Annotated in this window: 108 protein-coding genes, 10 pseudogenes and 1 riboswitch (1 of these 119 cut by a window edge); of the genes and pseudogenes, 55 read left to right on the forward strand and 63 right to left on the reverse strand. The window is 70.6% G+C overall.

All coding sequences use genetic code 11. The annotated features are described in order from the left end of the window. Positions 1-77: 77 nt before the first annotated feature. The 5 genes and pseudogenes from F3T56_RS47535 to F3T56_RS46060 all read right to left on the reverse strand — a co-directional run bounded on the left by F3T56_RS47535 (position 78) and on the right by F3T56_RS46060 (position 3,962). Positions 78-710 (reverse strand): S26 family signal peptidase, encoded by a 633-nt coding sequence (locus tag F3T56_RS47535; protein WP_246203477.1) that lies wholly within the window; start codon positions 708-710, stop codon positions 78-80. Further along, positions 707-2,602 (reverse strand): ABC transporter ATP-binding protein, encoded by a 1,896-nt coding sequence (locus F3T56_RS07700; RefSeq protein WP_246203478.1) that lies wholly within the window; start codon positions 2,600-2,602, stop codon positions 707-709. Before F3T56_RS07700 ends, F3T56_RS47535 begins: the two co-directional genes overlap by 4 nt. Further along, on the reverse strand, positions 2,599-3,150 hold the full coding sequence (locus tag F3T56_RS46055; RefSeq protein WP_246203479.1) for a thioredoxin domain-containing protein: 552 nt from the start codon (positions 3,148-3,150) through the stop codon (positions 2,599-2,601). The genes F3T56_RS07700 and F3T56_RS46055 overlap by 4 nt, the downstream gene beginning before the upstream one ends. Before the next feature lie 160 nt (positions 3,151-3,310). Next, positions 3,311-3,700: pseudogene (locus tag F3T56_RS50020) on the reverse strand (MauE/DoxX family redox-associated membrane protein); the annotation flags it as partial. Between the two features lie 94 nt (positions 3,701-3,794). Next, a complete protein-coding gene (locus tag F3T56_RS46060; protein WP_172638847.1) occupies positions 3,795-3,962 on the reverse strand; it encodes a hypothetical protein in 168 nt (55 codons plus the stop codon). Positions 3,963-4,417: 455 nt separating this feature from the next. On the opposite strand from F3T56_RS46060, the gene F3T56_RS07710 reads away from it, so the two are divergent. Further along, positions 4,418-5,662: an AraC-like ligand-binding domain-containing protein gene (locus F3T56_RS07710; protein WP_246203480.1), complete on the forward strand. Its 1,245-nt coding sequence runs from the start codon at positions 4,418-4,420 to the stop codon at positions 5,660-5,662. 38 nt (positions 5,663-5,700) lie between these two features. Here F3T56_RS07710 and F3T56_RS07715 read toward each other — a convergent pair. Together F3T56_RS07715 and F3T56_RS07720 are read right to left on the reverse strand one after the other, a co-directional pair. Beyond that, positions 5,701-6,353 (reverse strand): annotated as a pseudogene (locus F3T56_RS07715) (IS6 family transposase). A 47-nt stretch (positions 6,354-6,400) separates the two neighbouring features. After that, positions 6,401-6,643: pseudogene (locus tag F3T56_RS07720) on the reverse strand (CoA-binding protein); the annotation flags it as partial. A 185-nt stretch (positions 6,644-6,828) separates the two neighbouring features. Between F3T56_RS07720 and F3T56_RS07725 the strand changes: the two are divergent. The 3 genes from F3T56_RS07725 to F3T56_RS07735 all read left to right on the forward strand — a co-directional run bounded on the left by F3T56_RS07725 (position 6,829) and on the right by F3T56_RS07735 (position 8,773). Further along, positions 6,829-7,521: a hypothetical protein gene (locus tag F3T56_RS07725; RefSeq protein ID WP_149823952.1), complete on the forward strand. Its 693-nt coding sequence runs from the start codon at positions 6,829-6,831 to the stop codon at positions 7,519-7,521. Beyond that, complete coding sequence (locus F3T56_RS07730; protein ID WP_149823953.1) at positions 7,518-8,078, forward strand: SixA phosphatase family protein; 561 nt, start codon at positions 7,518-7,520, stop codon at positions 8,076-8,078. The genes F3T56_RS07725 and F3T56_RS07730 overlap by 4 nt, the downstream gene beginning before the upstream one ends. A gap of 68 nt (positions 8,079-8,146) precedes the next feature. Beyond that, positions 8,147-8,773 (forward strand): YigZ family protein, encoded by a 627-nt coding sequence (locus F3T56_RS07735; RefSeq protein ID WP_149823954.1) that lies wholly within the window; start codon positions 8,147-8,149, stop codon positions 8,771-8,773. Between the two features lie 43 nt (positions 8,774-8,816). Here F3T56_RS07735 and F3T56_RS07740 read toward each other — a convergent pair. From F3T56_RS07740 to F3T56_RS47540, 4 genes and pseudogenes are all read right to left on the reverse strand, one after another. After that, positions 8,817-9,262, reverse strand: a pseudogene (locus F3T56_RS07740) (PucR family transcriptional regulator); the annotation flags it as partial. Continuing rightward, entirely contained in the window at positions 9,259-13,332 is a 4,074-nt protein-coding gene (locus F3T56_RS07745; protein WP_149823955.1) for a hypothetical protein, read from the reverse strand. The gene F3T56_RS07745 and the pseudogene F3T56_RS07740, both read right to left, overlap by 4 nt. A gap of 52 nt (positions 13,333-13,384) precedes the next feature. Further along, entirely contained in the window at positions 13,385-14,023 is a 639-nt protein-coding gene (locus F3T56_RS07750) for an HAD family hydrolase (RefSeq protein WP_149823956.1), read from the reverse strand. Between the two features lie 31 nt (positions 14,024-14,054). Beyond that, positions 14,055-14,271, reverse strand: a pseudogene (locus F3T56_RS47540) (MFS transporter); the annotation flags it as partial. Positions 14,272-14,443: 172 nt separating this feature from the next. Between F3T56_RS47540 and F3T56_RS46065 the strand changes: the two are divergent. The 7 genes and pseudogenes from F3T56_RS46065 to F3T56_RS07785 form a co-directional block, all read left to right on the forward strand. Then, a complete protein-coding gene (locus F3T56_RS46065; RefSeq protein ID WP_172638848.1) occupies positions 14,444-14,584 on the forward strand; it encodes a hypothetical protein in 141 nt (46 codons plus the stop codon). Continuing rightward, complete coding sequence (gene kdpF, locus F3T56_RS07760) at positions 14,581-14,670, forward strand: K(+)-transporting ATPase subunit F (protein ID WP_149823957.1); 90 nt, start codon at positions 14,581-14,583, stop codon at positions 14,668-14,670. Before F3T56_RS46065 ends, kdpF begins: the two co-directional genes overlap by 4 nt. A 9-nt stretch (positions 14,671-14,679) precedes the next feature. Then, on the forward strand, positions 14,680-16,341 hold the full coding sequence (gene kdpA, locus F3T56_RS07765) for a potassium-transporting ATPase subunit KdpA (RefSeq protein WP_149823958.1): 1,662 nt from the start codon (positions 14,680-14,682) through the stop codon (positions 16,339-16,341). Next, the gene (kdpB, locus tag F3T56_RS07770; RefSeq protein WP_425473549.1) at positions 16,341-18,494 is read left to right on the forward strand and encodes a potassium-transporting ATPase subunit KdpB; all 2,154 of its coding nucleotides are present in this window, start codon (positions 16,341-16,343) and stop codon (positions 18,492-18,494) included. The genes kdpA and kdpB overlap by 1 nt, the downstream gene beginning before the upstream one ends. Positions 18,495-18,499: 5 nt before the next feature. After that, positions 18,500-19,114: a potassium-transporting ATPase subunit KdpC gene (gene kdpC / locus F3T56_RS07775; RefSeq protein ID WP_149823959.1), complete on the forward strand. Its 615-nt coding sequence runs from the start codon at positions 18,500-18,502 to the stop codon at positions 19,112-19,114. 122 nt (positions 19,115-19,236) lie between these two features. After that, the gene (locus tag F3T56_RS07780) at positions 19,237-19,920 is read left to right on the forward strand and encodes a response regulator (protein WP_149823960.1); all 684 of its coding nucleotides are present in this window, start codon (positions 19,237-19,239) and stop codon (positions 19,918-19,920) included. 2 nt (positions 19,921-19,922) lie between these two features. Then, positions 19,923-20,522, forward strand: a pseudogene (locus F3T56_RS07785) (histidine kinase); the annotation flags it as partial. A gap of 60 nt (positions 20,523-20,582) precedes the next feature. Here the strand turns inward: F3T56_RS07785 and F3T56_RS47545 are convergent. After that, positions 20,583-20,690: pseudogene (locus F3T56_RS47545) on the reverse strand (TrkA family potassium uptake protein); the annotation flags it as partial. 124 nt (positions 20,691-20,814) lie between these two features. Beyond that, complete coding sequence (locus F3T56_RS47550) at positions 20,815-21,141, reverse strand: potassium transporter TrkG (RefSeq protein ID WP_246203481.1); 327 nt, start codon at positions 21,139-21,141, stop codon at positions 20,815-20,817. Positions 21,142-21,320: 179 nt separating this feature from the next. Between F3T56_RS47550 and F3T56_RS47555 the strand changes: the two genes are divergently transcribed. From F3T56_RS47555 to F3T56_RS07805, 3 genes are all read left to right on the forward strand, one after another. Next, a complete protein-coding gene (locus F3T56_RS47555; protein WP_246203482.1) occupies positions 21,321-21,557 on the forward strand; it encodes a hypothetical protein in 237 nt (78 codons plus the stop codon). 336 nt (positions 21,558-21,893) lie between these two features. Beyond that, positions 21,894-23,057, forward strand: a complete 1,164-nt coding sequence (locus F3T56_RS07800) for an exonuclease SbcCD subunit D (protein WP_149823961.1) — start codon at positions 21,894-21,896, stop codon at positions 23,055-23,057. 78 nt (positions 23,058-23,135) lie between these two features. Continuing rightward, on the forward strand, positions 23,136-26,126 hold the full coding sequence (locus tag F3T56_RS07805) for an AAA family ATPase (RefSeq protein ID WP_149823962.1): 2,991 nt from the start codon (positions 23,136-23,138) through the stop codon (positions 26,124-26,126). Here F3T56_RS07805 and F3T56_RS07810 read toward each other — a convergent pair. Next, positions 26,120-26,575 carry an Lrp/AsnC family transcriptional regulator gene (locus tag F3T56_RS07810; protein ID WP_149823963.1) on the reverse strand — a complete coding sequence of 152 codons (456 nt, stop codon included), beginning with the start codon at positions 26,573-26,575 and terminating at the stop codon, positions 26,120-26,122. The genes F3T56_RS07805 and F3T56_RS07810 overlap by 7 nt on opposite strands. 131 nt (positions 26,576-26,706) lie before the next feature. Between F3T56_RS07810 and F3T56_RS07815 the strand changes: the two genes are divergently transcribed. Together F3T56_RS07815 and F3T56_RS07820 are read left to right on the forward strand one after the other, a co-directional pair. Then, a complete protein-coding gene (locus tag F3T56_RS07815) occupies positions 26,707-27,192 on the forward strand; it encodes a rhodanese-like domain-containing protein (RefSeq protein ID WP_149823964.1) in 486 nt (161 codons plus the stop codon). A gap of 65 nt (positions 27,193-27,257) precedes the next feature. Continuing rightward, the gene (locus F3T56_RS07820) at positions 27,258-27,782 is read left to right on the forward strand and encodes an immunity 21 family protein (RefSeq protein WP_149823965.1); all 525 of its coding nucleotides are present in this window, start codon (positions 27,258-27,260) and stop codon (positions 27,780-27,782) included. Positions 27,783-27,847: 65 nt separating this feature from the next. Here the strand turns inward: F3T56_RS07820 and F3T56_RS07825 are convergent, their stop codons facing one another. The 6 genes from F3T56_RS07825 to F3T56_RS07845 all read right to left on the reverse strand — a co-directional run bounded on the left by F3T56_RS07825 (position 27,848) and on the right by F3T56_RS07845 (position 34,627). Continuing rightward, positions 27,848-29,539 carry a DUF885 domain-containing protein gene (locus F3T56_RS07825; RefSeq protein WP_149823966.1) on the reverse strand — a complete coding sequence of 564 codons (1,692 nt, stop codon included), beginning with the start codon at positions 29,537-29,539 and terminating at the stop codon, positions 27,848-27,850. 195 nt (positions 29,540-29,734) lie between these two features. Then, on the reverse strand, positions 29,735-31,129 hold the full coding sequence (locus F3T56_RS07830) for a GNAT family N-acetyltransferase (protein WP_149824105.1): 1,395 nt from the start codon (positions 31,127-31,129) through the stop codon (positions 29,735-29,737). Positions 31,130-31,312: 183 nt separating this feature from the next. Further along, positions 31,313-31,591: a hypothetical protein gene (locus F3T56_RS47560; protein WP_246203483.1), complete on the reverse strand. Its 279-nt coding sequence runs from the start codon at positions 31,589-31,591 to the stop codon at positions 31,313-31,315. Between the two features lie 80 nt (positions 31,592-31,671). Next, complete coding sequence (locus tag F3T56_RS47565) at positions 31,672-31,974, reverse strand: hypothetical protein (protein WP_246203484.1); 303 nt, start codon at positions 31,972-31,974, stop codon at positions 31,672-31,674. Between the two features lie 64 nt (positions 31,975-32,038). Continuing rightward, a complete protein-coding gene (locus tag F3T56_RS07840) occupies positions 32,039-33,634 on the reverse strand; it encodes an alkaline phosphatase D family protein (RefSeq protein WP_149823967.1) in 1,596 nt (531 codons plus the stop codon). A gap of 162 nt (positions 33,635-33,796) precedes the next feature. After that, positions 33,797-34,627 carry an alpha/beta fold hydrolase gene (locus F3T56_RS07845; protein ID WP_149823968.1) on the reverse strand — a complete coding sequence of 277 codons (831 nt, stop codon included), beginning with the start codon at positions 34,625-34,627 and terminating at the stop codon, positions 33,797-33,799. 143 nt (positions 34,628-34,770) lie between these two features. Here F3T56_RS07845 and F3T56_RS07850 point away from each other — a divergent pair, with 143 nt between their 5' ends. Together F3T56_RS07850 and F3T56_RS07855 are read left to right on the forward strand one after the other, a co-directional pair. Beyond that, positions 34,771-35,658, forward strand: a complete 888-nt coding sequence (locus tag F3T56_RS07850) for an RNA polymerase sigma-70 factor (RefSeq protein ID WP_149823969.1) — start codon at positions 34,771-34,773, stop codon at positions 35,656-35,658. Positions 35,659-35,801: 143 nt separating this feature from the next. After that, the gene (locus F3T56_RS07855) at positions 35,802-36,563 is read left to right on the forward strand and encodes a GntR family transcriptional regulator (RefSeq protein WP_149823970.1); all 762 of its coding nucleotides are present in this window, start codon (positions 35,802-35,804) and stop codon (positions 36,561-36,563) included. A 101-nt stretch (positions 36,564-36,664) separates the two neighbouring features. Here F3T56_RS07855 and F3T56_RS07860 read toward each other — a convergent pair whose 3' ends face one another. Beyond that, entirely contained in the window at positions 36,665-37,822 is a 1,158-nt protein-coding gene (locus F3T56_RS07860; RefSeq protein WP_149823971.1) for an ROK family transcriptional regulator, read from the reverse strand. 199 nt (positions 37,823-38,021) lie between these two features. On the opposite strand from F3T56_RS07860, the gene F3T56_RS07865 reads away from it, so the two are divergent. Further along, positions 38,022-38,459, forward strand: a complete 438-nt coding sequence (locus tag F3T56_RS07865) for a hypothetical protein (protein WP_149823972.1) — start codon at positions 38,022-38,024, stop codon at positions 38,457-38,459. Positions 38,460-38,490: 31 nt separating this feature from the next. Here the strand turns inward: F3T56_RS07865 and mug are convergent, their stop codons facing one another. The 3 genes from mug to F3T56_RS07880 form a co-directional block, all read right to left on the reverse strand. Beyond that, a complete protein-coding gene (mug, locus tag F3T56_RS07870; RefSeq protein WP_149823973.1) occupies positions 38,491-39,033 on the reverse strand; it encodes a G/U mismatch-specific DNA glycosylase in 543 nt (180 codons plus the stop codon). Further along, positions 39,030-40,472: an adenylosuccinate lyase gene (purB, locus tag F3T56_RS07875; protein WP_149823974.1), complete on the reverse strand. Its 1,443-nt coding sequence runs from the start codon at positions 40,470-40,472 to the stop codon at positions 39,030-39,032. Before purB ends, mug begins: the two co-directional genes overlap by 4 nt. A gap of 80 nt (positions 40,473-40,552) precedes the next feature. After that, entirely contained in the window at positions 40,553-40,903 is a 351-nt protein-coding gene (locus F3T56_RS07880) for a DUF4326 domain-containing protein (RefSeq protein WP_149823975.1), read from the reverse strand. 216 nt (positions 40,904-41,119) lie between these two features. Here F3T56_RS07880 and F3T56_RS07885 point away from each other — a divergent pair, with 216 nt between their 5' ends. After that, on the forward strand, positions 41,120-41,938 hold the full coding sequence (locus F3T56_RS07885; RefSeq protein WP_149823976.1) for a recombinase family protein: 819 nt from the start codon (positions 41,120-41,122) through the stop codon (positions 41,936-41,938). An 890-nt stretch (positions 41,939-42,828) separates the two neighbouring features. On the opposite strand, the gene F3T56_RS07890 is transcribed toward F3T56_RS07885, so the two are convergent. Then, complete coding sequence (locus F3T56_RS07890; RefSeq protein ID WP_246203485.1) at positions 42,829-43,845, reverse strand: aldo/keto reductase; 1,017 nt, start codon at positions 43,843-43,845, stop codon at positions 42,829-42,831. Positions 43,846-43,963: 118 nt separating this feature from the next. Here F3T56_RS07890 and F3T56_RS07895 point away from each other — a divergent pair, with 118 nt between their 5' ends. From F3T56_RS07895 to F3T56_RS07905, 3 genes are all read left to right on the forward strand, one after another. Next, positions 43,964-44,869, forward strand: a complete 906-nt coding sequence (locus F3T56_RS07895) for an AraC family transcriptional regulator (RefSeq protein WP_149823977.1) — start codon at positions 43,964-43,966, stop codon at positions 44,867-44,869. 759 nt (positions 44,870-45,628) lie between these two features. Further along, positions 45,629-46,135 (forward strand): dihydrofolate reductase family protein, encoded by a 507-nt coding sequence (locus F3T56_RS07900; RefSeq protein ID WP_149823978.1) that lies wholly within the window; start codon positions 45,629-45,631, stop codon positions 46,133-46,135. After that, entirely contained in the window at positions 46,132-46,686 is a 555-nt protein-coding gene (locus tag F3T56_RS07905) for a hypothetical protein (RefSeq protein WP_149823979.1), read from the forward strand. The genes F3T56_RS07900 and F3T56_RS07905 overlap by 4 nt, the downstream gene beginning before the upstream one ends. Here the strand turns inward: F3T56_RS07905 and F3T56_RS07910 are convergent. Next, positions 46,623-47,183: an SLC5/6 family protein gene (locus F3T56_RS07910; RefSeq protein ID WP_149823980.1), complete on the reverse strand. Its 561-nt coding sequence runs from the start codon at positions 47,181-47,183 to the stop codon at positions 46,623-46,625. The genes F3T56_RS07905 and F3T56_RS07910 overlap by 64 nt on opposite strands. Positions 47,184-47,276: 93 nt before the next feature. Here F3T56_RS07910 and F3T56_RS46070 point away from each other — a divergent pair, with 93 nt between their 5' ends. Continuing rightward, positions 47,277-47,435: a hypothetical protein gene (locus F3T56_RS46070; protein ID WP_172638849.1), complete on the forward strand. Its 159-nt coding sequence runs from the start codon at positions 47,277-47,279 to the stop codon at positions 47,433-47,435. 312 nt (positions 47,436-47,747) lie between these two features. On the opposite strand, the gene F3T56_RS07920 is transcribed toward F3T56_RS46070, so the two are convergent. Beyond that, positions 47,748-48,701: a VOC family protein gene (locus F3T56_RS07920; RefSeq protein ID WP_149823982.1), complete on the reverse strand. Its 954-nt coding sequence runs from the start codon at positions 48,699-48,701 to the stop codon at positions 47,748-47,750. A 253-nt stretch (positions 48,702-48,954) separates the two neighbouring features. Between F3T56_RS07920 and F3T56_RS07925 the strand changes: the two are divergent. Further along, positions 48,955-50,661: pseudogene (locus F3T56_RS07925) on the forward strand (Tn3 family transposase); the annotation flags it as partial. Between the two features lie 38 nt (positions 50,662-50,699). Here the strand turns inward: F3T56_RS07925 and F3T56_RS07930 are convergent. The 3 genes from F3T56_RS07930 to F3T56_RS07940 all read right to left on the reverse strand — a co-directional run bounded on the left by F3T56_RS07930 (position 50,700) and on the right by F3T56_RS07940 (position 52,771). Then, the gene (locus tag F3T56_RS07930) at positions 50,700-51,860 is read right to left on the reverse strand and encodes a serine hydrolase domain-containing protein (RefSeq protein WP_149823983.1); all 1,161 of its coding nucleotides are present in this window, start codon (positions 51,858-51,860) and stop codon (positions 50,700-50,702) included. 202 nt (positions 51,861-52,062) lie between these two features. Continuing rightward, positions 52,063-52,539 (reverse strand): Clp protease N-terminal domain-containing protein, encoded by a 477-nt coding sequence (locus tag F3T56_RS07935; protein WP_149823984.1) that lies wholly within the window; start codon positions 52,537-52,539, stop codon positions 52,063-52,065. Further along, entirely contained in the window at positions 52,526-52,771 is a 246-nt protein-coding gene (locus F3T56_RS07940; RefSeq protein ID WP_149823985.1) for a hypothetical protein, read from the reverse strand. Before F3T56_RS07940 ends, F3T56_RS07935 begins: the two co-directional genes overlap by 14 nt. 263 nt (positions 52,772-53,034) lie before the next feature. On the opposite strand from F3T56_RS07940, the gene F3T56_RS07945 reads away from it, so the two are divergent. The 5 genes from F3T56_RS07945 to F3T56_RS07960 all read left to right on the forward strand — a co-directional run bounded on the left by F3T56_RS07945 (position 53,035) and on the right by F3T56_RS07960 (position 57,229). Next, the gene (locus F3T56_RS07945) at positions 53,035-53,967 is read left to right on the forward strand and encodes a recombinase family protein (protein ID WP_149823986.1); all 933 of its coding nucleotides are present in this window, start codon (positions 53,035-53,037) and stop codon (positions 53,965-53,967) included. Positions 53,968-54,231: 264 nt separating this feature from the next. Next, on the forward strand, positions 54,232-54,447 hold the full coding sequence (locus tag F3T56_RS47570; RefSeq protein ID WP_246203486.1) for a hypothetical protein: 216 nt from the start codon (positions 54,232-54,234) through the stop codon (positions 54,445-54,447). Between the two features lie 9 nt (positions 54,448-54,456). Beyond that, complete coding sequence (locus F3T56_RS07950) at positions 54,457-55,359, forward strand: tyrosine-type recombinase/integrase (RefSeq protein WP_246203487.1); 903 nt, start codon at positions 54,457-54,459, stop codon at positions 55,357-55,359. Beyond that, complete coding sequence (locus F3T56_RS07955; RefSeq protein ID WP_149823987.1) at positions 55,356-55,691, forward strand: helix-turn-helix domain-containing protein; 336 nt, start codon at positions 55,356-55,358, stop codon at positions 55,689-55,691. The genes F3T56_RS07950 and F3T56_RS07955 overlap by 4 nt, the downstream gene beginning before the upstream one ends. Beyond that, positions 55,688-57,229, forward strand: coding sequence for a site-specific integrase (locus tag F3T56_RS07960; protein WP_149823988.1), 1,542 nt, complete (start codon positions 55,688-55,690; stop codon positions 57,227-57,229). Before F3T56_RS07955 ends, F3T56_RS07960 begins: the two co-directional genes overlap by 4 nt. A 45-nt stretch (positions 57,230-57,274) precedes the next feature. Here F3T56_RS07960 and F3T56_RS07965 read toward each other — a convergent pair whose 3' ends face one another. From F3T56_RS07965 to F3T56_RS08000, 8 genes are all read right to left on the reverse strand, one after another. Next, positions 57,275-57,829 (reverse strand): hypothetical protein, encoded by a 555-nt coding sequence (locus F3T56_RS07965; RefSeq protein ID WP_149823989.1) that lies wholly within the window; start codon positions 57,827-57,829, stop codon positions 57,275-57,277. Positions 57,830-57,841: 12 nt separating this feature from the next. Continuing rightward, the gene (locus tag F3T56_RS07970) at positions 57,842-58,231 is read right to left on the reverse strand and encodes a hypothetical protein (RefSeq protein ID WP_246203488.1); all 390 of its coding nucleotides are present in this window, start codon (positions 58,229-58,231) and stop codon (positions 57,842-57,844) included. Positions 58,232-58,508: 277 nt separating this feature from the next. Further along, positions 58,509-59,546, reverse strand: coding sequence for a LacI family DNA-binding transcriptional regulator (locus F3T56_RS07975; protein WP_425473550.1), 1,038 nt, complete (start codon positions 59,544-59,546; stop codon positions 58,509-58,511). Positions 59,547-60,210: 664 nt separating this feature from the next. Beyond that, positions 60,211-61,074, reverse strand: a complete 864-nt coding sequence (locus F3T56_RS07980) for an SGNH/GDSL hydrolase family protein (protein WP_149823991.1) — start codon at positions 61,072-61,074, stop codon at positions 60,211-60,213. 57 nt (positions 61,075-61,131) lie between these two features. Continuing rightward, positions 61,132-62,148, reverse strand: a complete 1,017-nt coding sequence (locus tag F3T56_RS07985) for a hemolysin family protein (protein ID WP_149823992.1) — start codon at positions 62,146-62,148, stop codon at positions 61,132-61,134. Then, on the reverse strand, positions 62,145-63,476 hold the full coding sequence (locus F3T56_RS07990) for a hemolysin family protein (RefSeq protein ID WP_149823993.1): 1,332 nt from the start codon (positions 63,474-63,476) through the stop codon (positions 62,145-62,147). Before F3T56_RS07990 ends, F3T56_RS07985 begins: the two co-directional genes overlap by 4 nt. 183 nt (positions 63,477-63,659) lie before the next feature. Beyond that, positions 63,660-64,085: a GNAT family N-acetyltransferase gene (locus F3T56_RS07995; RefSeq protein ID WP_149823994.1), complete on the reverse strand. Its 426-nt coding sequence runs from the start codon at positions 64,083-64,085 to the stop codon at positions 63,660-63,662. A 134-nt stretch (positions 64,086-64,219) separates the two neighbouring features. Then, positions 64,220-65,626 carry a hypothetical protein gene (locus F3T56_RS08000; RefSeq protein WP_246203489.1) on the reverse strand — a complete coding sequence of 469 codons (1,407 nt, stop codon included), beginning with the start codon at positions 65,624-65,626 and terminating at the stop codon, positions 64,220-64,222. Between the two features lie 236 nt (positions 65,627-65,862). Here F3T56_RS08000 and F3T56_RS08005 point away from each other — a divergent pair, with 236 nt between their 5' ends. The 3 genes from F3T56_RS08005 (at position 65,863) to F3T56_RS08015 (ending at position 68,595) form a co-directional block, all read left to right on the forward strand. Further along, positions 65,863-66,999, forward strand: a complete 1,137-nt coding sequence (locus F3T56_RS08005; protein ID WP_149823995.1) for a molybdopterin-dependent oxidoreductase — start codon at positions 65,863-65,865, stop codon at positions 66,997-66,999. Then, positions 66,996-67,397 carry a hypothetical protein gene (locus F3T56_RS08010; RefSeq protein WP_149823996.1) on the forward strand — a complete coding sequence of 134 codons (402 nt, stop codon included), beginning with the start codon at positions 66,996-66,998 and terminating at the stop codon, positions 67,395-67,397. Before F3T56_RS08005 ends, F3T56_RS08010 begins: the two co-directional genes overlap by 4 nt. 145 nt (positions 67,398-67,542) lie before the next feature. Beyond that, on the forward strand, positions 67,543-68,595 hold the full coding sequence (locus F3T56_RS08015; protein WP_149823997.1) for an NAD-dependent epimerase/dehydratase family protein: 1,053 nt from the start codon (positions 67,543-67,545) through the stop codon (positions 68,593-68,595). Positions 68,596-68,640: 45 nt separating this feature from the next. Here F3T56_RS08015 and F3T56_RS08020 read toward each other — a convergent pair whose 3' ends face one another. Both F3T56_RS08020 and F3T56_RS08025 read right to left on the reverse strand, forming a co-directional pair. Then, positions 68,641-69,753, reverse strand: a complete 1,113-nt coding sequence (locus tag F3T56_RS08020) for a sensor histidine kinase (protein WP_149823998.1) — start codon at positions 69,751-69,753, stop codon at positions 68,641-68,643. Further along, positions 69,743-70,477, reverse strand: coding sequence for a response regulator transcription factor (locus F3T56_RS08025; protein WP_149823999.1), 735 nt, complete (start codon positions 70,475-70,477; stop codon positions 69,743-69,745). The genes F3T56_RS08020 and F3T56_RS08025 overlap by 11 nt, the downstream gene beginning before the upstream one ends. Positions 70,478-70,715: 238 nt before the next feature. Between F3T56_RS08025 and F3T56_RS08030 the strand changes: the two genes are divergently transcribed. From F3T56_RS08030 to F3T56_RS08040, 3 genes are read left to right on the forward strand one after another with little or no spacing between them, the layout of a single operon-like run. After that, entirely contained in the window at positions 70,716-71,429 is a 714-nt protein-coding gene (locus tag F3T56_RS08030) for a glycosyltransferase family 2 protein (RefSeq protein WP_246203490.1), read from the forward strand. Next, positions 71,426-72,073 carry a TIGR04282 family arsenosugar biosynthesis glycosyltransferase gene (locus tag F3T56_RS08035; protein ID WP_149824000.1) on the forward strand — a complete coding sequence of 216 codons (648 nt, stop codon included), beginning with the start codon at positions 71,426-71,428 and terminating at the stop codon, positions 72,071-72,073. Before F3T56_RS08030 ends, F3T56_RS08035 begins: the two co-directional genes overlap by 4 nt. Then, positions 72,070-72,939 carry a class I SAM-dependent DNA methyltransferase gene (locus F3T56_RS08040; RefSeq protein WP_149824001.1) on the forward strand — a complete coding sequence of 290 codons (870 nt, stop codon included), beginning with the start codon at positions 72,070-72,072 and terminating at the stop codon, positions 72,937-72,939. Before F3T56_RS08035 ends, F3T56_RS08040 begins: the two co-directional genes overlap by 4 nt. Before the next feature lie 30 nt (positions 72,940-72,969). Here the strand turns inward: F3T56_RS08040 and F3T56_RS08045 are convergent, their stop codons facing one another. Further along, entirely contained in the window at positions 72,970-74,187 is a 1,218-nt protein-coding gene (locus F3T56_RS08045; RefSeq protein ID WP_149824002.1) for a lactonase family protein, read from the reverse strand. Positions 74,188-74,411: 224 nt separating this feature from the next. Between F3T56_RS08045 and F3T56_RS47575 the strand changes: the two genes are divergently transcribed. Beyond that, positions 74,412-74,570: a hypothetical protein gene (locus F3T56_RS47575; protein ID WP_246203491.1), complete on the forward strand. Its 159-nt coding sequence runs from the start codon at positions 74,412-74,414 to the stop codon at positions 74,568-74,570. Between the two features lie 99 nt (positions 74,571-74,669). On the opposite strand, the gene F3T56_RS08055 is transcribed toward F3T56_RS47575, so the two are convergent. The 3 genes from F3T56_RS08055 to F3T56_RS08065 all read right to left on the reverse strand — a co-directional run bounded on the left by F3T56_RS08055 (position 74,670) and on the right by F3T56_RS08065 (position 79,048). Further along, positions 74,670-75,545 carry an LLM class F420-dependent oxidoreductase gene (locus F3T56_RS08055; protein ID WP_149824003.1) on the reverse strand — a complete coding sequence of 292 codons (876 nt, stop codon included), beginning with the start codon at positions 75,543-75,545 and terminating at the stop codon, positions 74,670-74,672. Between the two features lie 79 nt (positions 75,546-75,624). Continuing rightward, positions 75,625-78,198 carry an ABC transporter permease gene (locus tag F3T56_RS08060; RefSeq protein WP_149824004.1) on the reverse strand — a complete coding sequence of 858 codons (2,574 nt, stop codon included), beginning with the start codon at positions 78,196-78,198 and terminating at the stop codon, positions 75,625-75,627. 4 nt (positions 78,199-78,202) lie between these two features. Further along, positions 78,203-79,048, reverse strand: a complete 846-nt coding sequence (locus tag F3T56_RS08065) for an ABC transporter ATP-binding protein (protein ID WP_149824005.1) — start codon at positions 79,046-79,048, stop codon at positions 78,203-78,205. A 218-nt stretch (positions 79,049-79,266) separates the two neighbouring features. Between F3T56_RS08065 and F3T56_RS08070 the strand changes: the two genes are divergently transcribed. Beyond that, positions 79,267-79,506 carry a toxin-antitoxin system HicB family antitoxin gene (locus F3T56_RS08070; RefSeq protein WP_149824006.1) on the forward strand — a complete coding sequence of 80 codons (240 nt, stop codon included), beginning with the start codon at positions 79,267-79,269 and terminating at the stop codon, positions 79,504-79,506. 4 nt (positions 79,507-79,510) lie between these two features. Continuing rightward, a complete protein-coding gene (locus tag F3T56_RS08075) occupies positions 79,511-79,885 on the forward strand; it encodes a fic family toxin-antitoxin system, toxin component (protein ID WP_149824007.1) in 375 nt (124 codons plus the stop codon). 23 nt (positions 79,886-79,908) lie between these two features. Here F3T56_RS08075 and F3T56_RS08080 read toward each other — a convergent pair whose 3' ends face one another. Further along, entirely contained in the window at positions 79,909-80,577 is a 669-nt protein-coding gene (locus tag F3T56_RS08080; protein ID WP_149824008.1) for a class I SAM-dependent methyltransferase, read from the reverse strand. Between the two features lie 142 nt (positions 80,578-80,719). Beyond that, the gene (locus tag F3T56_RS08085) at positions 80,720-81,406 is read right to left on the reverse strand and encodes an esterase/lipase family protein (RefSeq protein WP_149824009.1); all 687 of its coding nucleotides are present in this window, start codon (positions 81,404-81,406) and stop codon (positions 80,720-80,722) included. A 169-nt stretch (positions 81,407-81,575) separates the two neighbouring features. Here F3T56_RS08085 and F3T56_RS08090 point away from each other — a divergent pair, with 169 nt between their 5' ends. Next, the gene (locus F3T56_RS08090) at positions 81,576-83,729 is read left to right on the forward strand and encodes a helix-turn-helix transcriptional regulator (protein ID WP_172638850.1); all 2,154 of its coding nucleotides are present in this window, start codon (positions 81,576-81,578) and stop codon (positions 83,727-83,729) included. Between the two features lie 168 nt (positions 83,730-83,897). On the opposite strand, the gene bioD is transcribed toward F3T56_RS08090, so the two are convergent. From bioD to bioB, 3 genes are read right to left on the reverse strand one after another with little or no spacing between them, the layout of a single operon-like run. Then, the gene (gene bioD / locus F3T56_RS08095) at positions 83,898-84,617 is read right to left on the reverse strand and encodes a dethiobiotin synthase (RefSeq protein ID WP_149824010.1); all 720 of its coding nucleotides are present in this window, start codon (positions 84,615-84,617) and stop codon (positions 83,898-83,900) included. Position 84,618: 1 nt separating this feature from the next. Next, positions 84,619-85,899 (reverse strand): adenosylmethionine--8-amino-7-oxononanoate transaminase, encoded by a 1,281-nt coding sequence (locus F3T56_RS08100; RefSeq protein ID WP_149824011.1) that lies wholly within the window; start codon positions 85,897-85,899, stop codon positions 84,619-84,621. Continuing rightward, positions 85,892-87,043, reverse strand: coding sequence for a biotin synthase BioB (gene bioB, locus F3T56_RS08105; protein WP_149824012.1), 1,152 nt, complete (start codon positions 87,041-87,043; stop codon positions 85,892-85,894). The genes F3T56_RS08100 and bioB overlap by 8 nt, the downstream gene beginning before the upstream one ends. 185 nt (positions 87,044-87,228) lie before the next feature. Here bioB and F3T56_RS08110 point away from each other — a divergent pair, with 185 nt between their 5' ends. After that, positions 87,229-88,356 carry an 8-amino-7-oxononanoate synthase gene (locus F3T56_RS08110; protein WP_149824013.1) on the forward strand — a complete coding sequence of 376 codons (1,128 nt, stop codon included), beginning with the start codon at positions 87,229-87,231 and terminating at the stop codon, positions 88,354-88,356. Positions 88,357-88,429: 73 nt separating this feature from the next. Here the strand turns inward: F3T56_RS08110 and F3T56_RS08115 are convergent, their stop codons facing one another. Next, on the reverse strand, positions 88,430-88,654 hold the full coding sequence (locus F3T56_RS08115) for a DUF397 domain-containing protein (protein WP_149824014.1): 225 nt from the start codon (positions 88,652-88,654) through the stop codon (positions 88,430-88,432). Between the two features lie 9 nt (positions 88,655-88,663). Further along, entirely contained in the window at positions 88,664-89,536 is an 873-nt protein-coding gene (locus F3T56_RS08120) for a helix-turn-helix domain-containing protein (RefSeq protein ID WP_149824015.1), read from the reverse strand. Positions 89,537-89,803: 267 nt separating this feature from the next. Between F3T56_RS08120 and F3T56_RS08125 the strand changes: the two genes are divergently transcribed. Continuing rightward, the gene (locus F3T56_RS08125) at positions 89,804-90,262 is read left to right on the forward strand and encodes an ATP-binding protein (RefSeq protein ID WP_149824016.1); all 459 of its coding nucleotides are present in this window, start codon (positions 89,804-89,806) and stop codon (positions 90,260-90,262) included. Here the strand turns inward: F3T56_RS08125 and F3T56_RS08130 are convergent. From F3T56_RS08130 to F3T56_RS08150, 5 genes are all read right to left on the reverse strand, one after another. Next, on the reverse strand, positions 90,234-90,752 hold the full coding sequence (locus tag F3T56_RS08130) for a DUF6328 family protein (protein ID WP_149824017.1): 519 nt from the start codon (positions 90,750-90,752) through the stop codon (positions 90,234-90,236). The genes F3T56_RS08125 and F3T56_RS08130 overlap by 29 nt on opposite strands. Positions 90,753-90,830: 78 nt before the next feature. Then, positions 90,831-91,304 carry a C40 family peptidase gene (locus F3T56_RS08135; RefSeq protein WP_149824018.1) on the reverse strand — a complete coding sequence of 158 codons (474 nt, stop codon included), beginning with the start codon at positions 91,302-91,304 and terminating at the stop codon, positions 90,831-90,833. Positions 91,305-91,307: 3 nt separating this feature from the next. Beyond that, positions 91,308-91,478, reverse strand: a riboswitch (cyclic di-AMP (ydaO/yuaA leader). A 404-nt stretch (positions 91,479-91,882) separates the two neighbouring features. Further along, positions 91,883-92,191: a hypothetical protein gene (locus F3T56_RS08140; RefSeq protein ID WP_149824019.1), complete on the reverse strand. Its 309-nt coding sequence runs from the start codon at positions 92,189-92,191 to the stop codon at positions 91,883-91,885. A 7-nt stretch (positions 92,192-92,198) separates the two neighbouring features. Beyond that, entirely contained in the window at positions 92,199-92,834 is a 636-nt protein-coding gene (locus F3T56_RS08145; protein ID WP_281291815.1) for an ATP-dependent Clp protease proteolytic subunit, read from the reverse strand. A gap of 134 nt (positions 92,835-92,968) precedes the next feature. Further along, positions 92,969-93,289, reverse strand: a complete 321-nt coding sequence (locus F3T56_RS08150; protein ID WP_149824021.1) for a hypothetical protein — start codon at positions 93,287-93,289, stop codon at positions 92,969-92,971. 137 nt (positions 93,290-93,426) lie between these two features. Between F3T56_RS08150 and F3T56_RS08155 the strand changes: the two genes are divergently transcribed. Beyond that, positions 93,427-93,705 (forward strand): type II toxin-antitoxin system Phd/YefM family antitoxin, encoded by a 279-nt coding sequence (locus tag F3T56_RS08155; protein ID WP_149824022.1) that lies wholly within the window; start codon positions 93,427-93,429, stop codon positions 93,703-93,705. 50 nt (positions 93,706-93,755) lie between these two features. On the opposite strand, the pseudogene F3T56_RS08160 reads toward F3T56_RS08155, so the two are convergent. Beyond that, positions 93,756-94,144: pseudogene (locus tag F3T56_RS08160) on the reverse strand (TetR family transcriptional regulator C-terminal domain-containing protein); the annotation flags it as partial. Between F3T56_RS08160 and F3T56_RS08165 the strand changes: the two are divergent. Beyond that, positions 94,144-94,807, forward strand: a pseudogene (locus tag F3T56_RS08165) (alpha/beta fold hydrolase); the annotation flags it as partial. The pseudogenes F3T56_RS08160 and F3T56_RS08165 sit on opposite strands and share 1 nt — an antisense overlap. Before the next feature lie 144 nt (positions 94,808-94,951). Here F3T56_RS08165 and F3T56_RS08170 read toward each other — a convergent pair. Continuing rightward, a complete protein-coding gene (locus tag F3T56_RS08170) occupies positions 94,952-96,028 on the reverse strand; it encodes an ABC transporter permease (RefSeq protein ID WP_149824023.1) in 1,077 nt (358 codons plus the stop codon). A 180-nt stretch (positions 96,029-96,208) separates the two neighbouring features. Between F3T56_RS08170 and F3T56_RS08175 the strand changes: the two genes are divergently transcribed. The 8 genes from F3T56_RS08175 (at position 96,209) to F3T56_RS08210 (ending at position 103,279) form a co-directional block, all read left to right on the forward strand. Continuing rightward, the gene (locus F3T56_RS08175) at positions 96,209-96,838 is read left to right on the forward strand and encodes a TetR/AcrR family transcriptional regulator (RefSeq protein WP_149824024.1); all 630 of its coding nucleotides are present in this window, start codon (positions 96,209-96,211) and stop codon (positions 96,836-96,838) included. 131 nt (positions 96,839-96,969) lie between these two features. Further along, a complete protein-coding gene (locus F3T56_RS08180; protein WP_048819736.1) occupies positions 96,970-97,272 on the forward strand; it encodes an urease subunit gamma in 303 nt (100 codons plus the stop codon). A 9-nt stretch (positions 97,273-97,281) separates the two neighbouring features. Beyond that, a complete protein-coding gene (locus tag F3T56_RS08185; RefSeq protein ID WP_149824025.1) occupies positions 97,282-97,593 on the forward strand; it encodes an urease subunit beta in 312 nt (103 codons plus the stop codon). Continuing rightward, positions 97,586-99,307: an urease subunit alpha gene (locus F3T56_RS08190; protein WP_149824026.1), complete on the forward strand. Its 1,722-nt coding sequence runs from the start codon at positions 97,586-97,588 to the stop codon at positions 99,305-99,307. The genes F3T56_RS08185 and F3T56_RS08190 overlap by 8 nt, the downstream gene beginning before the upstream one ends. Positions 99,308-99,342: 35 nt before the next feature. Further along, entirely contained in the window at positions 99,343-100,017 is a 675-nt protein-coding gene (locus F3T56_RS08195) for an urease accessory protein UreF (protein ID WP_149824027.1), read from the forward strand. 76 nt (positions 100,018-100,093) lie between these two features. Further along, on the forward strand, positions 100,094-100,777 hold the full coding sequence (gene ureG / locus F3T56_RS08200; protein WP_149824028.1) for an urease accessory protein UreG: 684 nt from the start codon (positions 100,094-100,096) through the stop codon (positions 100,775-100,777). Beyond that, positions 100,774-101,535: an urease accessory protein UreD gene (locus F3T56_RS08205; RefSeq protein WP_149824110.1), complete on the forward strand. Its 762-nt coding sequence runs from the start codon at positions 100,774-100,776 to the stop codon at positions 101,533-101,535. Before ureG ends, F3T56_RS08205 begins: the two co-directional genes overlap by 4 nt. 151 nt (positions 101,536-101,686) lie before the next feature. After that, positions 101,687-103,279 (forward strand): alpha/beta hydrolase, encoded by a 1,593-nt coding sequence (locus tag F3T56_RS08210; protein ID WP_149824029.1) that lies wholly within the window; start codon positions 101,687-101,689, stop codon positions 103,277-103,279. Positions 103,280-103,342: 63 nt separating this feature from the next. On the opposite strand, the gene F3T56_RS08215 is transcribed toward F3T56_RS08210, so the two are convergent. The 5 genes from F3T56_RS08215 to F3T56_RS08235 form a co-directional block, all read right to left on the reverse strand. Further along, complete coding sequence (locus F3T56_RS08215; RefSeq protein ID WP_172638857.1) at positions 103,343-104,362, reverse strand: NAD-dependent epimerase/dehydratase family protein; 1,020 nt, start codon at positions 104,360-104,362, stop codon at positions 103,343-103,345. 76 nt (positions 104,363-104,438) lie between these two features. Further along, positions 104,439-105,176, reverse strand: a complete 738-nt coding sequence (locus F3T56_RS08220; RefSeq protein ID WP_149824031.1) for a lysophospholipid acyltransferase family protein — start codon at positions 105,174-105,176, stop codon at positions 104,439-104,441. A 241-nt stretch (positions 105,177-105,417) separates the two neighbouring features. Next, positions 105,418-106,644: an ornithine--oxo-acid transaminase gene (gene rocD / locus F3T56_RS08225; protein WP_149824032.1), complete on the reverse strand. Its 1,227-nt coding sequence runs from the start codon at positions 106,642-106,644 to the stop codon at positions 105,418-105,420. A gap of 22 nt (positions 106,645-106,666) precedes the next feature. After that, positions 106,667-107,488, reverse strand: coding sequence for a dimethylargininase (ddaH, locus tag F3T56_RS08230; RefSeq protein ID WP_149824033.1), 822 nt, complete (start codon positions 107,486-107,488; stop codon positions 106,667-106,669). Positions 107,489-107,609: 121 nt separating this feature from the next. Continuing rightward, a complete protein-coding gene (locus tag F3T56_RS08235) occupies positions 107,610-108,101 on the reverse strand; it encodes an Lrp/AsnC family transcriptional regulator (RefSeq protein WP_149824034.1) in 492 nt (163 codons plus the stop codon). Between the two features lie 91 nt (positions 108,102-108,192). Between F3T56_RS08235 and F3T56_RS08240 the strand changes: the two genes are divergently transcribed. The 3 genes in view from F3T56_RS08240 to F3T56_RS08250 are tightly spaced (at most 34 nt apart) and all read left to right on the forward strand, a layout consistent with a single transcriptional unit that may run on beyond the window. Further along, the gene (locus F3T56_RS08240; protein WP_149824035.1) at positions 108,193-108,948 is read left to right on the forward strand and encodes a LytR/AlgR family response regulator transcription factor; all 756 of its coding nucleotides are present in this window, start codon (positions 108,193-108,195) and stop codon (positions 108,946-108,948) included. Between the two features lie 9 nt (positions 108,949-108,957). Continuing rightward, positions 108,958-109,317, forward strand: a complete 360-nt coding sequence (locus F3T56_RS08245) for a hypothetical protein (protein ID WP_149824036.1) — start codon at positions 108,958-108,960, stop codon at positions 109,315-109,317. Between the two features lie 34 nt (positions 109,318-109,351). Continuing rightward, positions 109,352-110,020 carry the 5' portion of a sodium/solute symporter gene (locus F3T56_RS08250; protein ID WP_149824037.1) on the forward strand. 1,077 nt of this gene lie beyond the right edge of the window, so 669 of the gene's 1,746 nt are visible here — the first part of the coding sequence; it begins with the start codon at positions 109,352-109,354; the stop codon falls past the right edge of the window.

Here is a 110,020-nt window from a genome sequence, read left to right on the forward strand (position 1 = left end):
GGCTTCACAGCGGGCACCGGCCTGACCCTCGACGCCCCAGCCTCACCTTGACGAGCCGAAGTCAGTAAACGTCAAGCTTAGGGACGCCGGGGGGCGGGCAGCGGACGGACGACGACGCCGAGGATCCGGTTGTGGGGGAAGAAACCGAGAGTACGCGAGTCCACGCTGACGGCCGTGTTGTCCCCGAACAGCACCAGTGCACCCTCGGGCACACGACTCCCGGCCAGCTCGGCCAGTGCCGGGCCCGCCTCTGGCGGCACCGGGTCGCCCGGGACGGCGGCGACGCGTTTGATCAGCCAGGCACGGTCCGCAACCGCTACAGCGCCGGCGACCGCGGACAGCGGGCGGCGCTGCCCCGCGTACCGTCCCGCCCCCTGCTCCACGACCACGACCTGGCCCCTGCGGAGCGTGGGGGACCGCCGCACCAGGACTCGGTCCCCGTCGCGGTACGCCGGTTCCATGCTGGGTCCGCACACCGTCACCACCGCCCACGTCCGGGAGAGCCACAGAACGAAGGTCGTTCCCCCGATTCCGGTAAGGGCGGCGCACCCTGCCGCTGTGGCCCAGTCGGCGTGCGCGCGCAGGGAGGTGGTCAGCGACGCCCCGCTCAGGAGGGCCAGGGCAAGCACCTGGGCCCGGCGGGTGCGCCTTGCCCGGCGTATCCGCGCTCGGTGTGCCCGCAGCCACGGGGCAAGGTCGCTCCGGCTCATGGGGTCCCTCCCCGCACCGAGTGGTCGACGGGGAGCCCTTCCTGATAGCCGGCGGCCTGCAGGGAGAACAGGCGCTGGTAGTCGCCACGGGCCGCCAGCAGCGAGTCGTGGGTGCCTTGCTCGGTGACGCGTCCCTCTGACAGCACCACGATGCGATCGGCATCCCGCACCGCGCTGAGGCGGTGGGAGATCAGCAAGCTGGTACGGCCGGTCCGATGCGTCCGGATCGCCGTGTGGATCTCGTGTTCGGCCCGGGCGTCAAGACCGGCGGAGGGCTCGTCCAGGATGAGGAGGTCTCGCCGGTCGCGCAGGAACGCGCGGGCGAGGGCCACCCGTTGGGCCTGCCCGCCCGACAGGACGACGCCCGTGGACGGGTCGTTCTTGTCCGACTCCAGGAAGAACGAGCGGGACAACAGTGTGTCGTAGCCGTGCGGCAGGTTCCGCAGGATGTCGTCCACACCCGCGCGGCCGGCAGCGGTACGAATGCGTTCCCGGTCGCCCAACGCGGACAGGTCGCCCAGGGCGATGCTCTCGGCGGCGGTGAGGTCGTACGACATGAAGTCCTGGAAGACCGCACCGACCCGACAGCGCAGTTCCTCCGGTCGTACCTCCTTGATGTCGACTCCGTCCCACAGGATCACTCCCCGGTGGGGGTCGTAGAACCGGCACAGGAGTTTGACGAGCGTCGACTTGCCCGCACCGTTGAGGCCGACCAGGGCGATGCACGCCCCCTGCGGGATGAACAGGCTGACGCCACGCAGGACCCAGGCGTGCTCAGGCGAGTAGCGGAACCACACGTCGCGGAGTTCGATGCCGCGCCGGAGCCCGGGCAGCCGCTCCGGCGTGGCACTCACCGGCAGTTCGGGTCCCGTAGTGACCACCGCGACGTAGTGGCCCAGGAGCGTCAGTGCGTGATGGGTACGGGCCACGTCGGCAGCGATGGCGGCCAGACAGCCCTGAACACCGGCGGCGGCGGCCGTGAAGACCATGACGTCCCCGACGGAGAGCCGGCCCTCGTGCGCCGCCTGGATCGACCACAGCAACCCGCCGCCCGTCGCCAGCGCCGACAATGTGCCCAGTCCGGTCTGGACCCACAGCCCGCGCTGGTCGACGGCCCGTTTCGCCGCGTCGACGGACCGCCGTTCCGCGATCATGCGGTCGCGCAGGAAGTTGCCGATCCCGAACAGTCGCACCTCTTTGGCCGCCTGGACGCTGGAGAGGAGATTGCCGTAGAAGAACTCACGCCGTTCGGCGGGGCTCATCTGCCGAACCGCCCGGGCGCGCCTGCGCGAGAGACTGATCTCAGCGGCCAGGGCCGGCGCGCTGAACAGCACGATGAACACGCTCATCCAAGGGCTGAGCAGCCACAGCGAGACGAGGAAGCCTGAGATGGTCGTTCCGGAACGCAGGACGCCTAGGATTCCGTCCACAGCCTGTCCTGGGTTACTGCCACCGCCCTGCCGCGCCAGCCTCAGCTCGTCGAGGAACCGAGGGTTCTCGAAGCGGCCCAGCCCGATGAACCCGTTGACGGCGTCGAACAGCCGGCGCTGCGCCAACAGCCCCACGCAGCGGTCCATCTCCGCCTTGCAGAACTGACTCAGCTGCGGGATGAGCCGCCCGAGGACGCCGACGGCGGCGAGCGCCGCGCTCGTCGCGATCAGTTCGCGCCCGGCATGTCCCTCGACCAGCCCGTCCAGAAGGCGCTTGGTCAGCCACGCGGCGGCCACCGGCACCGCCCCCATCACCAGCGCGAGAGCCGCGTGAACGGCCAGCACGAGCGGGCAGGCGCGCCCGGCCAGCGCGCCCGCTGTCGCCAGCCGCCGCAGGATCGAAAGCCTGCCGCCTGCCGTCCGGGCCGTGCACCGGCTCTCCGCCGCGGCGTCCTCCGTCACCGTATCGTCGCCGTGGGCGCCAGTTCGGCGGCCAGCTGGTTCTCCGCGACCACCACCGCCTCGCTCCGTCGCGCCACCCGCAGGATGGTGGGGAATGCCCTGACCTGAAAGGCGTTGCTCAGCGGGCCGTCGGGCGTCTCGACGACGACCTGCGCCACCTCGCCGAGCATGTCCGCGAAGAGGCCCCCGTCCCCGGCCGCGTCGACCACCACGGCGAGCAACTGGTCCGGGCCACCCGGCACGCCACGCGCGAACTCCGCGAAAGCGGGGACCTTTTCCCGGCACGGACGGCAGTCCGGGGCGAAGAACGCCACCACGGCCCCGTCGGGGAGTCGCGCCGTGCTGATCTCGGCACCGCCCTCCGTGACGGCTCTGGCCTCGCCCACGTGCTCGCCCACAGCGATCACGGGCAGCTCACGCTCGCCCATGGCGCCCTGGGCCAGCAGGTCGGTGTGCTCCCGCAGCCTCCTGATGACGCCGAGCAGCAGCACGAGATTCAACGCGCCGAGCGTTCCTGCGAACGCCACGGCCGCGATCAGGTAGGTCATGGTTTCCTTTCCGTGGTTCCTCGAACAGGCTCGTACCGAAGAGGGCCAGCACGTCGTCGAGGGCCGCGACGAGCAGTGCCGCCACGAACCCAGCTGCCACCGCCGTCACCGCTCCCTGGATCTGCGCCCGGCCGGAGGCCGACGTCCCGGCTATTGCGATGAGCGCCACGCAGACCAGCGCCGTGTTCCGCGCCACGTGCCGCCACCCCAACGGAGCCGAGGAGGGGCCGAAACATCGACACGGGACCCTCACCCCCCGGCGCAGGGCCGGCACGATCGCGACGGTGAAGAAGCAGAGGAGGCCTGCCGCCGCGGCCGGGCCCAGAGTGACAGTGCCCGGGACGGGAACCAGCAGCAGTGCGCACACCAGCGCCTCGGCAGCCACGACAGCGGCCGCCACCAAGCGCGCTCGATCCACCCGTGTCGCCGTCATCGACCGTACCGAGGCCACGAACGCCGCGAAGGCGGCCGCTCCCCGCACCTTGCTGACGACCGAGAGCAGGAAGACTCCGCCGAGGAGGCAACGTGCTCCGATCGCGACGTACAGCATGCTCGCCACTCCTTCCACCGCGGGGAACGGTCCTTGGTGCCGACGTACGTCCGGGCGGCGCCCGGGGCGCCGCCCGGCGCGGATCAGGCCGCCGTCAGCCGCACGGGCTCTCCGAACGGTCGCAGCCGTACCCGTCGCAGCACTCGTGCCAGTAGCCCGCTATGCACGCGTACCAGCAGCCCTGCGCCGAGGCCGAAGCCTCGGCCTTGGGGGCCAGCCGCTCCAGCAGGGCGGCGCCCAGGTTTTCGAGCTTCCTGTACATCTACGACTCCTTGTCCATGAGTGGTCAGTACTCCGGCCAACGCCTCGGTTCGCCTGGCGGTTTGCTGCGTCCCAGGCACGAACCAAGTCCCACGCAGGCCGGTTCGTGATGCGCTAACGAGGATGTCGAGACAGGAAGCGAAAGTGATTGACCATCCCTGCAGGGGGGTTGTCGGTTTCCGCACGCGACCGGTGAGCGGGTCGTCGTAGTGCGTGACCGGGCGAGGCGGCGAGGGCCCGGCGGCGGATGAGCCGGCTTCCGGTCGTCCAATCCTGTCCGGCCATCCGCCGGACAGCCTCCTGACCAGCCCGGACAAAACCCAGATGTCCGGGACAGAGACAAACCCTTGCTGCCGGGATCCCGCACCGCAAGCATCCGACGTGAACACCAGCCGGCCGCGGCAACAAGGCGCCCGTCGGCGAAGCACTGACTTCTCGGACCGTATGCCACATGTGATGAGCCGCCCCACCGCGCCCCTTGGGCTGCTCATCGACGGGGCGCGGTCAAACGGAGGCGCGGGGCAGTCCGATGAGCAGCAGGGACAACCGGGAGACATGGGGGCGGACATGCGGGTGACCGAGTTCAGCACGGAGGTCGTTCCGGCGCCGGAGCGGTTCGCGCTGTGGGAGGACACCACAGCGCGGTCGCACATGCGCAACCGACTGCACAGCAAGGAGCAGGACGACTTCCGAGCCAGGATGCGTGTCGTGGACCTGGGGGAGTTACAGGTGTCCGCACTGGCGTACCCGCACCTAGGGGTCGTGCGCACAGCGAAGATGATCCGGCAGTCCGACCCGGAGGTGTACCAGATCAACTACTTCCTCAACGGGGAAGCAACTCTCTCCACGGCCGGGGGTGACACGGCGTTGCAGGGCGGTGACCTGGTGGTGATGGACAGCAGCCGCCCCTACCGCGGCGATGTCCACCGCCATCCGGGCAGTTGGTCGCATGTGACCGTGCAGTGTCCCCGCAGGCTGCTGCCACTGCCGGAGAAGACGGTGCAGAGCCTGCTCGCCGTCCCGATCAGCGGGCGTTACGGCATGGGCCGGGTGCTCGCCCGCTGGCTAACCGACCTCACCGCACACGCCGCCGAGCACACCCCAGCTGACAGTCCAACCCTGGCCTCGGTCACCGTGGACCTCCTCGCTTCCCTCCTTGCCCGCCACCTGGAAGCCGAGGCGGCGATGGACCCCCAGGCCCGTCGGCGAGCCCTGCAGTTACGCATCCGGGACTTCATCCAGCAGCACCTCGCCGACCCGCGCCTCAGTCCTGAGACCGTCGCGGCCGCCCACGGCATCTCGACCCGCCAGCTGTACGCGCTCTTCCGCGACCAGGGCGTCAGCATTGCCGCATGGATCCGTGAGCGCCGCCTGGAGCGCTGCCGCCGTGACCTCACCGACTCCTCCAAGCTCTCCCGCCCCATCCAGGCCATTGCCGCCCGCTGGGGCTTTCCCGACCCGGCCCACTTCAGCCGCACTTTCCGCGCCGCCTATGGCATGTCACCCCGCGACTACCGGCATTCAGTTGTATCGCGGGACCGTGTGCAGCGCTGGTCGACGACTGCACAGGGACAGTCAGGGACAACCACCGCCACTTCCCCCGAGGGGCTTGCCCCGCCGGACATGCGGATCCGGGACCAAGGACCCACTGTGCTGTTCGGGGACGTCGGTGACGGGCGACACTCCGTGCTCTGTCCTTGAACGGGGCGAGGGCCTTCTGGGTCCGGTGTGGATTGCTGTCAGATGGTTGCGGCCAGGAGGGTGGTGCCGGTGATCTGGTGCCAGATGGTGTGGCGGTTGGTCATTTCGGTGCGGTAGGCGGAGGCGGTGAACCGGTGGCGGCGGGGCCGGAAGTGCGGTGAGATCCGGGAGAAGGAGGTGAGTTCTCGGCGCGATTGTTCAAGTACTTCGAGGAGCGGTGCTCGACGGAGGGCATGACCTGGCGGTGGGCGGCCCTGTAACTGCGGAGCTTGTCCGTGACCACCGCCCGCGGCACCGTCTCGGTGCCCTTGAGGAGCTTGCGGAAGAAGCGCTTCGCCGCCTTCGCATCGCGGGTGTTGGTCACGAGGATGTCCAGGACGTTGCCGTCCTGGTCCACCGCGCGCCACAGGTACCGCATCCGCCCGTTGACCTTGAGGAATACCTCGTCCAGGTGCCACCGGTCGCCCGGGCGGGGCTGCCGGCGGCGCAGCCCGGCGGCGTAGACGGGCCCGAACCGCTCGCACCACAGACGGACGGCCTCGTAGGAGACGGTGATCCCGCGCTCGAAGAGGAGCTCCTCCACGTCACGCAAGGAGAGCGGAAACCGGTGGTACAGCCAGACCGCATACGCGATCACCTCCGGCGGGAACCGGAACCCCCAGTACGACGGTGCAGCGGTGTCCACCAGCAGGCCCCTCCCACGACGATCCCACCAAGATCATCACACCTCCCTCCTCAACTTGATAACACCCACGACACTGTTCCCACGGGGAAGGGTATGTCGGAGAGGGAGGCGTAGCCGGGCTCGCCGTGGACGGTTGCCGCCTTGGGGTGGACCGGGACGACGCGCTTGCCGTAGCGCTGGAGGACCTCGGCGACGCCGTACGCCGCGCGGCTCCGGTTGGTGGACAGGCCGACGACGGCCCAGGTGTCGCCGAGTTCCGTCAGGATCTTGCGGATCGTGGCGGGGTCGCCGTACATACCGTCTCCTCTGTCCGTGCTGTCCGTGTGAGCGCCCGTGGTGACGGGCGGTGCCTGCGGCAACAGCGCGGGGTGTCCGGAGATTCCCGGCGTCCGCTCTCCGCTGTGACAGTGGTCAGATGCCGGGATGCCGGGATGCCGTCCTCCGTGCTGCGTTCCGGCGTCCCCGCGCCTACGCTCACCCCGTGCTGCGTATCACCGATGCCCGGACCGGCGAGCCCGTCGAGGTTCGCAGGGTGCTCACCCGCGTTCACGCCCATGTGGAACGGGGGGATACCTCCGCGCTACGGGTACTGCTGGTCGCCGACGTCCTGGCGCGCGCCTTGGAGCTGGACGGCATCCCCGTTCTTCTCGTCGCCGACCCGGGTGCCGAACTGCGGGAGCGCGCCGACCGCCTCGGCATCCGGCCGACCGAGGCGCCCGCGACGGGCGGGGGGCGCCAGGTGCTGCATGTGGGCGCCTTCGGAGAACCCGTGGGCGGCGTCGAGGCCGTGGTCGAGGTCGCGCCGGTGACCGGGGAAGCGGACGAGGGCGATACCTCGGACGGTGCCCTGCGGCTCGCCCTCCTTGCCCATGCCCGCCGGACCCCGGTACATCTTGACGCCACCGCCTTGACCGAGGCGGACGCGCTGCTCGATCAGTGGCGCAAGGCGGTGGCCGACTGGGCTAGACGGCCGTCGAAGCCGGTTCCCGAGCACGTACGACAGGCCCTGCGCGCCGCCTGGGAGGACGACCTCGACGTACCCGGCGTGCTTGACGTCCTGCGGGACGTGGAGGGGGTGGACGGTATGCCGGGCGGCGCACGGTTCGAGTCGTACGCCTACGCGGACCGGCTTCTCGGCCTTGAGCTCACCCGCGAGATCGGAGCATCGGCATGAGCGCGCGATCCGGAGGAGCCGGCCCGCTGCGCAGACTCGTCGTGCTGCGGCACGCCAAGTCCGCCTGGCCGGTGGGCGTGCCCGACCACGAGCGGCCCCTGGCGCCGCGCGGCCGCCGCGACGCCCCCGCCGCCGGCCGGGCACTCGCCGAGGCGGATTGCCTGCCCGACCTCGCCCTGTGCTCCACGGCCGTACGGGCCCGGCAGACCTGGGAGCTGGCCTCCGCGCAGTGGGGCACGCCGCCACCCGCACGGCACGATCCACGGCTGTACGCGGCGGATGTGCCGGAGTTGCTCGACGTGGTGCGCGAGGCGCCCGACCAGGTGCGCACCCTGCTGCTCGTCGGGCACAACCCCGGCCTGGAGGAGCTGGTACTGGACCTCGCCGGGGACGCTCTCGACGACGCGCTGGATGACGTACGGACGAAGTTCCCCACCTCGGCGATCGCGATCCTCGCCTGGCACGGCGACTCGTGGGCCTCGCTCGCCCCGGGCACGGCACTCCTGACGGACATGATCGTGGCCCGGGGGAAAAAGAAGGGGAAGAAGGAGGCCTGACCGGGCACCTGACCGCCCCGGACGAGGCCCGGCGCTCAGGCGTCCCGGACTGCGCATAGGGTGGCCGGATGCAGGACGAGTACCGCACCGTCGCCCGCGCCGGCGTGCACGAGACCGAGGTCAACCGCTCCCGGTTCCTGTGCGCGCTCGCCCCGGCCGCCACCGAGCAGGAGGCCCAGGACTTCGTCGCCGCCGTCCGCAAGGAGCACGCCGACGCCACGCACAACTGCTACGCGTACGTCATCGGCGCCGACGCCGCCGTCCAGAAGGCGAGCGACGACGGCGAGCCCGGCGGCACCGCGGGCGTCCCCATGCTGCAGATGCTGATGCGACGGGACATGCGGTACGTCGCCGCCGTCGTCACCCGCTACTACGGCGGCGTCAAGCTGGGCGCCGGCGGCCTCATCAGGGCGTACGGCGGTGCCGTGGGCGAGGCGCTGGACGCGCTCGGCAGCATCACGCGCCGCCGCTTCCGGCTGGCCACGGTGACCGTCGACCACCAGCGCGCCGGCAAGGTGCAGAACGACCTGCGCGCCACCGGCCGCGAGGTCCGCGACGTCCGCTACGACGAGGCCGTCACCATCGAGATCGGGCTCCCCGACGCCGACGTGGACGCCTTCCGCGCCTGGCTCGCCGACGCCACCGCGGGCACGGCGGGGTTCGAACTCGGGGGAGAGGCGTACGGGGACGCGTGAAAGCGCCCTAGGCCTGACCTAGGGGGTGTGGTGCTCGCACGACGTGCATCGGATCGGCCGGGTTGGCCCGGTCAGTTGGTGGATGCGTTCCAGCCGGTAGGTGAGCGCTCGCACGCTGAGGGCCAGCCGACGCGCCGCCTCGGCCGCCGTGCAGCCCGACTCGAAGTACGCCTCCAGTGTTCGTAGCAGGGGTTCGGCGCCGCCGCGGGCGTCGCGCAGGGGGCTCAGCACGAGGTCGGCCATGGCCTGCCGGTCGCGCGCGAGCACCGGATGGACGAGCAGGTCGGCGGCGTGCGCCACCGGCGCGTCGAGCGCCAGCCGGTCGGCGAGTTCGAGCGTGCTCAGCGCCTCCTCGTAGGAGTGGACCACCCCGCCCGCGCCGGGCTGAGGGCGCCCGATGGCCACGCGGCTGCCGTGCGTCGCCGCGTGCGCCTGCTTGGCGAAGAACGCGAGCACCTCGTCCTGGTCGCCGGGCGCGATGCAGATCAGCTCCGGCGTGCTGCCGGGCCGACTGTTGTGCCTTCCCACACCCGTGTGAACAGCATGGGCAGCGGGGCGGAGGGCACCGCAGCCAGATGTGACGTCGACCGGTGCTCCCTGGCCAGCGGCAGCAGACCGAGCTTCGACGCCTCGATCGGAAGGCGAGGCGGCTTTCGCTCCTGCCATGCCCCCGGCAGGAAGAGGGAGCGGCCCGCTCGCGGCCGGACGGCCCGCAGCACTCGGCCCGACGTGCCCAGCTCGGCCTCCGCTGCTTTGAAGCGACTGGGCTTCCACCCGGTCCACGCCTTGACATTGCGGTCTGACGGGTCCGGCAGTGCCAGCAGCATCAGGTAGAGCGACGCGGCGTCCTCGCCCAGCCCGAAGGCCTTGGCGCACTCGTCGACGAGACGAGGCACGGACCGCGCGGGGTCCTGTTCCCATCCCGGGGGCCGCTCGCCGTCGGTGACCAGGTGCTCTCCGAGCGCGGCGAAGTCGTCGCTCAGGAGCAGCCGCAGGTCCGCGAGGGCGGGCAACCCGGAGGGGCTGGGCAGCCACTGAGAGGGCAGTACGGAGTCGAGGTAGGCGTCCAGGGTGTCCAGCAGAGGATCATCGGGCCCCTTGAGCGCGGCAGGGTCCACACGCAGATGACGCATGTCGTACACCGTGTCGGCCACCTCCGTGATCGCCGGATGAGCGGTGAGTGCCTCGGTGGAAGGGGGCGGCCCCATCAGGTAGTTGCTCTGCAGTGAGAAGAGTGTGAGCGGGCCGGGGGCCGAGGCCCGTTCCTCGCACAGCCGGGATATCGCCGCGCCGACCGCGGGGCGCAGTGGGTCGCCGGCCGGGGTGCGGTAGGCGAGCCAGGCGGCGATCCGCGGCAGGGCCGGCAGCTGCGGTTCGCCCACCAGGCCGGCGCGGTGGGGAGCCAGGCAGTGCGCCCCGGCGGCGAGGCGGCCGAGGAGGGCGGGTAGCCGCAGGTGGGGCCACCAGCCCTGGGCGCCCCGGCGCCGCTGCCGCGCGAAGGCCGCCTCGCCCTGGGGCGGGAGTGTCTCCTTGATGGCGAGCGGCAGGAGCGCGGTGGGTACGGGCAGAGGGCGGCCCAGCTCCTCCAGCCACCACTCGGCGGCCCGGTCCACGTCGGGGCCTTTGGTCCACAGCTGCTCGGGATCGTCGGGAAGGAGTTTGTCGTAGAGAGTGGTGAAGAACGGGGAGCCGAGCGCGGAGGTCAGTGCGGCAACCGCCTGTTCCGCCTCCTTCTGCCGGATCTTCCAGGGCTCCAGGTCGGTGGAGTAGTGGCCGGAGAGGTAGTCGTCCTCCTCGTCCAACTGGTAGGGCGCGCAGGGGACATATGCGGTCAGCAGCACGGCGGCCTCCGCCGGGGAGAGGCCCAGCCGCTCGGCGAAGGCTCCGGCGAGCTCCGGGCGGGCCGGTGCCGGGCCGTGCTCGCGGTACAGCTCGGCGAAGCGCGCGAACCAGCCGCCGGGACGCGCCGGCTTCAGTACATGGGCACGCGTGAGCTTCACACCCGCGGAAGCCAGTGGACCGTCCTCGGGGAAGGCGCCGTCGGGGGAGTACTCCCACAGCGTCCGCCGGGGGTTTCTGCCTCCACCGGTCAGGACGAAGGCGACGGACGTGGCCGTCCGGAAGGCCTTCCCGGGTAGCGGAGCGTTGATGTCGGTACGGTCCTCGGGCACCTCGCAGTGGACGATCCGCCAGCGGCTCGGCTCACCGGTGACGAAGGGGTGCGCGGCGTACATCATCAGCGACCGGGCCGCCGAGCCGTCCGCCCTGGAGGAGACGGCGCACAGGGCGAGTGCCGCGGCGCACGCGTGGGTGCGGCGGAACCGGCCGTCGCGGGGCATGCGGTCGAACGTGGTGGTGGCCTGCGCCAGATCGCCTCCCCAGACGGCGGTTCCGTCCTTCGCGAGCTTCATCATCTGACGGCTCACCTGGTCCTCCGGCTCTTCCGGACGCGCGTCGCCGGTCGGCGCCATATCACCCTCGCCGGGGGTGAGGCGGCGGACCAGCCGCTCCAGTCCCGCACGGCAGTTGACGGCCATGACCAGGGAGCGAGCGGCCTGGCTGTGCATCGGCTCGCCCAGTTGCGGCAGCGCTTCGAGGATCGGCCCGCGATTGGGTCCCCGGACACCCTCACGCTCGACGTAGTAGGGCTGGAGCCTGGTCAGCGACTCCTCCACCTGCGCACGCGAGACGGTGTCGGGCAACTCCTCCATGAGCAGCGGCATGACGTCCACCGCCGCGAACTCCGAAGCCGCGTCCGTGTCCTTCAGCAGTAGGTCCACCGCCACGCCCACGTGTACGAGACGGCCGAGCAGCAGGACCAGCTCCTCGAAGTCGACCCCCGTGCGCAGCTTCGCCCGCTCGCGGCCGAACCAGGCGCGGATCTCCTCGTGCCCGATCGGGTTGTCGAACAGCTGAGGGATCCGCTCCCAGCCCTTGGTGTCGTGCGGCTGGTACCAGGCGTTGGTCGCCAGGTCCTTGGTGGTCATCTCCAGGTCGGCGCGCACCCGTTCCCTCAACTCGCGGGCGAAGCGCTCGTCCGCCTGCAGGTACGCCAGCTCCGGCCGACGGCTGAGCTGGATGTCGTAGAGCTGCGACGGGCCGAGGAGCTCCGGTGGGTCGGCGACCGGCGCTCCGTGCTCCAGCAGCAGGTCGATCAGGTCGAGAGGTGTCTTACCGTAGGTGCGTTGGCCGATTCGCCGATAAGGGAACTCCACGGGCACACCGTCGGCCGCCAGCTTCGGCGCGATCCTCTCGGCGATCTCGTACATGTCGGGCCAGGTGCCTTTCCTGCCGCTGTTCGCCACGACGCACGCGGACAGCCAGGCGGCAGCCTCGCCGACCGGCAGCCCCGGGACCTCGCCGGTGAGCAGCGCCAGCGCACCGGTGCGCTCCAGCAGCTCCCGCCACAGCCTGGAGCCGTCGTCGAACGGGGGAGGACGCAGGCTCAGCACCTGGCGTACGGCCTCGGGGGCGTGTGTGCCCAGCAGGTCCACGGCCGGGCCCTTGAAGCAGTCGGTCCAGAACTTGTCGTCGTACAGCGAGACACCGCCGACCGCGAACATCTCCCCCAGCAGGGTGGCCAGTTCCCCCTCGGGTTCGAGACCGGCGGCCCTGGCGAGCTTGCGCACATCGACGGCCAGCTGTGGGTACACCTCGGACGACGCCTGGAGGCGGCGGATCACCACCCTGCGGAAGCGCGAGAGGTCCGACTCGGTCGCCACTCCCTTGACAGCCAGCTCGCGCGCCCAGGCCCGCAGGGCCGTGGCGGAGAGGGCCTTGCCCTCGGCATACGTGAGGTACCGGCCCAGCAGCCACTCCTTGTCGACCTTGCGCGCCTGTACCCGCTCGGCGGTGCGGGCGCGCCCGAACCAAGCGGCGGCTGCCGGAAGCTCGCCCTGCCGCAGGGCAAGGTCGGCCATCTCGTCGAGGAGCGTGATCAGCAGCGCGGGAGCCGACTCCTCCAGGCCCTGGAGGACACTGTCGATGTCGGTCTTGTAGACGACACTCCACTGGCTCGTGCGTTCTTGCAGGAGCAGGAGCTTCTCGGTCGCCAGCTCCTCAAGGCCGGGGTGGGCGGCGATGAACCGCTCGGGGAAGGGGAGCGCTCCGTCGGAGGGGTCCGGTATGCCGGTGGAGAAGCAGCCGTCCGGCTCCCAGAGCTGCCCGCGCATCAGGTGGTCGCGGTACGGGATGAGCTGTTCGGGAAGCAGCTGGGTCAGCGTGCGGCCGTCGAACCCGGCGTACGTACGGGCCCACAGGCCGCCGTCACCCAGCTCGTCGGTGAGCTCGACGGACTCGGCCTCCAGCGCTTCCCGCCACAGCGGGTCCGCGTCGGCCAGGGCACGCGGCACGCTGACCCCGGCCGGCGCCCACTCACGCGCCTGCAGACGGCACGCCTCACGGTGCTTGCGCAGATGCGTCCGTGCCTTCAACAGGGTGACGAGCCCGGGAGCACCCGCGAGCGCGTCGGGAAACCTCTTGAGCCTGCGCCCCTGAGGATTGCGGTAGACGACCTCCAGATGATCCGTCAGTTCCGCGGTGTACCCGTCCTTTTCCACACGCCTGCCCATACGTCGGCCTTCCCCCGTGGTGCTGGTCGATGATCACACGCTACGCCGTGCCACTGACACTCCCTTCGGGAGGCAACCAGGTGTCGATGACGGCTGTCAGCTCGTCGCGGTCGGTGAAGACGTGTCCGCTCATACCGGTGGCCTGCGCGGCGCGTACGTTCTCCTCACGGTCGTCGACGAAGAGGAAGTCGGCCGGGGCGGCCCGCATGGCGACGACGCAGTGATGGAAGGCCGCTGGGGCCGGCTTCGCCACTTTGATCTTCCCGGAAAGGGCGACGTGATCCAGATTGTGCAGCCAGGGCTGCGCGGCGAGGAAGGCGTCCGCGTGGTCCGAGGGGATGTTGGACAGCAAGGCGACCTCGGCGACGTCGCGGAGGGACTGGACGTAGGCGACCATCCGGTCGTCGACGCGTGACCAACTGTCGATGTCGGTGAGGCGCAGTTCCTCGATCGTGTCGGCGTCGACGGACAGGGACAGCCGTCGCAGTACGGCGGTCCAGTACTCGGGCGCGGACTGCCGGCCCGCGTCGTAGAGCGGGCGGCAGGCCCAGTAGGCCGTGGTGAAGGCGTCGGTGGGTACGTGGCAGCGGGCGGCCATCTTTGCCAGGGCGCCCGGGCGTTGGTGGCGGGCGATGACCCCGAAGAGGTCGAACAGAACGATGTTCCGGTTGGTGGACATGGTGGTGGGCTCCTGCGGATCCGAGGGGCGTTCAGTGGTTGCATGCCGCCATCTCGCGCGTGCGGTCGGATCCCGTGCGCAGGACTCCTGCGGCCACGGCGGTGATCGTACAGAGCAGGGTCAGCAGTAAGAAGGCGTGGTTCAGGGCGACGAGTTGGGCCCGGCCGCGCTGAACAACTGCGGGACACAGCCGGACAGCCCCAGACCGAACAGCGCCAGCCTGTGAACGCGGCCCATGTCCACGGGGCATCGTCGCCGCGAAGGTGCCATACGCGGAGGCGGCTGACGGGTTGCCGACCGATCCCTGACGCTTCGGCGTCCGTGATCACCCGAGCGGTGGGCGCGGCGCGGCGTAAGAGATGCGTCAAGGCCGTCGGAGTCGCCGTAAGAGGGCCGTTAAGGGCGCTTGAATCCGGTCGGATGGCGGGTTCTCTGTACTGGTCCGATCCGTTCTCGAACCTCATCCAGGAGCTTGCGATGGCCGATGTGGCCTTCGTCGTCGTCACGATCGCGGTGTTCGCGCTGGTGGCTCTCGTCGCCAAGGGGGTGGCGAAGCTTTGACTGCCGAGAACACCATCGGTCTCGTCGTGGCCGTCGCCCTGCTGGGCTACCTCGTCCTCGCCCTCGTCTTCCCGGAGAGGTTCTGAGCCGCCGCCATGAGTTCCGTACTTGCTGACGTGCTCGTGGTGACCGCGCTGATCGGCGCGCTCGCTCTCGTGCACCGTCCCCTCGGCGACTACATGGCCGCCGTCTTCCAGTCCGAGAAGCACCTGCGGGCCGAGAAGTGGATCTACCGCTCCGTGGGCGCCAACCCGGACGCGGAGATGCGCTGGCCCGCCTACCTGCGCGGAGTGCTGGTCTTCTCCGCGGTGAGCGTGCTGTTCCTGTACCTGCTGCAGCGGATCCAGGGCAAGTTCCCGCTGTCGCTCGGCTTCAAGCCGATCACCCCGGACCAGGCGTTCAACACGGCCGCCTCCTTCGTGTCCAACACGAACTGGCAGTCGTACTCCGGCGAGGTGGCGATGAGCCACGTCACCCAGACCATGGGCCTGGCCGTGCAGAACTTCGTCTCCGCGGCCGTCGGTATCGCCGTCGCGGTGGCGCTGGTACGCGGATTCGCGCGATCCCGCACCGGTGATCTCGGCAACTTCTGGGCGGACCTGGTGCGCTGCGTCATCCGCATCCTGGTCCCGATCTCGGTGGTCGCCGCCGTGATCCTCATCGCCTGCGGTGCCGTCCAGAACTTCGGCGACATCCACACCATCACCACCCTGACAGGCGACAAGCAGGCCATCAGCCCGGGCGCGGTCGCCTCCCAGGAGGCCATCAAGGACGTGGGCACGAACGGCGGCGGCTTCTTCAACGCCAACAGCGCCCACCCGTTCGAGAACCCCAACGGTTTCACCAACTGGCTGGAGATCTTCCTGCTGCTGGTCATCCCGTTCTCGCTGCCGCGCACCTTCGGCAGGATGGTCGGCAACGTCAAGCAGGGCTACGCGATCGTCGGCGCGATGGCGACCATCTGGTTCCTCGGCGTGATCGCCGTGACCTGGATCGAGTATGCCCACCCGGGCACCGCCTCCCAGCTCGCCGGCGGCGCCATGGAGGGCAAGGAGCAGCGCTTCGGCGAGGGCAACTCCTCGCTGTTCGCGGTCTCCACGACCATGACCTCGACCGGGTCCGTGAACTCCTTCCACGACTCCTTCAGCGGCCTTTCCGGAGGCGTGCTGCTGCTCGGCATGATGCTGGGCGAGATCGCGCCCGGCGGCGTGGGCTCCGGCCTGTACGGCATGTTGATCATGGCGATCATCGCGGTGTTCATCGCGGGGCTCATGGTCGGCCGTACGCCCGAGTACCTGGGCAAGAAGATCGGCACCCGTGAGATCAAGCTGGCCGCCTGCTACATCCTCATCACCCCGACGCTCATGCTGATCGGCACGGCGCTGGCGATGGCGCTGGGCAAGGGCGAGTCGTCGATGACGAACATCGGCGCGCACGGCTTCTCCGAGGTGCTCTACGCCTACACCTCGGCCAGCAACAACAACGGCTCGGCCTTCGCGGGCTTCGCGGCGAACACCGAGTACCACAACACGATGCTGGGCCTGTGCATGGTGCTGGGCCGCTTCCTGCCGATGGTGTTCGTGCTGGCGCTGGCCGGGTCGCTCGCCGAGCAGAAGCCGGTCCCGCCCACGGCAGGAACCCTGCGCACCGAGAAGCCGCTGTTCACCGGCCTGTTGGTGGGCGCGATCCTGATCATCACCGGTCTGACGTTCTTCCCGGCCCTTGCCCTGGGCCCGTTGGCCGAGGGGTTGGCGTGATGACGACCAACACGCAGAAGACCGACGCAAAGAAGACCGATGTAAAGAAGCAGGACTCCATGCCCACTCCCACCCTTGCGCCCCACCAGGACGCGCCCACCGGGCACAAGCCCGACGGGCGGGTCGGCGGAGGGCTGTTCGACCCCAAGCAGCTCGTCAAGTCGCTGCCGGACGCCCTCCGCAAGCTCGACCCGCGGGTGATGATCAAGTCGCCCGTGATGTTCGTGGTCCTCGTCGGCTCAGTCCTGACGACGGTCTTCTCCTTCAAGGACCCGGGCGACTGGTTCGGCTGGACCGTCAGCGCCTGGCTGTGGCTGACCGTGATCTTCGCCAACCTGGCGGAGGCCGTCGCCGAGGGCCGCGGCAAGGCGCAGGCCGACACCCTGCGCAAGGCCAAGACCGACACGGTCGCGCGCCGGCTGCGGGGGGACGGCTCCGAGGAGCAGGTTCCGGGCACCGACCTCAAGATCGGCGACCTGGTCGTCTGCGAGGCCGGCGACATCATCCCGGGGGACGGCGACGTCATCGAGGGCGTGGCCTCCGTCGACGAGTCGGCGATCACGGGTGAGTCGGCTCCGGTCATCCGGGAGTCCGGCGGCGACCGCTCGGCTGTCACCGGCGGTACGAAGGTCCTCTCCGACCGCATCGTCATCAAGATCACGACGAAGCCCGGTGAGACCTTCATCGACCGGATGATCAACCTGGTCGAGGGTGCCGCGCGGCAGAAGACGCCGAACGAGATCGCCCTGAACATCCTGCTGGCGTCGCTGACGATCGTCTTCCTGCTGGCGGTGGCGACGCTGCCGCCGTTCGCGGACTACGCGGGCAGCCACCTGTCGCTGGTCGTGCTGGTGGCCCTGCTGGTCTGCCTCATCCCCACCACGATCGGTGCCCTGCTGTCCGCGATCGGCATCGCCGGTATGGACCGCCTGGTGCAGCGCAACGTACTCGCCATGTCCGGCCGCGCGGTCGAGGCCGCCGGTGACGTCTCCACGCTGCTGCTCGACAAGACCGGCACCATCACGCTCGGCAACCGCCAGGCCGCCGAGTTCGTGCCGGTGAGCGGGACGACGGAGGCCGAGGTGGCCGACACCGCCCAGCTGTCGTCGCTGGCCGACGAGACGCCCGAGGGCCGCTCCATCGTCGTACTCGCGAAGGAGAAGTACGGGCTGCGCGAGCGCCACCAGGGCGAGCTGGCGCACGCGGAGTGGATCGAGTTCACCGCGCAGACCCGTATGTCGGGTGTGGACGTGGACGGCAGGAAGGTCCGCAAGGGTGCCACGGCCTCCGTTCTCGCCTGGGTGCGGGAGGAGGGTGGCACCGTCGCCGACGACGCGGACACGATCGCCGACCGCATCTCCGAGGCGGGCGGCACGCCGCTGCTGGTCGCGGTCAGGGACGACCGGGGCGCCCGCGTCCTGGGTGTCATCCACCTGAAGGACGTCGTCAAGGAGGGCATGCGGGAGAGGTTCGAGGAACTGCGCCGCATGGGCATCAAGACGATCATGATCACGGGTGACAACCCGCTGACCGCGAAGGCGATCGCCGAGGAGGCGGGCGTCGACGACTTCCTCGCGGAGGCCACTCCCGAGGACAAGATGGCCCTCATCAAGCGGGAGCAGGCCGGCGGCAAGCTGGTCGCGATGACCGGTGACGGTACGAACGACGCGCCCGCGCTCGCGCAGGCGGACGTCGGCGTGGCGATGAACACGGGTACGTCGGCCGCCAAGGAGGCCGGCAACATGGTCGACCTCGACTCCAACCCGACCAAGCTCATCGAGATCGTCGAGATCGGCAAGCAACTCCTCATCACCCGGGGCGCGTTGACGACGTTCTCCATCGCCAACGACGTCGCGAAGTACTTCGCGATCATCCCGGCGCTGTTCGCGACCGTGTACCCGGGCCTGGACAAGCTCAACATCATGGGCCTGTCCTCGCCGGACTCCGCGATCCTGTCCGCGGTCATCTTCAACGCGCTGATCATCATCGCGCTCGTACCGCTCTCGCTGAAGGGCGTGCAGTACCGGCCCGTCAGCGCGGACAAGATGCTGCGGCGCAACCTGACGATCTACGGCCTCGGCGGGCTGATCGCGCCCTTCATCGGCATCAAGATCATCGACCTGCTCATCTCGCTCATCCCCGGGATCGGCTGAAGGACATGAACACATCTCTCGCAAGCTCCGCACGCATGGTGTGGGCCTCCCTGCGCATGCTGCTCCTCCTCACCGTCGTGACCGGCATCGCCTACCCGCTGCTCGTCACCGGCATCGGCCAGGCCCTGTTCCACGACAAAGCCAACGGCTCGATGGTCGAGGTCGACGGCAAGGAGGTCGGCTCGAAGCTGATCGGCCAGAGCTGGAACATCAAGGGCACCGACAAGCCGGACCCGAAGTGGTTCCAGGGCCGCCCCTCCCACAGCGGCTACGACCCGCTGGCCACCGGCTCCAGCCAGCTGGGCGCGAGCGACCCGACCCTCGTCGAGAACGTGAGGGCGGCGAAGAAGCAGGTCGCCGAGTTCAACGGCGTACCCGAGTCCGAGGTGCCCAAGGACGCGGTCACCGGCTCGGCCTCCGCCATCGACCCGCACATCTCCCCGGAGTACGCGGACGTCCAGGTCGAGCGGGTGGCCGAGAACAACGGACTGACCGTGGCGCAGGTCCAGAAGCTGGTCGACGAGCACACCGACGGCCGCACGCTCGGCTTCATGGGCGAGCGGCACGTCAACGTCCTGGAGCTCAACATCGCGCTCAAGGAACTCGCGGCGAAGAGCTGACGGGTTGACGCGAACCGTGCGGGAGCCGACGGCCCGGGACACCTCCCGGAGCCGTCGGCTCCCACCGCCAGCCGGCCCTCACGGGCTGTTCCGCCCCCGCGCATGACAGAAGGCGCACACCGATGACCCGGGTGCTGGTCGTGGAGGACGACCCCCAACTCGTACGCGCGCTCGTCATCAACATTCAGGCCCGCCACTACGGCGTCGGCGCGGCCCCGGACGGCGCCACGGCCCTGCGCCTGGCCGCCGCCCGCCAGCCCGACGTGGTCGTCCTCGACCTGGGCCTGCCGGACATGGACGGCGTCGACGTCATCCAGGCCCTGCGCGGCTGGACCAGGGTGCCGATACTCGTGCTGTCCGCCCGGCGGGCGTCCGACGAGAAGGTCGCCGCCCTGGACGCGGGCGCCGACGACTACATCACCAAGCCGTTCAGCATGGACGAGCTGCTGGCCCGGCTGCGCGCCGCCGTCCGCCGTACGGAAGCAGTGCCGATCGAACCCGAGATGACGCTGGTCACGGCGGACGGGTTCACGATCGACCTGGCCGCGAAGAAGGTCCGGCGCGCCGGACGCGACGTCCGCCTCACCCCGACCGAGTGGCACCTGCTGGAGATCCTGGTGACCAACCCCGGTCGGCTCGTCACACAGAAACAGCTGCTCCAGGAGGTGTGGGGCGCGTCCCAGAGCAACAAGACCAACTACCTGCGGGTCTACATGGCCCAGCTGCGCCGCAAACTGGAGGCAGACCCGTCCCACCCCCGCTACCTGATCACCGAGCCCGGAATGGGCTACCGCTTCGAGGGATGAACATGGCACGCGGCAAGCTTCGGATCTATCTCGGTGCGGCACCGGGCGTCGGCAAGACGTACGCGATGCTGTCGGAGGCGCACCGGCGGGTGGAACGCGGCACCGACTGCGTGGTCGCCTTCGTCGAGCACCACAGCCGGCCGCGCACCGAGGTGATGCTGCACGGGCTGGAGGAGATACCCCGCCAGGAGTTGGAGTACCGCGGCAGCGTCTTCACGGAGACGGACGTCGACGCGGTGCTGGCCCGTCGTCCCCAGGTCGCCCTGGTCGACGAACTGGCCCACGCGAACATTCCGGGCTCGCGCAACTCCAAGCGCTGGCAGGATGTCGAGGAGCTGCTCGTGGCCGGCATCGACGTGATATCAACCGTCAACATCCAGCACCTGGAGTCGCTGGGTGACGTGGTGGAGTCGATCACCGGCATCCGCCAGCAGGAGACCGTCCCGGACGAGGTGGTGCGCCGGGCCGACCAGGTCGAGCTGGTCGACATGTCGCCGCAGGCCCTGCGACGCCGTATGGCGCACGGCAACATCTACAAGCCCGACAAGGTGGACGCGGCCCTCTCCAACTACTTCCGCCCCGGCAACCTGACCGCATTCCAGGTCGGTGCCGATGCCGACCACCACACGGGAGAACTCCCCGACGCCGAGCTGCGCCGGCGCGGCGGGGTCGGTGCAGTCCGCGGCGGCGGCGTGGGTCGGCTCGTCGCCGACCTTCTGGACGAGGCCGGCGTCGGCGTCGATGCCGAGCACGTCCCAGCCGCGTCGCATCAGTTCCGCCGCCACGGACTGTCCGAAGCGGCCGAGCCCGATGACGGCGACTCTGGAGTCGTGGGCCGGGCGGCGGTCGGCGGCGGTGCGCCGATGCCGTTGTGTACGCAGGAACTTGAGACGGTCAGCCAATGACGGGTCGCTCCTCGGGCAGGGGGTAACGGCGGTCGCGCTGCCGCAGGACGAGCGCGCTGGCGAGGGTGATGGGGCCGACGCGTCCGATGAACATCAGGACGATGAGCGTGAGTTGGCCCGCCGGAGGAAGGTCCGCGGTGATGCCGGTGGTCAGTCCGACCGTGCCGAAGGCGGAGACGGCCTCGAACAGGACCGCCTCGGCCGACTCCTCGCTGACGGCGAGCAGGACCAGCGTGCCGACCATCACGAAGCCCACGCCCAGCAGCGCCACGGTGAGGGCCTGGCGCAGGGTGGCGCCGGAGATCCGGCGGCCCATGATGTCCGCGTCGGCGCGCCCGCGGATCTCTGGCGAGGGTGGTACCGGCGATTCCCAGCAGCACCCGGCGGATACCCCCGACACCCAGACCGCGGGTTTCCGTCTCCGCCTGCGTGGTGAGCTGGGTCCGCAGTCGCAGCCGACCCGAGACGAGCAGGGCCAGCAGCGACGCGAGCGTCATGATGCCGAAGCCGCCGATCTGGATCAGCGCCAGGACCACGCCCTCGCCGAACGGTGTCCAGTGGCTGCCGGTCCCCACGATGGAAAGGCCACCGCTGAGCGCACCCGCCGAGGTGAACAAGGCGGTCAGCACGCTCGTGCCCCGGCCGGGCGCGGTGGCGGCAGGCAGCGTCAGCAGGGCCGTACCCAGTACGACGACGAAGGCGAAGCCCCACACGACACCGCGGGTGGGATGAACGGCCAGCCGGGACCACCGGGCCCGAGTCGCACCCACGGCCACCAGCCACCTCCGATGTCCCGACGCCACACTTCGGCCGTGGCCTGTCGCCTTGCACGGCCGTGGAAAGCGGCCGCCCTGGCCCCCAGCATCCCCGCCCGAACCGGTGTACGGAACGCGGCACGGCGTCAAGAAGGTGTCGGAATCCGCCGATGGGTGAGCTACCGCCCGGCTTGCGATACCGGGTCAGTGGGCGGCATGCGTTAGCGTGGCGGATGTTGACAGCGAGCCCCGTGCTGGTTCGTGCTGGTCTTGGAGGGGCAGTAGGGGTGAACGTGCGGTTCGGGGCGATTTCATGAAATTGCTGCACACGTCCGACTGGCATCTCGGCCGGGCGTTCCACCGGGTGAACATGCTCGGCGCCCAGGCCGAGTTCATCGGTCACCTCGTCACGACCGTGCGCGAGCGCGAGGTGGACGCGGTGGTCGTGTCGGGGGACGTGTACGACCGCGCGGTGCCCCCGCTGGCGGCGGTCGAGCTCTACGACGACGCCCTGCACCGCCTGGCCGAGCTGGACGTGCCCACGGTGATGATCTCCGGGAACCACGACTCGGCGCGCCGCCTCGGCGTCGGCGCGGGCCTCATCGGACGGGCCGGGATCCATCTGCGGACCGCGCCCTCGGCGGCCGGCACCCCGGTGATGCTCACCGACTCCCACGGCGATGTCGCCTTCTACGGGCTGCCGTACCTCGAACCCGCCCTGGTGAAGGACGAGTTCGGGGTGGAGAAGGCGGGCCACGAGGCGGTGCTCGCCGCCGCGATGGACCGGGTCCGCGCCGACCTCGCCACCCGCGCGGACGGCACCCGTTCCGTCGTCCTGGCCCATGCCTTCGTCACTGGCGGCGCCCCCAGCGACAGCGAGCGGGACATCTCCGCCGGCGGCGTCTCGGCCGTGCCCGCCGGTGTCTTCGACGGCGTCGACTACGTGGCACTGGGCCATCTGCACGGCAGCCAGACCATCACCGAACGCGTGCGCTACTCGGGCTCCCCACTGGCGTACTCCTTCTCGGAGGCCGACCACCGCAAGAGCATGTGGCTGGTCGACCTCGGCGCCGACGGCTCGATCGAGGCCGAGCGCGTCGACTGCCCCGTCCCGCGCCGACTCGCCCGCATCCGGGGGCGGTTGGAGGAGCTGCTCGCCGACCCCGGGCCGGCGCGCCACGAGGACGCCTGGGTCGAGGCGACCCTCACCGACCCGGTACGCCCCGCCGAGCCCATGGCCCGGCTGTGCGAGCGCTTCCCGCACACGCTCAGCCTCGTCTTCGACCCTGAGCGCGCCCCCGGCGACCCGGACGTCTCCTACGCCAGGCGCCTGGCCGGCCGCGACGACCAGCAGATCGCCGAGGACTTCGTGGCCCATGTGCGCGGCACCGGACCCGACGAGCACGAACAGACGGTGCTCCGGGACGCCTTCGACGCCGTACGGGCCGACGAGACCGTCCGGGAGGTCGCCCGATGAACGGCTCGTACTCCCTGCGTCGGTCCGGCACGGAAGAGGCCCGATGAGACTGCACCGGCTTGGCACCGAGGGGCGCCGATGAGACTGCACCGACTCGACATCACCGCGTTCGGGCCCTTCGGCGGTGCCCAGTCCGTCGACTTCGACGACCTCTCGGCCGCCGGCCTCTTCCTGCTGCACGGCCCGACCGGCGCCGGCAAGACCTCGGTCCTGGACGCCGTCTGCTTCGCGCTGTACGGCTCGGTGCCGGGTGCCCGCCAGAGCGGCCAGGGCATGATGCTGCGCAGCGACCACGCGGCGGCCGAGACGCGCACCGAGGTCCGCCTCGAACTCACCATCGCCGGACGTCGGTTGGAGATCACCCGGCAGCCGCCGTGGGAGCGTCCCAAGAAGCGGGGCGCGGGCACCACGGTCGAGAAGGCACAGACCTGGCTGCGCGAGTACGACGCCGCCACGGGAGCGTGGAAGGACCTCAGCCGCTCCCACCAGGAGATCGGCGAGGAGATCACCCAGGTCCTGGGGATGAGCCGGGAGCAGTTCTGCCAGGTGGTGCTGCTGCCGCAGGGCGACTTCGCGCGCTTCCTGCGCGCCGACGCCGAGGCGCGTGGCCGGCTCCTGGGCCGTCTCTTCGACACGCACCGCTTCGCCGCGGTCGAGAAGCGCCTCGTCGAGCGGCGCCGGGAGACCGAGGCGCGGGTGCGGGAGGGCGATACCGAGCTGCTCGCCGACGCCCACCGTATGCAGCAGGCGGCCGGGGACGCCGTGGAGCTGCCCGACCTGGCGCCGGGCGACCCGGGGCTGGCCGAAGCCGTCCTGGGCTGGGCCGCCGTCGCCCGCAGCACCGCCCGCGAGCGGCTGACGATCGCCCACTGTGCTCGCGCCGCCGCCGAGTCGGCGCAGGCCGCCGCCGAGCGCGTACTGGACGACGTACGCGAAGTGGCGCGGCTCCAGCGGCGGTTCGCCGAGGCGCGGAAGCGGGCCGGCGTGCTGGAGGAGGGCGCCGACGCCCACCAGGAGGACCGGGCACGCATGGAGCGCGCCCGCAAGGCGGCGGTCGTGGCTCCGGCGCTGGAGCTGCGGGACGAGGCCGAGACCGAGCACCGGAGTGCGAGCACGGCCGAGGGACAAGCGCGTGCCGAACTGCCGCGGACCCACGCCGACGCCGATGCCGCCGGGCTCGCGACAGCCGCCCGCAGGGCCGCGGAGGAGCTGGGCGGCCTGGACTCGGCCCGGCGTGCGGAGCGGCGGCTCGCCGAACTCGTCGCCGAGCGCGACGAGTTGGCCGACGAGGAGCGGGCCGACGAGGACGTCCTGAGGGACGCCGAGGACTGGCTCGCCGGGTGGGAGGCGACGCGTGCCGCGCTGCAGGTCCGTATCGAGGCGGCCCAGGAGGCCGCCACCCGCGCCGAGCAGCTCGCCGTACAGCGCGAGCCCGCCGAGAAGCGGCTCGGCGCCGCGCGCCAGCGCGACCAGCTCGGCCGCGACACCGACGACGCCCAGGCGCGTGTGCTCCAGCTGACCGAGCGCGCGTTGGCGGCGCGCACCCACTGGCTCGACCTCAAGGAACAGCGCCTGCAGGGCATCGCCGCCGAACTCGCCGCCGAGCTCGTCGCCGGCGAGCCGTGCGCGGTCTGCGGCGGCACGGAACACCCCGAACCGGCCCGGAAGATCGCCGGGCACGTCGACCGCGACACGGAGGAACGGGCGCTCGCCGCGTTCCAGCGGGCCGACGAGGAGCGCGGCGAGGCCGAGCGGCGACTCGGGCTCGTACAGCGGGCGTTGGCGGCCGCGAGCGCCGAGGCCGGGGACACCCCGACCGAGCAACTCGTTCTTATAGCCGAGGAGTTGGAGCAGCAGTACGGGGAGGCGCGGCAGAGTGCCTCCGGACTGCACCGCGCGCAGGAAGCCCTGCTGCACGCCGAGCGGGAGCGTGACCGGCGGACCGCCGCGCGACAGGAGGCGGCGGTCAGGGCGGCGACCCGCGACACCCGGCGGGACGCGCTGGAGCGGGAAAGAGCCACGCTGGAAGGGGAGTTGACGCAGGCGCGCGGCGATGCCGAGAGCGTGGCCGCCCGTGCCGCGCAGCTGGAGCGGCAGGCCGCACTGTTCACCGACGCCGCCGACGCCGTACGTGCCGCCGCCGACACCGCGCAGCGCCTCAAGGACGCCGACGCCCGGCTCGCCGACGCGGCCTTCCGCGCCGGGTTCGACACCCCGCGGGCGGCGGCCGCCGCGCTCCTCGACGACGCCGCCCACCGGGACCTCCAACGGCGGCTCGATGCCCGGCAGTCGGAGGAGGCGGCGGTGCGGGCCGTGCTCGCCGAGGCCGACACGGCGGCCGCCGCCCAGCAGTCGCCCGCCGACCTCGCGACCGCCGAGCGGGACGCCGAGGCCGCCGCCCGGCGGTACCGGCACGCCGTGTCCGCGTGGGACGCGGCCGAGCGGCGCGTAACCGAACTCGACCGGCTGTCCGCGCGGGCGACCGCATCCGTACGACGACTCGCGCCGCTGCGCGAGGAGTACGACCGCGTCGCCCGCATGGCCGGACTCGCGGCCGGCACCTCCGCCGACAACGAGCGCAGGATGCGCCTGGAGGCCTACGTCCTCGCCGCCCGCCTGGAACAGGTCGCCGCCGCCGCGACCGTACGGCTCCAGCGCATGTCCTCCGGCCGCTACACCCTCGTCCACTCCGACGACCGGGCCGGACGCGGCCGCAGCGGGCTCGGGCTGCACGTCGTCGACGCCTGGACCGGCCGGGAGCGGGACACGGCCACGCTCTCCGGCGGCGAGACGTTCTTCGCGTCCCTCGCGCTCGCCCTGGGCCTCGCCGACGTCGTCACCGACGAGGCGGGCGGTGTCCGTCTCGACACCCTCTTCATCGACGAGGGGTTCGGCAGCCTCGACGACCAGACCCTCGACGAGGTCCTCGACGTCCTCGACTCGCTCCGCGAACGCGACCGCAGCGTCGGAATCGTCAGCCATGTCGCTGACCTGCGACGGCGCGTCCACGCGCAGCTGGAGGTCGTGAAGGACAGGACGGGGTCGGTGCTGCGGCAGCGTGGTCAGTGACCCAGGGGCCGCCGGGGGAGCGGTGAGGAGTACACGACGCTGGTGGTGACGGACCCCAGCGCGCCGATCTTGCCCGAGACCTCCTCCAGATGGCGCATCGAACGCGCGGCGACCTTGATCACGAAGCAGTCGTCACCCGTGACATGGTGCGCCTCCAGGATCTCGGGGGTGACGGCGACGAGGTCGTGGAACGGCTTGTAGTTGCCGTTGGGGTAGCGCAGGCGGACGAACGCGAGGATCGACAGGCCGAGGCGCTCGGGGTCGACGACCGCCGTGTACCCCTGGATGACACCCGCCTCCTCCAGCCGTCGCACCCGCTCGGTCACGGCGCTCGCGGACATCGACACGGCACGGGCGAGCTCGGCGAAGCCGGCGCGGCCTTCGCGCTGGAGGACCTCCAGGAGGCGCCAGTCGGTCGCGTCGGGCACGTACGGGGGATTCGCGGTCATGTCCGATGGATAGCAGGGGAATCACCGGCCGATCAAGGTTCAGGCCGGGGAATGCCCCTTCAGGAAGAGGGTTGCCGATCGTAGATTTCTGGTCAGGGAAACAAGGAGTTCCGCGAGGGAGAGGCCAGCTCATGAGCGTCACCACCACGTCCGCAGTCCACCCCGTCCTGGGCGTCGCGCCCGCCGCCCCGGCCGAGGCCGCCGCGTACTTCAGGGCCAGCCTGGTCTTCCACTCCGACGTGGACGACGTGGCCGCCGCCCTCGCCACTGACGGCGACCCCGGTTTCGTCGTCCTCGACTCCCGCTCCACGGAGTCCTGGGAGCAGGGCCACATCCCGGGCGCGATCCACCTGCCCACCGCTCTCATCCCCGAGCAGGCGGAGCAACTCCTCGACAAGTCCGTGCCGGTCGTCACCTACTGCTGGGGCCCCGGTTGCAACGGGGCGACCCGCGCCGCCCTCGCCCTCGCGGAACTCGGCTTCCAGGTCAAGGAGATGCTCGGCGGCTTCGAGTACTGGGCCCGCGAGGGGTATGAGTACGAGACAGGGCAGGGCCGTGAACGGCGCGACGCCGACCCGCTGACCACGCCCTTGGACGCCGAGAACTGCGGCTGCTGACATTCTGTCAAGAATTGAGCGGGGGTGCCGAGTTCGCGCGCAAGGCCGCCGTGTAGCTTCTGGGCATGGCTCGATACGCGGAGACGGCGGTTCCAGGTGCGGTGCGGTGGGTGGAGTCGAGCGGCGGTCCGCTCATAGCGATACCGGAGGCGGTACTGCCGTTCTGGGCGGGCGCCGACGGCGACGAGACGTCGTCCGACCACGACCGCGCCTGTGACGTCGAGGGATACGTCGGGCTCCTGCCGGTCGGGGACACCCGCGCCCTCGTCCTCGGTGACGAACCCGCCGCCACCGCGTACCTGCCGGAGCACGGCACCTTCGTACGCCGGCACGCGGCCGACGCCGATGCCGGAAGCCTTGTTGACGTAGCGGCCGCGCTGGAGGCCGCCGTGTGGGGGCCGGAGATGGAGTGGCGGGTTCCTGGGCCGGTCGTTCTGTTCGACGCCGCCTGGCCCGGCAGCGCCTCCCGGCAGACGGACCACATCCGGGTGGATCTGACCCCCGGCCAGTACGGGGTCCGCGCCGCGTATGTCTCGACGGGACCGGAGACGTGGCTCGGCCTGGTCCGGGTGAGACCACGCACGAGCTGACTGCGCACGAGCTGAGCATGGGCGGCGGCCGGGCCCGGCCGCGGGCGTGGGCCCGGCCGGCGGCGTCACAGCTGCGACAGCTCGTCCACCAGGTCGTCCAGTCCCAGCGAGCCCTGCGACAGGGCCGCCATGTGCCAGGCCTTGGTGTCGAAGGCGTCGCCGCGGCGCTGCCTGGCCTTCTCGCGGCCGAGGAGCCAGGCACGCTCGCCCAGCTTGTAGCCGATGGCCTGCCCGGGGATGGTCAGGTAGCGGGTCAGCTCGCTCGCGACGTAGTCCGAGGGGCGGCTGCTGTGGGCGTCGAAGAACTCCTCGGCCAGCTCCGGCGTCCAGCGCTCGCCCGGGTGGAAGGGGGAGTCCGCCGGGATCTCCAGCTCCAGGTGCATGCCGATGTCCACGATGACGCGGGCCGCGCGCATCATCTGCGCGTCGAGATAGCCGAGCCGCTCCTCCGCGTCCCTGAGGAAGCCCAGTTCGTCCATGAGCCGTTCCGCGTACAGGGCCCAGCCCTCCGCGTTGGCGCTGACGCCACCGATCGTGGCCTGGTAGCGGGACAGGTCGTCCTTGACGTACACCCACTGCGCGAGCTGGAGGTGATGGCCGGGAACGCCCTCGTGGTACCAGGTCGAGACCAGGTCGTACACCGGGAAGCGGGTCTGCCCCATGGTCGGCAGCCAGGTGCGGCCCGGGCGGGAGAAGTCCTCCGTCGGGGCCGAGTAGTAGGGGGCCGCGGCGCTGCCGGGCGGGGCGATGCACGACTCGACCTTCTTCACCGGCTCGGCGAGGTCGAAGTGCGTGCCGTCGAGCGCCTCGATCGCCTCGTCCATCAGGGACTGCAGCCAGACGCGGACCTCGTCGACGCCCTCGATGTGCCGGCCGTGCTCGTCCAGGTGCGCCAGCGCCACCCACGGCGTCTCGGCGCCGGGCAGGACCTTCTCCGCCCCCTGCTTCATCTCGCCGAGCAGCCGATGGAACTCGGCCCAGCCGTACGCGTACGCCTCGTCGAGGTCCAGGTCCGCACCGGTGAAGTAGCGGGCCAGCCGGGCGTAGCGCTCCCGGCCGACCGTGTTCGGCTCGCCCTCGATCGCCGGGGCGTACACCTCACGCATCCAGTCGCGCAGCTCCGCGACAGCCCGCGTCGCGGCCCGGGCCGCCTCGTCGAGCTCGGCGCGCAGGGACTCGGGGCCCGCCGACGCGAAGTCCTCGAACCAGCCGCGCCCCGACCCGTCCGTGTCCGCCCACTCGGTGAGCTGCTCGATGAACGTGGCGGTCGGCCGCGGACCCGCGTAGAGCTTGCGGTCCAGACCGAGCGCGAGCGACTCACGGTAACCGGCGTACGCCGCCGGCACCGCGCGCAGCCGCTCCGCGATCGCCCTCCAGTCATCCTCCGTCTCGGCCGGGGTGATGGTGAAGACCTCACGCACCCCGTGCGGCGGGGTGGCCAAGTTGCCGACCGTGCGCAGGCCCTCGTCGGCCTCGTGAACCGCCAGCTCCGCCGTCAGCCGCTCCCGCAGCAGCCGCGCGCAACGGCGCTCGACGTCACTGTCCGCCCCCGGCCGCCGTTCCGCTTCGTCGAGCCGGGCGAGCGTCGACCGAATCAGCTCCGCGACGGCCTCCAGGCCCGCCGGGGAGAGATCCGGCAACTTGCTCGAACTCTCCTTCACACCGAGATACGTACCGGTCAGCGGGTCGAGGGCGATGAGGTCGTCGACATACGCGTCGGCGACCTGCCGGGGCAGAAGACTCTTGGTGTCAGCCATGCGGACAATCTTGGTACGCCGACACCCCGAACGTCAGCTGCTTAACGGGGTATGAGCCTTACGCCGCCGGGATTCAGCTCAGGGCGTGATGGGAAGGCGCGGCCCCGCGCCCTTGAAGGGCCGGAGGCCCTAAAAGGGCGCGGGGAACTGCGCGAGCAACCCAACACAACCCGCAGTCGTGACTGATCCGCACCCCTACGGCGCTTCGACCCGGCACTCCCCAAGCCGCTTCGCGGACATCGGCTCCAGCCCCGCCGTAATGACCAGCGTCCCCTCCTCGATCTGATAATCAAGCGGCAACCCCAGCCCCCGCATCGCCGCCACCATCCCCGTGTTGGACGACTGCGTCACCGCGTACACGTTCTCGCAGCCCGTCTCGACCGCCATGGCCACCAGCCTGCGCAGCAACTCGCTGCCGATGCCGCGCCGCTGCCAGTCGTCCTCGATGAGCAGGGCGATCTCCGTCTCGTCGCCGTCCCAGAGGAGATGGCCGAGGCCGACGAGGCGCCCGGAGGCCGTCTGCGCGGCGAGGGTCCGGCCGAAGCGGGGGCTGAGCAGGTGCTTGAGATACCGGTCGGCGTCGCCCACGGGACCGTGGTATCGCATGCTCAGCGCGCGCGGCGAGCACCGCTCGTGCATCGCCGTCGCCGCCGAGAGGTCGTCCTCGTCGGCCCGGCGCACCGTGATGTCGTTGCCCTCGGGCAGCGTCAGTACGTCCTGGCTGCGCGGGATACGGGGCCCCAGACGTGCGTCCAACTCCACCAGGGCCCGCGCCCGCGCGAACTCCGTCGGCGTGAACGGCAGATACGGCCGCTCCACCGTGATCACCCCACCCTCCGGCGCCCGCAGCCGCATCAACGTGTCCTCCAGCGCCCCTTCGACCGGGGCGCTCTCCGCGGGGGCGGGCAGCGAACGGATGGTGCAGCGTCCCAGCAACTGCCGTAGCGCCAACGGGAGTTCCGCCGCGTCCAGCGCCGTACGCGTGGCCAGGCCGAGTACCCGGGTCGGCGCGTCCACCAGGTCATGGGCGTCACCGCGCTCGATCCAGGTCCCGGTACCGGCCGCGTGCGCCACCGCCCGGGTGATCTCGGAGGCCGCCAGCGCCTCGGGCGCGCGCAGCAGGAACTCGTCCACCGTGCCCTCGGCCAGCGGATGTGTCTGCAGGCTCAGAATGTCGACCCGGAGACCCGCCAGCGCCGAGCACAGCGCCGCCAGCGAGCCCGGTTCGTCCTTCACCGTCGTCCGCATCCGCCACAGCGCGGTCGCCCCGGCCATCGCCTCGGCGTCCGCCCCGGACGGCCCGGCCTGCTGCACCTCGGGGAGCGGCGGCCGGGCGTCGGTATCGTTCGTCGGCGGCGCGTGACCGTGGCGGCGTGCCCACCAGATGTGGAAGCCGGCGGTCGCCAGCAGCACGGCCGCCGAGATCACCAGCAGTGCCGGACCGTCGGGTCCGTGACCGATCAGGTTCGCCACCGCGTCGGCCACCGCCACCGCCGTGAACAGCGCGGCGAGTTCGACCACGTCCCGCCGCCAGTGGTGTACCGGGCGACCGTTCCTCGCCCGCGTCACATCAGACATGTCTGGAGTCATGTGACCACTGTGAAGGAAGCGTGTTGCGTGATCACGAACGCTCTGTGACTGATCGGTAAAAGCATCGTTCCGCACCTTTTGTTGCGGTTTGTATGACAGGCGGATTTCCTGCCGCGACGTGCCCCTTCGGTCCGCCGCCAGATCGAGGTCGGGCAGCTCCCCGTGTGCCCCGGACCGCTCCACTCACTCGGCGGCGACGGCCAGCAGGTCCCCGAGCCCACGGATCGGCGTCTTCGCCTTCCGCTCGCTGTCGAGTTCGGCGAGCAGCCGCGGCAGCATCGCCCGCAGCACCGACCAGGCCGTGCCGTACGCCACGCAGAGCCGTACGGCCTTATCCGCTTCCCCCTCCTTCTCGGCGAGCGACGGAAGGCGCGAGAACTCCGCCCCGGTGTCCTCGATGACTGGCTGCGACAGGTCGCGCAGGATCCGGCCCGCCACGAGCTCCGGCTGCCCCGGCACCATGGCCAGCCAGTGCCGCCACTCCTCATCGCCCCAGTGGCGGCAAGCGGACGCCCCAGCCGCTGGAACGCCGAAGGGAACAACTAGCTCCGGAACTCCGGCAGTTCACCGAACTCGACCAGAATCCTGGGTTCGTCCGTGCGGGTGCACCGGTGGGGCGGGGACGGTACGTCGGTCATCAGCCGCGCGGCCAGCCGTTCGCCCTCCGTCGTGCCCAGCTCCCGCGCGGCCACCGCGGCGGCCGCGAGCGCGGTCCTGTCGTCACGACGCACCCGCAGCAGCGCCTGCGCGAAGTCCGCCGCACCCGGCCGGACATCCAGCCGCCGGTACTCGTCGAGCCGTGCCACCAGCTCCGCCGCCTCCAGTTGCGCGAGGCCTCCCGGCACGGCCCACGGCCGCTGTGCCGGAGTGCCGACTACGCCACGCCGGAGTGCCGTCTGCGCCCGCCCGTCACTGCCCGACGAGCCCCGGCTGGAGCACCTTCGTGTACAGCACGGTGCCGTCCTGCTCGCGCAGTCGTACCGTCAACTCCCCGCTGTCGCCGTCGATGTCGACCTCGCCGAAGAACTGGTAGCCGCCCGCGGGCGGCACGTTCGCGGTGGTCGGCGCCTTCACGAAGACCCGCTCGGGGCCGAAGGTGTTGTCGAGGGCGTTCGCCGGGAACGCGCCGGCGTTGAGCGGGCCGGAGACGAACTCCCAGAAGGGCTCGAAGTCGGTGAAGGCGGCCCGTGACGGCTGGTAGTGCTGGGCCGAGGTGTAGTGCACGTCGGCCGTCAGCCACACCGTGCCGGTGATCTTCTGGTGCTTGACGAACCGCAGCAGTTCGGCGATCTGGAGCTCCCGTCCGAGCGGCGCGCCCGGGTCGCCCTGCGCCACGGCCTCGATGTTCGGCTTGCCGTCCCCGGTGTCCGGTACGAGCAGACCGAGCGGCATGTCGGCAGCGATGACCTTCCATACCGCCCGCGACCGGGACAGCTCCCGCTTGAGCCACTCCAACTGCTCGGCGCCGAGGATGCCCTGGGGGTCGGTGGTCTGGGTGCCCGGCGAGTTGGCGTTGCGGTAGGTCCGCATGTCCAGCACGAACACGTCGAGCAGCGGGCCGTGGCGCAAGACCCGGTGTACACGGCCTTCCCGGGCGCCCGGCCGCAGCGTGGAGATGGGGAAGTACTCGCCGAACGCCCGCTGTGCCCGCGCCGCCAGTATGTCGACGCTCTTCTCGGTGTACCGGGCGTCGGTGAGGGTCTCACCCGGGTACCAGTTGTTGGTGACCTCGTGGTCGTCCCACTGCACGATCGACGGGACCTGGGCGTTGAACCGTTTGAGGTTCTCGTCCAGCAGGTTGTAGCGGAAGTTGCCCCGGAACTCGGCGAGCGTCTCCGCGACCTTCGCCTTCTCCTCGGTGGTGACGTTTCGCCAGGTGCTGCCGTCGGGGAGCTTCGCGGTCGCCGCGATCGGCCCGTCGGCGTAGATCGTGTCGCCGCTGAACAGGAAGAAGTCCGGGTCCAGCTTGCCCATCGCGTCGAAGATGCGGTAGCCGCCGAAGTCGGGGTTGATGCCCCAGCCCTGTCCGGCCAGATCGCCGGACCACACGAACCGCACCCCGTCGCGCCGCTTCACCGGAGTCGTACGGAACGTGCCGGTGACCGGTTCGCCGGTGCGGCGCGGGTCGTCCGGGTCGGCGAGCAGCACCCGGTAGTGGATCTGCTCGCCCGCCGGCAGGCCCCGCAGCCGCGTCGTACCGGTGAAGTCCGTGTCGGCGCCGAGCAGCGGGCCGTGGAATCTGCGCGCGCCCCGGAACGACTCCGTGGCGGACGCCTCGACGATCATCCGTGCCGGACGGTCCGCACGCACCCACACCAGGCCTGAGTGCGCGCTCACGTCTCCGGTCTGCACACCCCAGCCGGCTTTCGGCCGACCCGACAGGGCGAAGGCCGGTGCCGAACCGAGCACGGTGGAGGCGGGCAGGGACAGCGCCGCCGAGGCGGCGAGCGAGCCGCGCAGCACGCTGCGGCGGCCGGGCAGGGAACCCGAGGGACGGTGTGACATGAATGCGCCTCCAGCGACGGATCCGGCCAATGTGCAGTATCACAACTACTGGTGCGCCGCAGCGCACACGGAAACCACAAGTGAACAACTGACCGCGCCGAGGAGGGAACCGATGTGCGAACGCGGGCGCGTCGCCCCTGAGGGGAAAGCGTCCGCAGTGTGTCAGCGACTGCCGTCGAGGATCACCCGGGCGACGAGAGCGGGGTCGTCGTTCATCGGGCAGTGGCCGCAGCCGGGCAGATGGACCAGGCGGGCCCCGGGGATGACGTGCTTGGCGCGCACGCCCTGACGGCGCAGGAGCAGCCGGTCCCGCGTGCCCCAGGCCACGGTGACCGGAAGCCCCGGGATGTCGTCGGTGAACTGGACGGTGGCCCCGGCCCGGAGGGTCTCGTCGAACCCGGTGGCCCGCGCCAGCGCGAGCGTCTCGGCGACCACCGCCTCGGGCGCACGGCGGCCCGGGCGGGCGTAGATGGTGCTCGTCAGGGCCGTACGGCCGACCGCCGAGCGGGACAACTGCTCGACCAGGGGGAGTGGCAGCCGTCGCGAGATGTGCCGCATCGAGAGCAGGATGCCGAAGGCGTAGCGCCGCTCCGTCTCGTTCCAGAACCCGGCCGGGGAGAGCGCGGTGACGGACCGTACGAGTTTCTCGCGGCCCAGCTCCAGGGCGAGCAGACCGCCGAGGGAGTTGCCCGCCACATGGGGGCGTTCGAGTTCCAGCGCCTCGCAGAAGGCGGCGAACACAGCGGACGTCGTCGGCAGGTCGTACGCCAGGCCGGCGGGCAGCCCGGGGGACGCGCCGAAACCGGGCAGGTCCACGGTGATGACCTCGCGCTCGGCCGCCAGGATGTGGGTGACCGGGTCCCAGGCCTGCCGGTGGTGGCCGATGCCATGGAGCAGGAGCAGCGGTTCGCCGGCGCCCTCGCGCGCGTAGGAGACCGTCACGGACCGCGGGCCGAGCGGGGAGGGAACGTTGAAGCTGACCGTGGCGGACATGGTGCGACTCCTCGTCTGTGAGGGTGGGGCGCGCTGACGTACGGCATTCGTAGACAGCTTGTCAGCAACTGCTACCGGCGGGTAGTCCCCGACGGTAACAAGCCCACTGGACACCGCCGTACGCCTCGGGATGGGATGGAACGGTGACCACAGAAACCGTGACCGACGTCTTCGAAGAGCACCGCCCCGTCCTCATGGGAGTCGCCTACCGCATGCTCGGGCGGGTCGCCGACGCCGAGGACGTGGTCCAGGAGGCCTGGCTGCGCTGGTCCGCCGCCGACCGGACCGACGTGCGCGAACCCCGCGGCTATCTGGTCCGCGTCACCACCCGGCTCGCCATCGACCGGCTGCGCCAGGTGCAGTCGCGCAAGGAGGCCTACCCCGGTCCGTGGCTGCCCGAGCCGTACGTCACCGAGTACGGGGACATCGTCCCGGACACCGCCGAGCGGGCCGTGCTCGCCGACACCGTCTCGCTCGCCGTGCTCGTCGTCCTGGAGTCCCTCTCGCCCCTGGAACGCGCGGTGTTCGTGCTGCGGGAGGCCTTCGGATACCCGTACGCCGAGATCGCCGCCATGCTCGACCGCGCCGAGCCCGCCGTCCGTCAGCTCGCCGGGCGGGCCCGCAAGCACGTGGACGAGCGGCGGCCGCGCTACGACGTCGACCCGGTCGAACGCCGCGAGCTGACCGAGCGGTTCCTCGCGGCGGCGGCCGGCGGCGACCTCGACGACCTCATGTCGCTGCTGGCCCCCGACGTCCGCCTGGTGGCCGACAGCGGCGGCCTGGCCAAGGCCCCGGTGCGTGTCATCGAATCCGCCGACAAGGTGGGACGGTTCGTGTACGGCGCGTCCCGCCAGGGCATCGCGGACGCCACGTTCCGCTTCATGGAGATCAACGGTGGCCCCGCCCTGGTCGTCCTGTCCGGCGGCAAGGTCGACAGCGTGTTCCAGCTCGATGTCGTCGACAGCCGTATCCAGTCCATCTACCTCGTGCGCAACCCCGAGAAGCTGCTCTCCCTGCCGGTCGACGAGTAGACCGTCGGGGCGCGCCGGGGGTTGGCGGATTGGTCTTGACCAAGGGTGGGGGCCGCCCTATGGTCGCAAGAAAGTGCAACAACCTTTAATAAACAAGGGCGCTAAAAACGCCGCCGGGCCACGGCGAAGCAGCGGAGGACAGGGTGGGGACCCAGCAGCTCGAATCGGTGCCGGAACCTAAGTACTGGCACCTGAAGACCGTGCTCAGTGAGGCATTGGACTCCGAGTTCTCGGTGGGCGAGATCCTGCCCAACGAACGTGACCTCGCGGCCCGCTTCGGCGTCGCCCGGGCCACCCTCCGCCAGGCACTGGAACAGCTCGAACTGGAGGGCAGGCTGCAGCGCCGGCGCGGCGTCGGCACCACCGTGGCCCCGCCGCGCGTGGGCGTCGCCGTCGGCGGCGAACAGCACGCCTGGCCGGGCACCATCGGTGACGCCTGGCAGGCCGTCGACTGCACGGAGGCGGCACCTCCCGCCGCCGTGGCCGACATCCTCGAGACCCTGCACGGCGAGCAGGTGCACGTCGTACGCCGCTCCCGCATGTCCCACGGCCAGCCCGTCGCCGCCGAGCTGCTCTACATCCCGGCGGATTCGGTGCCCGCCCTCCCCGCCATAGACGCGCCCTCCGGTGCCGCACGCGCGCGTGCGGTGCTGCGCGAGCTGCAGCGCCTGGAGCTGGAGGGCCAGGACCGCTCGGTGGAGCTGGGCTCCGCCCGCGCGGACGACGCCAAGGAACTCGACCGGCTGCCCGGCGCGCCCGTCCTCGTCGTCACCACCCGCTTCTTCGCCGAAGGACGCACCGCCGCCGTCTCCCTGGCCACCTACCGCGCCGACACCTGCCGCCTCACCTTCGGCGACTCGGGCGGCGTCGAGATCCACCACGGCCCGGAGCGCCGCGCCTCCTGACGCCGCCGGCCCCCGCCACAAGCCCGCACCCGCCGCGCCTCGGTCCTCCGGGGCGCGGCGTTTTGCTGGGTCCCGGGCGAAGCCGGTGGTCCGACGTCGGCTCAGCGCCGTGCCGTCACCGTGCTCTCCACCGCGAACAGCTGTTCCTCGACATGGTCCAGGGCCAGCCGCAGCGCGCCCATGGCGACGGCCGTCTCGCCCAGCTGGGAGAGGGCCACCTGGGGCGGGCGCAGACAGTAGCGGGCCAGTTCGTGCCGCAGCGGATCGAGGACGTCGTCGATGCCGGTCGCCCAGCCGCCGACGACCACCAGTTCGGGGTCGAGGGCCAGCACGAGAGCGGCCACGTCGTGGACGAGCCGCCGTATGAAGCGGTCGACGGCCGCGCGCGCCCGCTCGTCGCCCTCGCGCGCGTGCTTGAAGACCTCGGCGACCGCTTGCTCGTCGAGCGGATGCAGCGGTTCGCCCGTGGTCGACAACAGCGCCTCCGGGGTGGCCTCCCGGCCCAGCAGATGCAGCGCCCCGATCTCCCCGGCCGCACCGCCGTAGCCCCGGTGCAGCCGCCCGCCGATCAGCGACCCGGCGCCCGGGCTCAGCCCCGCCAGCACGAACACCACGTCGTCGGACTCGGTCGCCGCGCCCTGCCAGTGCTCGGCGACCGCCGCCGCGTTGGCGTCGTTCTCGACCAGCACCGGGCACTTGAAGGAACGGCTCAGCCGCTCACCCAGATTCAGCCCCGTCCACTCCGGCAGAGCCGTGCACAGGCGTACGGTGCCGTCGGCCTCCACGATGCCGGGGCTGCCCACGCCGACCGCGCGCAGCGAACCACGGGAGACTCCCGACCTGCGGAGCAGCTCCGCGACCGTCGAGCGGAGCCGCTCCAGCCGCTCGTCCGCCGCGGCCGTCTCGGAGACATCCTTGGACAGCGAGCCCAGCATGCGCCCGTCGAGGTCCGAGAGCAGTGCGGTCACCCGGTGCGAGCCCAGGTCCACCCCCAGCAGATGACCTGCCTCCGCCCGGAACCGGTACCGCCGCGCCGGCCGCCCCTGCCGCCGTGCCGCACCCTCCTCGGCGGCCTGCTCGACCACGAGCCCGGCCTCGACCAGGCCCTCGACGACACCCTCGACCGTGGGCCGGGACAGCCCGGTGACCCGCGTGATCTCGGTGAGCGTCGCCCGGTCCGTGGCCCGCAGCGCGTGCAGCACCACCGCCGAGTTGATTCTTCGGAGCAGAGAAGGATCCCCGCCGGTCAGCCGCCCCAACGTCCGTCCTCCCAGCTCGCGCGCACATTGGCCCGGATCGTACTCGTCAGGGCGACCCGCGGCGAGTGCCTGCTGCACCCGACCTGCGACCTCCCCGACAAGGCGGGCCAGGTGATCCTCCACGAGGGGTCCGCAGCGTACGGCGCCGGGACGCGTGACGCTCCGCCAATTGTCAGTGGTGCCCGCTTTACTGGACAACATGAGCATCGCGCAGCACCTCGCGGTCATCGACCGGCTGTGCTCCGAGGACTATCCGGCGGAGCCCGGCCGGTCGGACGTCGGCACGGCAGGACCCGGCTATCACCTCGCCGAGTTACAGACGAGCGGCGACTTCTGGGAGGACGACAGCACCGGGTGGGAGGAGACCGAGGATCAGTACGAAGCGGACCGGGACGCCCTGTCGCAGCTGCTGGCCGAGCGCTGGGGAGCGCCGGACGTGTTCAGCCTGTGGAGCGTCCTCGACCGGTCCATGGAGGGCGAGGACATACCCGAGCCCTGGGGGGTGCTCGGCAGCCACGTCCCGAACGTGCACCTCTGGCAGGTCGACGGCCGCTGGGTCGCCCTCGGTGTCTCGCAGTGGGACAAGGAGCTGCCGTTCCAACTGGTCGCGCTGATAACGGAGATCGCCCCGCCGTGACGGGCTGACCCTCGACCACGGACCCCGCCGGTCAGCTCGCCGCCACCCGCAACCGCCCGAACTCCTCCGCCATCGTCGCCGCCGTCCAATGCGCGTTCAGCCCGCTGGGATTGGGCAGCACCCACACCAGTGACTCCCCGATGGTCCGCTCCTGCGGTCCGACGGCGGCCTTGCGATCGCCAAAGGCGGCCCGGTACGCGGTCACCCCCACCACCGCCAGCCAGCGCGGCCGCAACCGCTCGACCTTGGCGGTGAGCAGCCACCCGCCCTCGGCGTACTCCGCCGCCGTCAGCTCATCTGCGCGTGCCGTCGCCCGGGCGACCACGTTCGTGATGCCGAGCCCGTACGACGGCAACTCGTGCTGCTCGGACGGCTTCAGCAGGCGGGGCGTGAAGCCGGACAGATGGAGGACGGGCCAGAAGCGGTTGCCCGGGCGGGCGAAGTGGTGGCCGGTGGCCGCCGTCATCAGGCCCGGGTTGATGCCGCAGAAAAGGACCCGGAGGCCGTCCGCGACGACATCCGGCACCAGCCGGTCGCGGGCGGCCTCCAGTTCGGCCTGGGTGAAGCGCGTCAGAGGATCGCTCCCGGCGTGTAACCGGCGGCCTCCGGGCGCTGCTTCACGATCTCCTCGATCCGGCCGACGACGACGCCGACCTGGTCGGCCGCGGCGCCCGTGAAGGACAGCTTGTCGGCCATGAGAGCGTCGAGCTGAGCACGGTCCAGCGGGATGCGCTCGTCGGCGGCGAGCTTGTCGAGCAGTTCGTTGCGCTCGGCACCCTGCTCGCGCATCGCCAGCGCCGATGCCACCGCGTTCTCCTTGATCGCCTCGTGCGCGACCTCACGGCCGACGCCCGCGCGCACGGCGCCCATCAGCACCTTGGTCGTGGCGAGGAACGGCAGATAGCGGTCCAGCTCCCGCGCGACGACGGCCGGGAAGGCACCGAACTCGTCGAGGACGGTCAGGAAGGTCTCCAGCAGACCGTCGAGCGCGAAGAACGCGTCGGGGAGCGCCACCCGGCGCACCACCGAGCAGGACACGTCGCCCTCGTTCCACTGGTCGCCGGCCAGCTCGCCGGTCATCGACGCGTAGCCGCGCAGAATGACCATCAGGCCGTTGACGCGCTCGCACGACCGCGTGTTCATCTTGTGCGGCATGGCGGAGGAACCGACTTGGCCGGGCTTGAAGCCCTCGGTGACCAGCTCGTGCCCGGCCATCAGCCGGACCGTCTTGGCCAGCGACGACGGAGCCGCCGCCAGCTGCACCAGCGCGGTCACGACCTCGTAGTCCAGCGAGCGCGGGTAGACCTGGCCGACGGAGGTGAACGCCTGCGAGAAGCCCAGGTGCCCGGCGATCCGCTGCTCCAGCTCGGCCAGCTTCGACGCGTCCCCGCCCAGCAGGTCCAGCATGTCCTGCGCCGTGCCCACCGGGCCCTTGATGCCGCGCAGCGGGTACCGGCCGAGCAGCTCCTCGACCCGGCCGTACGCCACGAGCAGCTCGTCGGCGGCGGTCGCGAACCGCTTGCCGAGGGTGGTGGCCTGCGCGGCCACATTGTGCGAGCGGCCGGCCATGACCAGCTCGCCGTACTCACCAGCGAGCTTGCCCAGGCGGGCCAGCACTGCCACCGTACGGTCGCGCATCAGCTCCAGCGAGAGCCGGATCTGCAGCTGCTCGACGTTCTCGGTGAGGTCGCGGGACGTCATGCCCTTGTGGACGTGCTCGTGCCCGGCGAGGTCGTTGAACTCCTCGATCCGCGCCTTCACGTCGTGCCGCGTGACCTTCTCGCGCTCGGCGATGGAGGCCAGGTCGACGGTGTCGAGGACCCGCTCGTAGTCGGCGAGGGCGGCGTCCGGCACCTCGATGCCGAGGTCCTTCTGGGCCCGCAGCACGGCCAGCCAGAGCTGCCGCTCCAGCCTCACCTTCTGCTCGGGCGACCAGAGCGTGGCGAGCTCGGCGGAGGCGTAGCGTCCGGCGAGGACGTTGGGGATGCGGGGCTTGGCTGGCGCAGAAGTCACGTAGACGGATTCTACTGGCGAATCGTGCAGGTGAGCGCAGCGGGCCTCTTCGGAGGAACCTATGAAGGGCCGCGAAGGGCCTACGAGGAGGAGCCCGGGGCGTCGGCGATCTCCGCCAGGATGTCCGCGTGGCACAGCTCGGGCGCGCACCAGCAGGCCAGCGTCTTGCCGCGCAGCCCCGGTACCAGGGCCAGCAGATCGGGGTCGGCGAGCAGGTACTCCCGGTACTTGGCCATGACCTCGGCCCGCGTCCCGTCGCGCTTCTTCTTGGCGGTGTCGTACTGGAACGGGTTGTACAGCGGGTGCTGCGGCAGGTCCCAGTGGCCCCTGGTCCAGCGGCGGCCGACGTACACGACGTCGTCGGGGGCGCTCTCCAGCCGGGGGCCGAAGTCGTGGATCCGGCCCTTCAGATTCATCACGGTGGTGGACACGCGCGCCTCCCGGTACGACGGGCCTGCCGCTACGACGGCTCCTTACGCTACTGGCCCCTCGTACGGCAGCAACTCGGGACGCTTGGCCGGCAGACCGTCTCCGGACGGTGTGACACCCAGGTCCCCTTCACGTAGTGAAGGGGGCGCGTACGGCAAGGGGGGCGGCGCAATCCGAGCACCAAGGAGCACCACCCCCGATGGCCGTCAAGCCTGAACTTGCGGGAGGACGATCGCCGCCGAGAGCAGTCCACCGACACGCAGGAGGCCTCCGGGCGTCGCTGGGCCGACCGCAACGGCTACACCGTCCGTCATGTGTGGGTAGACCTGGCGTCCGGCTACAAGGCGGATGCCAAGCGTCCCGACTTCGACAGGGCGCCAGCAGCGCTACGGAACCGTGAGACCTCGGCGCTGTGGTGCCACATGGTGGACCGGTTCTCTCGCCAGGGTGCCCGTGCTGTCCTCGACGTGATCGACCCGGCAGACGGCACGGAGCCCGGCCGCCTGATCTTTGAGTACGACAACCTTGACTCCGCGAACGAGCGAGACAAGCGCTGGATCTCGAACCGGGCGATGGACACCAAGGAATACAGCGATCAGCTTTCCGCGCGTACGAGGGACACCAAGCAGCAGCGGGGAGACGGGCAGTGGGTTACGGCTCTCGTGCAGGAGATCTTCCGGCGGGTGAGCGCCGGCGAATCTGCGCGGACGATCTCCGGTGACCTGAACGCGCGAGGTATTCCGGGGCCGTCCGGGGGCGCGTGGCAGCACGCAGCGATTAGCCGGACCATCTCGCACCCTTCCTACGCGGGATGGCAGGTGATCAAGGAGGGGCGGCGGCTCGTCGCCTACCGGAACGAGGCAGGTGAGCGCGTCAGCCTGGGCACGAGCTGGTGGATGAGGCTGGCCAGCGGCATGCACAGGGCGTGGCGGCGGGCAAGGTCCGTCCGCTGGCTGGCGACGGAACTCCGGGCCCTGGCAAGGCGTCTCACCTCCTCACGGACCTGCTGCGCTGTGACGGGTGCAAGCTCGCGATGACCTTTCGTGGGCTCTCGTACAAGTGCGAGAAGGAGCGGGCGTGCGGCATCTGCACGGCCCCAGCGGCCGCGTACGCCGAAGCACTCGAACGGGAGGTCGTCGGCTGCTGGCTCAACGTCGTCATGGCGCTGGAACCGACCGACGCCCTGGCGGTCAAGATCGCGGAGCGCTGGATGGCTCTGACGCTCCCCGAGGAGACCGAAGAGGCAAGGGGAGCACGGGAAGCCCTCGATGCTGCGGAATCGTCTCTCGGGCGTCTCATGGCGGACAGGCAGGCAGGGCTGTACGACGGTCCGGCTGCCCGTTACTTCGCTCCGCTGCATCGTGACGCGATCGAGGTCGTGGAGGCCGCCCAGAAGCACTTGGACGCCGGCCCCGCGTGCTGTCATCGACACGAGCATCGTGGACGACGGTCAACTGTTGCGGGAAACGTGGGAAGCGGCAGAGCTGGACATGCGGCGCAGCCTCCTGCGCCTTGCCATCGATCGCGTGACCGTGCGTAAGGCCCCAATACCAGGGTGCACGCTGGACGGTGAATCCCGTGTGACGGTGGAGTGGGCTGCCGACGAGGGGTCGGCGCTTCCGACAGACAACGAGTGGTCAAGCCGAGATGCCCTCGCCCCGCACAGGCAGGGCGCGACGTCGGCCGGCCCTGCGCCTGGAGCGCGACAGTACCCGGCGTAACATCCGAGTATCGTTCCCGTCCGGCATAAGCCCAGGTCAGAGCATGTGTGGCAAGTCAAGATTGGCAGGCCGGGTCGAATCCGGGTCGAATGTCGCCGTGCGGGTGCAGAGCGATGTTCGCCGCGTGAGGCGCCAATCGATGAAAGCGCTGTGACCAGCGGAAAGGGTGAGCCTTTCCGCTGTCGCGTCGCTGTGGCGGGCCCGGTTTACCAGGCGGGCATCATCGGCGCGGGGTAGCGGTCGCCGACCGCGCCGTTCGGCAGGAGCGAGCCGATCAGATCCAGCCCTTCGGGGGTGAAGGTGAGGTGCGCGGCGGCGACGTTCTCGGCCACGCGCTGTGCGCTGCGGGTGCCAGGGATCGGCACGATGTCCTGGCCTTGGGCCAGCAGCCAGCCGAGCGCCACCTGCGCCACTGTGCAGCCCTTCCACTCGGCGATCGCGCCCAGGTCACGGACCAGTGCCTGGTTGGTTTCGTAGTTGCCGGGCTGCCAGCGCGCGTCGTGGGCGCGCAGGTCGTTCGGCGGGCAGTCGGCGGCGGGCGTGGCTGTCCCGGTCAGGAAGCCGCGGCCGAGCGGGGAGCAGGCGACGAAGCCGATGCCCAGCTCGCGGACGATCGGCAGCACCTCGGCCTCGACGGAGCGTTCGAACAGCGAGTACTCGGTCTGCAAGACCGAGACCGGGTGGACAGCGTGGGCGCGGCGGATGGCGTCCGGGCCGGCTTCGGACAGGCCGAAGAAGCGCACCTTGCCTTCGGCCACGAGCTCGCCGACGGCGCCGGCGACGTCCTCGATCGGCACGTTCGGGTCGACGCGGTGTTGGTAGAGGACATCGATGTGGTCGGTGCCCAGGTGCCGCAGGCCTGCCTCTACGACCGCGCGGATGTGCCCAGGCCGACTGTCGAAGGCACGGCCGAAGCGGCTCATGTCGGTCAGGTCGTAGCCGAACTTGGTGGCCAGGACCACCCCGTCGCGGAAGTCCTTGACCGCCCGCCCGAGCAGTTGCTCGCCCGTGCCGCTGCCCAGCCCGTACAGTTCGGCGGTGTCGAAGTGGGTGACGCCGAGCTCGAAAGCGCGACGGATGGCGGCGATCCCGCCTTTGGGGTCGGCCGGGCCGTACCCCATGGTCATGCCCATCGTGCCCAGGCCCAGCGCTGAAGAGGTCAGGCCCTGCGAGCCGAGCGAGCGAACGGGCATGGCGTGCTCTGTACCGTGCTGTGCGTTCATGCTCCTGACGCTAGGGGCAACGTATCCGCAGGTCATTGGGCAGCATTGGCATATGATTGCCTGATCGTCTCACCATGGTCGGCGTGTGGAGCGCGGACTGAGCAGTCGAGGGAACCGTATGCTGGACCGTCTCGCTCAGGCGATCACCGACCACCGCGACGGCCCGTGGGCCACCACCGCAGTGGCCCGGCTGTCGCTGGTCGCGACCGACGAGTTGCTGCCGCCCAGCCGTCTGCTGTATGAGCCGATGGTGAGCTTCATCGCCGCCGGCGCCAAGCGCACCGTCGCGGGCTCGCAGAGCTGGAGCGTGCCCGGCGGCCGGATGCTGCTGAATACCGTGCAACTGCCGGTCACCGCGGTCTTCGAACAGGTGCCCTACCGCTCGGCGGTCCTGGCCCTGGACAAGCAGATCCTCACCGAACTGCTGCTGGAACTCGGCCCCGCCGCACCGCCCCCGGCTGCCGAGCCCGCCTGGCGGGCCACGTCCGGTATGCCCGCTGAATTGATCGACGCCGTGACCCGCCTGGTGCGCCTGCTGGATGCCCCCGACGACATCCCGGCCCTGGCGCCGCGCGTCGAAAGCGAGATCATCTACCGGCTGCTGACCGGCCCGCTCGGTCCGGCCCTGCGTCAGGCCGCGGCAGCCCCGAGCACTCGGATCCGCGCCGTCATCACCTGGCTCGGCGACCGCTTTGCCGAACCGGTGAGCATCGACCAGATCGCCGCCGAGGCCGGTATGAGCCCGGCGACCCTGCACCGCCATTTCAAGGCTGCGACCGGTATGAGCCCGCTGCGCTATCAGAAACACCTGCGACTGCTGTCGGCCAGGCGCCAGCTGCTGGCCGGCGACGCCACCGCCGCCCAGGTCGCCCACACCGTGGGATACACCAGCGCGACCCAGTTCAGCCGCGAATACCGGGCCTTCTACGGACTGCCACCGGTCCAGGACATCACCCGCCTGCGCGCCGGTACCACATTCCGAGATCATGGGGCAGTGGGTCGCCTCGTCGGCGATAGTGGCTGATCAGGGCTCTCGCCTGATGCGCCTGGCGCCATAGCGCACGGGTGATCGCGGCCGTGACGCAGACGACGCGACTCAGGACGGTCGCGGCGAGCAGCCCGCGGATGCCGCGGTCGACAGCGGCAGGACAACCGACGTCAGCAGGCCGCCACGCCTTCTCCGGGCGTCGCTGCTTTCCCCGGCCGACACGGACGACTGCGAGGAATGCCTGCGCCAGCAGGCATATCGTGACGTGCCGATACCACGGAGTCCACGCCGAAGAGAAGAGTGCGGGCCGTTTTGACGCGCGACGCCGTCGCAGTGGCCTGGCGGGAATCGGTTCCGTCGGTCGGCTCGTCGGCGTACCGCGGTAGTGCGGGCGGTGTGCTGTGCCTGCGTCACCTGCGTGGCGGCCTCGACGAAGACGGTGTCATCGCTGTCGGAGTCGTCGCCGGCGTCGGCGTACGTCCCTGCCAGGGGCTGTATCGGAGGTAGTGCTAGGCCCCGCCCCGTCTGGTCCGGCGCGATCAGCTTCGGCCGCCCGACAGAGCCAGACCGCTGCGCCGGTGCCAACGGCTGATGTCCTGACGACGATCGAGCCCTTCACTGAGAAACCGGACGGTTTCGGACAGCGTCGGTCCCGACGGTGGTGGACCGCCGGGTCGCTCCGTGTCTGCGGCGCCCGAACGGTCCGGGATGCGGCGATGAGTTTGGGGCGTCCGACTGGTCTGTCTGTGTAGCCGGCGCTTTTCGCGCCTGGCACGACGAGCGAAGGCGCTCCAGATGTTCGACATCGAACCGCAACAGGCCGCCGGCAAGGTTCTCTTTCACTTCAGCATGTCGCTGGACGGGTTCGTGGCGGGCCCGAACCACGCCATGGACTGGCTGACCGGCGTCACCGGCCGCGACGGCGTGGAAGAGGAGTACATCGAGACCACCGGTGCGGTCCTGGGCGGGCGGAACGGCTGGGACCGCGACCCGAGCGCCCGACCTTACAGCGAGGACTGGAAGGGCCGGATCTTCGTCCTCACCCACCACCCCGAAGACGCCACGCCCGCCGACGGCGCCACGTTCCTGAACTGCGACGTGGCCGAGGCGGTACGCATCGGCCTGGAGGCCGCTGACGGCAAGAACCTCGAAGTCCTCTCCCCGACGATTGGTCGCCGACTGCTCGAACGCGGCCTGATCGATGAAATCGACCTGCACATTGCACCCGTCCTGCTTGGTGACGGCATCCGGCTCTTCGACAATCCCGGCGGCCAGCCGATCCGGCTGCGACACGCCGGTTGAGCCCCGATGAGCCTGGCGAGGGTGTCGACGGTGCGGCCCAGCCCACGGTCGGCGAGCGAGCTCAGCACCACAAGGTGGGCAACCAACCGGCCCTCGACGAGGATCTGGGACTCGACGACGCGAAACCCGTCATGGCGGAGCGGTGCACGTTCCGCGCCGCCACCCACCGCCACCCGAAGGGTTCGGTCCGCTCGGCCGTCAGCCGCGTCAACGGTGCTGACGCCGTCGCGGCCGACCAGCGCGACGCCTTCCACCGCGAGGCAGGCCCTGAGCAGGCGCACCGCGCGCTCCACGTCGCGGCCCTCGACGCCGAACCCGACGAGAGCTCGGCCGAGGGCGTCGACCGAACTCCGGTCGTGACCGGATCCGGGACGAGGACGTCGTCGGTCGAGTGCGACGCCGGCGAGGAGACCCACGGCGCACGCGGCCAGCCCAACGAGCATGAGCGCGACGAGTCCCGAGGCACCCGGCGTCGTGTTCGCGGCGCTCATCGTTGCGTCCGGACGGGTACGGCGAGGTGCGTCTCCACGTCGTCGGGCCGGTGGATCTGATGGATGAACTGTTCCGCCGCCCGCACACTCACGGGTCTGAGCCGGGACACGACGACCACGACAGTGAAAACGAGCGGCACGGTCACCGCGGCCGGGTTGGCGAGGAGATCACCGAGCGCGCCGGCCGGGCGCCCGAGAACGTAGTGGGCAACGGCCGCACCCACGACGAGGCCCGCGCCGACGGTGATCCCGCACACCGCCGCTGCCGCCGTGGCGCCCCGCCACCAGATGCCCAGCACCAGGACCGGGAACAGCGTCGACGCCGAGAACGCGAAGACGTACCCGACCGTGTCGGTGATGCTCTGGGACGCTGTGACGAGGGCCAGGACGAGGGTGAGGCCCGTCGCGTACAGCGAGGAGAGCCGGAATCGCTTCACGTCCGAACCGAACAGATCCTGGCTGATCGCACCTGCCATGGTGATGATCAGTCCCGAGGAGGTGGCGATGAAGGCACCGCTCAGAGCGCCTCGTAGCAGGGCAGCGCTGCGCCGACTCACGGGCAGCTGGGTCTGCCGCACGACGACGCAACCGGTGGTTCCGGGAAAAGGACCTGATCGATGTGCTGGAGGGCGACCAGGTACGAGCGATGGATGCGGACGAACCCGGCGTCGGCCCACTGTGCTCGAGCGTGGATGCAGGTCGACATCCAGCCGCTGTTCGTCCTGCACGGCGCCGCCTTGGGCCTCTCGGACGAGGATGTCTCCTGCACGGCCAAGGAGTACGGCCAGCTCCTCGCGTCCTTCGCCTGACCGGCTCCGCCGCAGGCCTTTCCGCGGTCTTGCAAGAGGGCCGGCGGCCTCCTGCCCGGTATGGCGGTGTCCGGGGGCCCGACAACGATGAGCAGTTCGCAGCCCTGGCTCCACGAATGAACGGACCTCGGTCTCAGACAGGCGCATGGCGCGGAGTCCTCTGCCTGTGCAGAGGCGTTCGGCTCCACAGGGGATATGGCGAGTTGCCGCAGACGCTTTCCCGGCCGGGCCCACCAGGTGAGCCCGGCCGGGAAAGCAGCCTGACTGTCACGGGCGGTTCAAGTCCCCGCGCCGCAGTGGCGCGCCGAGCGGTCAGCCGGTGATGTTGCTCTGAGCGATGGAGTAGACGCGGTTGTCGGGAGCGCGGAAGAAGCGGAAGCGGTAGTCGGTTCCGTCTCCTCCGGCACCGGGGATCACGTGGACGGGAGAGACCCACTTCGCTCCGTTCTGCTCCAGGTGGGCCATGGACTTGTGCAGATCGATGGTGTTGAAGCCCATGGCGATGGACGTGGACCTGGTCCGCCAGGGGTACTGAGGAGCCTCGGGTCCGTAGAGTTCGAACATGCTTCCGTTCTGGGCTCCGAAGGCGGAGAACTGCGGGGTTTCGTCGACGATGTCGAGCCCCAGACCTTGCTGGGCGAACGTCCGCATCTTTGCGTGCTGGTGGGCCGTCACGGCGACGGCGCCCCACTGAAGCCTGTTGATCCCGGCTGCGCCCGTGGCACTTTCGGGGACAGGATCGTTGGGGATGTTGCTCTGGGCGACTCCGTAGAAGCGGTTGTCGGGAGCGAGGAAGAAGCGGGCGCGGTAGTCGGTCCCGCCTCCCCCGGCACCGGGGAACACCAAAATGTCAGAGGCCGTCGGAGCGCCGACCCTCTCCAGCGCCGACTCGGCCGCTTCCAGGCTCGGGGCGTCGAAGCCGATGGCCATGGCCATGGCGCTGGTGTGCCACGGCCCGTAGTGGGGGGCCTTCGGCCCGTAGAGTTCGAACAGGCTGCTGTTGGGTGTGCGGAATACGGCGAACTCGTCCGCGCTGGTGATCAGCGTCAGGTCCAGGGCCTTCTCAGTGAATTCCTTCATGACCGTGTACTGCTCGCTGGTGACCCCGAGGCCGGTCCACTGCAGCCGGGTGACACCGGCGGAGTCCGTGGCGTCGGCCGTGTGACGGGTTGCCGCCTGCGCCGCCGTGGAATTGGCCACCGCGAGGGATGCGCCCAAGGCCAGGCCTGCGGTGAGGGCGGTGCGTCGGGTAAGAGACGTGGACACGATTGCATACTCCTTTGTACGAGTCCGAGCCCGTGGGCCTACGGGCTGATAGGGGGCCAGGCAGTCGGTGGGTGTGGGGGTGTGGGTGCGGCGGGCGCCCGGGGCGGGCACTGAGCAGGTCCACACCGAGAGGGCCGGGAGCCCCGTTGCTTGGGGATTCGTGCGTTGACCAGCACGGCGGCGACGTCGCCGCCTGCGGTCGGCAAGAGGGCGTGCCCGGTCGTGCTGCGACCCGGAGCTGCCCGAGGGGGCGGTGGACCGCGACGCGTACGTGGTGTGCGTGCTGGAGCAGCTGTTCCGCGCGCTGAACCGGCGGGACGTGTTCGCCTCGCCGTCGAGCCGGTGGGCGGACCCGCGGGCGCGGCTGTTGGACGGCAAGCAGTGGGAGGCCGTCTCCGAGGACGTGCTGCACGGTCTGAGCCTGGACGAGCCGGTCGAGGAACACCTGGCCGGGCGGGTGCGGGCCCTGGACGCGGCCTGGCAGCTGATGGCGGAGCGCTTGGAGGAGGCTGGGCAGGACGCGAAGCTCAGCTTCGACGTCCAGCCCAACGGCCGGTTGAAGCTGAACGTCGACCGGCTCGGCGCGCTCGGCGAGAGCGAGTCCCTGAAGTGGCTGCGCAAGACCACCGCGAAGATGCTCCCGAAGATCGACCTGCCGGACCTGCTGTTCGAGGTCGATTCCTGGACCGGATTTCTGGACGCCTTCGTGCACCTGGGGGACGGCCGTACCCGCATGGAGAACCTGAAGACCTCCCTGGTCGCGCTGCTGGTGAGCGAGGCGTGCAACATCGGCTACACCCCCGTCATCGACGCCGGCGACGAGGCGCTCACCCGGGCCCGGCTGGTGCACGTCGACCAGTACTACCTGCGCGCCGACACCATCGCCGCGGCGAACGCGAAGCTGATCGAGGCCCAGGGTCGGGTGCCGATCGTGGAGCACTGGGGCGAGGGCCTGCTCGCGTCCGTCGACGGGCTGCGGTTCGTAGTGCCGAAGCGGACCATCAACGCCGGGCCGTCGCCGAAGTACTACCACTGCAAACGCGGAATTACATGGCTGAATGCTGTAAATGACCAGGTAGCGGGCATCGGACAGATGGTCGTGCCCGGCACTCCGCGCGACTCCCTGCACATCCTGGACACCCTGCTGAACCTCGATGCCGGGGTGGAGCCGGACATGGTGGCCACCGACAACGCCTCCTACTCCGACATGGTGTTCGGCCTGTTCTCCCTGCTCGGCTACAACTTCTCCCCCCGCTTCCGCGACCTGGCCGACCAGAGGTTCTGGCGGGCGGAGCTGCCCGGCGTGGACACCGGCGGGTACGGGCCACTGGAGCCCCTGGCCTGCAACAAGGTGAACCTGAACAAGGTGATCACGCACTGGCCGGACATGCTCCGGGTGGTCGGCTCCCTGGTCACCGGGCAGGTGCGGGCGTACGACCTGTTGCGGATGTTCGGCGGCGAGGGGCGCCCCACCCCGCTGGGCACCGCGTTCGCCGAGTACGGGCGGATCGCCAAGACCCTGCATCTGCTGCGCGTGGTCGACCCGGTCGACGACACCTACCGGCGGCAGATGAACCGGCAGCTCACCGTGCAGGAGTCCCGCCACAAGCTCGCCCGGGACATCTGCCACGGCAAGCGCGGGCAGATCATGCAGGCGTACCGGACGGGACAGGAGGACCAGCTCGGCGCGCTCGGGCTGGTGCTGAATGCCGCTGTGCTGTGGACGACTCGCTACCTGGACGCTGCCGTCCAGGAGTTGCGGGCGCTGCCGGCCGAGGAGCGTGAGCACGACGTCCTGGACGAGGACGTCGCCCGCGTCTCCCCGCTCAAGCACGCGAACCTCAACGTGCTCGGCCGCTACAGCTTCCGCTCCTCTACCCCGGTCGACGGCGGCCTGCGCCCGCTGCGCGACCCGGGTGCGCCGGAGCTGGACGAGGACGACGACGGCGGGCAGGAGTGAGTATCAGGAGCCGGCCAGGCCCGACCCGTGACCGGTGTTCAGGTATCGCTCCGGCGGCAGAACTTCGCCTGAAGCAGATCGGTGAAGATACCGATGGGGTCGTCCCAATCGCCATTGCTCCAGTCGCCGTTGGCGTTGGTGGTGACCATCCGTTCGCCATCGCGAGCGCCGTAGGCGTAGGACCATGATCCGAAGAGCGCACCCCCCATGCCCCAGACCGTTTCCCCGCAGGGCAGTTTCACTGAGGAAACGCCGAGGCCGTAGGCGGCGTTGGGAATCCAGTCTCGGGTGGGCACGGTGGTGAACATGTCGCGTTGTTGGTCCGGTGGCAGTATCCGGCCCCCCAGCAGGGCGCGGAAGAACCGGTTGAGGTCCCCGGCGGTGGAGATCATGCCGCCGGCTGCCCAGAACATGGATGAATCGAGCTCGGTCGCGTCGTGGACCGGCGCGCCGGGGTCGGTCTGGAACAGCTTCGTGTAGTGCCGGGAGTGTGGCCCGTGGATCGTCGGGTCGCTGCCGTGCGGCAGGTACGTACCAGCCAGGCCGAATGGGCGGGAGATCCGCTCTGTGATCTCCTCGGCAAGCGCGCGGCCGGTGGCCTGTTCGATGATCAAGCCTGCGAGGACGTAGTTGGTGTTGGAATACGCCCAGCCCGAACCCGGTGTGAAGTTGGGCGGATGGGACGTGGCGATCTGCACCAGTGACTCGGGCGGGTGTGTCTCGTAACGGTTCAGTGCTTCCTGGTCATCGGTGTAGTTGAAGATCCCGCTGGTGTGGTTGAGGAGCATCCTGATGTTCACCCTGGCACCGTCGTGGTGATGGCCGTGGATCACGCCGGGCAGCCACTCTTCCGTGGTGTCATCCAGGCTTAGCCTGTCTTCCGCCGCCAGCTGCAGCACGACGGTGGCCACGAACGTCTTGCTGATGCTGCCGATGCGGAACCGGTCCTGCTGTGTACGCGTGCGGCCGGTTCGGGTGTCGGCCACTCCTGCGGTCCCGAACCACTGCCGGTCGCCGTCGCAAACCTCAGCAAGAATGCCGGGAAGGCCGCCTTGAGTCACGGCTTGGTGAAGTAAGCGCTGGATTGTCTCGTAGCCCTCGGCCCCTGAGGCCGGCGCGGACTCAGATACCGCGCCCCCTGCCTTGGCCGGTTCGGCGCCCGATCGGCCGTTGTCTGTATGAGCGGTGTGTTGGTGCATGTGGTCCTCCTTGTCGTGTGTGACCCGTGGATGACCGCCCGGCATCTCTCCACGGCGAGATTCACTGGCCCTTCGGCTCTCGCCAGGGGCCTTAGCGCCCAGCGCAGCGTGCGATCCATCGCGCACGCCTACCGGACCCACTGCACATCACGGCAAGGGCACGGCCGCAGGGTGAACTGGCCGTGTCAGCTGATTCCGGTGGTCACTGATCCTGGCTGTTGAGCGTCTGCCGTACGCGGTCCGCCAGCTCGGCCTGATCGATACCGGCCAAGGCGAGAGCACGTGGCACAGTGCCGATTTGAGCCTGCAGGATCCCGAGCAGTAGATGCGCTGACCGCAGGTCCTTCTTGCGAGCGGAGGAGAAGCTCCGCTCCAGTGCGAGTCTGGCGGACGCACCCATCTTGGGCTGCTGGGAAGCGTGGCTCGGCCCGGGAAGGTCATAGGCGGCCGGTGACACTCCAACCATGCTCAGGCTGTGCTCGAATTCCCGATCCAGTGCCTCGCGGACAGCAGCGCGATCGAGCCCGGCCGAGGTTAGGACCTGCTGAGCGGTAGACCCCTGATCGGCGGCGAGCGACAACAGAAGATGGTGCGCGTCGATCGTCGCCGACCCATCATCCTGGGCTTCGTCCATCGCCCGCACGATGACCGCATGCAGGTACTTGTCAAACGCGCTCATCGCCGCGCCTCCTCAGCTTGACTCCGGCGGCGATGAGCCGCTTGGCGTGCTTCTTGTGGACGGCTTGGCGGGTGACACCGAGCGCCTCGGAGACCTTCGGCCAGCTCCAGCCCGCTCTCATGGCCTGCTCGACAGCGGCGTCCTCCAGTTGATCGGCAAGGCGTCGCAGCGCCACGACAGCCGCCAGGGCGTCAGCGGGATCAGGGGGAAGGGAATTCTCGCCGACGGACATGCAAGCAACTGTAGTTGACTAACGAAAATAGTCAACCCGAGTTGCTAATGTCTGGGTGGGGCGCAGCGATCCCGTCGGAGGCTCGTGATCGCGGGCCTCCCTGTCGTCAAACGATCGTTTGACGACAGGCGGCCTGCGCGTCCAATGAACCCGTGCAATCCAGGGGTTCGCGGCGGTCCGAGTCCAATCAGATCCGATGGTGATTGCTGACAGGGTTTGACGACAGATAGGGTCCATTCCTCCATACGGAAGGGGCCCCACGAGTGGCGAACCTGGTCTACAAGCGGGTCTCGACCGACCAGCAGTCCACCGCCCGCCAGGACCTCGTCCTGGACGAGGCTGGGATCGAGGACCCGGTCGTCTTCGAGGAGGACCCCGGCACCTCCAGCCGCCTCCACCCGCTCCAGCGCCCGAAGTTCCGCGAACTGCTCACCTACGCGCGGCCCGGCGACACCGTGCACATCTCCGAGATGTTCCGCCTCGTACGCGGCACCGGCCACATCCTTGACGTGCTCGACGTCCTCCACCGCGACCGCCTCGCGCTGCGCATCCACGACGGCGCGTTCTCCGCGATGGACCTCACCGCACGCCACCCGCGCACCGGCGAGCTGCTGTCCACCGTGAAGTTCATGGTGCAGACCCTCGCGGCCGCCGGCGAACTCCAGCGCGACCTACAGCGTGAGCTGACATACGACGGGCTGCGGGCCGCCGAGGCCAAGGGCAACAAGGGCGGACGCCGCCCGGCCGTCACGGCAGCGAAGGCCGCCGCTGTGCGCGCCGCGTATCTGGGCGGCCAGTCCATCGCCGCCCTGGCCCGAGACCACCACGTCAGCCGCGGGGCCATCCGTACCGCCGTCGCCGATCTCTTGCCCGAGCACACCATCGTCGACCAGGACGCCCCGGCTCCGGAGCGGCCGGTCCTCCTCGACATGCCAGGCAAGGTCGCGGACTTCCTCCGCGCGGGCGATCTGGAGCCCACCGAGCACGCAGCGCTCGACCAGGGCGTGACCGTACGGCGCGGCCAGGGCTACACACTGCGCGTCACCGCCGCGCCCGCAGCCCACCGCCAGCTCCTCGCCCGCTGCCAGCCCCTCGACGGCACCCAGGGCACCCCGGTGGTCCCGGCGCAGCGCAAGGCCCGCCGCGAGTACGAGAACCGCGTCAACGCCCTTCAGGCTGCTACAGCCGGACCATGATCAATCTCGGCGCCAACCACGGTTCGATTGATGCGAGCGCCGCCAATTGCATAGGATGCGAACTCGCGATAGTCAGCGAATCGGCCCGTGGGGAAAGGGCAATCGCGGTGTTGAACTGCGGACTTGAGTGAGACCTTGGCGGGGACGATACCCGCGACGAGGGCTCCGCCGCGACCCGTGCAGGGGGCTGACCTGGGGGTCCGCCGAGCATTCGCATAGGATGCGTTTTTCTCGCATCTGATGCGAGTCGCGGAAAGTGGTGAAGTGGTGAGGTCCAACGGTTCGATACCGGGGGCGGCCGGGCTGCACCTGGTCGACGGGGTCGCGTTGCTGCGGCCGGAAGAACAGGTCTTCGCGGCGATGCTGACCGGGTTCGCCAACCAGCAGCTCGCGCGGAGTCTGGCCCGGACGACCGTCGAGGGCCGGGAGAACACGGTCAAGGCGTTTGCGGCCTACGTGAACGCCTACCCCTGGCTCTGAACGCCGGCGATGGTCGATGAGTGGCTCGGTGACCTGCGTTCCTTGCGGGACCTGAAGCGCTCCACGATCCGCTCGTACTCGGAGGCCGTGCGGGCTTTCTGCCACTTCATCACCGATCCCCTTTACGAGTGGACGGCCACCTGCGAGGAGCGGTTCGGCACCCACCCGGTGCAGGTGGTGCACGAGTGGAACACCGCGGTGCACGTCCAGGACAACGAGGCGGACGCGAAGAAGCGCGCGTTCACCAAGGCCGAGCTGCACGCCTTCTTCGCGCACTGTGACGACGAGGTTGCCCGCATCCGGGCCTTCGGCCGCAAGGGCTGGTTGCCCGCCTTCCGCGACGCGACGCTGTTCAAGACCGCCTACGCCTACGGGGCGCGGCGCAACGAGACGCGGATGCTCGACGCCGCCGACTTCGGCCGCAACCCGCACGGCGGCGAGTTCGGCGAGTACGGCCGGTGCCAGGTCCGGTTCGGCAAGGCCAAGAAGGGCTCGCCGCCCAAGCGCCGCGGGGTGCTGACCGTGTTCGACTGGACCCCGGACGTCCTGGACGAGTGGTTCACCGAGGTCCGCCCGCTGTTCGGTACCGACAACAACCCGGCGGCCTGGCCCTCGGAACGGGGTCTGCGGATCGGATGCCAGCGGCTCAACTCCCGTTTCATCACCTATCGCAAGGCCCTCGGCCTGGACGACGGACTCGACTTCCACTCCTTCCGCAGGTCCTACGTCACCCACCTGATCGAGGACGGCTGGGATCCGCGCTTCGTCCAGGAGCAGGTCGGTCACGAGCACGCCAGCACCACATCCCTCTACACCTGCGTGTCCTCGGACTTCCGCACCCGCACCCTGCGGCGGCATCTGGACTCCACCATCGCCGCTGCCCTTCAGACCCAGACCGGGAGGCAGGCATGAAACGCAAGGTCGGCTACACCTGGCGGCTGCGCGAGGTCATGGCCCAGCATCGGGTCTTCACGGCCACCGAATTGGTGCCGCTACTGCACGAACGCGGCATCGACCTGTCCGCCTCCCAGGTTCACCGCCTGGTCTCCGGCACCCCTGAACGTCTGTCGTTGCAGGTCATGGCCGCGCTCTGCGACATTCTGTCCTGCACGCCGGCCGACCTGGTGGCCACCACCGCCGAGAACGCCGGCGTCCGCAAGACCGCCACCGGCGACCTGCCCACCCCGCCCGCGAACGTCGCGAAGCTCCGCCCCCGAGCCGCCCGCATCCTGCCCGACGCATGACCCGCCCCTACGCTACCGACGAACAGTACGAACGCTGGTACATGGCCGAGTGCTGCCGCTGCGGCCGCCGCAGGCACCTGGCCGGCACCTGGCCGGATGGATACGTCTGCCGAACCTGCTCGGACCGCGCCGTCCGCACACGGGGCGCCTGTCCGGGATGCGGCCAGGATCGTGCCCTCCCCGGACTCCGCCCCGGTGACGGGGCCGCGATCTGCACCGCCTGTGCCGGCTTCTCCCAGACCTTCGACTGCTCACGCTGCGGCTTCGAGGGCAAGCTCCTGGCCGGACGGCTCTGCGAACGCTGCACCCTCACCGACCGCCTCACCGCGCTCCTGGACGACGGCACCGGTCGTGTCCGTCCCGAACTGACACCGCTGTTCGACCTGCTCGTGGCGATGGAAAAGCCCAGAAGCGGCCTGGCCTGGCTGGAAATGCGACGCAACCAGCCGGGCAGCGCCTCGCAGCTACTGCGGCGGCTCGGCCTCGGCGAAATCCCTCTGACCCACGACGCCTTCCACAAACTCCAGCCCTGGCGGGCCGCCGCTCACCTGGAAGAACTTCTGATGACGTGCGGAGCCCTGCCCGCCGTCGACAAGTACCTCTGCTCCTTCCAACGCTGGCTTCCCGGCCACCTGACCGACATCGCCGACCCCGAGCACGCCAAGACGATCAGACTCTTCGCGACCTGGCACGTCCTCCCTCGGCTGCGGACCCGCGCGGAGCGAAGCCACATCACACCCAGCGTCCGACGGTTCGCCGCCGAACAGGTCAAGTACGCGACCGCGTTCCTGCAATGGCTCGGCGAGCGCAACAGCACCCTCGCGTCCTGCGGCCAGATCGACATCGACGCCTGGTATGCCGAGAACACCGAACACAGCCGCACCTGCCTGCGAGCCTTCCTCAACTGGGCTATGCAGAGCCACCGCTGCCGACGCACCCTCTCCATCCCCGCGATGAAGGTTTCCCGGCGAGCCGCGCTGAGCGAGGACCAGCGCCTCGATGCCCTTGGCCGACTGCTGACCGACCCGGCGATACCCATGCGTCTCCGAGCCGCCGGGGTCATCGTCCTCCTTTACGCACAGCCCGTGAGCCGCGTCGTCCGGCTCAGCGTCGACGACGTGATCCGTGACGGCGACACGGTGCTGCTACGACTCGGCGAGCCCGCTTCGCCCGTCCCTGCACCGGTTGCAGCCCTGCTCCTGGAGCACATCGCGAACCGCGACAACATGAACACCGCCACCAACCCCGCATCCTCCTGGCTCTTCCCAGGCCGCCGGGCGGGCCAGCCGTTCCGCCCCGACCACCTGTCCGCGCTCCTGAACGAGGTCGGAGTTCCGGCCGCCGCTGCCCGCGGCGCCGCCATCCGGCAGCAACTCCTCGAGCTACCCGGCCCCGTCGTCGCGGACGCCCTCGGCTACCACGACAAGACCACCAGCCGCCTCATCAGAGAGACCGGCGGGACATGGAGCCGCTACGCTCCAGGAGATCACGCAAGGTCACCAACAGGCTGGGTTCCTCGGGGAAGCAGCGACAGTTGAATACGGCGAGCCCACCAGTAGTCTGCCGTGGCCTGCGCCGACCCCTCAGCTGCGCCTGCTGGACGGAAGGTCTGCGTCGTCCAAGGCGGCCCGCGCCGCCGACGCGAAGCTGCCGAGGCGCTCGGAGACCATGGTCACTTCGACGGCGTGACGCTCAACGAAGTTGACGTTGCGATCCGGGGCACCCGAGGAGTCGCGCCAGGCGAGAAGAGTTGTGTGCATCGAGTGGAGCCCCAGGTGGACGCTGTGGGCGGCCTGCTCCACTGAGTCGGGTCCCTCGACTGCGAGGGCGGCCCAAGCTGCTTGCACTCGAACCAACTGATCTTGCGCGATCTGGAGCCGCCGATCAGCCTCCGCCACATCTGGGGCATCGCCTACCAGCGCTCGTGCAGCCATCTTCAGAACGCTGCGCGACTCGTTGGCAGGGGCCAGGAAGGCGCTGTACGCGTCTCGCCGCAGTTGTCTGCGCCACTGGGAGTGCTCGACCTTGGCTTGTCCCTCCAACTGCCGCCGAGTCGCCCCACTGGAGATCGCCGACGCCGCAACCGTGCCGAGAACGCCTACCGTTGCGCCCAACAGCGCCGCAAGTCCTTGGTCCATGCGGGGGATTATTCACCCTGGCGACCACACACAGTCACCGGCAGGGCGGGTTCCACGGGGAACTGGCGACAGTTGAATAGGCGACCCCACCAGTACCGGTGCCGGGATACGAGCCTCGTGCAGTTCCATGCCGAGACCGGTCGACACGTTGGGCACCAACTTGTCGGGGTCCACCATGGTTTCCAGCACCAGCAGCCGGTCGCCCGGAATGGCCAGACGGTCCAGCAGGCGTCGCGCCTTGCCGATGCCGATTCCCAACTCCGCACGGGTCAGCAGGTGGAACCGGTCGGGATAGGTACTCTCCGGAATCCCCGCCTTACCATAAGTGAACGCGTACTTGTCGAAGCCCTTCGCGAAGTTCGACAGCACGATGACGTGGAAGCGCTGGTCGCCATGGTCCATCCCGTCATCATGCATGAACGGGCCCCAGACGACATGGGCCGAACTGCAGGCGGAACCTGTGTCCCGATCCGATCCGTCGTCAACGGCACGCCCCGCCCTGTCGCGGTCTACGACACGGCCACCGGTGACCTGGGGACTCGCATCACCCCGGGCCCGTGCAACCGGACGCAGCCGCAGCGTCACACGACGGCTCACCCCAGACGTCAGGGGCATTACGGGCGAACCACCGAGCCGCTCAGCGACCGAACCCCGCTGACGGAGCGAGGTCAAAGGCGGGTCACGTAGTGCCGCGGACATTCAAGCTCGGTGTCAGGACGATAGGGGGTGGCAGTTCCCCTGCCAGGAGTTGGTCGACTTGATGGATGGCCAGTTCGCCCAGCCGTCGCTTGTCGAGGTGCAGGGTGGTCAGTGGCGGGTCGACCAGATCGACGACGCTCAGCCCGTCGTAGCCGACCAGTGCGCAGTCGTCCGGTATTTGGACGCCGAGCCGGCGGGCCGCCCGGAGCGCGCCGATCGCAACCAGGTCGTTGAAGGCGACCACGGCGGTGAGGTCTGGGCGCGCGGCGTACAGCGCCTCGAACGCGGCGGCGCCCCCGGCCGGGGACTGCTCACCCATGACAACCCAGCCCTCGTCTACGGGCAGCGCATGTTCGCCGACGACTTCGAGGAAGGTGCGGCGCCGGACCATCGGGGCGCTCACGCACTCGCAGTCGATCATGCCGATCCGGCGGTGACCCCGGTCGATGAGGTGCTGCATCCCGGCCCGGATTCCGGCCGCGGTGTCGATGTGGACCAACGCGTGGTTCGACGAGTCCAGCCCGCGATCGACTACAACCAGCGGCACGGTGCCCACGTACGGCTCGAGCTGCGCATCTGGATGGCTGATGTAGCCGACAAGAGCGTCAACCTGTTGGCCGAGTGAGCGGACCATGGCCAGCTCCCGGGACCGATCGTTCTCGGTGCTGGCCACGAGCACCTGCCAGTCGCGTTCGTCCGCGGCCGCAATCACTCCTGCCACGAACTCCGGGAAGAAGGGGTTGACCACGTCGGGGACGATGAGCCCGACGGATACGACGTCCGGGCGGACCAGCCCCCGGCCGAACCGGCTGGGCCGGTACCGCAACTGCCTTGCGACGTCGAGCACGCGTTGCTGAGTCCCCGGGTCGATCTCCCCCTTGCCGTTGATCGCCCGGGAGACGGTCTGATGGGACACGCCTGCCGCCTGAGCAACGTCGCGGAGCGTGACGCGCTTGACGGTTCTCACACCCCGCGCCCGCTGGTCTTCCGTTTCCCGCTGTCCGGCCACGCTGCCCACTCACTTCTGTTCCTGTGCCGCCCTGTGTCCAAGTCAATCAGGTTCACCGGCCTGCCGCGCCATCACCAGCCCGGCACTGCCACGAGAGCAAGGCAGCGCCAGAACGCCACCGGCGGATCGTGAGCCGTCCGGCGGCGGGCGTTGACGGAATCTGCTCACCTGAGCAAGAATCCCGTTAACGGTAACGTGAACGGTCACGTCAGCGATCACGGAACAAGTGAAGGAGAACGCAGTGGCTTCTTTGAGGGGCCCTCTACCGCACGAGCCCCACCCGATGTTCCGTGGCGTGTTCCGCGGCTGGCACGCAAAGGCCGGCGTCTTTTCGGCGCTGCCAGACGCACCTGTGGAGCCGGATGATCCGCAGCCTTGGTGGTGCCGACTGAGAGTTCGGCGGCAGAAGCCGAGCAGCGGTGGATCGTCGCTCAGTCGATCCACGGCGCGTCCCCGGGGCTGTCCTGCTCCCAGTGGGGACGGTCGGAGCTGACAAGCAGTGTTCCGTGGTTCGAGGATCAGATCCTCCGGCGAGGGGTGGATCCAGGGTGAGTCCGCGGCAGCGAGGCGACGAGCGTGCCGATCGCCAGAACAGCTCCGCATCCCGCGCCGTCGGCGCGAACCCGCCCGCGACTTACTGTAATCGGCGCACGGCAGCCGGGCGGGCTCCGGGTCAGGGCCCCACCCGTCGCCAGTCCGTCACAGGGCCAGGGTTTGTGTGGTCCACAGGCGTGACCCAAAAGGCTTTGCCCAGCTCAGCGCTAAAGTGGGCGCCTGTCCGGCCGTCCCCCGATGAGCGGCCGGTCAGACGGCGCCCGATCCACGGCAGCAGGTACTGCCTGGCGAACCGCGCGTGGGCCACCTGACGTGCGGTCCATCCGGGCGGCGGTGTCGCGGGCATCGGCGTACGCCACTCCGCGTCCTCCGCCTCGTACCCGAGGGTCTGCCACACCGCCTCGGCTACCCGGCGGTGTCCCTCGGCGGTGAGGTGCAGCCGGTCCACGTCCCACATGCGGGGGTCGCCCAGGGAGGGCGCGCCGTACAGGTCGACGACGAGGGCGCCGTGCCGGGCGGCCAGCTCGTCGACGCAGGTGAACAGCTCCTCCATGCGCGGCCGGAAACGCTCCAGGACCGGGCCCTGGCGGCCGGGGCTGCGCATCAGGACGAGCTGTTTGCAGGCGGGGGCGAGGCGTTCCACCGCCTCTTCCAGCAGGCCGCGTACCCGGCCCATGTCGCACTTGGGACGCAGGGCGTCGTTGAGGCCGCCGACCAGCGTGATCACGTCCGCTTCCATCGCGGCCGCCACGTCCACCTGTTCGGCGACGATCTGGCCGATCAGCTTTCCGCGCACCGCGAGGTTGGCGTACCGGAAGCCGGGCGTCCGCGCGGCCATCCGGTCCGCGAGGAGATCCGCCCAGCCCCGGTACGAACCGTCGGGCAACAGGTCGGACATGCCTTCGGTGAAGGAGTCGCCGACCGCGACAAGGCTGGAGTACACGGGAGGAGTGGCGTTCCTCTGGGTGGCGTTCATCTGCATGGCGACAGAGATGCTATCCCGTGCACATACCCGGCGGTCGGTCGGCTCCCTCGTCCCCTACGCGGCAGGTTGCCCGAACAGCTCCCGCAGCACGTCCTCCATGGTCACGATCCCGGCGAGCCGCCCGTCCGCGCCCTGCACGGCCGCAAGGTGCGTACGACTGCGCCGCATCGCGGTGAGCACGTCGTCCAGTGGCGTGGTCTCCCGAACCTGGGCGATGGACCGCATGTCCCGGACGGGGAACGGCACGTCACGCGGGGCCGCGTCCAGCGCGTCCTTCACATGCAGATAGCCCACGATCCGGCGCGTCTCGTCCACGACGGGGAAGCGCGAGAACCCGGACTCGGCCGACAGCCGCTCCAGCTCCTCCGGAGTGACGCCCACGCGCGCGTACACGACGCGTTCCAGCGGCAGCACGACGTCGCGCACGGGCCTGCGGCCCAGTTCCAGCGCGTCGTGCAGCCGTTCCTGGGCGCGGTCGTCGATGAGCCCGGCCTCGCTGGAGTCCCGGACGAGCCGGGCCAGTTCGGTGTCCGAGAAGGTCGCGGTGACCTGGTCTTGGGTCTCGATCCGCAGGAGCTTCAGCAGGGCGTTCGCGAAGGCGTTGATCGTGAAGATCACCGGCCGCAGCGCCCGCGACAGGGTCACCAGCGGCGGGCCGAGCAGCAGCGCGCTGCGCACCGGCTCCGCGAGCGCGATGTTCTTCGGCACCATCTCGCCGAGCAGCATGTGCAGATAGGTGGCGAGCGCCAGCGCGATCACGAAGGACACCGCGTGCCCCGCGCCCTCCGGCACGCCGACCGCGTGGAACACCGGCTCCAGGAGATGCTCGATCGCCGGCTCCGCGACCACACCGAGCACCAGGGTGCACAGCGTGATGCCGAGCTGCGCGGCCGCCATCAGCGCCGACACATGCTCCAGGCCCCACAGCACGCTGCGCGCCCGCCGGTCGCCCTGATCGGCGTACGGCTCAATCTGGCTGCGGCGCACCGAGATCAGCGCGAACTCGGCGCCCACGAAGAAGGCGTTGACGACCAGCGTCGCGAAACCGATCAGCAGTTGGACGGCGGTCATCGCTCCCCCTCCTCGTCGGCGGAGAAGGCCGGGGCGTGCAGCAGCACCCGCGCGGCCCGGTGGCCCGAGGCGTCCACCACGTCCAGCCGCCAGCCGGCGACCTCGACGGTGTCGCCGACGGCCGGTATTCGACCGAGCTCGTTGGCGACGAGACCCGCGAGCGTCTCGTACGGCCCCTCCGGCACCCGCAGTCCCACGCGCGCGAGCTGGTCGGTGCGGGCCGAGCCGTCGGCCGAGTACAGCGCGCGGCCGTCGTCGTCCGTGCCGACGGGGGCCAGGTCGGGCGTCTCGTGCGGGTCGTGCTCGTCCCGCACCTCGCCGACGACCTCCTCGACGATGTCCTCCAGCGTCACGACACCGGCGGTCCCGCCGTACTCGTCGATGACGACGGCCATGGTGCGCTTGCCGGAGAGCCGGTCCAGGACCCGGTCGACGGTGAGCGACTCGGGGACGAGCAGCGGCTCGCGCAGCAGCTCGGCCACGGAGGTGCGCAGCCGTTGCTCGGCGGGCACGGCGAGGACGTCCTTGATGTGCGCGGTGCCGATCACCGAGTCGAGGCTGCCGCGGTAGACGGGGAAGCGGGACAGGCCGGTGGCCCGGGTCGCGTTCGCCACGTCCTCGCAGGTCGCCTGGGCCTCCAGGGCGATGACCTGGACCCGCGGGGTCATCACGTTCTCCGCGGTCAGATCGGCCAGGTTCAGTGTGCGCACGAACAGCTCGGCGGTGTCCGCCTCCAGCGCGCCCTGCTTGGCCGAGTGCCGGGCGAGGGCCGCCAGCTCCTGGGGGCCGCGCGCGGAGGCCAGCTCCTCGGCGGGCTCGACACCGAAGAGGCGTACCAGACGGTTGGCGGTGTTGTTGAGGTGGGCGATGAACGGCCGGAACGCCGCGCTGAACCAGCGCTGCGGGTTCGCGACCTTCTTCGCCACGGGCAGCGGCGCGGAGATGGCCCAGTTCTTCGGCACCAGCTCACCGACGACCATCAGGACGACGGTCGACAGGGCCGTACCGATCACCAGCGCGATCGAGCTCGACGCGGCGCGCGGCACGCCGACCGCTTCCAGCGGGCCCGCGATCAGCTTGGCGATGGACGGCTCGGCCAGCATGCCGACGACCAGGTTGGTGACGGTGATGCCGAGCTGGGCACCGGAGAGCTGGAACGTCAGATTCCGTACGGCCTTGAGCGCGCCGGCGGCACCCCGCTCGCCGCGCTCCACGGCCCGCTCCAGGCGGCCGCGATCCACCGTGGTCAGCGAGAACTCGGCGGCGACGAAGGCGCCACAGACCACCGAGAGCAGCAGTGCCACGAGGAGGAGGAGCACTTCGGTCATCGGGTCACCCCCGTCCCATGGTCCGGCAGGGGCGGGAGGAACGCGCGATGTCGGCTACCGGCTCCGATATGTCCGGCGCCGGGTCGGGTACTGGGAGGCTCGCCCATGGGCGGACGCTCACAACCTTTCCGTAGAGGTCGACTGGTCCACACATGGTAAAGGATCGGCAAAGTGACCTGTTCCTCAGTCGCCGAGCGGCTTCACCCACCGCCGCCACTTCTCCTCGGACGCGTACCCGGCCGCCCGCCACGCATGATGGGCGGTCTCGTTCCGTACGAGCACCATGGCGTCGACGCGTCGCCCGCCGAGGGCGGCGAAGCGTTGTTCGGCGGCCTCCAGCAGGGCGGTGGCGATGCCCTGTCGGCGGTGGTCGGGGTGTACGGCAAGTCGGTAGGCGGAGCATCGCCATCCGTCGAAGCCGGCTATGACGGTTCCGGTGAGGAGGTCGTCGCGCTCTGCGAGGAGCAGGGCTTCGGGGTCTCGTGTGATGAGTCGGGCGACTCCGTCGTGGTCGTCGCTGATGCTGGTTCCTTCCGCGGCTTCGCGCCAGAACCGCAGCACGGTGTCGATGTCCGCGAGGGTGGCGCGGCGGATGTGAACATCGCTCATGGGGTGAGCCAAGCAGAGCGCTCGCCTGTCTGGCGAACGGGTTTTCCATCGCCCGATCAGGACCCCTGTTTCTGCTGAGGTGGTGGAGTCAGGGCATCACGGTTGCCCCCGAGGCGGGGGCGCCGCCGGGACCTTCACCAGCCGGTGAGGAGCAGGTGGTTGAGGAGCAGCGCGAGTGCGGCCTGCGCGGCGAGCCAGGCGCGTGGCCGGGGGAGGAGGGCGCCCGCCGCGAGCGGCCATGCTGCGAAGGGCAGCCAGATCCGTTCCGTCTCCGCCTTGCTCATGCCGGACAGGTCGGCGACGAGGAGCGCGAGGAACGCGGCGAGCACGAGCAGGGCCAGGCGGGTTTCGGCGGGGAGCCGGGACGGGTCCGGGACGGGGAGGAGCCGTTCGCGCTCCCTCGCGAGCACGGTCGCGGTCCGCCGCAGCCCCGCCACCGTGGCCGGGCCGACCACCAGCACCGTGCAGGCGAGGTTCGCCCACACCCAGTAGCCGTACGGCCTGAAGCCGCCCGCGCCTTGGTAGTAGCGCTCGACCAGCAGGTGGTACGCCTCCCACCAGTCGAAGCCGGCGAGCGTGAACGCCAGAGGGACGACGGCGGTTCCGGCGAGCAGGAAGGGCAGCACTCGAATCCGCCTCCGCCCCAGCAACAGCACACCCGCCCCGATCACCGCGAACAGCGTGAGGCCGTACGAGAGATAGCAGGTCAGGCCGAACAGCAGGCCCGAGCCGAACGCGGCGGCCCATGACCGTCGCTTCGTCCGTGCCGTCACCGCGAGTGCGAGCAGGGCCACGGTCCACGCGGCGACGGCGGCGAAGTAGCCGTCGGCCGACGTCCCCATCCACACAGCGGCGGGTGCGAGCACCAGGAACGGCGCCGCCCGGCGGGCGAGGGCCTCGTCGGCCAGGGCCCGTACAGCGACGAGGACGGCGGCCGCCGTGGTCGCCCCGACGGTGATGACCCACACCCCGGCCCAGGCACCCCCGCCCAGTCCGACCCGGTCGAGGAGGACGAACGTGAGGGTGGCGGCCGGGGGATGTCCGGCGACGTGCGGAGGCCAGTGGTCGGGGGAGCCGAGCAGGATGTGCTGGGCGAAGTCCCCGAGGGTGGCGGGGATGTCGTGGAAGCGGTCGATGACCTGGAGGTACTCGTACCGGGTCGTCAGCCGTCGGGCGACGCCCCGGTGCCAGCCGTCGACGAGGGCGAGGGAGAACGTCCAGGCTGTGGCCGTGGCCCAGGAGGTGAGCAGCAGGGTGCGCCAGGGCAGGCGGGCGGCGAGAGTGGGGCCGTACGCGACGACGGCGACCGCGACGGCGAGGGCGGCCGGCGTGCCGGGGCCGATGTGGGGCAGCCAGTTGGCGTACAGGGGTGGCCAGCCGACGTGGAGGACGTCCTTCGACCGCTTGATGGCGACGCCGACCAGCGCGGCCGTCACGACGAGCAGCGCGGCGCCGGCGACGGTGTACAGGTCGCGGCGGAGATCACGGCGAAAGCCGAGCCTGGTATCGCCACGCAGATCACTACGAAGATCACGGTTCACGCGGGAACGTTAGGCCGAACGGTGGCGGCCGGGCCCATGTCGGGCGCGGACGTCAGCGTTTCGTCATGAGCCTTACGAGAGCCTGACGCGGACGAGAACAAGCTGTACAACACCGACAACGTCATCGTCGCCCCCGGTGTGGCCCGCACTTGTCTCGGATGCTGCCGCGGCGACGTCCCTGTTCCGTAAGGCATTCACAGGTTCCGGAACGGCCTGGCGCCGGGTGGGATGAAGGCATGAAACTGCGTGTCTCTGCGCCGGTGTTCAAGGGCAGGTTGCATGACGCCCGCACGGCGACCTCGATCGGCCGCTGGCTGGGACTGGCGTTCGCCGTCTGCTTCGCCACCGGGCTGGTCAGCCACTTCATGCAACACCCGCCGGGCTGGCTGGCCGACAACATTCCGAGTCGCCCGTCGTGGGGTTACCGGCTCACCCAGGGCCTGCACACCGCTTCCGGCATCGCGGCGATTCCGCTGCTGCTCGCCAAGCTGTGGACGGTGTACCCACGGCTGTTCGCGTGGCCACCGCTGCGGTCGTTTCGGCACGCGCTGGAGCGTCTGTCGATCGCGGTGCTGGTGGCCGGAGCCGTCTTAGAGCTGGCGACCGGGCTGTTGAACACGGTCCAGTGGTACCCGTGGCCGTTCTCGTTCGTGCCGGTGCACTACGCGGTGGCGTGGCTGGTGGCGGGGGCGCTGGTCCTGCACATCGCGGTCAAGGCCCCGGAGATCCGGGCGCATTGGAGCCGGCGGTCCCCCGGGACTCTCGCCCTGCCGGCACAGGATGCTCCCGACCGGCGGTCCCTGCTGGCGGCGCTGGGCGCGGCCGTCGGGGCCGTCACCCTCACCACGGTGGGTCAGTCCTTCACCCCGCTGAAGGACCTCATCCTGTTCGCTCCCCGCCACCCGGACCGGGGCCCGCAGGGTCTGCCCGTCAACCGGACCGCCGCGGCGGCCGGGGTCGGCCGGATCGCCGATGAGGAGTACCGCCTGGTGGTGGACGGCCCGCAGCCGTACACCCTGACGCTGGACGAACTGCGCGCACTGCCGCAGCACGAGGTGGAGCTGCCGATCGCGTGTGTGGAGGGCTGGAGCAGGTCGGCGCACTGGACGGGCGTGCGAGTCGTCGATCTGCTGGAGCGGGCGGGCGCCCGGCCGGATGCGCGGGTGCGGATGGTGTCGTTGCAGCTGCGCGGCGGCTACCGGGTGTCGGAGATGGGCCATCACCACGCCCGAGACCCGCTGACCCTCCTCGCCCTGCGCCTGAACGGCGAGGAACTCGACCCCGACCACGGCTACCCGGCGCGGCTCATCGCCCCCAACCGGCCCGGTGTGCTGCAGACCAAGTGGGTCGGCCGGCTGGAGGTGCTGTCATGAAGGTGACGCGGGTCCTTGTGGGCGCGGCGGGTGTGGCGCTCATGGGCGTCGGCGTGTCCCTGCTGATGGACGTCCGTGATGTGACCGGCGTTCTGGTGTGGCTGGGCGGGGCGGTCGTCCTGCACGACGCGTTGATCGCGCCGCTGGTGCTGCTGGCAGGGCTGGTGCTGGTGCGCGGTGGTACGCGCGGTCCGGTTCGCGGGGCGCTGGTGGTCGCGGGCGCCTTGACGGTGGTGGCGTTGCCGGCGCTGCTGCGCCCGGGACGAACGGCCAACTCCTCAGTGCTGCCGCTGGATTATCCGCGCAACTGGCTGATCGCGCTGGCCGCCGTGGCCACGGTGACGGCGCTCGTCCTGGCCGCGCGGGGCCTCACCCGCCGACGGCGGCCACCGTCATGAGGAAGACGCCGGCCCACGCCGCGCCGTCTTACGGCGGTGACGCCCCCGACAGCACAGGACACGGCACAGACCGAAAGGCTTACGAACCGCTGACGTCCCCGCGCTCGACGGCTCGCGACCGGATGGACGGCTCTACGGTCGGGGCATGTTGATCCTGGTCACCGGAGGCGCGGGCTTCATCGGCTCGCACATCGTCGCCGCCCTCACCGGCGCCGGGCATGAGGTGCGCGTCCTTGACGCGCTGCTGACCGCCGCCCACCGCACCGCCCCGCAGATCCCCGAAGGGGTCGACTGGCGGCACGCGGACGTCCGTGACGCGGCGGCCGTTGCCGACGCCCTGCGCCGCGTGGACGCCGTCTGCCACCAGGCCGCGATGGTCGGCCTTGGCAAGGACTTCGCCGACGCGCCCGACTACGTCGGCTGCAACGACCTCGGCACGGCCGTACTGCTCGCCGGCATGGCGGAGGCCCGGGTGAGGCATCTGGTGCTGGCGAGTTCGATGGTGGTGTACGGCGAGGGGCGCTACGAATGTTCCCGGCACGGCGTGGTCCGGCCGGGGCCGCGCCGGGTGGCGGATCTGGAGGCGGGGCGCTTCGAACCGCCCTGCCCGCGCTGTGGTGAGCCGCTCGCCGCCGGACTGGTGGACGAGGGCGCCCCCGCCGACCCGCGCAACGTGTACGCCGCCACGAAGCTCGCCCAGGAGCACCTCGCCGCCGCGTGGGCCCGCGCGACGGGCGGGAAGGTGTCCGCGCTGCGCTACCACAACGTGTACGGCCCCGGCATGCCGCGCGACACCCCGTACGCGGGGGTCGCGTCGCTGTTCCGGTCCGCGCTCGCGCGCGGTGAGGCTCCGCGTGTGTTCGAGGACGGCGGGCAGCGGCGGGACTTCGTGCACGTGCGGGACGTGGCCGGGGCCAACCTCACCGCGCTGGACGATGTCGACGGCCTCACGGAGGGCCGCCTGCGGGCGTACAACGTCGGCAGCGGGGAGCCCCACACGGTGGGGGAGATGGCCGCCGCACTGGCCGCGTCCTACGGCGACCAGGTGCCGGTCGTCACAGGGGAGTTCCGGCTCGGCGATGTCCGCCACATCACCGCCTCCTCACGACGACTCCGCGACGAACTGGGGTGGAAGCCGCAGGTCGCCTTCGTGGAGGGGATGGCGGAGTTCGCGGCGGCGCCTCTGCGAGCCGGCTGAGTCCGGCCCGCCTCCGGGAGCTCTCGGCTCACCCGTCCGCTGCCGTCAGACCGCCGCCGGCAGATGGACCTCGAAGCGGCAGCCGCCCGGCACATTGCTCACGGCCGCACGGCCCTTGTGCGCCTCCACGATGCCGCGCACGATGGCCAGGCCCAGCCCGGCACCGGCGGGCGGGGTGCGGGCGTCGGTGCCACGCCAACCGGTGTCGAAGACCCGGGGCAGGTCCTCCGGCGCGATGCCGCCGCAGCCGTCCGTCACCGACAGCACGACGCGGTCGGCCTCCCGGCGGGCGGAGACCGCGACGGTGCCGTCGGCGGGGGTGCGGCGGATGGCGTTGACGAGCAGGTTGGCCAGGACGCGGGACATCTCGCGGCCGTCGACCTCGACCGGCACCTGCTCCACCCCGGCGCCCACCAGCCGCACCCTGTGCTCCCTGGCCAGGGCGTCGGCACCCGCGATGGCGTCGCCGACGAGGTCGTAGACCGACATGCGGGTCGGGGTCAGGGCGAGGACGCCGGCCTGGATACGGGACAGTTCGAAGAGGTCGCTGACCATGTCGGTCATGCGCTCGACCTCGGTGCGGATGCGGGTGTGGTAGACGCGCGGGTCGTCGACCATGCCGTCCTCCAGCGCCTCGGTCATCGCCTGGAGCCCGGCCAGCGGGGTGCGCAGATCGTGGGAGATCCAGGCCACCAGCTCGCGACGGGAGGCTTCCAGTGCCCTCTCCCGCTCCCGGGACGCGGTCAGCTTGGCGCTGGTGGCGGCCAACTGGCGGCTCAGGTGGGCGAGTTCGGCGGTGGGCGCGGTGGCGGGCGGGACGAAGCTGCCGTCGTCGCCGAGGGCGCGGGTGGCCTCGGCCAGAGCCTGGCTGCCCTTGACGACGCTGCGGCCCAACAGGAGGGCGACGGCGAAGGAGACGACCGCGGCCATGGCGCACACCATCGTCACGACCCACAGGTCGTGGTCCGAGAGGAACATCGCCCAGGACACCAGCATCGTTCCGGCGAGCATCGCGGCGACCGTGACGGCCGCGACCACGGCCAGCGACAGGGCGACCGACCGGTTCCGCAGCAGCCGCAGGGCCACCGCACCGGTCAGCCCGGCAGCGGCCGCGCCGATGGCCGCGTACAGGGCGATGAGCAGCGTGTCACCGACCATCGTCGGCTCCGTTCTCTTCCGTGTCTTCCGGTCGGGGAGGGTCGAAGCGGTAGCCGACGCCCCAGACGGTGCTGATCAGGCGGGGGCGGGCCGGGTCGTCCTCGACCTTCTCGCGCAGCCGCCGCACATGGACGGTGACCGTCGACAGGTCGCCGAACTCCCAGCCCCACACCCGGCGCATGAGTTCCTCGCGGCTGGTTGCCCGGCCGGGGTTGCGCAGGAAGAACTCCAGCAGGTCGAACTCCCGGACCGTGAGGGCCAGTTCGGCGCCGCCGCGGGTGGCGCGCCGTGCGGTGGGATCCAGGGCGAGCGGTCCGCTGCGCAGCCAGGGCTCCGCGGGCTCGGTCCGGACGGCCGCCGGGGCACCGGTGCGGCGGAGCACGGACTCCACGCGCAGGACCAGTTCCCGGGGGCTGAACGGCTTGGTGACGTAGTCGTCCGCCCCGACCTCCAGGCCGAGAATGCGGTCCTCCTGGTCACCGCGCGCCGTCAGCATGATCACCGGCAGGGGGCCGTCCTCGCGGATGCGGCGGCACACCTCCAGCCCGTCCATGCCCGGCAGCATCAGGTCCAGTACCACCAGATCGGGTGGTCTGGCGGCGGCCCGGGCCACGGCGGTGAGGCCGTCCGCGGCGACATCGACGGCGAAGCCCGCCCGGTGCAGGTACCCGGCGACGACCTCGGAGACGGTGGGGTCGTCGTCCACGACAAGTACGTGTTTCACACCGGCGAGTCTCGCACCGGCATTCCGCCGACCACGAGGGCGGCGGCGGATGTCAGCGATCCGTAAGGAGTGGCGGCGTCAGCGACCGGTCAGGAGCGACGTCAGCGACCGGTCAGGAGCGACGTCAGCGACCGGTCAGGAGCGGCGACGTCAGGGACTGGTAAGGGGGCGGCGACGTCAGCGATCCGTAAGAACACCAAATCCCTTATGCCTGCTTTGTGTTCGTAGTGTGAGAGGGGTGAACGAGACATCAACCTCGCCTGTGGACGTCGTGCTGCCCTGCCTCGACGAGGCCGAAGCCCTGCCTTGGGTACTGGAACGGATCCCGCCCACCTGGCGCGCGATCGTCGTCGACAACGGCTCCACCGACGGCTCCCCCGACATCGCCCGCGGCCTCGGGGCGTACGTGGTCCACGAGCCGCGCCGTGGCTTCGGCGCCGCCTGCCACGCCGGGCTGATCGTCGCCACGGCCGACATCGTCTGCTTCAGCGACTGCGACGCCTCCCTCGACCCCCAGCTGCTGCCGCGGGTCGCCGGGCCCGTCCTCGACGGCTCCATCGACCTGGTCCTCGGCCGACGCCGGCCGACGACCTTGGGAGCGTGGCCGCTGCATGCCCGGCTCGCGAACCTGGAACTGGCCCGTCTGATCCGCCGCCGCACCGGCCTGCCCCTGCGCGACCTCGGTCCCATGCGCGCCGCGCGTCGTGAGGCGCTGCTGGCCCTCGGTCTGACCGACCGGCGCTCCGGCTACCCGCTGCAGATGGTGGTCCGCGCCGCCGACGCCGGCTGGCGCATCCGTGAGACGGACGTGCCGTACCACCCGCGTATGGGCCGTTCGAAGGTCACCGGCACCTGGCGCGGCGCCTGGCAGGCGGTCCGCGACATGCGCGCCGTCCTCGCCGAACACCCCGCCACCGGCCCGGTCGCACCGGTTCCGGGGGACGTACGATGACCGCCGTCACGGGAGCGGCCACACTGCTGGTCATCGCCAAGGAACCGGTTCCCGGCCGCGTCAAGACCCGGCTCACACCGCCCTACGCGCCGCACGAGGCGGCCGCCCTCGCCGAGGCGGCCCTCACCGACACCCTCCACACGGTGCTCAAGGTCCCTGCCCGGCGCCGGGTCCTCGTCCTCGACGGAACCCCGGGCCCCTGGCTGCCACCGGGCATCGAAGTCGTCCCGCAGGTGTCGGGAGGACTGGACGAGCGGATCGCGGGTGCCTTCTCGCTCTGCGACGACGGGCCCGCACTGCTGGTCGGCATGGACACCCCGCAGCTCACTCCCGACCTGCTGGCCGATGCTGGCAGGGACGGTCACGACGCCTGGTTCGGACCGGCCGCCGACGGCGGCTTCTGGGCCCTCGGCCTCGCCGAACCCTCCCGCGCCGGAGCCCTCGTGCGGGGCGTACCGATGTCCACCGACCGCACCGGCGCGATCCAGCGGCGCAGGCTCGCCGAGGCGGGGCTGGCGATCCGTGACCTGCCCCTGCTGCGGGACGTCGACACCGAGGCCGACGCCACCTCGGTGGCCGGCCTCTGTCCCCCCGGTTCGAACTTCGCCACCGTCCTGGCCTCACTCGCGGAGGTCGCCCGGTGAGCGGCGCGGCAATCGGTACGGAGATCCACACCGCCGAGCGGAACGACCCGGCCACGGCGGCGCGCCAGCCGCAGACCGGAACTCCGCTGGCCGTCCAACTCGTCGCGCCGGCACATCCCGTCGATCGGCCGGCGCCGCCCGTGAAGCCGGGGGAGCCCTGGACGGACGACCCCTACGCCCAAGCCCTGCGCACCGGCCGCGGCCCGCTGTACCTGCGCCGCCTGGAACCCCACGCCCACGGGACGGCGGAGCTGATTCCACTGGATGTGGAGCGCTGGTGCGCCGCCCCCGACGCCGCCGACACCAGCGTGCTGCATCGTTGCACCGGCCCCGTGCTGGATGTCGGCTGCGGACCCGGGCGTCTGGTGGGCGCCCTGGCCGCACGCGGCGTTCCGGCCCTCGGCGTGGATGTCAGCCCGGCCGCCGTCACCCGGACCCGGCGCCACGGTGGAGCCGCGCTGCGGCGCTCCGTCTTCGACCGCCTGCCGCGAGAGGGCCGTTGGGGCACCATCCTGCTGATGGACGGCAACGTCGGCATCGGCGGCGACCTGGCGACCCTGCTCGCCCGCTTGCACGACCTGGTCCGGCCCGGTGGCCGTCTGCTGGCCGAGGCGGCCGACGAGGACGTGAACCAGCGTCTCACCGTCCGCGTCGAGGACGCCCACGGCCGCCACGGCCGCCCCTTCCCCTGGGCCCGTGTCGGCACGACCGCCCTGCTCCACGCCGCCGACTCCACCGGCTGGATCCTCACCGGCCGATGGAGCGCCGACGGCCGCCCCTTCGTGGAACTCCACCGCGCGACCACGGGGTTCGACGAGATGCCCACGGCCCAGGACGAGCACGCCACGGCCAATGACAGGTCTTGATACCGGCCGGGGCGCGCCCGCGTCCCCCCGTCAGACCGCGGCGATGCCCTCCATGCCGGACTCGTCGAAGGCGGGCAGGCCCTCGGCGGTCGTGACCTTGGTGAGGGCGCCGTCGGCCTCGACGCGGAAGCCGTCGACGGTGCCGGAGACGGCGTTCTGGACGTAGACGAACTTCTCGTCCTCGGTCACGGCGAGGTCGATCACGCCCTGCGAGTTGGCGGAGGGCGGGGTGGCGATGCCCACCTCATTGGTCAGGGACAGTTTGCCGTGCTTGTCCATGCGGTAGCCGCTGACGGTGGAGTTGCCGGTGTTGCCGCCGTAGAAGTAGTTGCCCGCGCGTTCCAGCCAGCACAGGACTTCCTGGCCGTTGGCCAAGGGCTCCTGAAGGACCTTCAGCCTGCCGTCGCGCTTCACCTTGTACGTGGTGACCGTGGACTTCTCGGCCTCGGCGACCAGCATCCGCTTCCCGGTCACGTCGAAGCTGATCGCGAACGGGACACCGCCGGCCGACTCGTTGACGACCGGTTCGGCGACGGCCGGGAGGCCGTTCTTCTTGAGCGGGAAGACCTCGACGGTGTTGTTGCCCTTGGTGGTGACCACCAAGTTGCGGCCGTCCGGGGTGATCTCGACCTCGCCAGGCGAGGTGTCGAAGCGCGGTACGTCCTCGTTGTCCAGGCCCAGGGAGCGGTGGGAACCCTGCAGTGGCTCGAGCCCCTTGCCGGTGATCCGGAAGCCCTGGACGCTGCCCGCGCCGCCCGCGTTCATGACGTACGCGACCTTGCCGTGCACCGCGATGCTGGCAGGGAACTCGCCACCGGAGTCCACGACTTGGCGACCTTTCAGTTCCTGTCCCTTGACACTGAACGAGGTCACCGTGCCGCTGCCCGCGTTGACCGCCAGCAGCATCCCCGAGGCGTCGTCGTAGACCAGCGAACCCTGGGAGGCGAGCGAGTCGGTGGGCGCGTCGACCTGATCGCCGCCCTTGCCGCCGGTCCCGTAGGTCCCCGCGGGTTCGAGCTTGCCGTCGTCGCTCCGCGCGAACACATGGATGGTGTTGCCGTCCAGCTCGTTGCCCTGGACGAAGACGGCGTGGTCGGCCCCGGCGGCGCTCCGGGAGTACTGACTGGCCGAGGCCAGGGACACGGCCACCGTGGCCGCGCTGGCGATGGCGAGGGCGCCGCCGCCGATCACGATGCGCCGCGCCCTGGACTTCGTCCGGTGACCCCTGCGGCCGCTGTGCGTGCTCATGTCCTGCTCCTCTGCGTCTGAGCGGTGGCGTCCACGGCTGTGGACGCCCTCAGAGTGGCCAGAGTGAGCGGTGTGCCGGTGCGGAACGGTGGTCGCGTCAGACTCTCGTAAGAGAGTCCCGGTGTTCTCCGATCGCACAGGGGCTCATCCCTGTGCGAGATCAGTGGGTGACGGTGATGGCTCCGGTGATGACGGCGAAGGCGATGTAGGCGAGGGAGACGGGGATGCCCCAGCGCGAGGCGTGCTTCTGGAAGTCGCCGAGTTCGGCCTTGACGAGCCCGGTTTCGGAGGATCTCCGCCGGATGCTCGGCTACAGCATCCATCCGCCCTTCGTCGGCATGGTCGACGGGATGCACCCCAAACGCCTCCTGGACCGCCGGTGACGGACGGCGCACGACGCCGCGTACGGCGGCCACAGGTCTTGCCCTGCATGAGTTATCCGTACGACTTCACCCGTGATGATTCGCGGTGGCATCCGGACGTCAACGACCGCTCAGGGCCTCCACCACCCGCGCGAAGACCTCCATGTTGGGCTCCAAGACCGTCAGATACGAGAAGCCGTACCGCTCCCGCTGGGCCAGCACCTGGTTGACGATCTCGTCCAGTGTGCCCACGAGGACCAGCGGCAGTTGGAGGACCTGTTCCTCGGTCAGGTGGGGGACGTGGCCGAGCCACGGCTGGATGACGGCGGAACGGTCGTCGGTGATCTCGACGATCTGGATCAGCAGGTTGAGCTCGGCCGGTTCCTTGCGGCCGGAAGCGCACCCCTGATACCGGGCGACCCGTTCGTCGAGCTCCTCCGCGGTGAGCGCTTCGAGCCGGCCGTCCCCCACCGGGCGGGCACCGGTGAACGCCGCGATGTCCGCGTGCTCGGCGGTGACCCGCAGCATCCGGTCGCCGTTGGCGCCGATGAGCAGCGGCACCCGGGGCCGCTGCGCGGGACGCGGCTCGTCGGAGCCGAGGAGGCGGTCCAACTCCTCGATCGTGTGCACGAGATGGTCGACGCGCTCTCCCGCCGACCCCCACGGCAGCCCGGCCTTCTCGTGCTCGGCCCCTACGTACCCGGTGCCGAGCCCGAGTTCCAGTCGCCCGCCGGTCAGCGCGTCCGTGGTGGCGACCTCGCGTGCGAGGAGCGTGGGGTTCCAGAAGCCGGTGTTGAGCACGAACGTGCCGAGCCGGGGCCGTTCGGTCGCCTCCGCAGCGGCGACCAGGGACGGGAAGGGGGCCGGCATGCCCAGATGGTCGGGGACCAGGATCACGTCGTAGCCGAGCTGTTCGGCGCGGCGGCACTTCGCTCGCCACTCCTCGGCGGATGTGGGGTTGAGCAGGCTGACTCCGAAGCGGAACGGGCGCGGCATGAACTCTCCTCACCTGCAAGGGACTTGAGCCTGGAAGTGCTGTGAGGGCTTCAACGCCCCCTGGATACCGGTGAGTACATCACTCGTGCGCGATGGCCGCCAGCACATTCATGCGGGACGCACGCAACGCGGGCAGCAGCGCCGCCACGACGCCCACGAACGCCGAGCCCACCACGACCGCGATGACCGTGCCCCACGGAATGGCCAGCGCCTTCATGCCCTGCAACGCCAGCACCTGCTGGACGCACACGCCCCAGACCAGCCCCAGCGCGAGCCCGAGGACCGCCCCGAACACGGCGATCACCACCGACTCCAGCCGGATCATCCGCCGCAACTGCCGCCGGGCGAGCCCGATCGCGCGCAGCAACCCGATCTCGCGGGTGCGCTCGACCACCGACAGGGCGAGGGTGTTGACCACACCGAGCACCGCGATGACGATCGCGAGGCCGAGCAACGCGTAGACCAGATACAGCAGGACAGCGATCTGGCCACGGATCAGCTCCTTGTAGTCGGCCTGGTCACGGACCTGCACCTGCGGATACTCGTCCAGCGTCCGCTCCAGGTTCGCGCGCAGGTCGTCGACGCCGACAGCGGAGCCGGCGTTCACGTACAGCGCCGAGTCCTGGCCCTCGGGCACGTACTTCTCGATGGTCTCCATCCCGAAGTACAGCCCGCCCTGCGTCCCGAAGCCGTCGGCCTGGTCCTGGTCGGTGAGCGCGGCCACCTTCAGCTCGGCGTTCTTCCCGGCCGGGAACCGCACGGGGATCGTGCTGCCGACCGTCACATCGTGCTCCCGCGCGAACTCCACGTCCATGGCGATGGCGCCGTCGGCCAGCGCGGCGGCGCTGTCGCCCTCGGCGTAGGTGACGTTCGCGACCTCGTCGAGCCCGGAGTCGTAGGCTGCGGCGGTCGTCTCGACTCGCTCGCCGTCCGGCAGCCGTACCTCGACCGGGGTGAACCGCTGCCGTACGACGAGACCGGCGTCGCCGACCGTGTCGCCGACCCTGTCGGTGACCTCCTGCGGGAACGGCATGAAGTTCTGGTTCTGGACGACGAAGTCGGCGCCCAGCGTCTTGTCGATCTGGTCGTCGAACGACTTGGTCATCGACGCGCTCGCCACGGACATCCCGGCGACCAGCGCGATCCCCACCATCAGCGCGGCCGCGGTGGCCCCCGTACGGCGCGGGTTGCGCAGCGCGTTGCGCTGGCTCATCCGGCCGATCGAGCCGAACAGCGCGGGGAACGCGCCGCCGAGGACCCGGATCACCGGCCGTACGAGGAGCGGTCCGGCGATGACGGTCGCGATGAGCGTGAGGACCACGCCGAGGCCGAGCAGCGAGGCCGCCGAGCCCGTGTCCGCCGACACCGCGCACCCCACGAGCGCGGCGATACCGGCCGCTCCCACGATCCCGCCGATCACCGCGCGCAGGTGCAGCGGCCGTCCCACCCCGGCGATCTCGGCGTCCGAGAGCGCCGCCATCGGGGACACGGCCGCCGCCCGCCGCGCCGGGAGATACGCGGCCACGAAGGTGACGCCGAGGCCGACGGCGTACGCCGCGATCGGGGTCCCCACGCCGATCACCATCTCGGCGGAGCTCAGGTTCATCCCGAGGACGCCCATGAGCTCGATCAGCCCGAAGGCCATCCCGATGCCCACGGCGAGGCCCAGCGTCGATCCCACCAGGCCGAGCAGTGTCGCCTCGGTGAGCACGGACCGCCGTACCTGCCGCCGGTCGGCGCCGAGCGCGCGCAACAGGCCCAGTTCGCGGGTGCGTTGGGCGATGAGCATCGAGAAGGTGTTGACGATGAGGAAGACCCCGACGAGTGTCGCGATGCCGGCGAAGCCAAGCATCACGTACTTGATGACGTCGAGGAATCCGCCGAGCGAGGCCGCGGCCGACTCGGCCTGCTCGTCGGCGGTCTGGTACTCGTACGCGCGCGGCCCGAGCTCGTCGGCGATCCGCTGCTTGAGCTGGTCGTCGCTCACGCCGGGCGCCGCGGTCACCGAGATGCTCGTGGCGGCCTCGGGGTCGCCCAGCAGTTCGGTCTGCGCGGTCGCGGTGTCCAGGAAGACGAGCGCGGCACCGGGGTTGGTGGTGGTGAAGGTGGCGATGCCGACGACCTCCACCTCGAAGGAGCCGGGCCGGGCGAGCACGGTGAGCGTGTCGCCGATCTCCACGTCCTTGTTCTTCGCGGTGTCCGCGTCGAGCAGCGCCTGGCCGGGGCCCTCCGGCGCGTGTCCGCTGGTGAGCTCGACCGGGCTGCGGTCGGTGATGTACCAGTTGGTGGCGATGGTGGGGGCGCCCGTCGTCGGCCCCACGGACTCGTTCTCGCTGTCGACGATCGTGATGTTCTCCACGGCCGCGTCGACATGGGTGTCGGCGACGCCGTCGAGGCCTGCGATCCGTTCCGCGAGCGCGGCCGGCACGGTCTCGACCGCTCCCGTCGGCAGCTGCCCCTCCAACTCGTCGTCCTTCGGGCCCACGGTCACATCGGCCGAGGTGGAGGCAAAGAGCCGGTCGAAGGTGCGGGTGACGGTGTCCGAGAAGATCAGGCTGCCCGCCACGAACGCCACGGACAGGATGACAGCCAGCGCCGAGAGCACCAGCCGTCCCTTGTGCGCCAGGAAACTCCGCAGGGTCGCCTTGAGCACGGTCTCAGTCCTTGTCGAGGTCGACGGGCTCGGTCGTGTGTACGTCGACGGGGGCGCCCTCTCCGTCGAAGGCGGCCCGAATCGTGTCGAAGCGCTTCATCCGTTCCAGCACCGCGTCCGCCGTAGGGCGCTCCATCCGGTCCACGATCCGCCCGTCCCCGAGGAAGAGCACCAGGTCGGAGTGGGCGGCGGCGCCCGGATCGTGGGTGACCATGACGACCGTCTGGCCCAGCTGGTCGACCGCCTCGCGCAGGAAGCCCAGCACTTCGAGCCCGGCCCGGGAGTCGAGGTTGCCGGTCGGCTCGTCCGCGAAGATCAGCTCGGGCCGGGAGGCGAGCGCGCGGGCGCAGGCGACACGCTGCTGCTGACCGCCGGAGAGCTGGGACGGCCGGTGCTTCAGTCGGTCCCGCAGCCCGAGCGTGTCGATGACCTGGTCCAGCCACTTCTCGTCGGGCTTCTTGCCCGCGATGTCCATCGGCAGAGTGATGTTCTCGGCCGCGTTCAGCGTGGGGATCAGATTGAAGGACTGGAACATGAAGCCGATCCGGTCCCGGCGCAACCGCGTCAGATCGCGATCCCTGAGCCGGGTGATCTCGGTCTCCCCGAGCCACACCTGCCCGGCCGACACGGTGTCCAGCCCGGCCAGGCAGTGCATCAGCGTGGACTTCCCCGAACCCGAGGGCCCCATGACCGTGGTGAAGCGGCCGCGCGCGATGTCCACGTCGACCGCGTCGAGGGCGAGCACCGTCGTCTCGCCCGAGCCGTACGCCTTGGTCAGGCTCCGGGCGCGGGCGGCGATGCCGTCGGCTTCCGCACGGCCGAGGGGGTGCTCAGCGGCAGCAGTGGACAAAACGGCCTCCTGGTTCGAACTGGTACGAATTCCGGGCGTTCTCGGACGAGCCTAATGTGATCCAGTACACACCGGGAATCCCCCCGAAGTCCGAGGCCGCCTCCGCCGCAGGAAGGGTTTCCGTCATCGATGTAAGGGGCACCCAATCGCGCCCCTGCGGGCGGTGCGGAGTCAAGGCGCCCTTGCATCCGCTAGCACTCCGGCGCTAGCGTCATGTCATGGCCAAGACCCAGCTGAACGTCCGGGTGGACGAGGACACGGCCCGAGCCGCCCGGGAGCGAGCCCTGGAGCGCGGGATGAGTGTGAACCGGTACATAGAAGAGCTGGTCAGACAGGACACCGGGGAAGTGGGCCACACCTTCGTGGAGTCCGCCGCCGACTTCATGAAGCAGTACGAGGCGGTCTTCGTCGAGGAGTTCGGTGCCGAGCTCGAGGGCCGGCGCGAGGGACGTCACTGATCCCTTGAGCCAGCTCAGAATCGACCTCGCCTGGCTCCTGATGGTCGCCGAACAGAAGACGCCCGGAGATCCCCAGATCGCCGACTGGGGCGCCCTCGTCGCGGCCGTCGCCCGGCACGAGGCCGAGATATTCGACGTCCCCGTCTACGACACCCCGCACGCCCGAGCCGCCTCACTCCTCCAACTCCTCATGCACGTCCCGGCGCTGGAGCGCTCCAACGCGCTGTTCGCCTCCGCCGTCGCCTACGGTTATCTCGTCGCCAGCGGCGTCAAGGTCGTCACCTCCGCCGAACAGGTACGCGAACTGGCCAAACTGGTCAAGAGCGGCGAGGCCACGGTGCACGACATCACCCAGGAGCTGCGCCAGTGGAGCCTATGAACCGCAGCGGTCCTTGATGCGAACTACCCGCCGGAATCCCCGAGTTCGGATCGCCGTGCCCGGCCCGTCACGTAGTACGAGCTGGGCAGTCGGGGCCCCTTCCCGGGCGTCACCAACTCCTTGACCGTCTCGATCTCGAACCCGGCGGCGCGGATCGCGCCCACCGGATCGCGGGACACATGGCACCCGCCGAACAGCAGCGGCCACACCGTGCGGTCCAGTGCCCGCTGGGTCGTGCGCATCGCGCGCCCGCCGCCCCGGCCGTGCTCGAAGAACCGCAGCTCACCGCCGGGGCGCAGGACGCGCCGTACCTCGCTGAGCGCACGCCGTACGTCACGCACGCTGCACAGCACCAGCGACAGCACGGCCGCGTCGAACGCCTCGCTCTTGACCGGCAGCGCCTCCGCCGCGCCCGGCACCACATCCACGGGCACCTCCGCGCGCAGGGCGGACTCCAGGGCCAACTGCCGCAGGGAGCGCTCCGGTTCGATCGCCACGACCTCCGAGACCGTGCGCGGGAAGTGGGAGAAGTTCATGCCGTTGCCGGCGCCGATCTCGATGACCCGCCCCGACAGCCCGGCGAGGAGTTCATCGCGCAGCGGGCCGACTCTCGGCTCCGCCGACACGCTCAGTCTGGCGTAGAACCGGGCGAACAGCGGGTGGTGCACGGCGTCCTTGGTGGCGCGGACCATGACAGACCTCCCGAGGAGGACGACAGTTACGGCGATTGTCCCCCGGGAGACACCGGCTCACCCGTCGCGCGACCCTGGGGAGGAGACCACGCGACGGGCACAGCCGTACGACGTACTGTCGGGCGGGTCAGGCGGTCTGTCGTCAGGCGATGAAGGCCCGCACCTGCTCGTAGATGCCCTCGTCGTTGTTCATGTCGGTGTGCGAGACACACCCGACCTCGACGTTCGTGGCGCCGCTCAGGATCGCGGTGGTGTCCGGGGTGAGAGCGTCGTCGCAGTTCGACCAGTAGCTGGCGTACGACACGCTGCCCGGGGTCTCGTCACCGGAGTTGAGCGCGGTCAGGAACGAACTTCCGGTGTACATCTCGTTGCAGGACGTGTACAGCCAACGGCACCAGCCGGCGACGGTCGTCCCGTGGTTCACTCCGGCCGTGGACACGAAGTCGTCCACGTACGCCGTCCCGCCGAGGTTCTTCAGGTAGTAGCGGGAGCTGAGCGCGCCCATCGAGTGGACGACCACGTCGACCTTGGCGGCACCCGTCGAGGCGAGCACGCTCTGGATCTTGGTCTGGAGCTGCCGTGCCGTCGTGACGTTGGACTGACCCCAGTCGTAGGACCAGGCGTGCAGCTCGGAGGCCGTGTAGCCGTCCGCCTTGAAGTACGCGACCCATTCGTCCCAGCTGCTGGACGAACTGCTCAAACCGTGCACGAAGACAACGGGGTTGTGGGTGGCGGCCCGAGCGGAGGTCGCGGAAAAGGAGAGCGACAGAAGGAGCGTGGTGGTCACGGTCGCGAGGGCCGTGGCGATACGGCGCATGCGGCGATGCATGAAGCCTCCTGAAACGGGTGGGGTTGTCTGGAGTGTCAGGTGGGGTCTACGCGCGCCGCATCGGCGAAATCGCCGGTCTTTACTGGTTGATTAACTCGCAAGTAACGTGATGAGCGTGGTGACTCCGGTGAACCCCCCACAACTTCCGCATCGCTCGCCACCGCCCCCCATGAACGTGTGGCCGAGCACGGACGCCGAGCCGGCCGTACGGGCCGAGCTCGCCGAAGGCGTGCGTGTACGTCTGCTGCACGCCGCACACGGCGACCCGCGGGCCGCCGCGGAACTGGCCGCCGCCCTGACCGAACGTCAGGCCGCGGGCCTCGACCCGCTCCCCGCCGAACCCCTCGCGCTCGCCCCCAGCCTCCTGCGGGCCCACCGCCGGGACGTACGGGCCCTGCCCGACGACACCCGCTTCCTGCTGCTCCTCGCCGCCGCCGACCAGCACCCGATCCCCACGCACGCCTACGCACGGGCCGTCACGGCGGCCCGGCTCGACACCCGCCCCCTCGACGTGGCCGAAGCGGCGGGCCTGGCCCACGCCACGGCCCAGGGCATCGTCTTCCGGGACGCCTGGACCCGGATCGCCGTGTACGAGTCCGCGTCCATGGACGACCGACGCGAGGCCCACCGGCTGCTCGCCGGTGTCCTGAGCGGCGAGGGCGAAAGACCCAGACGCTCCTGGCACCGGGCCGCCGCCGCTCTCGGCCCCAGCCGCCGCCTCGCCGCCGAACTCCGCCTCGCGGCACGGGTGGCACGTGCCATCGGCGAACCCGCCCTCGCCTCCGCCCTCGCCGAACGCGCCGCCACGCTCACCCCCGAGCCCGCCGAACGCATGCCCCTGCTCGCCCAGGCGGCGGCCGAGGCCTGGCACTCGGGCGACGGCGACCGGGCCCGCCGCCTCGTCGCCGTCACCGACAACGACGCCCTCGGCGGCCTCCTCGCCCTGCGCGCGGGCAACGCCTCCGAGGCCTTCGACGCACTGCTCGCCGCCACGGTCCGGCACGGCCACGACCAAGCCTCGGACACCGCCGCACACTTGCTGGCACGAGCCACCGAGGCCGCCATCTACACCGGGGACCTACGCCGCTGCCATGAGGCCGCCGCCGTCGCCGACCGGCTCGGGATCCTGCCGCCGAGCACACTGGGCGCGCTGGCCGCCGCGTTCGAGGGGCGGTACGACGACGCCCGCGACGTCCTCGAAGCCGCCGCCGGGCGCTGCGGCCCCGGCGGCGACCCCACCCTGCTCATCCACTCCGGGATCGCCGCCCTGCTCCTCGGCGACCACACCCGCGCCGCGACCGCCACCGCCCGCGCCGCCACCTCCGCCCGGGCCAGGGGCGAGTCGGTGACGGTGCCGCAGGCCATGGAGTTCCGCGCGTACGCCGAGTTCTGGACCGGGCGCCCCAAGTCCGCCGAGGCCGCCGCCGTGGACGCCCTGCGCCAGGCCCACGCCACCGGACAGGACAACGGGGCCTGCCATCTCCAGGCCGCCCTCGCGATGTTCGCGGCCGTCACCGGCGACGAGAAGGTCTGCCGGGAGCGCGCCGAGTCCGCCCGCGCGTACGCCCTGGAGCGCGGACTCGGACTGCCCGCCGCCCTCGCCATGTTCGCCCTCGCCTTCCTCGACCTGAGCACCGGCCGCTACGCCGCCTCCGCGGCCCGCCTCCGCGCGCTCGCCGGATTCGGCCCCGGCCACGGGCACCGGGCCATCCGGCACATCGCCACCCCGCTCTACGTCGAGGCCGCCGTCCGCACCGGCGACACCCGCGTGGCCCGCGCCGCGCACGCCGACTACGACCGCTGGGCCCGCACCGTCCGCAGCGCCGACGACCTCGCCCTCAGCGCCCGCGGACGCGCGCTGCTCGCGACGGGGGAGGAAGCCGTCGAGCATTACCGCACGGCGCTCGACCTCCACGCCGGTGGCACCCGTGACTTCGAACGCGCCCGCACGGAACTGCTGTTCGGCAGCGCCCTGCGCCGGCTCCGCAACCGCACCGAGGCCCGCGACCGCCTCCACAGCGCCCTGGAAGCCTTCGAACACTTCGGCTCCCCCCACTGCGCGGCCCAGTCCCGCGCCGAACTCCGAGCCCTGGGCGAACGCGCCGCCGAGCCCCGAGTCACCGAGAACCTCACCACCCGCCTCACGGCCCAGCAACTGGTGGTGGCGCGGATGGCGGCGGACGGGGCGACGAATCGTGAGATCGCGGCTCGGCTGCTGCTGAGCCCCCGGACGATCGACCACCACCTGCGGGGTGTGTTCGCCCGGTTGGGGATCAGATCGAGGATCGAGCTGGTGCGGCTGCTGGGGGAGGGCGGCGGCTGACCCCGTCTCGCCGGGTGCCCGGAGCCGCGGCTGGGCTTGGGCGGGGTTTCGCTCACCGGCGCTTGCCGGGTGCCGCTGGGGCGCGCCCCGTAAGGGGCGCGGGGAACTGCGCGAGCAACCACGACGGACCCGCAGGCAGCCGAATCACAGTGCCCCTACGGCGAATCGCTAGGACACACCTTCCGTGCTGCTGAAGGAAACCGCATCCCACACACCGCCCAACCCCGGCGCCAGCCACCCCGCCGCCTCCGCCCGGAAGTCGCCCGGCGCCAACGCCCCCGCCCCCGCCGGTACCGCCCCCAGCAGCGGAGCCCCCGCGACCACGGGAAGGTCCGTCAAGTTGCAACGGGACGCCAGGTCCGGCTCTGCGGGCCAGCTGCCGATCACCACCCCCGCCAACTCCAGCCCAAGCACAGCCAGTTGACGCGCCGTCAACTCCGTCGTGTTGAGCGTGCCCAACCCCGCCGAGGCGACCAGCAGCACCGGCGCCCCCAGCAGCCGAGCCGTGTCCGCCAGCGTCCCGCCCGCCTCGTCGAACCGTACGAGCAGCCCGCCCGCGCCCTCGACCAGCACCAGATCGTGCTCGGCCGCCAGTTTCCCGGCGGCCTCCGCCACGTCCTGCGGGCGCACCGGAGGCAGACTGGACCGTCGCGCGGCCGTGGCGGGAGCCAACGGCTCCGGGTAGCGGGCCAGTTCGCGTGCGGTCACGGCGCCCGCGAGCCGGGCCACCTCGTCCGCATCGCCGCGCTCGTCCGGCCGTACGCCGGTCTGGGCCGGCTTCAGGACGGCCACGGACCGACCCGCGGCAACCGCCACGGCCGCGACGGCCGCCGTGGTGACGGTCTTGCCGACCTCCGTGCCCGTCCCCGTGATCACCAGGACCGTCATCTCACCCCTCCCGCGCCGCCGCGCACACCGCACGGGCGATCCGTGACACGTCCTCGTCGCCCGTGACGTACGGCGGCATCGTGTAGACGAGATCACGGAACGGCCGCAGCCACACGCCCTCACGCACGGCCGCCGCCGTGGCCGCCTTCATGTCGACGGCGTGGTCCAACTGCACCACTCCGATGGCCCCGAGGACGCGCACGTCCCTCACACCGGGTACGTCGAGCGCCGGCGCCAACCCCTCCCTCAGCCCCGCCTCGATCCGCTTGACCTCCGCCGCCCAGTCCTGCCCCAGCAGCAGTTCGATCGAGGCGCAGGCGACGGCCGCCGCCAGCGGGTTGCCCATGAAGGTCGGCCCGTGGGCCAGCACGGGCACCTCGCCGCGCGAGATCCCGTCGGCCACGCGGGCCGTGCACAGCGTCGCCGCCATGGTCAGGTAGCCGCCGGTCAGTGCCTTGCCCACGCACATCACATCGGGCGTCACCGCCGCATGCTCCGCCGCGAACAGCGCGCCCGTGCGCCCGAACCCGGTCGCGATCTCGTCGAACACCAGCAGCACATCATGCGCGTCGCACGCCTCGCGCAGCACCCGCAGATACGCGGGGGAGTGGAACCGCATCCCACCCGCGCCCTGCACCACCGCCTCCACGATCACCGCGGCCAGTTCGCCGGCGTGCCGCTCGATCGCCGAGCGCAACTGCTCCGCGTACGACTCCTCGTACTCCGTCGGCGGCGCGTCCACGAACACCTGCCGGGGCAGCACGCCCTGCCACAGCTCGTGCATCCCGCCCTCGGGATCGCACACGGACATCGGCTGCCAGGTGTCACCGTGATAACCGCCGCGCCAGGTCAGCAGGCGCTGCTTGCCCGGGCGGCCCAGCGAACGCCAGTACTGCAGACACATCTTGACCGCGACCTCGACCGAGACCGAGCCCGAGTCCGCCAGGAAGACATGCTCCAGACCCTCGGGAGACATGTCGACAAGGCGCTTCGCCAGCCGTACGGCGGGCTCATGCGTGAGCCCGCCGAACATGACATGACTCATCCGGCCCAGCTGCTCACTCGCCGCCTCGTTGAGCACCGGGTGGTTGTAGCCGTGGATCGCCGACCACCAGGACGACATGCCGTCCACCAGCTCGCCGGAGCCGTCCGCGAGCCGCAGCCGTACCCCGCTCGCCGACTCCACGACGAGCGGCTCGACCCGGCCGGGCATCGGCCCGTACGGATGCCAGACGTGCCGCCGGTCGAGGTCCAGCAGCTCGGACACGCTCAGGTCAGGCATTGGGCGCGAGATCGGTTCCTGCGCCCCGGCGGCGTACGGCGACGAGGTCGGTGCGGGGCTCGCCGACCGGCGCGGCAGTGGCCGTACCGCACACGTCCTCGGAACCGCAGGCACCTTCGGATCCGCATCCGCCGCCCGAGGCGCGGTGCTCCGGCAGTGTCACCTCTCCCGCGCCCTCCACCTCGAACCCGGCGTCGGCGATCATCTCCAGGTCGGCCTTGCCGGCCTGGCCCTCGGTGGTGAGGTAGTCGCCGAGGAAGATGGAGTTGGCCAGATGCAGGGCGAGCGGCTGCATCGTGCGCAGATGGACCTCACGGCCGCCGGCGATGCGCACCTCGACGTCCGGGCAGACGAACCGGACCATCGCCAGGATCCGCAGACACCGCTGAGGGGTGAGGTTCCACTCCTTGGCCAGGGGAGTGCCCTCGACCGGGATGAGGAAGTTGACCGGCACCGAGTCCGGGTCCAGTTCGCGCAGTGAGAAGACCACGTCGACCAGGTCCTCGTCGCTCTCGCCCATGCCCGCGATCAGACCCGAGCACGCCGACAGGCCCGCCGCGTGCGCCTTCTGCACTGTGTCCACCCGATCGGCGTACGTGTGCGTCGTCGTGATCTCGCCGTACGTGGACTCGGAGGTGTTGAGGTTGTGGTTGTAGGCGTCCGCGCCCGCCTCGCGCAGGCGTTCGGCCTGGCCGTCGGAGAGGAGACCGAGGCAGGCGCACACCTCGACACCCTCGTTCTGTTCCTTGATCGCCTTGATGGTGCCCGCGACCCGGTCCACGTCCCGGTCCGTCGGGCCGCGCCCGGACGCCACCAGGCAGACCCGCTTGGCCCCACCGGCGAGCCCGGCCGCGGCGGCCTTGGAGGCCTCGTCGGGCTTGAGCCAGGTGTACTTGAGGATGCCGGTGGTGGAGCCGAGCCGCTGGGAACAGTAGGAGCAGTCCTCGGGGCAGAGCCCGGACTTGAGGTTGACCAGGTAGTTCAGCTTCACCCGGCGTCCGAACCAGTGCCGGCGCACCTTGCCGGCCGCGGCTACCACGTCCAACAGGTCGTCATCGGAGGTGCCCAGGACGGCGAGCGCCTCGGCACGGCTCAGCGGCTCGCGCCGGAGCCCCTTGTCCACCAGCGTGTTCAGCAGGTCCATGAGAGCCGATCCTGTCCTACGGGACCGCTCCCGGCCAAGGAGAGTTCGGACAACAGAGTGGGTTCGACGTGTGGGTATTGCCACATCGTGGGCGGCTCGTCGTCCCGTTAGTGTCTGTGCACTGCCTACAAAAGCCTAAGCGACCCCAGGGGAGTGCGGGCTGCCCACACGCCCCCGGAGGACCCATGGCGTTCGGCTGGATCGACGAGCATGCCTCCGCGCGCCGCCGCGCCGGGCTTGTACGGACCCTGCGCCCCCGCCCCGCCGACTCGCCGCTCCTCGACCTCGCGAGCAACGACTACCTGGGCCTGGCCCGGCACTCCGAGATCATCGAGGGCGCAGCCGAGGCCGCGCGCAGGTGGGGCGGCGGCGCCACCGGATCCCGGCTCGTCACCGGCACCACCGAACTCCACGGCGAGCTGGAGCGGGAGCTGGCCGACTTCTGTGGCTTCGAGGCGGCCCTCGTCTTCTCCTCCGGCTACGCCGCCAACCTCGCCGCCGTCACCGCACTCGCTCCGCATGGCTCCCTCATCGTCTCCGACGCCGGCAACCACGCCTCCCTCATCGACGGCTGCCGCCTGGCCCGCGGCACCACCCAGGTCGTGGCCCACGCCGACCCGGACGCGGTCCGCAAGGCGCTCAGCACGGCGAAAGGCCCGGCCATCACCGTCTCCGACACGGTGTTCTCCGTGGACGGCGACGCCGCCCCGCTGGCCGAACTGGCGGCCGCCTGCCGTGAGTACGGCGCCGGGCTGGTCGTGGACGACGCCCACGGGCTCGGTGTCCTGGGCGACGGCGGCCGGGGCGCGCCGCACGCGGCGGGGCTCGCGGGCGCCCCCGATGTCGTCGTGACGGTCACGCTGTCGAAGTCGCTGGGCAGCCAGGGCGGTGCCGTCCTCGGCCCGGCGCACGTCATCGACCACCTGGTCAACGCGGCCCGTACGTTCATCTTCGACACGGGCCTCGCCCCGGCCGCGACCGGCGCCGCCCTTGCCGCGCTCCGGCTGCTGCGCCGGGAGCCGGAGCGTGCCGCGCGGGCCCGCGAGGTGGCGAGGGCCCTGCACACACGGCTGACGGCGTCGGGCCATGAAGCGGTGCGGCCCGACGCCGCCGTGGTGTCCGTGCGCGCGCCGTCTCCGGATCAGGCGGTGCGGTGGACGGCGGACTGCCGGTCGGCGGGTCTCGCCGTCGGCTGTTTCCGCCCACCGTCCGTACCCGACGGCGTTTCGAGGCTGCGACTGACCGCCCGCGCGGATCTCACCGAGGGCCAGATCGACCGAGCCGTGGGGATCATCGGCGATACGCGGCCATGAGTCGGCGTCCCGGCCGTGCGTCGCCGTAAGCGGAAGTGCCCGTAAGCGGAAGTGCGAGCGCCTCCGGTGGTGCTCACCGAAGCGTGGTGATGAATCCCTCCCATGCCTCGGGGGCGAACAGCAGAGCGGGCCCCGCTGTGTTCTTCGAGTCGCGTACGGCCACAAGACCGGCCCAGCGGCCGGACCCGGGACGGGCCGTCTCCACACAGTTGTTCATTCCGGTGCTGCGGCTGCTGCGCCGCCAGCACACACCGCGCAGTGCGGTACTGGTAGGTACGTTCCGAGGCGATGCGGACATGGTGCCTCCTTACGCGCCGGTCGACCGGCCGTGGGCCAGCCCGGCGATGTAATCCAACGAGTCCTCGGGCGAAAGGGCGTGGATCTGAAGGGTGTTGAAGGCCTCGACATAAGCCCTGAGGTCTTCTTTCCGCTCCAGGTAGAGGCTACTCGTCAAGTGGTCGAGAACAACCACGTCCAGATCAGAAGTGCTCCTAAATGAGAAAATTACGAAAGGCCCGGTGATGCCGATGTGCGCCCCGGCAGTGAACGGCAGCACCTGCAGTCGCACCTGAGGAAGGGCCGCCGCCTCGACCAGACGGCCCAGTTGGCGGGCCATGATCTCGGGACTGCCCACCTCCCGCCGCAAAACGCCCTCGTCGAGCACGGCGCTGAGCTCCATCGGCGGATTTCCGCGCAGTACGTCCTGCCGCGCGAGCCGTACCTCCACGAGCGCGTCGAGTTTGTCGTCTTCCAGCCCCTCCACCGCGGCCCGTGTCACCGCCCGGGCGTACTCCGGGATCTGCAACAGCCCCGGTACGACCGAGGTCTCCAGCGTCCGCATCCCGCTGGCCTGCGACTCCAGGCTGATGAAGTCCCGGTACGTCGGCGGCAGCACCCCGCGATACGCGTGCCACCAGTTGTGCCGTCCCCCGCCGTCCTCGGAGCCCGCCAACACCAACAGCAGCTCCCGTAGTTCGGCGTCGTCGACCTCGTACGCATCCAGTAGTCTGCGCACGTCCGCGGGCTTCACTCCGCTGGCGCCGGTCTCGATCCGGCTCACCTTGGACTGGTGCCAGCCCACCAGCCGGGCCGCCTCGATACTCGTGAGCCCGGATCCGGTGCGCAGGACGCGCAACTCGGTACCTAGCTTGCGGCGGCGCACCGCCGGACCGTATTGCATGGGAGTCTCCTTCCGCCAGGCGCGGGGTGGTCAGGCCGGCGCGCGGAGGTCGGGTGATGACAGAGGATGGACCGAGAGTCCACCTGAATACGGTCGGCCGTCGGAGAGTCCACCGCTTCGAGCGACAGATATATGCATATCTTGGTGGAACGCCGCCCTTGACGGCCCAGGTAGTGGCAGTCTGGCGCGAAGCACCAGTCCGGGACCGTACTCGAACCATCCGCTCCCTGTCGGACACCGGTCCCGTGGGAAAGGGGCGACCGTGCCATGGCAGATCACCAGGAAGCATCCGTCACTCTGCCGAGCGATCCCGCCTCGGTGTCCGCGGCCCGGAACTACGTCGCCACCGTGCTCGCCGAATGGGGCCTGCCGAGCGACACGGACATCGCGGACACCGTGCGCCTGATCGTGTCCGAACTCGCCACCAACGCCGTCCAGCACACGCTCGGTCAGTCACCCACGTTCACCGTGGACATCGCCCTCGACCGGGACGAGTACCTGCGCATCGGTGTCACCGACAGTCATCCACGCTTTCCGAAACGGCTGCCCGCCGCCGTCCAGCAGGACAACGGCCGGGGCCTGGTCATCATCCGCTGGCTGACCGCCGAGTGCGGCGGCCGACTGAGCATCAGACCCACGCGCGAGGGCGGCAAGACGGTGGCGATCGAACTGCCGTGGACGGTCCCCGTGCAACCGGTCAGGGCAGGCGGTCCGCAGGAGCCCTGACGGGTGCCTCTCCACGACCGGAGCGCCCCACCAGCTTCGGGAGCAGACCCCACAGGAAGAGGCATACGAGGAGTGTGCCGGCGCAGGCGGTGACACCGGCCGCCCTGCCGAGGGTCACATCCACCACCAGCAGCACCGATCCGGCGAAGGCGGGCATCAGGACGGCCAGGCCCACGCCGGCCAGCCGGGACGAGACCCGCACGATGGCGGGCTTGGCGTTCTGCTGGAACAGCGAGCGGTGCAGCGCCGCCGGGGCGGTGAAGAGCGCGGCCGCGAGGACCGCCAGCAGGAGCGTGGTGACGTACGTGGCGCGCTGGACCGAGTCGAGGTCCGGGAAGCGCGGGGTGAAAGCCAGCGTCAGCAGGAACGCGAAGAGGATCTGCACCCCCGTCTGGGTGACCCGCAACTCCTGCAACAACTCGGCGAAGTTGCGGTCGGCGCGTTCGAGGTGTGTCTCATTGCGTGCGGGGCGGGGGCGTTCATCGGCCATGCGTGTACGAGTAGCCGGCATGGCCCGTATTACGCCCGCCGGGGCGGCGGAGCTGTTCCGCCGCCCCCACGGTTGGGTCTAGCGGACCCGGCCGTACCAGACGCTCTTGGTCCAGATCTTCTGGAGCCGTACGACGTCACCGGTCTTCGGCGAGTGCCAGATCTTTCCCTTCCCCGCGTAGATGCCGACGTGGTAGACGTTCGACCCCGAGTGGAAGAACACGAGGTCTCCGAGCTTGCGGTTGCTCGCGGAGATGTGCTTCGTCTTGTTGTACTGCTGCTGGGCAGTACGGGGCAGCTTCTTGCCCGCCTTCTTGAACGAGTAGAGCGTCAGCCCTGAGCAGTCGAACCTGCTGGGCCCCGTGGCGCCGTACCGGTAGGGCGAGCCCTTCTTCGAAGCCGCGACCTTGAGTGCCTTCGACGCCACCGTGGCGGCCTCGGCGTCGGATGCGACGCCCGGGACCACGATGCTGCCGCCGACGGCGGCGATGGTCAGAGCCGAGGCCGTACCGGCCCGGGTCAACAGCGACGGGACACGATTGAGCGCAGTCATGCGCAACCCTTCGTCAGCCGCCTGTGAAGGATGACCTGTCGGATTCGGGCTGGCGAAGTTGCCCGGCCGCTGACGCGGCTTCACCCCAAGGGCTGCTCGGCCCGGCCATGGCTTGACCGTTCCGGCGACCCGTCGTGCTTGGGTCCTCCACTCCTGCCGATGCAATCCTGTCGACCGGTCATCCGGGCGGCGGCAGGACTCGGCGTCCACCCGGATCGCCCCGCCGCTGCGGCGGGGGCTTGTCGTCAGGAAGGGATCTTGACGCACGGAAGTCCGAAAATCCCAACGGAATCGGGGATTTGTGGCCTTACTCACCACCTGCATATTCGGGTGGACGGGGCGATTTCGGCGCTGATGTCCACCCCGCAAGGAGGCTCGCACCAGCACCGGAATATCATATTCCATCCCGGAAGCAGGCATGTTGCTCAACTCCACCGGTCCTGAAGCGGGATGAGTGAGTACGTCGATCCGCCGACACCACTCGATCCGCTCCAAGTCCGGCCTGACACCCTCCAGTACGGCGCACGACCCGGCCTCCGTTCAGACGGCCACCAGGTCGCAGGCGTCCCGCGTGCCGGTCAACTCTCCGTTCCCGGCGGCAGGGTGACGCGGGCGGCGCGTCGCTCGCCGTCGAGGACTCGCAGCGCCCGCGCGAGGGTCGGGGCGTGCACCTCGTTCTCGCCTCGCCTGTGCATCAGTTCGAGCGCGTCGCGCAGTGCGGTCGCCTTGCCGACGAGGGCCTGCGCGGCCCGCAGCCCGCGGTACGTGTCGCCGGGGCGGGCCGGATTGATCCGGCCCAGCAGGTCCACCACGTCCAGATAGCGGTCGATCAGCTCCGCCTCGGCACGTGTGAGAGCGGGCAACGGCGGCAACTCGGGTGGGAGCATCGACGGCTCACCTCGCGCCGGGGAGCGTGCGCGAGGTCTTGCGGCTCGGGATGAGCCGGTCGGCCAGGCCGTACCCCACCGCGGCCTCGGCGTCGAGGATCTTGTCCCGCTCGATGTCCGCGCTGATCCGCTCGTGGCTCTGCCCCGTGTGCCGTACGAGCATCTCCTCCAGCTTCCGGCGGTTGCGCATCAACTCCTCGGCCTGGATGGCCAGATCGCTCGCCTGCCCCTCGACCGGTTCGGCCAGCGCCGGCTGATGGATCACCACCCGGGCGCCCGGCAGCACGAACCGCTTGCCCGGCGTGCCCGCCGCCAGCAGCACCGCGGCGGACGACCCCGCCTGCCCCAGGCAGATGGTCTCCACATCGCAGGTGACGAACCGAATCGTGTCGTAGAGCGCCGTCATCGCGCTGAACGAGCCGCCGGGGGAGTTGATGTACAGCGAGATGTCCCGGTCCGGGGACTGGTACTCGAGGTGCATGAACTGCGCCATCACATCGTTCGCCGAGGTGTCGTCGATCTGCGTCCCGAGGAACACGATCCGCTCTTCCAGCAACTTCGAGTACGGATCCATCGTCCGGTGACCCGCACTGGTGCGCTCGGTGAACTCGGGCAGCACATGGCGGGCCGACGGTCGGTTCACGGGCATGGGTACGCCTCCTCTGATCGACATCTGTAAAAAATGTACAGGACGTACGTATCCCTGGGGGAGGGGTTGGCTGACGGCGAAAATCCCCGCGGAGTAAGGCTCCGCGGGGAACTGTGCCGGGATGTGGATCAGGCCCAGTTGAGTGGTGCGGGGGAGGACGCCCCGTAGAAGGTGATCGCAGGCCAGCCGCGGGAGACCGCGAGTTCGTTCAGGGCGTTCGCGATGTCGACAGGGGTGATCAGGTGTGGCGCCGACACCTCGGAGTTGTCGATGCTGAAGATGAGTGTGAGGAACTCGCCCTCGGCGTAGGGGACATGGGACGAACCGCTGAACTCGGTGCCGTTCGGGAACTCGGTCGCCGCCACGGTGGTCGCGGTGGTTTCCTCCGCCGTGCCGGTCTCCTCCGCCCCGGTCTGCGCCGCCTGTGCCGTTCCGCCCGCGGCGAGCACCGCCCCCGCCGCGGCCGATCCCGCTGAACGCCTCCTTCGGGAGGCCGAGCCCGATCGTACGAACGAAGTGATCTCAGTGGGGCAGAATGGGATCTTCCGCTCGGGGGGTCGGTGGTGCCCGGTTTAAGCTGGACTCCATGGCCTACGAGATTCCGGTGACGCAAGCCAGGGCTGAGCTCGCCGATCTGATCAACCGCGTGGTCTACGGCGGCGAGCGCGTCGTCGTGACGCGGCACGGAAAGCCCCTCGTCGCCCTGGTCTCGGCCGCTGACCTGGAGCAGCTCGAAGCGCTCCAGGAGCCCGCCGAGGAGCCGGTGATCAGCGCGGTCTCCGGCGTCCGTGAGGTCGCGTCGGCCCCGCGCGAACAGCAGCGGTTCGGGATCACGGCGGAGCATCGGGGGAGCGGGGCGTCGTAGCCATAGGCGCGTCCCGGTCGGCTCGGGAACGCGCCGCCCGCATGGGCGGGGAAGAATCGGTCGAGGTGATACTCCAGCACCGCCGCGGCGGACTCCGGGCCGCGCTGGCCGATCAGCACGCTGCTGCCGAGCCCGCCGACATGGCGAGCAGGCTGATCGCCTCCCGCCGCGCGTCCGGGGCGGGGTCGAGCAGGCCCGTCTTCTGGGCCCGCCGGAGGAGGTCGGTCACGGTGTCCTCGGCGGCGTCGGGGTTCTTGATGAAGGGCTGGGCGGCAAGAGCCGGATCGTTCACCGACAGGACGGCGTACGAGGTGCAGAGGAGATGGAACGTACGGCTCTCCTCGTCGGTCGGCAGGGCCGCCAGCAGCAGCGCCTCGATCGTCGCGCGCGGGCCCGGGTCGTCCCCGGCGGCCCGGACGCGGGCGGCGACGCGCTCCCCCGAACACACCCGACCTCAGCGCCGAGCGCCCCGTCTACGCCCTCGACACTCCCGGCGACCCGGGGCCGCAGCGTCCAGTACGCCCTCATTCACCAGCCCGAACACGCCGCCCAGTGGCTGGACGAGACGCTCGCCGGCCTCGGCCTCGACCGTGTCCATCTCGTCGGCAGCTCCCACGGCGGCTGGCTCGTCCTGAACCAGGCGCACCGCAGGCCCGACCGCCTCGCCTCGGTCACACCCCTCGACCCCTGCGGCCTGGAGAAGGTGGGGCTGCGCTTCTTCGTCTGGATCTTCGTCAGCCTCTTCGCGACCTTCGCACCCAAGGCGCTGCGCCTGCGCCTGGCGGCCTGGCTGGAACAGCCGGCCCTCGTCTTACCCGAGCTGCGCACGATGATCAGGGCGGCGGTCCGCGCCTATCGCATCCGCCGCCCGGCACCGGTGCCCCTGACCGAGAGCGAACTGTCCATCATTCGTACGCCCCTCTACTTGGTGCTCGGCAGGCGCAGCCTCCTCGTGCACCCCCAACGGCAGCTGGAGCGCGTACCGCGCCTGATACCGGGCGCCCGGGCCGAGATCGTCTCCGGCACCGGCCATGGACCGCGGATCGACCACGCGGAGGAGGTCAACCGCCGGATGCTGGCCTTCATGGCCTCGGTCGACTGATGCGTGAAGGGTGATTCAGCGCCACTTGCCGAGGGCCGTGCGCGCCCGCTCGGCCGGTGAGCAGCCGAGGACCGCGCGCCCCCGTCCGCTACAGCGGGGGCGCACGGCCGGTCTGGGGTGGTGAGGCTGGGGGCCGGTCGCGACTCAGCGCGCCGGGGTCGGCGCCGGGGCCGATGCAGGGCGGTCGGTGGCCCGCTCGGTGGTCTTCGTGGGGCGCTTGAGCATGTGGCCCAGGAAGACCGCTCCCAGTCCGAGCGCCGCCCACCAGGTCAGGGTGAGCGCCGGGCCGAGGGCCGCGGCGCCGTCGAAGAACGACACCGACCGCAGCAGGGACGCGCCCGCACCCGGCGGCAGCCACTGCCCGAGTGTGCCCACCGGTTCGGGCAGCATCTGGGGTGCGGAGGAGGCACCGGAGAAGGGGTTGCCGAGGAACACGATCAGCAGTGCGCCCAGGCCGATGCCCGCCCGGCCGAGCAGAGCGGCGAGTCCGGCCACGGTGGCGCCCACGGCCAGCGTCGTCAGGCTCAGTGCGCCGGCTTCGGCCCACCAGTCGCCGGTGAGCACGCCGAGCCAGCTGTCGGCGATCGCGGTCGCGGCCACTCCGACCAGTACGGCCGCCCCGGTCAACGCGCCGACCGCACGCGCCCCGCGCAGTCCGAGCAGCGCGACGAGGGCGCCGGAGGCGGTACCGGCCAGTGCCAGCGGCAACACGCTCGAACCGAAGGCCGAGCCGCGCGGGTCGTTCGCGGGCGTCGCCACCACGTCGGTCGTCGCCACCTGGACCCCCGCTCGGGTGGCCTGCTGGGTCACGGCCTGCTGCAGCGACTGGGCGACCATCGGGCTCGCGGCCGAGGCGGTGAGCAGCTTGGGCCCCGTCTCGGTGACGACCACCGCGCCGTATACGGTCCGGTCCTTGATGGCCGCCCGGGCGGCGGCCTCGTCGGCGTAACGGTGGATCTCGAAGGCGCCCTCCCGCTGCTTGAGCCCGGTCTCGATCCGGGCGGTCGCCGCGGCAGGTCCCGCCACTCCGAGCGGCAGGTCGCGGGGCGCGGTGCGGGCGTTCGGCCAGGCGAAGGCCCAGAGCGCGAGCGCCGCGACGACGGGGATCAGGACGATGACCGCGACCATACGGCGACTCGGGGGTACCGAGTGGGCCGTGGCCTCGGCCGAGGTCGTGGCTGAAGCCTTGGCCGCGGTGGGTGGAGCGGACGTGGCGGACATGGGTCCTCCTCCGGGTCGACCGGTGGTGATCGACGGGGATCGGTACGGGGTGGGCGGCGATCTGCGGCTGCTGCGAGTCGGCCGCCCATCTAAAAAGAAGGAGCGTTCGTTTTCCTTTGCTTCACCATGCTCCGAAGGGTGCGCCTTGTCAAGAAGGAACGTTCGTTTTACGTTGGCGCCATGCCCCGCGTATCCCAGGAGCGTCTCGACGCCCGCCGCCGCCAGATCCTCGACGCCGCCGCCCGCTGTTTCGCCCGCAACGGGTTTCATGCCACGTCGATGCAGGACGTGCTGAAGGAGGCCGATCTCTCCGCCGGGGCCGTCTACCGGTACTTCACCGGCAAGGAAGAGCTCATCGCCGCGATCGTCAACGAGGTGCTGGGGGAGGTCGGCGGGGTCTTCGAGGAGGCCGCGCGCTGGCGCCCCCTGCCGCCCCCGGACGTGCTGATCGGGACGGTGATGCGCGCGGTCATCGGGCACCGGCAGGGGTTGGGGGGCACGGAGCAGTCCCTGTATCCGAGGCTGATGGTCCAGGTGTGGGCGGAGACCCTGCGCAACCCGGAGCTGCACGCGATCCTCAGTGACGGTTTCGCCCGGGTCCGCCGACCGTGGATCGAGATCGTCGAGGGATACCAGGACGCCGGGGTGATGCGCGCCGACATTCCCGCCCTCAGTGTCGCGCGGACGCTGATCGCGGTCGCCCAGGGCTTTGTCGCCCAGTACGCGCTCTTCGGCGACGTATCGATCCAGGTGGTCGAGCTGGGGCTGAAGGCGTTGATGAGCATGGAGGACCCGGACGCCCGTACATGAGCGGATCGCAGGTCGGTTAACGTCGCTGAAACGCCACCCAATTAGCCTGCGCCCACGCCACCAGCGATTTTGCCGGGTGGCGCGGCAACCGGACCCCGCACGGTCCGGAGCGAGGATGTGAGGTGGACGCCGTGCAACTGACCCCGCACGAGCAGGAGAGGCTGCTGATCCATGTGGCGGCGGACGTGGCCGAGAAGCGCCGGGCCCGAGGGCTGAAGCTGAACCACCCCGAGGCCGTCGCCCTGATCACGGCGCACATCCTCGAAGGCGCGCGGGACGGCCGTACGGTGGCCGAACTCATGGCGTCCGGGCGGAAACTGCTCACCCGGGACGATGTCATGGAGGGCATCCCCGAGATGATCCACGACGTCCAGGTCGAGGCGACCTTCCCGGACGGCACCAAGCTCGTCACTGTCCACGACCCGATCGTCTGAGGGGGCTCGATGATTCCCGGAGAGATCCTCTTTGCCGAGGACTCGATCGTCTACAACGAGGGCCGTGAGGTCACCCGGCTGACCGTCCTCAACGCCGCCGACCGGCCCGTGCAGGTCGGCTCCCACTACCACTTCGCCGAGGCCAACCCCGGCCTGGAGTTCGACCGTGCCGCCGCGCGCGGCAAGCGGCTGAACGTCGCCGCCGGCACCGCCGTGCGCTTCGAGCCCGGGATCCCCGTCGACGTAGAACTCGTTCCGCTCACCGGCGCCCGTGTCGTGCCCGGACTGCGCGGGGAGACCGGAGGTGCCCTCGATGCCTGAGATCTCGCGTGCCGCGTACGCCGACCTGTTCGGCCCGACCACCGGTGACCGCATCCGGCTCGCCGACACGGACCTGCTCGTCGAGATCGAGGAGGACCGCTCCGGCGGTCCCGGGCTCGCCGGTGACGAGGCCGTGTTCGGCGGTGGCAAGGTCATCCGCGAGTCCATGGGCCAGGCGCGTGCTACGCGCGCAGAGGGCACCCCGGACACGGTCATCACCGGCGCGGTGATCATCGACCACTGGGGCATCGTCAAGGCCGACATCGGCATCCGCGACGGCCGGATCACCGGCATCGGCAAGGCGGGCAATCCCGACACCATGGACGGGGTCCACCCCGACCTGGTCATCGGCCCGGAGACGGAGATCATCGCGGGCAACGGGCGGATCGTCACCGCCGGTGCCATCGACGCGCACGTCCACTTCATCTGCCCGCAGATCGCCGACGAGGCGCTGTCCGCCGGCATCACCACTCTCGTCGGCGGAGGTACGGGTCCGGCCGAGGGTTCGAAGGCCACGACGGTCACGCCCGGCCCCTGGCACCTCGCCCGCATGCTGGAGGCGATGGAGCAGTACCCGCTCAACATCGGCTTCCTGGGCAAGGGCAACACCGTCTCGCACGAGGCGATGCTGTCGCAGATCCGCGGCGGCGCGCTGGGCCTGAAGCTGCACGAGGACTGGGGGTCGACCCCGGCTGTCATCGACGCGTCCCTGACCGTCGCCGACCGCACCGGCATCCAGGTCGCGATTCACACGGACACGTTGAACGAGGCCGGGTTCGTCGGCGACACGCTCGCCGCGATCGCCGGACGCGGCATCCACGCGTACCACACCGAGGGCGCGGGCGGCGGGCACGCGCCCGACATCATGACCGTGGTCTCCGAGCCGCACGTGCTGCCCAGCTCCACCAACCCGACCCGCCCCTACACCGTCAACACCGCCGAGGAACACCTCGACATGCTGATGGTCTGCCACCACCTGAACGCGGCGGTGCCGGAGGACCTGGCGTTCGCCGAGTCCCGCATCCGGCCCTCCACCATCGGCGCCGAGGACATCCTCCACGACCTGGGCGCCATCTCGATCATCTCCTCGGACGCCCAGGCCATGGGCCGGGTCGGCGAGGTCATCCTGCGGACCTGGCAGACCGCGCATGTGATGAAGCGGCGGCGGGGTGCGTTGCCGGGCGACGACCGTGCGGACAACCAGCGTGTACGTCGATATGTCGCCAAGTACACGATCAACCCCGCGCTCGCGCAGGGGCTCGCCCGCGAGATCGGGTCCGTCGAGAGCGGCAAGCTCGCCGACCTGGTGGTGTGGGAGCCCGCGTTCTTCGGGGTCAAGCCTCAGCTCGTGATCAAGGGCGGGCAGATCGCGTACGCGCAGATGGGCGACGCCAACGCCTCGATCCCGACCCCGCAGCCGATCCTTCCGCGGCCCATGTACGGCGCGATCGGACGGGCGCCGGCTTCGAACTCGTTCAACTTCGTGGCGCCCCTGGCCATCGAGGACGGGCTGCCGGAGCGGCTCTCGCTGGGGAAGCGGTTCGTGGCGATCGAGTCGACGCGTGGGGTCACCAAGGCCGACATGCGCGAGAACGACGCGCGTCCCGAGGTACGGGTCGACCCCGACAGCTTCGCCGTGCACATCGACGGGGAGCTGGTGGAGGCCACGCCCGCCGCCGAACTGCCCATGGCTCAGCGCTACTTCCTCTTCTGAGGCTGTCGTGAGCGCAGAGGCTTCAGGGGTTTGTGATGTCTAGGGCGGCGCTTCTCGTCCTGGCCGACGGCCGCTTTCCCGCCGGGGGGCACGCGCACTCCGGTGGGGCGGAGGCGGCCGTCAAGGGCGGGCTGATCACCGGGTCGGACGGGTTGGAGGCGTTTTGCCGGGGGCGGCTGCACACCGCCGGGTTGGTGTCGGCCGCCCTGGCTGCCGCCGCCGCGCTCGGTGTCGATCCGGTCGCTTTGGATGCCGCCGCCGACGCCCGTACGCCGTCCCTCGCCCTGCGGGTCGCCTCGCGGAAGCTGGGGCGGCAGTTGATGCGGGCGGCGCGGGCGACGTGGCCCTCCAGGGAACTGGACGTGGTGGCGCGGGAGTTCCCCAAGGGCGCGCACCAGCCGGTGGTGTTGGGGGTGGCGGCGCGGGTGGCGGGGCTCGGGGCGGATGATGCGGCGTACTGCTCGGCGTACGAGAGCGTCAGTGGGCCGGCGAGTGCGGTGGTGCGGTTGCTGAGTCTTGATCCGTTCGACGCGACGGGGGTCTTGGCGCGGCTGGCGCCGGAGGTCGACCGGGTGGTGGGGGCTGCGGTCGAGGCGGCGGGGGAGGTGGTTGTCGGTGGGGTGGATGCCTTGCCTGCGGCTTCCGCTCCGCTGTTGGAGATCGGGGCGGAGGCGCATGCCGCGTGGCCGGTTCGGTTGTTCGCCTCGTGATTTTCCTCGCGGGGGCGAGGAAGCGCGGTCAGCAAGTACGACGGTATGAACGAGCAAGACCCAAGGAGCCGTTTTTATGCATCTCGGTCACGATCACTCCCACGGCTGGCCCTCCGCCGTCAGCGCCGACGCGCATCGGCCCGACGGTACCCGGCGGGCCTTGCGGATCGGCCTCGGCGGACCCGTCGGATCCGGCAAGACGGCCACTGTCGCCGCACTCTGCCGGGCCCTGCGCGACGAGCTCTCCCTCGCCGTAGTCACCAATGACATCTACACCCGCGAGGACGCCGAGTTCCTGCTCCGCGAGGCCGTGTTGCCGCCCGAGCGGATCACCGCCGTAGAGACGGGCGCGTGCCCGCACACGGCGATCAGGGACGACATCTCCGCGAATCTCGAAGCCGTGGAGGACCTGGAGGACGAGGTGGGCCCCCTCGCCCTCATCCTTGTCGAGTCCGGCGGTGACAACCTCACCGCCACCTTCTCCAAGGGACTCGTCGATGCGCAGATCTTCGTCATCGATGTGGCCGGCGGCGACGACATTCCACGCAAGGGCGGGCCCGGCGTCACCACCGCCGACCTGCTCGTCGTGAACAAGACGGACCTCGCGCCGTACGTAGGGTCCGACCTCGCCCGGATGGCCGCGGACGCGAAGACGCAGCGCGCGGAGCTGCCGGTGGTGTTCCAGTCGCTCAGGAGCGAGGCGGGGGTCGCGGAGGTCGCGGCCTGGGTGAGGGAGAAGCTCGCGGCGTGGACGGCATGACGACGGCCGGAGTCAGGGCCACCGCACGGATCGCCGCCCGCCTCGACGGGCGGGGCACCACGGCCCTGCCCGTACTGGAGAGCGACGGCCCGCTCGCGCTGCGCCGCACCCGGGGACGTGGCGACGAGGCGCGCGTCATGCTCGTCGGCGCCATGAGCGGACCGCTCGGCGGTGACCGTTTCGCCGTGGAGGCGGAGGTCGGCGCGGGCGCCCGGCTGCACCTCGGGTCGGCCGCCGCGACGATCGCCCTGCCGGGGCAGAGCAAGGGCGAGGCCCGCTACGACGTACGGATCGACGTCGCCGCCGGAGGCGAACTGCGATGGCTGCCCGAGCAGTTGATCTCGGCGCAGGGCAGCGATCTGTGCGTGTCGACGCGCGTGGACCTCGCCGCCGGCGCGCGACTCGTGTTCCGCGAGGAGCAGGTGCTCGGGCGGGCCGGTGAGGATCCCGGGCGGCTGAGCAGCCGGCTCACCGTGCGGCTGGACGGGCGTACGCTGCTCGACCAGGAGGTGGCCTGCGGGCCGGGGGCGCCCGGCGGCTGGGACGGCCCCGCCGTACTCGGCGGGCATCGCGCACTGGGGCAACTCGTCGTCGTACGACCGGAGTTCGGAGAGCGGGCGCCCGAGCCGAGGGTGCTGGGGGAGTCCGCCGCGCTCACTCCGCTCGTCGGGCCCGCCGTACTCGTGACCGCCCTCGCGCCCGACGCGCTGCGGCTGCGGCGCGTACTCGACGAGGCCCTTGCCGCACTCGACGGCTGAACCGCACTCCGCTCAACGGGACATGCCATCCGGCTATCGGATTAGTAAAGAACGTCCCGCCCCCCTGTTCTCAGATGCCTCACAGGCACGAGGATCCCCGTGACCATTCGACACTTCGATTCGATGTACGGGGAGTTCCCTCTTGAGAGGTATGAGACCGACGAGGCGCGCGGCGGCCTTCGGGTCCGCCGGAGCGCTCGTCACGGCGACCCTGATAGCCGGCGCCGTCACGGCGCCGGTGGCCAACGCCGCCGAGACGGCCCGCACGGTCCAGGACCGCGAGGCCAAGGGCGTCGCCGTCGCCGCGGCCAAGGCGGCGAAGAAGGGCGTCAAGTGGCAGGACTGCCCTGAGAGCTGGGGCCTGGAGAAGCCCATCAAGTGCGGCTGGGTCAGCGTGCCGCTCGACTACGCCAAGCCGAACGGCAAGCAGATCAAGATCGCCGTGGACCGTATCGGCAACACCGGCACGAAGAAGCAGCGCCAGGGCGCCCTCGTCTACAACCCGGGCGGACCGGGCGGCTCGGGTCTGCGCTTCCCGCGCCGGGTCACCACGAAGAATCCGCTGTGGGCGAACGTGGCCAAGGCGTACGACTTCGTGGGCTTCGACCCCCGTGGTGTCGGCAAGTCGGCGCCCATCTCCTGTGTCGACCCGCAGGCGTTCGTGAAGGCGCCCAAGATGGACCCGGTCCCGGACTCCGAGGCCGACAAGCTCAAGCAGCGGGGGCTCGCCGCCGACTACGCGGCCGGCTGCAAGAAGCGCAGCGGCGCGATGCTGCCGTACATGACGACGCCGAACACCGCGCGCGACCTGGACGTCATCCGGGCCGCCCTCGGGGAGAAGAAGCTCAACTTCCTCGGCGTCTCCTACGGCACCTACATCGCCGCCGTCTACGGCACCCTCTTCCCGACCCATGTGCGCCGCATGGTCGCCGACAGCGTGGTGAACCCCTCTCGCGAGAAGATCTGGTACCAGGCCAACCTGGACCAGGACGTCGCCTTCGAGATGCGCTGGAAGGACTGGACGAAGTGGGTCGCGAAGCACGACGCGACGTACCACCTCGGCGACACCCAGGCCAAGGTGCAGGCCAAGTGGCTCGAACTGCGTGCCACCGCGAAGAAGAACCCGATCGGCGGGCTCGTCGGCCCGGCCGAGCTGATCTCCTTCTTCCAGAGCGCCCCGTACTACGACTCCGCGTGGGCGCCCATCGCCCAGGTGTGGAGCAAGTACGCCGCCGGTGAGACCCAGGCGCTGGTCGACGCGGCCGCCCCGGACCTCACCGACACCGCGGGCAACGCCGACGCGGAGAACGGCAACGCCGTCTACACCGCGGTCGAGTGCACCGACGCCAAGTGGCCCACCAGCTGGAAGAAGTGGGACCGCGACAACACCCGGCTGCACAAGAACTACCCGTTCATGACCTGGGCCAACGCCTGGATGAACCTGCCGTGCGCCACCTGGCAGTCCAAGCAGTACACGCCCGTGGACGTGAAGACCAAGAAGGGTCTGCCGCCCGTCCTGATCGTCCAGTCCACGCGTGACGCGGCCACCCCGTACGGGGGCGCCGTCGAACTGCACAAGCGGTTCAAGGGTTCCCGTCTGATCACCGAGACGAAGGCCGGCTCGCACGGAGTGACCAGCCTGACCAACCCGTGCGTCAACCAGCGCGTGGACACCTACCTGCTCACCGGCAAGGTGGGCAAGGCCGACGTGAAGTGCGCCCCGCACGCCACGCCGACGCCGTAGCAGGACCGGAAGGGTGAGGGGCGGCCGGATGACTCCGGCCGCCCCTTCCACGTGCCCGTCACCTCACGACTTCAGCCACGCGTCCTCCGCCGCGTAGTCGAAGAGGTCCCCATAGGCCTGGAACATCTTGGGATACGCCTCCCGCCAGTCCCGGCCGCCCGCCAACTGCCCTTCGATCCACGTGACCGTGTCCGGCAAGGTCTTCGCGTACCGGACCACCGGGCGGTAGCCCAACTCCCGTTCGGCGGCCGACATGTCGCACACCACGGGCACCGGCACGGACCACGGCGTGTCCCCGACCGTGGGCCCCGGAGGCGGGCCGTCGACCAGTACGTTCTCCGTCTCCACTCCCATCACGGCGTCGATCGCCGCGGCGATCTCCGTGACCTTCGGCGCGTCGGGGTCGACCGCGTTCAGCGCCCGCGTTCCCGGCCGCGCGGCGGCCAGCCGGATCAGCTCGGCGATGTTGTGGACGCTCGCCGGATGGAAGCGGCTCTCCCCGCCGTACGCGATGACCCTGCGGCGCCGCCCGTCGAGGTTCCGCTTGACGAAGTACAGCTCGCGGGGCGTACGGCAGTGCGGCCCGTGGATGGCGCCCGCGCGCAGCAGCGTCGTGGGCAACCGGTCGCCGACGGCGAGGAGTTCGCGCTCCAGCCCCGCCTTGCGGGTGCTGTACGAGGCCTCGCCCGGCCGGACCGTGCGCTGGCTTTCGGGGAGGGGCACCGGGTACTCGGGGAAGCCGTCCGGCTCCGCCTGGGTGTCGAAGTTACGGCCCTTGTCGTCCTCGTACACCGAGACGCTGGAGACGACGACGGCCGATCCGATCCGGTCGGCGAGCCCCGTCAACTGCCGTGCGTGTTCGGGGCCGTACGCGACCATGTCCACCAGGACGTCGCAGCCGTCACCGATCGCGGCGGACAGCGCCGCGTCGTCGGCGCGGTCGGCCGACGCGATCCGCACACCCTCATCCGGCCAGCCCTCGTCACGGTCGCCGCCCCGTGAGACGGCGGTCACCTTCCAGCCGTCCCTCGCCAGCGCGCCCACGGCCACGCGTCCGATCTGTCCCGTCGCTCCGATCACCACAGCACGTCGTGTCATGCCCCGACCGTACGACGCCCCCGCCCGGCCCGGTGGGATGCTCTGCTGCGAGCAGAACCGCTCAACTCAGCGGCATACGCGGGAACTTCCGCTCCTTGCCCGCCTTCTCGTCCTTGGCCGCCGCAGCCTCCTCCGCCTTCACGACGGCCGCGTACTGGTCGACGTACTCCTGGTCCGACAGCGAGAGGATCGCGTACATGATCTCGTCGGTGATGGCCCGCAGGACGGCCTTCTCGTTCTCCATGCCCTCGTAGCGGGAGAAGTCCAGTGGCTTGCCGAAGCGGATGACGACGGGGTGGATGTTCGGGATGACCTTGCCCGGCGGCTGCGCCTCGAAGGTGCCGATCATCGCACAGGGGATGACGGGCACCCGGGCCTTGAGCGCCATGACCGCCACACCGACCTTGCCCTTGTAGAGCCGACCGTCGTGCGAGCGCGTGCCCTCCGGGTAGATGCCGAGCAGCTCGTCCTTGCTCAGCACGCCGAGGCCTTCGCGGATGGCGGCCTGGCCCGCCTCCTTGCCGGAGCGGTCGACCGGGATCTGCCCCGCGCTGCGGAAGAAGAACGCCGTCAGCCTGCCCTTGAGGCCCGGGCCGGTGAAGTACTCGGCCTTCGCCAGGAAGGTGATGCGCCGTTTCAGGATCGCGGGCATCAGGAAGTGGTCGGAAAAGGACAGGTGGTTACCGGCGACGATGGCCGCGCCCGACGCCGGTACGTGTTCGAGGCCCTCGATCCTTGGCCGGAAGACCAGTCTCAGCAGCGGGCCCAGCAGCACGTACTTGAGCAGGTAATAGAACACCGCGCACTCCTCTGTACCCCCAGGAGCGATCAGTTTAGGCGCGGCCGTCGCCGGGCGTAACCGCCGGGAGGTCATTCACCCCCGCCGCCCCTACCCGTCCCTCCCCCACTCTCGGCTTCGCTCGAGCGGGGGGACCCCCATCCAGGGGCTGCGCCCCTTCGACCCCCATGTGCGGGTGGGTGGGGGCTGGTCGCGCAGTTCCTCGCGCCCCTTTCGGGGCGCGGGTGCTGGACCTCGGTTGTCAGGCGCCCTTCCTCAGGACCTCCTCCAACGTGCCCAACGCCGAAACGAGTTCCTCGGCCGTGATGGTCAGGGGTGGGGCCAGGCGGATTGTTGAGCCGTGGGTGTCCTTGACCAGGATGCCGTGGGTCATGAGGCGGTGGCTGATGTCGCGGCCTGTGCCGAGCGTGGGGTCGATGTCGACGCCTGCCCACAGGCCGCGGGCCCGGAAGCCGAGCACGCCCTTGCCGACCAGGGAGGCCAGGCCTTCCCGCAGGAGGACGCCCAGCTCGGCCGCCCGGTGTTGGAATTCGCCGGTGTGCAGGAGGTCGACGACCGCGGAGCCGACCGCTGCGGCCAGCGGGTTGCCGCCGAACGTTGAGCCGTGTTCACCGGGGCGGAGGACGGACAGGACCTCCCGGCGGGCGACGACCGCCGATACGGGGACGATGCCGCCGCCGAGGGCCTTGCCGAGCAGTACGGCGTCGGGGACGACGTCCTCGTGGTCGACGGCCAGCGTGCGGCCCGTGCGGCCGAGGCCCGACTGGATCTCGTCGGCGATGAACAGGCAGCCGGCGCGGCGGGTCACGTCACGGACTCCGCGCAGATAGCCCTCGTCCGGGATGACCACCCCGGCCTCGCCCTGGATCGGCTCGATCAGCACCGCGGCCGTCGTCTCGTCGATCGCCGCTTCGAGCGCCGGGAGGTCGTCGTACGGGACGATCCGGAAGCCGGGGGTGAAGGGGCCGAAACCGGTGCGGGCGAGCGGGTCGGTGGAGAAGCTGACGATGGTCGTCGTACGGCCGTGGAAGTTGTCGGCGGCGACGACGATCGTCGCCTGGTCGGCGGGGACGCCCTTCACCTCGTACGCCCATTTGCGGGCCACCTTGATCGCGCTCTCCACGGCCTCGGCGCCGGTGTTCATCGGCAGCACCATGTCCAGGCCCGTCAGCGCGGCCAGGGACTCGGCGAACTCGGCGAGCCGGTCGTTGTGGAAGGCACGCGAGGTGAGGGTGAGGGTGTCGAGCTGGCGGTGCGCGGCCTCGATCAGCGCCGGGTGGCGGTGACCGAAGTTGAGGGCGGAGTAGCCGGCCAGCATGTCCAGGTAGCGGCGGCCCTCGACGTCCTCCACCCAGCTGCCCTCGGCGCGGGCGACGACCACGGGCAGGGGGTGGTAGTTGTGCGCGAGGACGGGCTCCTCGGCGCGGATGAGGTCGGCCGACGAACGCGCACGGACGGGAGCGGTCATGAGCGGATCTCCTGAGTAGCGGTCATGAGCGGATCTCCTGAGTGACGCACTTGATGCCGCCGCCGGCCTTCTGGAACTCCGACAGGTCGACGGGGACGGGAACGTAGCCCTGCCGGGCGAGCTGGTCGGCGAGGTCCTTGGCGCGGGGCGAGATGAACACGTGGCGGCCGTCGGAGACCGAGTTCAGGCCGAAGGCCATGGCGTCGTCGCGGGTCGCGATCACCGCGTCCGGATAGAGGCGGGCGAGGACCGCGCGGCTGCCGGGAGAGAACGCCTCCGGGTAGTACGCGATGTTGCCGTCCGGCCCGTCGTCGAGCACGAACAGCGCCGTGTCCAGGTGGTAGAAGCGCGGGTCAACCAGCTGAAGGCTGATCACCGGGACGCCGAAGAACTCCTGCGCCTGGCGATGGGCCTCACGGGTGGTGCGGAAGCCGGTCCCGGCCAGGAGAAAGCGACCGGTCGGGATCAGATCGCCCTCCCCCTCGCACACCGACTCCGCCCGGTACACCTCGTACCCGGCGTTCTCGAACCAGGCGTCGTACGCGGTGGACTCGGCGCGCCGCTCGGGCGCGTGGAAGAGCGAGCCGAGGACACGGCCGCCGAGGACGAGCGCGCAGTTGGCCGCGAACACCATGTCGGGCAGCGCGGCCACCGGCTCCACGGTCTCCACGGTGTGGCCGTGGTCCCGGTAGGCGCGGATCAGTTCCTGCCACTGGTCCTGGGCGAGGTCGACATCCACGGGGGTGTCCGGGTGCATCCAGGGATTGATCGAGTACTGAACGGCGAAATGTCTGGGTTCGCAGACGAGAAAGCGCCGAAGGCGCGGCACACGGCTGTCGGGCACAGAGGGTCTCTCCGCTTCCTGCGGTGTCGGCTGGGATGACACCACGGTAGGAATCGGGGCAGGCGCACGACAAGGAGTGAACGTTGCGTGTCCGCGCAGTAATGCTGCGTGTTCGACGGGCTCAGCGCACGTTCGCTGCGTCCTGCGTGGCGCCCGCCTCGGGGGCCTCCGGCAGCAGGTGCGACAGCACCATGTAACTGATCGTCTTCCGGATGAAAGGCTCCGCGCGGATCCGCTCCAGCACCTCCTCGAAGTGCTCCACATCGACGGCCCGCACATGCAGCAGCGCGTCCGCACCACCGGTCACCGTCATCGCCGCGGTGATCTCCGGATGGTTGCGCACGACCTCCGCGAGCCGCCGGGGCGGCGCCGCGCCCTCGCAGTACACCTCCACGTACGCCTCCGTGCGCCAGCCGAGCGCCGCCGGCTGCACCGTCGCCGTGAACCCGGTGATCACCCCGGTCTCCCGCAGCCGGTCCACGCGCCGCTTGACCGCGGTGGCCGAAAGACCGACGGCCGAGCCGATCTCGGCGAAGCTGGTCCTGGCGTTCACCATGAGCGCCGTGATGATCTTGCGATCGAGCTCGTCGAACGCCGCCGACTTGCTGTTCATGCGGGCACTGTATCCAGCGGCGCCCCTCCGCGGACCCCATGTGGAGCGTGCCCGTGTGCAGGCGTACGAATTACTCCTACACTCCACGTTCATGCTGCGCGCGCTCGCCGTCGATGACGAGAAACCCTCCCTCGAGGAGCTGCTGTACCTGCTGAACGCGGACCCGCGGATCGCCAGCGCCGAGGGCGCGAGCGACGCCACCGAGGCACTGCGCCGCATCAACCGCGCCCTGGAGTCCGGCCCCGACGGGCCCGACGCGATCGACGTCGTCTTCCTCGACATCCACATGGCCGGACTCGACGGCCTCGACCTCGCCCGCCTCCTCACGGGCTTCGCCCGGCCCCCGCTCGTCGTCTTCGTCACCGCGCACGAGGGCTTCGCCGTCCAGGCCTTCGACCTCAAGGCCGTCGACTACGTCCTCAAACCCGTCCGCCGGGAACGCCTCGCCGAGGCGATACGCCGGGCCGCCCAGCTCCGCGACGCGGCCCCGCCGATACCGGTCCACGAACCCGACCCCGACCAGATACCTGTCGAGCTCGGCGGAGTGACCCGCTTCGTCACCGTCGACGACATCACCCATGTCGAGGCCCAGGGCGACTACGCCCGCCTGCACACCCCGCAGGGCAGCCACCTCGTCCGCATCCCGCTCTCCACCCTCGAAGAACGCTGGCGCGCCCGCGGCTTCGTCCGCATCCACCGCCGCCACCTCGTAGCCCTGCGTCACGTCGGCGAGCTCCGCCTCGACGCCGGCACGGTCAGCGTCCTCGTAGGCTCGGTGGAACTCCAGGTCAGCCGCCGCCACGCCCGCGAACTGCGCGACCTGCTGATGCGCCGGACCACGGGCTGAGGAGACGGCATGCCCCACGACCCCACCGAACGCCGCGTCGTCGTCACCGGCCCGCCCCGCCGCGCCCGCCGCGGCCCCGGCTTCCACCGCCCCCGCACCGAGATCGACGAACAGACCACCCTCGGCCACACCTACGTCCGCTCCCTCATGCGCAGCCAGCTCCGCGCCGCCCTCGCCGTGTTCGCGGTCCTGGTCCTGCTGGTCGCCCCGCTGCCCCTGGTCTTCGCCGCGATGCCGGACGGCGCCGGCCTGGAGTGGGCCGTCCTCGGGTTCGGCGTCTACCCGCCGCTGGTCCTCCTCGCCCGCCGGCACGTACGCCGCGCCGAACGCAACGAGCAGGATCTCGTACGGCTCGTCGAGGACCGCTGACCCACCCCGTGGACGACAGGACCGGAAGCAAGGCATGAACGACACCTACGCCGTCCCCGCCGTCGCCCTCGTCGTCGTGGCGACCGTCTTCGTCGGCGCCTTCGGCCTGCGCATCTCCCGGACCACCTCCGACTTCTACGTCGCCTCCCGCACCGTCGGCCCCCGCCTCAACGCGGCCGCGATCAGCGGCGAGTACCTGTCCGCCGCCTCGTTCCTGGGCATCGCGGGCCTCGTCCTGGTCCAGGGCCCCGACATGCTCTGGTACCCCGTCGGCTACACGGCCGGCTACCTGGTGCTGCTGCTGTTCGTCGCCGCCCCGCTGCGCCGCTCCGGCGCGTACACCCTGCCGGACTTCGCCGAGGCCCGGCTCGCCTCCAAGACCGTACGACGCCTCGCCGGGGCCTTCGTGGTCGGCGTCGGCTGGCTCTATCTGCTGCCGCAGCTCCAGGGCGCCGGGCTGACGCTGAACGTGCTCACCGACGCGCCCGAGTGGGTCGGCGGGGTGATCGTCGCCGTCGTCGTCTCCGCCACGGTCGCCGCCGGCGGCATGCGCAGCATCACCTTCGTCCAGGCCTTCCAGTACTGGCTCAAGCTCACCGCCCTCCTGGTCCCCGCGCTCTTCCTCGTCCTCGCCTGGCAGGGCGACGGCGCCCCGCGCCACGCCTTCGACGAGCCCGCCCGGTTCCGCGAACAGCGTGTCGTC

It is taken from the genome of Streptomyces tailanensis, assembly GCF_008386495.1.
Taxonomy (GTDB): Bacteria; Actinomycetota; Actinomycetes; order Streptomycetales; family Streptomycetaceae; genus Streptomyces; species Streptomyces tailanensis.

What these genes read in the sequence shown, in the direction of transcription:
- F3T56_RS08055 (WP_149824003.1), bottom strand. Translation starts at nt 75,545, where the DNA reads ATGCCGCGCCCGTTCCGCTTCGGAGTCAGCCTGCTCAACCCCACATCC.
- F3T56_RS07710 (WP_246203480.1), top strand. Translation starts at nt 4,418, where the DNA reads ATGAGCCGCCCCACCGCGCCCCTTGGGCTGCTCATCGACGGGGCGCGG.
- ureG (WP_149824028.1), top strand. Translation starts at nt 100,094, where the DNA reads ATGCATCTCGGTCACGATCACTCCCACGGCTGGCCCTCCGCCGTCAGC.
- F3T56_RS08015 (WP_149823997.1), top strand. Translation starts at nt 67,543, where the DNA reads ATGTTGATCCTGGTCACCGGAGGCGCGGGCTTCATCGGCTCGCACATC.
- F3T56_RS07930 (WP_149823983.1), bottom strand. Translation starts at nt 51,860, where the DNA reads ATGCACCAACACACCGCTCATACAGACAACGGCCGATCGGGCGCCGAA.
- bioB (WP_149824012.1), bottom strand. Translation starts at nt 87,043, where the DNA reads ATGGACCTGCTGAACACGCTGGTGGACAAGGGGCTCCGGCGCGAGCCG.
- F3T56_RS08175 (WP_149824024.1), top strand. Translation starts at nt 96,209, where the DNA reads ATGCCCCGCGTATCCCAGGAGCGTCTCGACGCCCGCCGCCGCCAGATC.
- F3T56_RS08045 (WP_149824002.1), bottom strand. Translation starts at nt 74,187, where the DNA reads ATGAGCACGCACAGCGGCCGCAGGGGTCACCGGACGAAGTCCAGGGCG.
- F3T56_RS46065 (WP_172638848.1), top strand. Translation starts at nt 14,444, where the DNA reads ATGGCGGGTTCTCTGTACTGGTCCGATCCGTTCTCGAACCTCATCCAG.
- F3T56_RS08035 (WP_149824000.1), top strand. Translation starts at nt 71,426, where the DNA reads ATGACCGCCGTCACGGGAGCGGCCACACTGCTGGTCATCGCCAAGGAA.
- F3T56_RS07815 (WP_149823964.1), top strand. Translation starts at nt 26,707, where the DNA reads ATGAGCGTCACCACCACGTCCGCAGTCCACCCCGTCCTGGGCGTCGCG.
- F3T56_RS47555 (WP_246203482.1), top strand. Translation starts at nt 21,321, where the DNA reads ATGATGCCGAAGCCGCCGATCTGGATCAGCGCCAGGACCACGCCCTCG.
- F3T56_RS47550 (WP_246203481.1), bottom strand. Translation starts at nt 21,141, where the DNA reads ATGGGCCGCCGGATCTCCGGCGCCACCCTGCGCCAGGCCCTCACCGTG.
- F3T56_RS46070 (WP_172638849.1), top strand. Translation starts at nt 47,277, where the DNA reads ATGCGGACGAACCCGGCGTCGGCCCACTGTGCTCGAGCGTGGATGCAG.
- F3T56_RS08100 (WP_149824011.1), bottom strand. Translation starts at nt 85,899, where the DNA reads ATGCCTGACCTGAGCGTGTCCGAGCTGCTGGACCTCGACCGGCGGCAC.
- F3T56_RS08240 (WP_149824035.1), top strand. Translation starts at nt 108,193, where the DNA reads ATGCTGCGCGCGCTCGCCGTCGATGACGAGAAACCCTCCCTCGAGGAG.
- F3T56_RS07800 (WP_149823961.1), top strand. Translation starts at nt 21,894, where the DNA reads ATGAAATTGCTGCACACGTCCGACTGGCATCTCGGCCGGGCGTTCCAC.
- kdpB (WP_425473549.1), top strand. Translation starts at nt 16,341, where the DNA reads ATGACGACCAACACGCAGAAGACCGACGCAAAGAAGACCGATGTAAAG.
- F3T56_RS07985 (WP_149823992.1), bottom strand. Translation starts at nt 62,148, where the DNA reads ATGACCGCCGTCCAACTGCTGATCGGTTTCGCGACGCTGGTCGTCAAC.
- F3T56_RS08190 (WP_149824026.1), top strand. Translation starts at nt 97,586, where the DNA reads ATGCCTGAGATCTCGCGTGCCGCGTACGCCGACCTGTTCGGCCCGACC.
- kdpC (WP_149823959.1), top strand. Translation starts at nt 18,500, where the DNA reads ATGAACACATCTCTCGCAAGCTCCGCACGCATGGTGTGGGCCTCCCTG.
- F3T56_RS07935 (WP_149823984.1), bottom strand. Translation starts at nt 52,539, where the DNA reads ATGAGCGCGTTTGACAAGTACCTGCATGCGGTCATCGTGCGGGCGATG.
- F3T56_RS07950 (WP_246203487.1), top strand. Translation starts at nt 54,457, where the DNA reads ATGGTCGATGAGTGGCTCGGTGACCTGCGTTCCTTGCGGGACCTGAAG.
- F3T56_RS07865 (WP_149823972.1), top strand. Translation starts at nt 38,022, where the DNA reads ATGAGCATCGCGCAGCACCTCGCGGTCATCGACCGGCTGTGCTCCGAG.
- F3T56_RS07750 (WP_149823956.1), bottom strand. Translation starts at nt 14,023, where the DNA reads ATGTCCACCAACCGGAACATCGTTCTGTTCGACCTCTTCGGGGTCATC.
- F3T56_RS07990 (WP_149823993.1), bottom strand. Translation starts at nt 63,476, where the DNA reads ATGACCGAAGTGCTCCTCCTCCTCGTGGCACTGCTGCTCTCGGTGGTC.
- bioD (WP_149824010.1), bottom strand. Translation starts at nt 84,617, where the DNA reads ATGACGGTCCTGGTGATCACGGGGACGGGCACGGAGGTCGGCAAGACC.
- F3T56_RS07830 (WP_149824105.1), bottom strand. Translation starts at nt 31,129, where the DNA reads ATGACTCCAGACATGTCTGATGTGACGCGGGCGAGGAACGGTCGCCCG.
- F3T56_RS08070 (WP_149824006.1), top strand. Translation starts at nt 79,267, where the DNA reads ATGGCCAAGACCCAGCTGAACGTCCGGGTGGACGAGGACACGGCCCGA.
- F3T56_RS07965 (WP_149823989.1), bottom strand. Translation starts at nt 57,829, where the DNA reads ATGGACCAAGGACTTGCGGCGCTGTTGGGCGCAACGGTAGGCGTTCTC.
- F3T56_RS47575 (WP_246203491.1), top strand. Translation starts at nt 74,412, where the DNA reads ATGCCCCAGCGCGAGGCGTGCTTCTGGAAGTCGCCGAGTTCGGCCTTG.
- F3T56_RS08210 (WP_149824029.1), top strand. Translation starts at nt 101,687, where the DNA reads ATGAGACCGACGAGGCGCGCGGCGGCCTTCGGGTCCGCCGGAGCGCTC.
- F3T56_RS07735 (WP_149823954.1), top strand. Translation starts at nt 8,147, where the DNA reads ATGCAGGACGAGTACCGCACCGTCGCCCGCGCCGGCGTGCACGAGACC.
- F3T56_RS08185 (WP_149824025.1), top strand. Translation starts at nt 97,282, where the DNA reads ATGATTCCCGGAGAGATCCTCTTTGCCGAGGACTCGATCGTCTACAAC.
- F3T56_RS07780 (WP_149823960.1), top strand. Translation starts at nt 19,237, where the DNA reads ATGACCCGGGTGCTGGTCGTGGAGGACGACCCCCAACTCGTACGCGCG.
- F3T56_RS07890 (WP_246203485.1), bottom strand. Translation starts at nt 43,845, where the DNA reads ATGAACGCACAGCACGGTACAGAGCACGCCATGCCCGTTCGCTCGCTC.
- F3T56_RS08155 (WP_149824022.1), top strand. Translation starts at nt 93,427, where the DNA reads ATGGCCTACGAGATTCCGGTGACGCAAGCCAGGGCTGAGCTCGCCGAT.
- F3T56_RS07970 (WP_246203488.1), bottom strand. Translation starts at nt 58,231, where the DNA reads ATGGACCATGGCGACCAGCGCTTCCACGTCATCGTGCTGTCGAACTTC.
- F3T56_RS07955 (WP_149823987.1), top strand. Translation starts at nt 55,356, where the DNA reads ATGAAACGCAAGGTCGGCTACACCTGGCGGCTGCGCGAGGTCATGGCC.
- F3T56_RS47535 (WP_246203477.1), bottom strand. Translation starts at nt 710, where the DNA reads ATGAGCCGGAGCGACCTTGCCCCGTGGCTGCGGGCACACCGAGCGCGG.
- F3T56_RS46055 (WP_246203479.1), bottom strand. Translation starts at nt 3,150, where the DNA reads ATGACCTACCTGATCGCGGCCGTGGCGTTCGCAGGAACGCTCGGCGCG.
- F3T56_RS07895 (WP_149823977.1), top strand. Translation starts at nt 43,964, where the DNA reads ATGCTGGACCGTCTCGCTCAGGCGATCACCGACCACCGCGACGGCCCG.
- F3T56_RS08195 (WP_149824027.1), top strand. Translation starts at nt 99,343, where the DNA reads ATGTCTAGGGCGGCGCTTCTCGTCCTGGCCGACGGCCGCTTTCCCGCC.
- F3T56_RS07730 (WP_149823953.1), top strand. Translation starts at nt 7,518, where the DNA reads ATGAGCGCGCGATCCGGAGGAGCCGGCCCGCTGCGCAGACTCGTCGTG.
- F3T56_RS08205 (WP_149824110.1), top strand. Translation starts at nt 100,774, where the DNA reads ATGACGACGGCCGGAGTCAGGGCCACCGCACGGATCGCCGCCCGCCTC.
- F3T56_RS08135 (WP_149824018.1), bottom strand. Translation starts at nt 91,304, where the DNA reads ATGACTGCGCTCAATCGTGTCCCGTCGCTGTTGACCCGGGCCGGTACG.
- F3T56_RS08005 (WP_149823995.1), top strand. Translation starts at nt 65,863, where the DNA reads ATGAAACTGCGTGTCTCTGCGCCGGTGTTCAAGGGCAGGTTGCATGAC.
- F3T56_RS07825 (WP_149823966.1), bottom strand. Translation starts at nt 29,539, where the DNA reads ATGGCTGACACCAAGAGTCTTCTGCCCCGGCAGGTCGCCGACGCGTAT.
- F3T56_RS07845 (WP_149823968.1), bottom strand. Translation starts at nt 34,627, where the DNA reads ATGTCCGCCACGGTCAGCTTCAACGTTCCCTCCCCGCTCGGCCCGCGG.
- F3T56_RS08080 (WP_149824008.1), bottom strand. Translation starts at nt 80,577, where the DNA reads ATGGTCCGCGCCACCAAGGACGCCGTGCACCACCCGCTGTTCGCCCGG.
- F3T56_RS47560 (WP_246203483.1), bottom strand. Translation starts at nt 31,591, where the DNA reads ATGGTGCCGGGGCAGCCGGAGCTCGTGGCGGGCCGGATCCTGCGCGAC.
- F3T56_RS46060 (WP_172638847.1), bottom strand. Translation starts at nt 3,962, where the DNA reads ATGTACAGGAAGCTCGAAAACCTGGGCGCCGCCCTGCTGGAGCGGCTG.
- F3T56_RS08090 (WP_172638850.1), top strand. Translation starts at nt 81,576, where the DNA reads ATGAACGTGTGGCCGAGCACGGACGCCGAGCCGGCCGTACGGGCCGAG.
- F3T56_RS07940 (WP_149823985.1), bottom strand. Translation starts at nt 52,771, where the DNA reads ATGTCCGTCGGCGAGAATTCCCTTCCCCCTGATCCCGCTGACGCCCTG.
- F3T56_RS08130 (WP_149824017.1), bottom strand. Translation starts at nt 90,752, where the DNA reads ATGGCCGATGAACGCCCCCGCCCCGCACGCAATGAGACACACCTCGAA.
- rocD (WP_149824032.1), bottom strand. Translation starts at nt 106,644, where the DNA reads ATGACCGCTCCCGTCCGTGCGCGTTCGTCGGCCGACCTCATCCGCGCC.
- F3T56_RS07810 (WP_149823963.1), bottom strand. Translation starts at nt 26,575, where the DNA reads ATGACCGCGAATCCCCCGTACGTGCCCGACGCGACCGACTGGCGCCTC.
- F3T56_RS07900 (WP_149823978.1), top strand. Translation starts at nt 45,629, where the DNA reads ATGTTCGACATCGAACCGCAACAGGCCGCCGGCAAGGTTCTCTTTCAC.
- F3T56_RS07995 (WP_149823994.1), bottom strand. Translation starts at nt 64,085, where the DNA reads ATGAGCGATGTTCACATCCGCCGCGCCACCCTCGCGGACATCGACACC.
- F3T56_RS08170 (WP_149824023.1), bottom strand. Translation starts at nt 96,028, where the DNA reads ATGTCCGCCACGTCCGCTCCACCCACCGCGGCCAAGGCTTCAGCCACG.
- F3T56_RS08245 (WP_149824036.1), top strand. Translation starts at nt 108,958, where the DNA reads ATGCCCCACGACCCCACCGAACGCCGCGTCGTCGTCACCGGCCCGCCC.
- F3T56_RS07840 (WP_149823967.1), bottom strand. Translation starts at nt 33,634, where the DNA reads ATGTCACACCGTCCCTCGGGTTCCCTGCCCGGCCGCCGCAGCGTGCTG.
- F3T56_RS08010 (WP_149823996.1), top strand. Translation starts at nt 66,996, where the DNA reads ATGAAGGTGACGCGGGTCCTTGTGGGCGCGGCGGGTGTGGCGCTCATG.
- F3T56_RS07805 (WP_149823962.1), top strand. Translation starts at nt 23,136, where the DNA reads ATGAGACTGCACCGACTCGACATCACCGCGTTCGGGCCCTTCGGCGGT.
- F3T56_RS07960 (WP_149823988.1), top strand. Translation starts at nt 55,688, where the DNA reads ATGACCCGCCCCTACGCTACCGACGAACAGTACGAACGCTGGTACATG.
- F3T56_RS08235 (WP_149824034.1), bottom strand. Translation starts at nt 108,101, where the DNA reads ATGAACAGCAAGTCGGCGGCGTTCGACGAGCTCGATCGCAAGATCATC.
- F3T56_RS08020 (WP_149823998.1), bottom strand. Translation starts at nt 69,753, where the DNA reads ATGGTCGGTGACACGCTGCTCATCGCCCTGTACGCGGCCATCGGCGCG.
- F3T56_RS08115 (WP_149824014.1), bottom strand. Translation starts at nt 88,654, where the DNA reads ATGTCCGCATCGCCTCGGAACGTACCTACCAGTACCGCACTGCGCGGT.
- F3T56_RS08140 (WP_149824019.1), bottom strand. Translation starts at nt 92,191, where the DNA reads ATGCTCCCACCCGAGTTGCCGCCGTTGCCCGCTCTCACACGTGCCGAG.
- F3T56_RS08120 (WP_149824015.1), bottom strand. Translation starts at nt 89,536, where the DNA reads ATGCAATACGGTCCGGCGGTGCGCCGCCGCAAGCTAGGTACCGAGTTG.
- F3T56_RS08110 (WP_149824013.1), top strand. Translation starts at nt 87,229, where the DNA reads ATGGCGTTCGGCTGGATCGACGAGCATGCCTCCGCGCGCCGCCGCGCC.
- F3T56_RS08125 (WP_149824016.1), top strand. Translation starts at nt 89,804, where the DNA reads ATGGCAGATCACCAGGAAGCATCCGTCACTCTGCCGAGCGATCCCGCC.
- F3T56_RS07820 (WP_149823965.1), top strand. Translation starts at nt 27,258, where the DNA reads ATGGCTCGATACGCGGAGACGGCGGTTCCAGGTGCGGTGCGGTGGGTG.
- F3T56_RS07980 (WP_149823991.1), bottom strand. Translation starts at nt 61,074, where the DNA reads ATGCAGATGAACGCCACCCAGAGGAACGCCACTCCTCCCGTGTACTCC.
- F3T56_RS08085 (WP_149824009.1), bottom strand. Translation starts at nt 81,406, where the DNA reads ATGCATCGCCGCATGCGCCGTATCGCCACGGCCCTCGCGACCGTGACC.
- kdpA (WP_149823958.1), top strand. Translation starts at nt 14,680, where the DNA reads ATGAGTTCCGTACTTGCTGACGTGCTCGTGGTGACCGCGCTGATCGGC.